General features: G+C 57.8%; 104 protein-coding genes and 1 riboswitch (2 of these 105 cut by a window edge). Of the genes, 54 read left to right on the top strand and 50 right to left on the bottom strand.

What is annotated here, in order from left to right; genetic code table 11:
• On the bottom strand, positions 1–400 hold the start of the coding sequence (locus GVO84_RS06935; protein WP_159513726.1) for an MFS transporter. It extends 833 nt beyond the left edge of the window; 400 of the gene's 1,233 nt are visible here — the first part of the coding sequence; it begins with the start codon at positions 398–400; its stop codon lies beyond the left edge, outside the window.
• 168 nt (positions 401–568) lie between these two features.
• On the opposite strand from GVO84_RS06935, the gene GVO84_RS06930 reads away from it, so the two are divergent.
• The 3 genes from GVO84_RS06930 (at position 569) to deoR (ending at position 2,740) form a co-directional block, all read left to right on the top strand.
• Positions 569–1,297 (top strand): phosphatase PAP2 family protein, encoded by a 729-nt coding sequence (locus GVO84_RS06930; RefSeq protein WP_159513725.1) that lies wholly within the window; start codon positions 569–571, stop codon positions 1,295–1,297.
• Positions 1,298–1,304: 7 nt separating this feature from the next.
• Positions 1,305–1,913 (top strand): undecaprenyl-diphosphate phosphatase, encoded by a 609-nt coding sequence (gene ybjG / locus GVO84_RS06925; RefSeq protein WP_159513724.1) that lies wholly within the window; start codon positions 1,305–1,307, stop codon positions 1,911–1,913.
• 68 nt (positions 1,914–1,981) lie between these two features.
• Complete coding sequence (deoR, locus tag GVO84_RS06920) at positions 1,982–2,740, top strand: DNA-binding transcriptional repressor DeoR (protein WP_159513723.1); 759 nt, start codon at positions 1,982–1,984, stop codon at positions 2,738–2,740.
• 67 nt (positions 2,741–2,807) lie between these two features.
• Here deoR and dacC read toward each other — a convergent pair whose 3' ends face one another.
• On the bottom strand, positions 2,808–4,013 hold the full coding sequence (gene dacC / locus GVO84_RS06915) for a serine-type D-Ala-D-Ala carboxypeptidase (RefSeq protein ID WP_159513722.1): 1,206 nt from the start codon (positions 4,011–4,013) through the stop codon (positions 2,808–2,810).
• 240 nt (positions 4,014–4,253) lie between these two features.
• Between dacC and GVO84_RS06910 the strand changes: the two genes are divergently transcribed.
• Entirely contained in the window at positions 4,254–4,880 is a 627-nt protein-coding gene (locus tag GVO84_RS06910) for a glutathione S-transferase family protein (RefSeq protein ID WP_121425685.1), read from the top strand.
• Here the strand turns inward: GVO84_RS06910 and GVO84_RS06905 are convergent, their stop codons facing one another.
• Together GVO84_RS06905 and bssR are read right to left on the bottom strand one after the other, a co-directional pair.
• Positions 4,881–5,999, bottom strand: a complete 1,119-nt coding sequence (locus GVO84_RS06905; RefSeq protein WP_159513721.1) for a PQQ-dependent sugar dehydrogenase — start codon at positions 5,997–5,999, stop codon at positions 4,881–4,883. It abuts the gene before it with no gap.
• Between the two features lie 107 nt (positions 6,000–6,106).
• Complete coding sequence (gene bssR / locus GVO84_RS06900; protein ID WP_159513720.1) at positions 6,107–6,490, bottom strand: biofilm formation regulator BssR; 384 nt, start codon at positions 6,488–6,490, stop codon at positions 6,107–6,109.
• A 216-nt stretch (positions 6,491–6,706) separates the two neighbouring features.
• Between bssR and rimO the strand changes: the two genes are divergently transcribed.
• The gene (gene rimO / locus GVO84_RS06895; RefSeq protein WP_121425683.1) at positions 6,707–8,032 is read left to right on the top strand and encodes a 30S ribosomal protein S12 methylthiotransferase RimO; all 1,326 of its coding nucleotides are present in this window, start codon (positions 6,707–6,709) and stop codon (positions 8,030–8,032) included.
• 108 nt (positions 8,033–8,140) lie between these two features.
• Here rimO and gsiD read toward each other — a convergent pair whose 3' ends face one another.
• Genes gsiD through iaaA form a run of 5 tightly spaced genes read right to left on the bottom strand, consistent with a single transcriptional unit; the run spans position 8,141 to position 14,363 of the window.
• Positions 8,141–9,052 carry a glutathione ABC transporter permease GsiD gene (gene gsiD, locus GVO84_RS06890; RefSeq protein WP_126795030.1) on the bottom strand — a complete coding sequence of 304 codons (912 nt, stop codon included), beginning with the start codon at positions 9,050–9,052 and terminating at the stop codon, positions 8,141–8,143.
• A 1-nt stretch (position 9,053) separates the two neighbouring features.
• A complete protein-coding gene (gene gsiC / locus GVO84_RS06885) occupies positions 9,054–9,974 on the bottom strand; it encodes a glutathione ABC transporter permease GsiC (protein WP_116343413.1) in 921 nt (306 codons plus the stop codon).
• A gap of 5 nt (positions 9,975–9,979) precedes the next feature.
• Entirely contained in the window at positions 9,980–11,518 is a 1,539-nt protein-coding gene (gene gsiB / locus GVO84_RS06880; RefSeq protein ID WP_159513719.1) for a glutathione ABC transporter substrate-binding protein GsiB, read from the bottom strand.
• A 23-nt stretch (positions 11,519–11,541) separates the two neighbouring features.
• Positions 11,542–13,413 carry a glutathione ABC transporter ATP-binding protein GsiA gene (gene gsiA, locus GVO84_RS06875; protein WP_159513718.1) on the bottom strand — a complete coding sequence of 624 codons (1,872 nt, stop codon included), beginning with the start codon at positions 13,411–13,413 and terminating at the stop codon, positions 11,542–11,544.
• 11 nt (positions 13,414–13,424) lie between these two features.
• The gene (gene iaaA / locus GVO84_RS06870) at positions 13,425–14,363 is read right to left on the bottom strand and encodes a beta-aspartyl-peptidase (protein ID WP_159513717.1); all 939 of its coding nucleotides are present in this window, start codon (positions 14,361–14,363) and stop codon (positions 13,425–13,427) included.
• Between the two features lie 188 nt (positions 14,364–14,551).
• Here iaaA and moeA point away from each other — a divergent pair, with 188 nt between their 5' ends.
• Together moeA and moeB are read left to right on the top strand one after the other, a co-directional pair.
• Complete coding sequence (moeA, locus tag GVO84_RS06865; protein ID WP_159513716.1) at positions 14,552–15,784, top strand: molybdopterin molybdotransferase MoeA; 1,233 nt, start codon at positions 14,552–14,554, stop codon at positions 15,782–15,784.
• Between the two features lies 1 nt (position 15,785).
• Positions 15,786–16,538 carry a molybdopterin-synthase adenylyltransferase MoeB gene (moeB, locus tag GVO84_RS06860; RefSeq protein ID WP_159513715.1) on the top strand — a complete coding sequence of 251 codons (753 nt, stop codon included), beginning with the start codon at positions 15,786–15,788 and terminating at the stop codon, positions 16,536–16,538.
• Between the two features lie 131 nt (positions 16,539–16,669).
• On the opposite strand, the gene fsa is transcribed toward moeB, so the two are convergent.
• Positions 16,670–17,332 (bottom strand): fructose-6-phosphate aldolase, encoded by a 663-nt coding sequence (gene fsa, locus GVO84_RS06855; RefSeq protein ID WP_023326972.1) that lies wholly within the window; start codon positions 17,330–17,332, stop codon positions 16,670–16,672.
• Positions 17,333–17,460: 128 nt separating this feature from the next.
• On the opposite strand from fsa, the gene GVO84_RS06850 reads away from it, so the two are divergent.
• The 4 genes from GVO84_RS06850 to GVO84_RS06835 all read left to right on the top strand — a co-directional run bounded on the left by GVO84_RS06850 (position 17,461) and on the right by GVO84_RS06835 (position 23,185).
• Entirely contained in the window at positions 17,461–18,360 is a 900-nt protein-coding gene (locus tag GVO84_RS06850) for a glycyl-radical enzyme activating protein (RefSeq protein WP_159513714.1), read from the top strand.
• A gap of 4 nt (positions 18,361–18,364) precedes the next feature.
• Positions 18,365–20,797 carry a formate C-acetyltransferase/glycerol dehydratase family glycyl radical enzyme gene (locus tag GVO84_RS06845; RefSeq protein WP_159513713.1) on the top strand — a complete coding sequence of 811 codons (2,433 nt, stop codon included), beginning with the start codon at positions 18,365–18,367 and terminating at the stop codon, positions 20,795–20,797.
• Between the two features lie 166 nt (positions 20,798–20,963).
• The gene (locus GVO84_RS06840) at positions 20,964–21,779 is read left to right on the top strand and encodes a Cof-type HAD-IIB family hydrolase (RefSeq protein WP_121425675.1); all 816 of its coding nucleotides are present in this window, start codon (positions 20,964–20,966) and stop codon (positions 21,777–21,779) included.
• A gap of 149 nt (positions 21,780–21,928) precedes the next feature.
• Complete coding sequence (locus GVO84_RS06835) at positions 21,929–23,185, top strand: DUF1479 domain-containing protein (RefSeq protein WP_159513712.1); 1,257 nt, start codon at positions 21,929–21,931, stop codon at positions 23,183–23,185.
• Here the strand turns inward: GVO84_RS06835 and GVO84_RS06830 are convergent.
• Positions 23,182–24,255: a LacI family DNA-binding transcriptional regulator gene (locus GVO84_RS06830; RefSeq protein ID WP_159513711.1), complete on the bottom strand. Its 1,074-nt coding sequence runs from the start codon at positions 24,253–24,255 to the stop codon at positions 23,182–23,184. The genes GVO84_RS06835 and GVO84_RS06830 overlap by 4 nt on opposite strands.
• 288 nt (positions 24,256–24,543) lie before the next feature.
• On the opposite strand from GVO84_RS06830, the gene GVO84_RS06825 reads away from it, so the two are divergent.
• Together GVO84_RS06825 and GVO84_RS06820 are read left to right on the top strand one after the other, a co-directional pair.
• Positions 24,544–25,845, top strand: a complete 1,302-nt coding sequence (locus GVO84_RS06825) for an MFS transporter (protein WP_023335029.1) — start codon at positions 24,544–24,546, stop codon at positions 25,843–25,845.
• Between the two features lie 17 nt (positions 25,846–25,862).
• The gene (locus tag GVO84_RS06820; RefSeq protein WP_159513710.1) at positions 25,863–28,226 is read left to right on the top strand and encodes a glycoside hydrolase family 31 protein; all 2,364 of its coding nucleotides are present in this window, start codon (positions 25,863–25,865) and stop codon (positions 28,224–28,226) included.
• An 82-nt stretch (positions 28,227–28,308) separates the two neighbouring features.
• On the opposite strand, the gene GVO84_RS06815 is transcribed toward GVO84_RS06820, so the two are convergent.
• The gene (locus tag GVO84_RS06815; RefSeq protein WP_032661296.1) at positions 28,309–29,904 is read right to left on the bottom strand and encodes an ABC-F family ATPase; all 1,596 of its coding nucleotides are present in this window, start codon (positions 29,902–29,904) and stop codon (positions 28,309–28,311) included.
• A 222-nt stretch (positions 29,905–30,126) separates the two neighbouring features.
• Between GVO84_RS06815 and ldtB the strand changes: the two genes are divergently transcribed.
• Complete coding sequence (gene ldtB / locus GVO84_RS06810) at positions 30,127–31,047, top strand: L,D-transpeptidase (protein WP_029740604.1); 921 nt, start codon at positions 30,127–30,129, stop codon at positions 31,045–31,047.
• A 42-nt stretch (positions 31,048–31,089) separates the two neighbouring features.
• Here ldtB and GVO84_RS06805 read toward each other — a convergent pair whose 3' ends face one another.
• From GVO84_RS06805 to GVO84_RS06795, 3 genes are read right to left on the bottom strand one after another with little or no spacing between them, the layout of a single operon-like run.
• Positions 31,090–31,806, bottom strand: a complete 717-nt coding sequence (locus GVO84_RS06805; protein WP_063143085.1) for a GntR family transcriptional regulator — start codon at positions 31,804–31,806, stop codon at positions 31,090–31,092.
• A gap of 15 nt (positions 31,807–31,821) precedes the next feature.
• Complete coding sequence (locus GVO84_RS06800) at positions 31,822–33,144, bottom strand: PTS sugar transporter subunit IIC (protein ID WP_121425669.1); 1,323 nt, start codon at positions 33,142–33,144, stop codon at positions 31,822–31,824.
• Between the two features lie 51 nt (positions 33,145–33,195).
• Positions 33,196–34,572, bottom strand: a complete 1,377-nt coding sequence (locus GVO84_RS06795; RefSeq protein WP_121425668.1) for a glycoside hydrolase family 1 protein — start codon at positions 34,570–34,572, stop codon at positions 33,196–33,198.
• Between the two features lie 270 nt (positions 34,573–34,842).
• On the opposite strand from GVO84_RS06795, the gene GVO84_RS06790 reads away from it, so the two are divergent.
• Genes GVO84_RS06790 through GVO84_RS06780 form a run of 3 tightly spaced genes read left to right on the top strand, consistent with a single transcriptional unit; the run spans position 34,843 to position 38,096 of the window.
• Positions 34,843–36,747 carry a PAAR domain-containing protein gene (locus GVO84_RS06790; protein WP_159513709.1) on the top strand — a complete coding sequence of 635 codons (1,905 nt, stop codon included), beginning with the start codon at positions 34,843–34,845 and terminating at the stop codon, positions 36,745–36,747.
• Entirely contained in the window at positions 36,741–37,412 is a 672-nt protein-coding gene (locus GVO84_RS06785) for a DUF2931 family protein (RefSeq protein WP_370686475.1), read from the top strand. The genes GVO84_RS06790 and GVO84_RS06785 overlap by 7 nt, the downstream gene beginning before the upstream one ends.
• A 9-nt stretch (positions 37,413–37,421) precedes the next feature.
• Entirely contained in the window at positions 37,422–38,096 is a 675-nt protein-coding gene (locus GVO84_RS06780) for a DUF2931 family protein (RefSeq protein WP_159513707.1), read from the top strand.
• A 178-nt stretch (positions 38,097–38,274) separates the two neighbouring features.
• Here GVO84_RS06780 and GVO84_RS06775 read toward each other — a convergent pair whose 3' ends face one another.
• The 6 genes from GVO84_RS06775 to mntR form a co-directional block, all read right to left on the bottom strand.
• A complete protein-coding gene (locus GVO84_RS06775) occupies positions 38,275–39,315 on the bottom strand; it encodes an aldo/keto reductase (protein WP_121425381.1) in 1,041 nt (346 codons plus the stop codon).
• Between the two features lie 102 nt (positions 39,316–39,417).
• Positions 39,418–40,941 (bottom strand): efflux transporter outer membrane subunit, encoded by a 1,524-nt coding sequence (locus tag GVO84_RS06770; protein WP_159513706.1) that lies wholly within the window; start codon positions 40,939–40,941, stop codon positions 39,418–39,420.
• A complete protein-coding gene (locus GVO84_RS06765; protein ID WP_121425383.1) occupies positions 40,941–42,512 on the bottom strand; it encodes a DHA2 family efflux MFS transporter permease subunit in 1,572 nt (523 codons plus the stop codon). Before GVO84_RS06765 ends, GVO84_RS06770 begins: the two co-directional genes overlap by 1 nt.
• The gene (locus GVO84_RS06760; protein ID WP_159513705.1) at positions 42,509–43,603 is read right to left on the bottom strand and encodes an HlyD family secretion protein; all 1,095 of its coding nucleotides are present in this window, start codon (positions 43,601–43,603) and stop codon (positions 42,509–42,511) included. The genes GVO84_RS06765 and GVO84_RS06760 overlap by 4 nt, the downstream gene beginning before the upstream one ends.
• 101 nt (positions 43,604–43,704) lie before the next feature.
• The gene (locus GVO84_RS06755; RefSeq protein ID WP_033145002.1) at positions 43,705–44,814 is read right to left on the bottom strand and encodes an anion transporter; all 1,110 of its coding nucleotides are present in this window, start codon (positions 44,812–44,814) and stop codon (positions 43,705–43,707) included.
• Positions 44,811–45,284, bottom strand: a complete 474-nt coding sequence (mntR, locus tag GVO84_RS06750) for a manganese-binding transcriptional regulator MntR (RefSeq protein WP_023310887.1) — start codon at positions 45,282–45,284, stop codon at positions 44,811–44,813. The genes GVO84_RS06755 and mntR overlap by 4 nt, the downstream gene beginning before the upstream one ends.
• Positions 45,285–45,467: 183 nt before the next feature.
• On the opposite strand from mntR, the gene mntS reads away from it, so the two are divergent.
• Positions 45,468–45,596, top strand: coding sequence for a manganase accumulation protein MntS (gene mntS, locus GVO84_RS06745; protein WP_014831181.1), 129 nt, complete (start codon positions 45,468–45,470; stop codon positions 45,594–45,596).
• A 283-nt stretch (positions 45,597–45,879) separates the two neighbouring features.
• Positions 45,880–47,463, top strand: coding sequence for a phosphoethanolamine transferase (locus GVO84_RS06740; protein ID WP_159513704.1), 1,584 nt, complete (start codon positions 45,880–45,882; stop codon positions 47,461–47,463).
• Between the two features lie 548 nt (positions 47,464–48,011).
• Here the strand turns inward: GVO84_RS06740 and ompX are convergent.
• Positions 48,012–48,530 carry an outer membrane protein OmpX gene (ompX, locus tag GVO84_RS06735; protein ID WP_121425386.1) on the bottom strand — a complete coding sequence of 173 codons (519 nt, stop codon included), beginning with the start codon at positions 48,528–48,530 and terminating at the stop codon, positions 48,012–48,014.
• A 354-nt stretch (positions 48,531–48,884) separates the two neighbouring features.
• Here ompX and rhtA point away from each other — a divergent pair, with 354 nt between their 5' ends.
• From rhtA to ybiO, 6 genes are all read left to right on the top strand, one after another.
• Positions 48,885–49,772 (top strand): threonine/homoserine exporter RhtA, encoded by an 888-nt coding sequence (gene rhtA, locus GVO84_RS06730; protein WP_121425387.1) that lies wholly within the window; start codon positions 48,885–48,887, stop codon positions 49,770–49,772.
• 299 nt (positions 49,773–50,071) lie between these two features.
• Positions 50,072–50,575: a DNA starvation/stationary phase protection protein Dps gene (gene dps / locus GVO84_RS06725; protein ID WP_010428924.1), complete on the top strand. Its 504-nt coding sequence runs from the start codon at positions 50,072–50,074 to the stop codon at positions 50,573–50,575.
• Positions 50,576–50,937: 362 nt separating this feature from the next.
• Positions 50,938–51,681, top strand: a complete 744-nt coding sequence (gene glnH / locus GVO84_RS06720; RefSeq protein ID WP_025757271.1) for a glutamine ABC transporter substrate-binding protein GlnH — start codon at positions 50,938–50,940, stop codon at positions 51,679–51,681.
• 93 nt (positions 51,682–51,774) lie between these two features.
• Positions 51,775–52,434: a glutamine ABC transporter permease GlnP gene (gene glnP, locus GVO84_RS06715; RefSeq protein WP_003858462.1), complete on the top strand. Its 660-nt coding sequence runs from the start codon at positions 51,775–51,777 to the stop codon at positions 52,432–52,434.
• The gene (glnQ, locus tag GVO84_RS06710; RefSeq protein WP_159513703.1) at positions 52,431–53,153 is read left to right on the top strand and encodes a glutamine ABC transporter ATP-binding protein GlnQ; all 723 of its coding nucleotides are present in this window, start codon (positions 52,431–52,433) and stop codon (positions 53,151–53,153) included. Before glnP ends, glnQ begins: the two co-directional genes overlap by 4 nt.
• A 125-nt stretch (positions 53,154–53,278) precedes the next feature.
• Positions 53,279–55,492 (top strand): mechanosensitive channel protein, encoded by a 2,214-nt coding sequence (gene ybiO / locus GVO84_RS06705; protein WP_159513702.1) that lies wholly within the window; start codon positions 53,279–53,281, stop codon positions 55,490–55,492.
• Between the two features lie 48 nt (positions 55,493–55,540).
• Here ybiO and rlmF read toward each other — a convergent pair whose 3' ends face one another.
• Positions 55,541–56,452 (bottom strand): 23S rRNA (adenine(1618)-N(6))-methyltransferase RlmF, encoded by a 912-nt coding sequence (rlmF, locus tag GVO84_RS06700; RefSeq protein WP_159513701.1) that lies wholly within the window; start codon positions 56,450–56,452, stop codon positions 55,541–55,543.
• Positions 56,453–56,695: 243 nt separating this feature from the next.
• On the opposite strand from rlmF, the gene mcbA reads away from it, so the two are divergent.
• The 3 genes from mcbA to ybiJ all read left to right on the top strand — a co-directional run bounded on the left by mcbA (position 56,696) and on the right by ybiJ (position 57,897).
• Positions 56,696–56,962 (top strand): DUF1471 family periplasmic protein McbA, encoded by a 267-nt coding sequence (gene mcbA / locus GVO84_RS06695; protein WP_121425390.1) that lies wholly within the window; start codon positions 56,696–56,698, stop codon positions 56,960–56,962.
• Positions 56,963–57,084: 122 nt separating this feature from the next.
• Positions 57,085–57,351 (top strand): DksA/TraR family C4-type zinc finger protein, encoded by a 267-nt coding sequence (locus tag GVO84_RS06690; protein ID WP_029739810.1) that lies wholly within the window; start codon positions 57,085–57,087, stop codon positions 57,349–57,351.
• Positions 57,352–57,636: 285 nt separating this feature from the next.
• Positions 57,637–57,897: a DUF1471 family protein YbiJ gene (ybiJ, locus tag GVO84_RS06685; protein ID WP_023310874.1), complete on the top strand. Its 261-nt coding sequence runs from the start codon at positions 57,637–57,639 to the stop codon at positions 57,895–57,897.
• A 116-nt stretch (positions 57,898–58,013) separates the two neighbouring features.
• Here the strand turns inward: ybiJ and ybiB are convergent, their stop codons facing one another.
• Positions 58,014–58,976, bottom strand: coding sequence for a DNA-binding protein YbiB (gene ybiB / locus GVO84_RS06680; protein WP_159513700.1), 963 nt, complete (start codon positions 58,974–58,976; stop codon positions 58,014–58,016).
• 256 nt (positions 58,977–59,232) lie between these two features.
• Between ybiB and GVO84_RS06675 the strand changes: the two genes are divergently transcribed.
• The 5 genes from GVO84_RS06675 (at position 59,233) to GVO84_RS06655 (ending at position 64,603) form a co-directional block, all read left to right on the top strand.
• The gene (locus GVO84_RS06675) at positions 59,233–59,769 is read left to right on the top strand and encodes a fimbrial protein (RefSeq protein WP_024908718.1); all 537 of its coding nucleotides are present in this window, start codon (positions 59,233–59,235) and stop codon (positions 59,767–59,769) included.
• Between the two features lie 68 nt (positions 59,770–59,837).
• A complete protein-coding gene (locus GVO84_RS06670) occupies positions 59,838–60,512 on the top strand; it encodes a fimbrial biogenesis chaperone (protein ID WP_159513699.1) in 675 nt (224 codons plus the stop codon).
• 27 nt (positions 60,513–60,539) lie between these two features.
• A complete protein-coding gene (locus GVO84_RS06665) occupies positions 60,540–63,083 on the top strand; it encodes a fimbria/pilus outer membrane usher protein (RefSeq protein WP_159513698.1) in 2,544 nt (847 codons plus the stop codon).
• A 21-nt stretch (positions 63,084–63,104) separates the two neighbouring features.
• Positions 63,105–64,094, top strand: coding sequence for a fimbrial protein (locus GVO84_RS06660; RefSeq protein WP_159513697.1), 990 nt, complete (start codon positions 63,105–63,107; stop codon positions 64,092–64,094).
• Positions 64,095–64,099: 5 nt separating this feature from the next.
• Complete coding sequence (locus GVO84_RS06655) at positions 64,100–64,603, top strand: fimbrial protein (RefSeq protein WP_159513696.1); 504 nt, start codon at positions 64,100–64,102, stop codon at positions 64,601–64,603.
• Here the strand turns inward: GVO84_RS06655 and dinG are convergent.
• Positions 64,590–66,767, bottom strand: coding sequence for an ATP-dependent DNA helicase DinG (gene dinG, locus GVO84_RS06650; RefSeq protein ID WP_121425394.1), 2,178 nt, complete (start codon positions 66,765–66,767; stop codon positions 64,590–64,592). The two genes, GVO84_RS06655 and dinG, sit on opposite strands and share 14 nt — an antisense overlap.
• 97 nt (positions 66,768–66,864) lie before the next feature.
• Positions 66,865–68,250, bottom strand: a complete 1,386-nt coding sequence (gene rhlE / locus GVO84_RS06645) for an ATP-dependent RNA helicase RhlE (protein ID WP_121425395.1) — start codon at positions 68,248–68,250, stop codon at positions 66,865–66,867.
• A gap of 207 nt (positions 68,251–68,457) precedes the next feature.
• Between rhlE and cecR the strand changes: the two genes are divergently transcribed.
• The 5 genes from cecR to GVO84_RS06620 are packed head-to-tail and all read left to right on the top strand — an operon-like array spanning position 68,458 to position 74,146.
• A complete protein-coding gene (gene cecR / locus GVO84_RS06640; protein WP_121425396.1) occupies positions 68,458–69,135 on the top strand; it encodes a transcriptional regulator CecR in 678 nt (225 codons plus the stop codon).
• Complete coding sequence (hlyD, locus tag GVO84_RS06635) at positions 69,132–70,127, top strand: secretion protein HlyD (protein WP_159513695.1); 996 nt, start codon at positions 69,132–69,134, stop codon at positions 70,125–70,127. Before cecR ends, hlyD begins: the two co-directional genes overlap by 4 nt.
• Positions 70,120–71,859 carry an ATP-binding cassette domain-containing protein gene (locus GVO84_RS06630; protein WP_159513694.1) on the top strand — a complete coding sequence of 580 codons (1,740 nt, stop codon included), beginning with the start codon at positions 70,120–70,122 and terminating at the stop codon, positions 71,857–71,859. The genes hlyD and GVO84_RS06630 overlap by 8 nt, the downstream gene beginning before the upstream one ends.
• The gene (locus tag GVO84_RS06625; RefSeq protein WP_159513693.1) at positions 71,849–72,982 is read left to right on the top strand and encodes an ABC transporter permease; all 1,134 of its coding nucleotides are present in this window, start codon (positions 71,849–71,851) and stop codon (positions 72,980–72,982) included. Before GVO84_RS06630 ends, GVO84_RS06625 begins: the two co-directional genes overlap by 11 nt.
• Before the next feature lie 57 nt (positions 72,983–73,039).
• Entirely contained in the window at positions 73,040–74,146 is a 1,107-nt protein-coding gene (locus GVO84_RS06620; protein ID WP_023310860.1) for an ABC transporter permease, read from the top strand.
• On the opposite strand, the gene GVO84_RS06615 is transcribed toward GVO84_RS06620, so the two are convergent.
• Positions 74,108–74,518, bottom strand: a complete 411-nt coding sequence (locus GVO84_RS06615; protein WP_014883088.1) for a YbhQ family protein — start codon at positions 74,516–74,518, stop codon at positions 74,108–74,110. The two genes, GVO84_RS06620 and GVO84_RS06615, sit on opposite strands and share 39 nt — an antisense overlap.
• A gap of 133 nt (positions 74,519–74,651) precedes the next feature.
• On the opposite strand from GVO84_RS06615, the gene GVO84_RS06610 reads away from it, so the two are divergent.
• From GVO84_RS06610 to GVO84_RS06600, 3 genes are read left to right on the top strand one after another with little or no spacing between them, the layout of a single operon-like run.
• Positions 74,652–75,413, top strand: coding sequence for an endonuclease/exonuclease/phosphatase family protein (locus tag GVO84_RS06610; protein WP_023334979.1), 762 nt, complete (start codon positions 74,652–74,654; stop codon positions 75,411–75,413).
• Positions 75,410–76,648, top strand: coding sequence for a cardiolipin synthase ClsB (gene clsB / locus GVO84_RS06605; RefSeq protein WP_063143110.1), 1,239 nt, complete (start codon positions 75,410–75,412; stop codon positions 76,646–76,648). The genes GVO84_RS06610 and clsB overlap by 4 nt, the downstream gene beginning before the upstream one ends.
• Positions 76,648–77,610, top strand: a complete 963-nt coding sequence (locus GVO84_RS06600) for a lysylphosphatidylglycerol synthase domain-containing protein (RefSeq protein ID WP_159513692.1) — start codon at positions 76,648–76,650, stop codon at positions 77,608–77,610. The genes clsB and GVO84_RS06600 overlap by 1 nt, the downstream gene beginning before the upstream one ends.
• Before the next feature lie 89 nt (positions 77,611–77,699).
• Here GVO84_RS06600 and GVO84_RS06595 read toward each other — a convergent pair whose 3' ends face one another.
• The 6 genes from GVO84_RS06595 to moaA all read right to left on the bottom strand — a co-directional run bounded on the left by GVO84_RS06595 (position 77,700) and on the right by moaA (position 81,179).
• A complete protein-coding gene (locus tag GVO84_RS06595) occupies positions 77,700–78,407 on the bottom strand; it encodes a Bax inhibitor-1/YccA family protein (RefSeq protein WP_029742164.1) in 708 nt (235 codons plus the stop codon).
• A 64-nt stretch (positions 78,408–78,471) separates the two neighbouring features.
• The gene (gene moaE / locus GVO84_RS06590) at positions 78,472–78,924 is read right to left on the bottom strand and encodes a molybdopterin synthase catalytic subunit MoaE (protein ID WP_121425403.1); all 453 of its coding nucleotides are present in this window, start codon (positions 78,922–78,924) and stop codon (positions 78,472–78,474) included.
• A gap of 1 nt (position 78,925) precedes the next feature.
• Positions 78,926–79,171 (bottom strand): molybdopterin synthase sulfur carrier subunit, encoded by a 246-nt coding sequence (moaD, locus tag GVO84_RS06585; RefSeq protein ID WP_121425404.1) that lies wholly within the window; start codon positions 79,169–79,171, stop codon positions 78,926–78,928.
• A complete protein-coding gene (moaC, locus tag GVO84_RS06580; protein WP_032649450.1) occupies positions 79,164–79,649 on the bottom strand; it encodes a cyclic pyranopterin monophosphate synthase MoaC in 486 nt (161 codons plus the stop codon). The genes moaD and moaC overlap by 8 nt, the downstream gene beginning before the upstream one ends.
• A gap of 3 nt (positions 79,650–79,652) precedes the next feature.
• Complete coding sequence (gene moaB, locus GVO84_RS06575) at positions 79,653–80,165, bottom strand: molybdenum cofactor biosynthesis protein B (RefSeq protein WP_121425405.1); 513 nt, start codon at positions 80,163–80,165, stop codon at positions 79,653–79,655.
• Positions 80,166–80,189: 24 nt separating this feature from the next.
• Positions 80,190–81,179, bottom strand: coding sequence for a GTP 3',8-cyclase MoaA (gene moaA / locus GVO84_RS06570; RefSeq protein ID WP_159513691.1), 990 nt, complete (start codon positions 81,177–81,179; stop codon positions 80,190–80,192).
• Positions 81,167–81,300: riboswitch (molybdenum cofactor riboswitch) on the bottom strand. (Overlaps the previous gene by 13 nt.)
• Positions 81,301–81,525: 225 nt before the next feature.
• Between moaA and yvcK the strand changes: the two genes are divergently transcribed.
• Positions 81,526–82,434, top strand: coding sequence for a uridine diphosphate-N-acetylglucosamine-binding protein YvcK (gene yvcK / locus GVO84_RS06565; RefSeq protein WP_048992088.1), 909 nt, complete (start codon positions 81,526–81,528; stop codon positions 82,432–82,434).
• Positions 82,435–82,901: 467 nt separating this feature from the next.
• Here the strand turns inward: yvcK and uvrB are convergent, their stop codons facing one another.
• The gene (gene uvrB / locus GVO84_RS06560; RefSeq protein WP_109846300.1) at positions 82,902–84,917 is read right to left on the bottom strand and encodes an excinuclease ABC subunit UvrB; all 2,016 of its coding nucleotides are present in this window, start codon (positions 84,915–84,917) and stop codon (positions 82,902–82,904) included.
• Between the two features lie 752 nt (positions 84,918–85,669).
• Here uvrB and GVO84_RS06555 point away from each other — a divergent pair.
• Positions 85,670–86,392, top strand: coding sequence for an ABC transporter ATP-binding protein (locus GVO84_RS06555; protein ID WP_121425407.1), 723 nt, complete (start codon positions 85,670–85,672; stop codon positions 86,390–86,392).
• Here the strand turns inward: GVO84_RS06555 and bioD are convergent.
• From bioD to bioB, 4 genes are read right to left on the bottom strand one after another with little or no spacing between them, the layout of a single operon-like run.
• Positions 86,355–87,056 (bottom strand): dethiobiotin synthase, encoded by a 702-nt coding sequence (gene bioD, locus GVO84_RS06550; RefSeq protein ID WP_201283058.1) that lies wholly within the window; start codon positions 87,054–87,056, stop codon positions 86,355–86,357. The two genes, GVO84_RS06555 and bioD, sit on opposite strands and share 38 nt — an antisense overlap.
• Positions 87,049–87,804, bottom strand: a complete 756-nt coding sequence (gene bioC, locus GVO84_RS06545) for a malonyl-ACP O-methyltransferase BioC (protein ID WP_159513689.1) — start codon at positions 87,802–87,804, stop codon at positions 87,049–87,051. Before bioC ends, bioD begins: the two co-directional genes overlap by 8 nt.
• Entirely contained in the window at positions 87,788–88,945 is a 1,158-nt protein-coding gene (gene bioF, locus GVO84_RS06540) for an 8-amino-7-oxononanoate synthase (protein ID WP_159513688.1), read from the bottom strand. Before bioF ends, bioC begins: the two co-directional genes overlap by 17 nt.
• The gene (bioB, locus tag GVO84_RS06535) at positions 88,942–89,982 is read right to left on the bottom strand and encodes a biotin synthase BioB (protein ID WP_121425411.1); all 1,041 of its coding nucleotides are present in this window, start codon (positions 89,980–89,982) and stop codon (positions 88,942–88,944) included. The genes bioF and bioB overlap by 4 nt, the downstream gene beginning before the upstream one ends.
• A gap of 86 nt (positions 89,983–90,068) precedes the next feature.
• Here bioB and bioA point away from each other — a divergent pair, with 86 nt between their 5' ends.
• Complete coding sequence (gene bioA, locus GVO84_RS06530) at positions 90,069–91,358, top strand: adenosylmethionine--8-amino-7-oxononanoate transaminase (protein WP_423257790.1); 1,290 nt, start codon at positions 90,069–90,071, stop codon at positions 91,356–91,358.
• A 48-nt stretch (positions 91,359–91,406) separates the two neighbouring features.
• Positions 91,407–91,883: a kinase inhibitor gene (locus GVO84_RS06525; RefSeq protein WP_121425413.1), complete on the top strand. Its 477-nt coding sequence runs from the start codon at positions 91,407–91,409 to the stop codon at positions 91,881–91,883.
• A 389-nt stretch (positions 91,884–92,272) separates the two neighbouring features.
• On the opposite strand, the gene hutH is transcribed toward GVO84_RS06525, so the two are convergent.
• The 5 genes from hutH to hutI all read right to left on the bottom strand — a co-directional run bounded on the left by hutH (position 92,273) and on the right by hutI (position 98,517).
• The gene (gene hutH, locus GVO84_RS06520) at positions 92,273–93,793 is read right to left on the bottom strand and encodes a histidine ammonia-lyase (protein ID WP_159513686.1); all 1,521 of its coding nucleotides are present in this window, start codon (positions 93,791–93,793) and stop codon (positions 92,273–92,275) included.
• A complete protein-coding gene (gene hutU / locus GVO84_RS06515; protein WP_159513685.1) occupies positions 93,793–95,478 on the bottom strand; it encodes a urocanate hydratase in 1,686 nt (561 codons plus the stop codon). Before hutU ends, hutH begins: the two co-directional genes overlap by 1 nt.
• 126 nt (positions 95,479–95,604) lie before the next feature.
• Positions 95,605–96,339, bottom strand: coding sequence for a histidine utilization repressor (locus GVO84_RS06510; RefSeq protein ID WP_159513684.1), 735 nt, complete (start codon positions 96,337–96,339; stop codon positions 95,605–95,607).
• 19 nt (positions 96,340–96,358) lie between these two features.
• Positions 96,359–97,297: a formimidoylglutamase gene (gene hutG, locus GVO84_RS06505; RefSeq protein WP_159513683.1), complete on the bottom strand. Its 939-nt coding sequence runs from the start codon at positions 97,295–97,297 to the stop codon at positions 96,359–96,361.
• On the bottom strand, positions 97,294–98,517 hold the full coding sequence (hutI, locus tag GVO84_RS06500) for an imidazolonepropionase (protein WP_159513682.1): 1,224 nt from the start codon (positions 98,515–98,517) through the stop codon (positions 97,294–97,296). The genes hutG and hutI overlap by 4 nt, the downstream gene beginning before the upstream one ends.
• A gap of 224 nt (positions 98,518–98,741) precedes the next feature.
• Here hutI and GVO84_RS06495 point away from each other — a divergent pair, with 224 nt between their 5' ends.
• Positions 98,742–100,025 carry a putative acyl-CoA thioester hydrolase gene (locus GVO84_RS06495; protein ID WP_159513681.1) on the top strand — a complete coding sequence of 428 codons (1,284 nt, stop codon included), beginning with the start codon at positions 98,742–98,744 and terminating at the stop codon, positions 100,023–100,025.
• Between the two features lie 52 nt (positions 100,026–100,077).
• On the opposite strand, the gene tisB is transcribed toward GVO84_RS06495, so the two are convergent.
• Positions 100,078–100,167, bottom strand: a complete 90-nt coding sequence (gene tisB / locus GVO84_RS06490) for a type I toxin-antitoxin system toxin TisB (protein ID WP_023332440.1) — start codon at positions 100,165–100,167, stop codon at positions 100,078–100,080.
• A gap of 443 nt (positions 100,168–100,610) precedes the next feature.
• Entirely contained in the window at positions 100,611–101,606 is a 996-nt protein-coding gene (pgl, locus tag GVO84_RS06485; protein WP_159513680.1) for a 6-phosphogluconolactonase, read from the bottom strand.
• Positions 101,607–101,746: 140 nt separating this feature from the next.
• Here pgl and GVO84_RS06480 point away from each other — a divergent pair, with 140 nt between their 5' ends.
• A complete protein-coding gene (locus GVO84_RS06480) occupies positions 101,747–102,565 on the top strand; it encodes a pyridoxal phosphatase (RefSeq protein ID WP_159513679.1) in 819 nt (272 codons plus the stop codon).
• Here GVO84_RS06480 and modC read toward each other — a convergent pair whose 3' ends face one another.
• The 4 genes from modC to GVO84_RS06460 form a co-directional block, all read right to left on the bottom strand.
• Positions 102,566–103,624 carry a molybdenum ABC transporter ATP-binding protein ModC gene (gene modC, locus GVO84_RS06475; protein WP_159513678.1) on the bottom strand — a complete coding sequence of 353 codons (1,059 nt, stop codon included), beginning with the start codon at positions 103,622–103,624 and terminating at the stop codon, positions 102,566–102,568.
• Positions 103,625–103,626: 2 nt separating this feature from the next.
• Positions 103,627–104,316, bottom strand: a complete 690-nt coding sequence (modB, locus tag GVO84_RS06470; RefSeq protein ID WP_032661182.1) for a molybdate ABC transporter permease subunit — start codon at positions 104,314–104,316, stop codon at positions 103,627–103,629.
• Positions 104,316–105,089, bottom strand: a complete 774-nt coding sequence (modA, locus tag GVO84_RS06465; protein WP_159513677.1) for a molybdate ABC transporter substrate-binding protein — start codon at positions 105,087–105,089, stop codon at positions 104,316–104,318. Before modA ends, modB begins: the two co-directional genes overlap by 1 nt.
• Before the next feature lie 178 nt (positions 105,090–105,267).
• Positions 105,268–105,417, bottom strand: coding sequence for an AcrZ family multidrug efflux pump-associated protein (locus GVO84_RS06460; RefSeq protein ID WP_008501118.1), 150 nt, complete (start codon positions 105,415–105,417; stop codon positions 105,268–105,270).
• 127 nt (positions 105,418–105,544) lie between these two features.
• Here GVO84_RS06460 and modE point away from each other — a divergent pair, with 127 nt between their 5' ends.
• The 7 genes from modE (at position 105,545) to gpmA (ending at position 113,363) form a co-directional block, all read left to right on the top strand.
• The gene (gene modE / locus GVO84_RS06455; protein WP_159513676.1) at positions 105,545–106,333 is read left to right on the top strand and encodes a molybdenum-dependent transcriptional regulator; all 789 of its coding nucleotides are present in this window, start codon (positions 105,545–105,547) and stop codon (positions 106,331–106,333) included.
• Between the two features lie 67 nt (positions 106,334–106,400).
• Positions 106,401–107,873 (top strand): molybdate ABC transporter ATP-binding protein ModF, encoded by a 1,473-nt coding sequence (gene modF / locus GVO84_RS06450; protein WP_159513675.1) that lies wholly within the window; start codon positions 106,401–106,403, stop codon positions 107,871–107,873.
• 201 nt (positions 107,874–108,074) lie between these two features.
• The gene (gene galE / locus GVO84_RS06445) at positions 108,075–109,091 is read left to right on the top strand and encodes a UDP-glucose 4-epimerase GalE (protein ID WP_159513674.1); all 1,017 of its coding nucleotides are present in this window, start codon (positions 108,075–108,077) and stop codon (positions 109,089–109,091) included.
• A 9-nt stretch (positions 109,092–109,100) separates the two neighbouring features.
• Complete coding sequence (galT, locus tag GVO84_RS06440; RefSeq protein WP_047648356.1) at positions 109,101–110,147, top strand: galactose-1-phosphate uridylyltransferase; 1,047 nt, start codon at positions 109,101–109,103, stop codon at positions 110,145–110,147.
• Between the two features lie 3 nt (positions 110,148–110,150).
• Positions 110,151–111,299 carry a galactokinase gene (gene galK / locus GVO84_RS06435; protein ID WP_121425429.1) on the top strand — a complete coding sequence of 383 codons (1,149 nt, stop codon included), beginning with the start codon at positions 110,151–110,153 and terminating at the stop codon, positions 111,297–111,299.
• Positions 111,293–112,336: a galactose-1-epimerase gene (galM, locus tag GVO84_RS06430; protein WP_159513673.1), complete on the top strand. Its 1,044-nt coding sequence runs from the start codon at positions 111,293–111,295 to the stop codon at positions 112,334–112,336. Before galK ends, galM begins: the two co-directional genes overlap by 7 nt.
• Positions 112,337–112,610: 274 nt before the next feature.
• Positions 112,611–113,363, top strand: coding sequence for a 2,3-diphosphoglycerate-dependent phosphoglycerate mutase (gpmA, locus tag GVO84_RS06425; RefSeq protein WP_023310804.1), 753 nt, complete (start codon positions 112,611–112,613; stop codon positions 113,361–113,363).
• Between the two features lie 60 nt (positions 113,364–113,423).
• Here the strand turns inward: gpmA and aroG are convergent, their stop codons facing one another.
• On the bottom strand, positions 113,424–114,360 hold the 3' portion of the coding sequence (gene aroG / locus GVO84_RS06420) for a 3-deoxy-7-phosphoheptulonate synthase AroG (RefSeq protein WP_063143140.1). 116 nt of this gene lie beyond the right edge of the window; only the last 937 of its 1,053 coding nucleotides appear in the window; the start codon falls outside the window, past its right edge — the gene reads right to left on this strand; it ends in the stop codon at positions 113,424–113,426.

The raw sequence follows: 114,360 nt of genomic DNA, 5'->3' as shown, positions 1-114,360 counted from the left end.
ACGACTCCTGAATGGCGGCATACCCCACGGCGCCGATAAAGCACAGGCTCACCCCCTGCAGGAAGCGCAGCAGGGTAAATTGTTCAATGTTTTGCGCCAGCAGCGTGGCGAGACAGGTGACGATGAACCACACCACGCCCGTCAGCATCACCGGACGGCGGCCAATACGATCCGACAGCGGCCCTAACAGCCACTGCAAAAACATGCCGCCGGCCAGATAGGCGGTCATGGAGGTCGGTACCCACTCAATTCCCGCGTTGTACTGCGCCACAACGGTCAGCATACCGGGCTGGATCATATCGTTGCCGATATAGGTAGAAAATTCGTAGAGCACCAGACACAGGGGGAAAAGCAACGCCTGACGACCCAGACGTGAACCAGAAGAAGAACGGTTTAACATGCAATCTCTTAATAATGACAAAATCGCGACGAGTTTAATGAAATGCCGCAGCCCGAGATAGTGATTTATCGAGGGTAAACAGAAATAAAGCACATATCGTCTTCGTTTAAGGTTTCCTTAATTTGACAGATTTATGATACCCCCATTACTCGTCAACGACCCCAAATTATGGCACTCACTTCCAGCCGTTCAGAATTGTCTAACTTACAGACAAATAAGACAAAACGACTTTACCGCTTGCCGGGCCGCTTTTATGGTTATCAGCTTTTCGTACTGATCGCCCTTGCCGTGCTTTTCACGTGGCTATCGCGCAATGAAGCGCTCGACAGATGGATCACCGGTTTTTGGTATGACGCGGCAACGCAGAGCTTCCCGCTGCAGAAAGATCATCTGCTGGATCTGCTGAACCACCGTCTGGCGAAGTACATTGCCATCGCCTTAGGCGCCGTGGCGCTGTTTTACGGCGCCTACAAGCGTAACGCAAGGCTGGTCACGGCGGCGCTGCTGATGGGCGTTGGCGCGCTGGTGGTGGGCGTGCTGAAAAGCGTGAGCCATCACAGCTGCCCGTGGGATCTGGTGGAATATGGCGGTAAGGCTGTGTCTTATCCCCTGTTCAGCGCCGTCCCTGCCGACAGCGGTCCGGGGCGCTGTTTCCCCGGCGGTCACGCCTCCAGCGGCTTTATGGTGATGGGGCTGTTTTTTGCCTTCTGGCGCGAGCGTCCGCGTCTCGCCTGGTGCTTCGTCGCGCTGGGCGTGGTGTTAGGTCTGGCGATGGGCTACGGCCAGGTCATGCGCGGGGCGCATTTTTTCTCTCACAACCTGTGGGCCGGGTGGTGGGTCTGGTTTTCCCAGGTGGTGGTCTACGGACTTGTTTCCACCCGGTTTGCTAAAGAGTGATAACGCTATGTTAGAGAATCTGAATTATCAGCTGTTTTATCTGATCAACGCCACGCCAGCCTCGCCTGAGTGGTCGATCGATTTTGCCACCTTCCTGGCAAAAGATCTGATCAGTATCGTGCCTGTACTGGCTGCGATTCTCTGGCTGTGGGGGCCCCGCAGCCAGGTGAAGGCGCAGCGCCAGCTGGTGATTAAAGTGGCGATGGCACTCGGGGTAAGCGTACTGCTGAGCTACATTCTGGGTCACGCCTTCCCGCACGATCGTCCTTTTGTCGATCATGTCGGCTATACCTTCCTGCACCACGCGCCGGATGATTCGTTCCCGAGCGATCACGGTACGGTGATCTTCACCTTCGCGCTGGCTTTCCTGTTCTGGCATCGCCTGTGGTCCGGTGCGGTCCTGATGGTGGCGGCCCTGGCAATCGCCTGGTCTCGCGTTTACCTGGGCGTTCACTGGCCGCTGGATATGGTGGGCGGTTTCCTGGTCGGGCTGATTGGCTGCGTGAGCGCGGCTATCCTGTGGAGTCTCTTCGGTGAAGCGCTCTACCGCACGCTGTCTTCACTCTATCGCGCCATTTTCGCTATCCCGATCCGCAAAGGCTGGATACGTGACTAACCCCAACCTGACAGGTTACACTTGAACCCCCGCCCTGCGGGGGTTCACTTTTTTTATCCCGAGGGACTATGGAAACACGTCGCGATGACCGCATTGCTCAGCTGCTACAGGCGCTGAAGCGCAGCGATAAGCTGCATCTTAAGGAAGCCGCCAACCTCCTCGGCGTCTCAGAGATGACCATTCGTCGGGATCTGAACAGCGAAAGCGCCCCCGTCGTGCTGCTGGGTGGGTATATTGTGCTTGAGCCGCGTAGCGCCAGCCATTATCTGATCAGCGACCAGAAGACGCGCCTGGTGGAAGAGAAACGCAAAGCCGCCCGGCTTGCGGCCTCACTGGTACAGCCACACCAGACGCTGTTTTTTGACTGCGGAACGACCACGCCGTGGATTATCGAAGCCATCGACAGCAGCATCCCTTTCACCGCCGTGTGCTACTCCCTGAACACCTTTCTGGCGCTTCAGGAGAAACCCGAGTGCCGGGTGATCCTCTGCGGCGGTGAGTTTCACGCCAGTAACGCCATCTTTAAGCCGCTTAACCTGCAGGACACGCTCAGCAATTTATGCCCGGATATCGCGTTTTATTCCGCCGCAGGCGTCAACGTGCGTCAGGGCGCGACCTGCTTTAACCTGGAAGAGCTGCCGGTGAAACACTGGGCGTTAAGCGCGGCGCAGTATCATGTGCTGGTGGTCGATCACAGCAAGTTTGGTAAGGTGCGTTCTGCGAGAATGGGCGAGCTGGCGCAGTTTGACGCCATCGTCAGCGACTGCCGCCCGGACGACGAGATCGTGGTCCATGCGAAGGCGCAGCAGGTGAAGTTGATGTATTAAGAGGGGTGCGGCCTGATGCCCTCACCCCGGCCCTCTCCCACAGGGAGAGGGAGAAAAACCATAAGGTTTAGCTAAACCAGCTGCCAAACCACCCGTGGAATTTCATCATCACGAAATCCCACATCCGACTGAAGAAGCCGCCCTCTTCCACCGCCTCCATCACAATCAGCGGACGCTGTTCAATCGACTTACCGTTTAGCTGGAAATCAATCGTCCCGACCACCTGGCCTTTTTTCAGCGGCGCCGTGAGCTGCGGGTCGGTCAGGGTAAAGCTGGCCTTCAGGTTTTTCAGCTGACCGCGCGGAATGGTCACGGAACCGGCCTCACCAGCGCCCAGATTCACTTCGCTCTTGTCACCGAACCAGACGCGCTGGCTGACGAAGGTGGCATCCGGTTTAATCGGCGTCACGGTTTCATAGAAGCGGAAGCCCCAGGTCAGGAGTTTTTCTGATTCGTTAAAGCGAATACGGTCGGTTTTGGTCCCCAGCACCACCGAAATCAGGCGCATGTCGCCCTGGGTCGCGGAGGCCACCAGGTTATAGCCTGCGCCCGCCGTGGTGCCGGTTTTCATTCCGTCCACGTTAACGTTGCTGCTCCACAGCAGGCGGTTGCGGTTCGGCTGGCGGATTTTATTGAAGGTAAACTCTTTCTCTTTATGGATGGCGTATTCATCCGGCACGTCGTGGATCAGCGCTTTCCCCAGCAGCGCCATGTCGCGCGCGGTACTGAACTGTCCCGGCGAATCCAGACCGTGAACCGTTTTGAACGTGGTGTTGGTTAAGCCCAACTTCTGCGCATAGCCATTCATCAAGCCAATGAAAGAATCCTGACTGCCGGCAACGTAATCGGCCAGCGCGATGCACGCATCATTTCCCGACTGAATAATTACCCCTTTGTTCAGATCGGAAACGGAGACCTGATCCCCTGGCTTCAGGAACATCACGGAAGACCCGCGCAGCGCCGGGTTGCCGGTGGCCCAGGCATCCTTCCCAATGGTGACCATATCGTCCAGCTTGATCTTGCCCGCTTTTAGCGCCTGGCCTACCACGTAGCTGGTCATGATTTTGGTCAGGCTTGCCGGATCGAGTTTCTCATCCGCATTCCCTTCCGCCAGCACTTTACCGCTGGAATAATCCATCAGGATCCAGGCGCGCGCATCCACAGGCGGCGCTTCGGGCGCAGCCTGTTCAGCTGCATAGAGAGTTGGTGCAAACAGGAAAAGGAGCGCAGAGCCTGTCGCAAGGCTGCGCAGAGAAGTCATTTTACGCGTCATAAATGCCACCCGAGTGTCCATTCAAAAATTACGTCACATCACCGTGTCGCAAGAAGCGATGAGTAATAGCGCACTAAAACGGTTAAAGAAACCCAACGAGGGTAAAGTTATTAAAGTTTATGCAATAACATTCAGATACGCTTTGATTCAGACGATTTTTTTGTCTTCTGTTGCGTAATTGTTAGGTTTATCTCACCATGGCGAAAGCTGACCCGGATTCACATCTCATCAGGAGTAAATATGATTACGCTTTGGGGCAGGAACAACTCGACCAACGTTAAGAAAGTGCTCTGGACGCTCGAGGAGCTGGATTTACCGTTCAATCAAATCATGGCTGGCATGTCGTTCGGCGTGAACAAAGAGGCCGACTATCTGGCCATGAACCCGAACGGGCTGGTGCCGCTGCTGCGCGATGATGAAACAGACGCGACGCTTTGGGAATCCAACACCATTGTGCGTTACCTCGCCGCCCAGTACGGTCAGGGCCGCCTGTGGGTAGAAAGCCCGGCCCGGCGCGCTCAGGGCGAAAAGTGGATGGACTGGGCGAACCAGACGCTTTCACCCACCCACCGCGTGATCCTGATGGGGCTTATCCGTACGCCGGAAGCCGAGCGCGACTATCCGGCCATTCATGCCGCGCAGGATGCGTGCGAAAACCTGTTTGCGATGATGGATGATGAGCTGGCGAAGCACGCCTGGTTCTCCGGTGAGGCCTTCGGTACAGGCGATATTGCCGTGGCGCCGTTCGTCTGGAACCTGACCAATATGGGCCTGAAGTGGACGCCGCGCCCTCACCTTGAGCGCTGGCTAAAACAGCTGAGCGATCGCCCGGCCTACCGCAACGTGGTGATGATCCCGGTCACCTGATTACGCACCGGACGGGCTGACTTTTAACAGCTGCCCGTCCGTCTCGTCGGTCAGCACATATAAATAGCCGTCCGGCCCCACCCGCACATCGCGAATACGTTGATTCCGATCGCCCAGGATTCGCCCGACTTCCGTCACCTTATTACCCTCCACGCTCAGCACAATAACGTCCTTTTCCTTCAGCGCCCCGATAAACAGCTTGTTTTTCCACTGCGGGAAAACGTCGCTGTTGTAGAACGCCATGCCGCTCACCGCAGGTGACACTTTCCAGACGAACAGCGGTTTTTCGGTTCCCTCAACATGCTCGCCTTTGGCTTCTGGAATTTTCAGACCGCTGTAGTTAATGCCGTGCGTCGCCAGCGGCCAGCCGTAGTTCTTTCCTTTCTCCGGGATGTTGATCTCATCCCCGCCGCGCGGGCCGTGCTCGTTTAGCCACAGCGTGTCGCTCCAGGGATTCATCGCCATCCCCTGCGGATTGCGAATACCGTAGGACCAGATTTCGGGTCGCGCGCCGGGGGTATTCACAAAGGGGTTATCCGGCGGCACTTTCCCGTCTTCGGTGAGGCGCACCACTTTACCCTGCAATTTATCCAGATCCTGCGCCGTCGGACGCTGGTTGTTCTCGCCGAGTCCGATAAAGAGCGAGCCTTTGCCGTCGAACACCAGTCGCCCACCAAAATGGTTTCCGGTGGAGAGTTTCGGCATCTGGCGGAACACCACCTGGAAGGCTTCAATCCGCGTCAGATCGTCGCTCAATCGGCCATAGCCCACCGCCGTTCCGGCTTTGCCGTCACTCCCTGCTTCGGCGAAGCTCAGCCAGATGCGGCGCGATTTTTCAAAATCCGGGGCCAGGACCACGTCCAGCAATCCTCCCTGACCGTTTGCCCAGACCTTCGGCACGCCGACAATCGGATCGGATAGCCCTTTTCCGGCCTGCCAGCGTTTGAGCTGGCCGTCCTTCAGGGTCACCAATAGGCCTTTATTGTCCGGCAGAAACGCCAGGGACCAGGGGTGATCGAGTTTATTTTGCAGCACCTCAACCTTGACCGTCTCTGGCGCGGCAAGAAGCGAAAACGGAATGAAAAACGCAGGCAGGAAAATTAGAGAGGATCGAGGCATAACGCGCTCCTTTATCGGCATATGGCTTAAAGGTTAGCCACTGCATCCGGGCGCGTTACCACTTTTACAAAAGCTTAATCAGAAGGGGGAGTTGCCTCCCCCTGGGCTCAGTGCTGTTCAAGCTTCTCGTGCTCGTTCAGGCACATGATGCATAGAGAGAGCGTGGTCAGGCAGTTTTCAAGCTTCTCCGCGTTAACAGCGATAAAATTCGGGCAGTCGTGGCGTCCATTCATCAAACATACCCCAGCGATGGAGAGCACCTCAGCGGCGCGGCGCAGGGCGACCAGCTCACTTTCGCCGTATTTCGCCTTCAGGGTCGGTGCTTTTTCACGCATGAAATTGCAAAGTTCAAACAGGTTATCACGCAGATGTTCGCTTTCGCTGACTGACATATACCCTTTTGCCTTCCTCAACTGCAGGTACGCGGCCAGGTCGATTCGGGCGTTGATCAGCTTGTTAAGCAGATCGCGTTTTAGTCTGTCAACGGTCATGCTCTTTCCTCCTCTGTCAGCCATTGTGCATAATCAGGATAAGTACATTTTTTGTACAGTTTAATGCCTGGGATCAATTTTTATTAACTGATTAACATTATTTACAATGTTACAACGTCTGCCCGGCGCATCCGCCTTGCAAAGAGTGTATAAATCCCCCGCGATACGCTGTAAAATCCCGCCCTGATAACTCCATAATTGATGAATTTTTAACCTATGAGCAATGTTACGCACCAGCCGAAAATCGGCTTCGTCTCCCTGGGCTGCCCGAAAAACCTGGTGGATTCAGAACGCATCCTGACCGAACTGCGCACCGAGGGCTATGACGTGGTGCCAAGCTACGACAACGCCGATATGGTGATCGTTAACACCTGCGGGTTTATCGACAGCGCGGTTCAGGAGTCCCTGGAAGCCATCGGTGAAGCCCTGACGGAAAACGGCAAAGTGATTGTCACCGGCTGCCTGGGCGCCAAAGTGGACCAAATCCGCGAAGTGCACCCGAAGGTGCTGGAGATCACCGGTCCGCACAGCTACGAGCAGGTGCTGGAACATGTTCATCACTACGTGCCAAAACCAAAGCACAACCCGTTCCTGAGCCTGGTGCCGGAACAGGGCGTGAAGCTGACGCCACGCCACTACGCTTACTTAAAAATTTCCGAAGGCTGCAACCATCGCTGCACCTTCTGCATCATCCCGTCCATGCGTGGCGATCTGGTGAGCCGTCCGATTGGCGAAGTGCTGGCGGAAGCGAAACGTCTGGCTGACGCGGGCGTGAAGGAGCTGCTGGTCATCTCCCAGGACACCTCAGCTTACGGCGTGGACGTCAAACACCGCTCCGGTTTCCACAACGGCGAGCCGGTGAAAACCAGCATGGTGGGCCTGTGCGAGCAGCTGTCCAAGCTCGGTATCTGGACGCGTCTGCACTACGTCTACCCGTACCCGCACGTTGACGACGTGATCCCGCTGATGGCGGAAGGCAAAATTCTGCCGTACCTGGATATCCCGCTGCAGCACGCCAGCCCGCGTATCCTGAAGCTGATGAAGCGTCCTGGCTCCGTTGACCGCCAGCTGGCGCGCATCAAGCAGTGGCGCGAGATCTGTCCGGATCTGACCCTGCGATCCACCTTCATCGTCGGCTTCCCGGGTGAAACCGAAGAAGACTTCCAGATGCTGCTCGACTTCCTGAAAGAAGCGCGTCTGGACCGCGTAGGTTGCTTCAAGTACAGCCCGGTAGAAGGCGCAACCGCCAACGAGCTGGCGGACCAGGTGCCGGAAGAGGTGAAAGAAGAGCGCTGGAACCGCTTCATGCAGCTGCAGCAGCAGATCTCTGCTGAGCGTCTGCAGGAGAAAGTGGGCCGTGAGATCATGGTTATCATTGACGAGGTGGACGAAGAAGGCGCGATTGGCCGCAGCATGGCGGACGCACCTGAAATCGACGGCGCGGTGTACCTGAACGGCGAAACCAGCGTTAAGCCGGGTGATATTATTCGCGTGAAGGTTGAAAACGCGGACGAGTATGACCTGTGGGGTAGCCGGGTTTAATTACATTCCCCTCACCCCGGCCCTCTCCCCAAAGGGGCGAGGGGGAAAACCGCACCGAGCAGTCCCCTCTCCCCTCCGGGGAGAGGGTTAGGGTGAGGGGCAATAAACCTACCCCTTAATCCTCGGATCCAGCGCGTCGCGCAGCCCGTCACCCAGCAGGTTAAACGCCAGCACGGTCAGAAAAATCGCCAGGCTCGGGAAGATCGCCACGTGCGGTGCAATCACCATATCCGCCCTCGCCTCGTTCAGCATCGCGCCCCACTCCGGCGTTGGAGGCTGCGCGCCTAACCCCAGAAACGACAGGCTGGCCGCCGAGATAATCGACACGCCGATACGCATGGTGAAATAGACCACGATGGACGACACCGTACCCGGCAGAATATGGCTGAACAGGATCGTGGCGTCGCTGGCCCCCATGCTGCGGGCCGATTCGATAAAGGTCTGCTGTTTCAGCACCAGCGTGTTCCCGCGTACCAGACGGGCAAAAGCCGGTATCGAAAAGACCGCGACCGCAATGATGACGTTCGCCATGCCGCTGCCCATGATCGCCACCACGGCAATCGCCAGCAAAATGCCGGGGAAAGCAAACAGCACGTCGCAGATACGCATGATGATGCGATCCCACCAGCCTTCGTAATACCCGGCAACGAGACCCAGCACGGTACCGATGGCCGCGCCGATCAGCACCGCAAACACCCCGGCGGCAAGCGAGATCTGCGCCCCCACCAGCACGCGGCTAAAGATATCGCGCCCGAGGGAGTCCACGCCGAACCAGTGCAGCATCGACGGTCCGTCGTTCAGACGGTCGTAGTCAAAATAGTTTTCCGCATCAAACGGCGCCACCCACGGCGCAATCACCGCCACCGCAATAAGCAGCAGCACAAACAGCCCCGCGGTCATCGCGACCGGCTGGCGGCGAAAACGCCGCCAGAATTCAGACCAAGGGGTGCGGATATGGTCCGGTTTGAGCCCCGGCATCGCGTTTAAAACGGCCTGACGTCGCCAGTTCAACAATCGCATCTTACTTGTACCTGATGGCCGGGTTAATGGCGGCGTAGAGCACGTCCACCACTAAGTTGATAAGAATAAACTCCAGCGAGAAAAGCAGGACTTCCGCCTGAATCACCGGGTAGTCGCGCATCTCGACGGAATCGACCAGCAGACGTCCCAGCCCCGGCCAGTTGAAGACCTTTTCCACGACGATAGAGCCGCCGAGCAGGAAGCCAAACTGCAGCCCCATCATCGTCACCACCGGGATCATCGCATTGCGAAACCCGTGCTTGAGAATGACCCACTTCTCGCTGACCCCTTTCGCCCGCGCGGTGCGGATGTAGTCTTCGCTCAGCACGTCAACGAACGAGGCGCGGGTAAAGCGGGCCATTACCGCCGACACGGCAGCGCCCAGCGTCATGGAAGGTAGGATGTAATGCTTCCAGGTATCGGCCCCGACGGTCGGCAGCCAGCCCAGTTCGACGGAGAAGATCTGCATCAGCAGCATCCCCAGCGCGAACGCCGGGAAGGAGATGCCGGTCACCGCCAGCGCCATGCCGAGCTTGTCCGGCCAGCGGTTGCGCCAGACGGCCGCGACAATCCCGGCGCCAAGCCCAAACACCACCGCCCAGCTCATGCTGGCAATCGTTAACCAGAACGTGGGCATAAAGCGGCTGGCAATCTCCTCCGACACCGGACGGCGCGACACCATCGAGATACCAAAATCGCCCTGAAGAACGTTGCAGATGTAATGGATGAACTGCATATACAGCGGCTGGTCGAGGCCAAGCTGCTTACGCACCAGGTCAATGACGGTGGCATCCGCTTCAGGCCCGGCAACCAGACGCGCCGGATCGCCCGGCAGCATATGGACAAACAGAAACACCAGGACCGCCACAATCAGCAGCGTCGGAATAAGCCCCAGCAGGCGTTTACAAACATAATTCAGCATGAGGTTTATTTTAAATCCGCATCGTCAAAGCTAAAGCCCGTGTCCGGCATGATGTAGAACCCGGTCAACGCTTTGTTATGGGCTGACACCAGTTTCTCCACCACCAGCGGCACCCACGGTGACTCTTTCCAGATAATGTCCTGCGCGTCTTTGTAGAGGCGTGCCTTCTCTTCCGGTTTGGTGGTTTTCAGGGCATCGGCCAGGTCTTTGTCCACCTGCGGATTGCTGTAAAACGCGGTGTTGAACAGGGTTGGCGGCCAGTTCTGCGAGGCGAACAGCGGCGACAGCGCCCAGTCGGCTTCACCGGTCGAGGCCGTCCAGCCGGTATAGAACATCCGCACGCCGCTCTCTTTCTGCCCTTTCCCCTCCACTTCTGCCGCACGCTGTCCGGCATCCATCGCGGTCACCTGCGCCTTGATGCCGACCTGCGCCAGCTGCTGCTGGGTAAACTGCAGCACCTTCTGGGCGGTACTGTGATTATGCGACGACCACAGCGTGGTGCTGAAACCGTTCGGGAAGCCCGCCTCTTTCAACAACTCGCGCGCTTTGGCCGGATCGTACGGCCACGGCTGATAGCTTCGCGCATAGGCGATAGCCGGCGGCAGCACGCCGGTCGCCGGGGTGGCATAGCCCGCAAAGGCAACCTTCACCAGCGCCTGACGGTTAATGGCGTAGTTGATGGCCTCACGCACCTTCGGGTTATCGAACGGCTTTTGCGTGACGTTCATGCTGATGTAGCGCTGCATGATCGACGGGCTGGCGACCAGCTCCAGCTTGCTGTTTTTCTGCAAAATGGCGGCCTGCTCGTACGGGATCGGGAAGGCAAACTGCGCCTCGCCGGTTTGCAGCATCGCCGCGCGGGTGTTGTTGTCCACCACCGGGCGCCAGGTAATGGTATCGAGCTTCGGCAGCCCCTGCTGCCAGTATCCAGCGAATTTCTTCACCTTCACAAAATCGGTCTGGTTCCAGGTGAGCAGTTCGTAAGGGCCGGTGCCAACAGGGTGGAAGCCGATCTCCTTGCCGTATTTCTTCAGCGCGGCAGGGGAAATCATCGCCGTTGCCGGATGCGCCAGAATATTGATAAACGCGGAGAACGGCTCTTTCAGGGTGATTTTTACCGTCGCCGGGTCGACCACCTCGGTGCTGGCGATATTTTTATACAGGTTATAGCGCTTGAGGCTATTTTCCGGATTGCTGGCGCGGTCAAGGTTAACCTTCACCGCCTCCGCGTTGAAATCTGTCCCATCCTGGAACTTCACGCCGGTCCTGAGCTTGATGGTATACACCAATCCGTCGTCGGACACGGTGTACCCCTCCGCCAGCACGTTTTTGAGCTTCATCTCTTTATCCAGGCCGAAAAGGCCCTGATAGAACGATTTCGCCACCGCCTGAGAGAGCGTGTCGTTGGCGTCATACGGATCGAGCGTGGTGAAATTCGAGCCGACGGCAACCACCACATCTTTGGCAGCGAACGCGGGGGCAGCGGCCAGGGCTGCCGTCACGCTCGCGGCTAACAACCATCTACGCGCTACAAAAGTAACCATTCTGTTCTCCTGCCTGTTGTAAGTTATAACCGCGAAAACGCATTGTCCTGACGCGGGGGAGCGACGAAATGACCCGGACCGACCTCGCGCAGCGTCACGCGCTCCACGGCCTCGCCGCGTTTACGAATATTGCTCGGCATTTCATCCTGCAGCAGCACGCGCTGGCCGTGACGGTGCGCGGGATCGGCAACCGGGACCGCCGCGATAAGCTTGCGGGTATACGGGTGCTGAGGGTTCTCAAACACCGCCCTTCGCGGCCCAATCTCCACGATTTGCCCCATAAACATCACCGCCACGCGATGGCTGATGCGCTCGACCACGGCCATATCGTGCGAGATAAACAGGAAGGCGATCCCCATATCCCGCTGTAAATCCAGCAATAAGTTAATGATCTGCGCCCGGATAGAGACATCCAGCGCCGAGACGGACTCATCGGCAATCACCACTTTCGGGTTTAGCGCCAGCGCGCGGGCGATGCAGATACGCTGCCGCTGTCCGCCTGAAAACTCGTGCGGATAACGCCAGGCGTGCTCCGGCTTCAGGCCGACACGCTCCAGCAGCCACGCGACGCGACGCTGTGCCGCTTCGCCGTCGAGCAGGTTATGTACCCGTAGCGGCTCCATGATCGAATAGCCCACCGTATGGCGCGGATCGAGGGAGGCATACGGATCCTGGAAAATAAACTGAATATCTCGCCGCACCGCCTGCAGCCTGCTGTCCGGAAGGGTATCAATGCGCTCGCCGTTAAAGGTAATGCTGCCTTCCTGTGATTCCACCAGACGGAGCAACGCGCGCCCGGTGGTGGATTTACCGCAGCCGGACTCCCCCACCAGCGCCAGCGTTTCGCCCGGCCAGAGGTCGAAGCTGACGTTTTCCACCGCATGCACTTCGCGCTTCACGCGGTTCAACACGCCGCTGCGCAGCGGAAAACGGGTGACCAGATCGCGCACTTCCAGAATGGGCTTACCCGGCACCACGGTGTCCTGCTCGCGCTCATCTTCGTCCTGCCCCGCCGCATCGAGAGAAATCAGGGGGAAGCGGCGCGGCAAATCGCTGCCGTTCATCCCCCCCAGGCGCGGGACCGCCGCCAGCAGCGCTTTGGTATAGGGATGGACGGGCGCGTGAAAAATCTGCTCGACCGGGCCGGTTTCCACCGCGTTGCCCTTATGCATGACCAGCACGCGATCGGCGATATCGGCGACCACGCCCATATCGTGGGTGATGAAAATCACCCCCATCTCCATCTCCTGCTGCAGCACTTTGATGAGCTGCAGGATCTGCGCCTGAATCGTCACGTCCAGCGCCGTCGTCGGTTCATCGGCAATCAGCACCGCCGGACGGCAGGAGAGCGCCATGGCAATCATCACCCGCTGGCGCATGCCGCCGGAAAGCTGATGCGGGTAGCGACCCAGAATGGCCTGCGCCTCCGGAATGCGCACCAGCTCCAGCATCCGTCGGGCCTCGTTGAGCGCTTCATCGCCGCTCAGCCCCTGATGCAGGCGGATGGACTCGGCGATTTGTTCCCCGACCGGGAAAACCGGGTTCAGGGAGGTCATCGGCTCCTGGAAGATCATCGCAATATCCGCCCCGCGCACGCCCTGCATCTGCGAACCGCTTAGCTCATTTAAATCAATAACCTGACGGTTGCGGCGGCGCAGGAGCATTTTCTCGCTGCTGATTTGCCCGCCCGTCTGCTCCAGCAGGCGCATCAGCGCCAGCGCGGTGACCGATTTACCGGAGCCGGACTCGCCAACAATCGCCAGCGTCTCGCCGCGCCTGAGCGTGAACGATAAATTCTGTACTGCGGGGATGAACTGCCGCTCTTCCTGAAACGCAATATTGAGCTGATGGACAGCCAGCACTTCGCGGTTGTCCAGTTCTTCACTGTGCGGCACGCGCTGCCCCCTTATTCACGATAGATGCCCGTGCTCGGTTCATCACCGGCATAACCCCAGGCGCGATACATGCCTTCGCTGTTGAACGGCAACGCCACGTTGCCCTCGCGATCCACCGCAATGAGCCCGCCGACGCCGCCAAGCGCAGGCAGTTTCTCCATCACCACGCGCTCGCAGGCTTCGCTGAGGCTTAGACCGCCGTAATCCATCAGCGCGGTGATGTCGTAGGCCGCGAGGGCGCGGATAAACACTTCTCCGGTTCCGGTACACGACACCGCCGCCGTCGCGTTATTGGCATAGCAGCCAGCGCCCGGCAGCGGGCTATCGCCGACGCGCCCGGGCAGCTTGTTGGTCATCCCGCCCGTTGACGTCGCCGCCGCGAGGTTTCCGGCCTTATCCAGCGCCACCGCGCCGACCGTGCCCATTTTGGTGGTTTCATCCAGCGGCGCACTGTGGTCAAGCTGCATCATGCCCGCCGAACGGGCTTCCAGCAGCTGCTGATAGCGCTCCTCCGTGGAAAACAGATCCGGCGCTACCGGTTCCATCCCGTGCTCGAAGGCAAACGCCTCTGCCCCGGCCCCCGTCAGCAGCACGTGCGGACTCGCCTCCATCACCAGACGCGCGGCCAGCACCGGATTGCGCAGATGACTCACGCCCGCCACGGCGCCCGCTTTCAGGGTGACGCCGTCCATCACGCAGGCATCCAGCTCGTGCGTTTCATCCCGGGTAAAGACCGAACCGATCCCCGCATTAAATAACGGACACTCTTCCAGCAGGCGCACCGCCTCGGTGACCACATCCAGCGCGCTTTCGCCCGCTTCCAGCATTTTCTGGCCCGTTTCCACAATGGCGTACAGCGCGTCGATATAGCGCTTTTCCTGCTCGGGACTGAGCTGTGCTCGGGTGATTGCCCCGGCGCCACCATGAATTGCGATTACCGCATTAACCATTCGCATCACCCGTTAGCCTGATTTGCGGCTTTTTCTATAAATATCATTATCGTCGATGAAACTTCAGATGATTTTTGAATATAGAAAGACGTAACTGTGATGTAAAGCGTACACCCATCGGGTCATACAGTTAGCCGCACTTTTCTGCCATAATGAGCGCTTTCGTTGTTACTCCGCAGGAGCCCACCATGGATTTTACCGCCGGACTGATGCCGCTTGAGACGGCACTCACGCAGATGCTTGACCGAGTTTCCCCGCTGCATGACGTTGAGACGCTGCCCCTCGTGCGCTGTTTTGGCCGTATCGCCGCGCGCGATATCGTCTCTCCGCTTAACGTGCCGGGGTTTGATAATTCCGCGATGGACGGTTACGCGGTGCGCCTGGCGGATCTCCAGACGGGTTACGCCCTGCCGGTGGCAGGTAAAGCCTTTGCGGGTCAGCCATTTAGCGGTGAGTGGCCTGCGGGCACCTGCGTGCGCATCATGACCGGCGCGCCCGTTCCGTCCGGTTGCGACGCCGTGGTGATGCAGGAAGAGACCGAACAGACCGACGACGGCGTGCGTTTTACCGCGAACGTTAAAGCGGGCCAGAACATCCGCCGCACGGGTGAAGATATCAGGCTTGGCGCAACGGTCTTTGCCGCGGGACAGAAGCTGACGGTAGGTGAACTGCCGGTGCTGGCGTCGCTTGGCGTTGCTGAAATCGACGTTATCCGTAAGGTGCGCGTCGCCGTTTTCTCCACCGGTGACGAGCTGCAGCTTCCGGGCCAGCCGCTGCAGGAGGGCCAGATTTACGATACCAACCGTCTGGCGGTACACCTGATGCTGGAGCAGCTGGGCTGCGAGGTGATTAACCTCGGCATCATTCCTGACGATCCGGAAAAACTGCGCGCCGCGTTTATCGAGGCGGATAACGCAGCCGACGTGGTCATCAGCTCCGGCGGCGTCTCCGTGGGCGAAGCGGATTACACCAAAACCATCCTTGAAGAGCTGGGCGAAATCGCCTTCTGGAAGCTGGCCATCAAGCCGGGCAAACCGTTCGCGTTTGGCAAGCTTCAACACAGCTGGTTCTGTGGCCTGCCGGGTAATCCGGTCTCGGCGGCACTCACCTTCTACCAGCTGGCAATCCCGCTGCTGGCGAAGCTTTCCGGCAACAGCGCCAGCCCGCTGCCTGAACGCCAGCGCGTGCGCGCCGCCACGCGCCTGAAAAAATCACCGGGCCGTCTCGATTTCCAGCGCGGTATTCTGGCGCGCAACGCGGACGGTGAGCTCGAAGTGAGCACCACCGGTCATCAGGGCTCGCACATTTTCAGCTCCTTCAGCCAGGGCAACTGCTTTATCGTGCTGGAGCGCGAGCGCGGCAACGTGGAAGCAGGCGAGTGGGTTGAGGTAGAGCGTTTTAACCACCTGTTCGGAGGCTGACATGACGGTGGAGCTGAGCGACCCGGAGATGATGCGCTACAACCGCCAGATTGTGCTGCGCGGGTTTGACTTCGAAGGCCAGGAAGCGCTCAAGGCGGCCAGCGTGCTGGTTGTCGGGCTCGGCGGTCTGGGCTGCGCCGCCGCGCAGTATCTTGCGGCGGCGGGCGTGGGCAGGATGACGCTGCTGGATTTCGATACCGTATCGGTGTCCAACCTGCAGCGTCAGACGCTGCACAGCGACGCGACGGTTGGCCAGCCGAAAGTGGACTCTGCCCGCACGGCGCTGACGCGCATCAACCCCAACGTTCAGTTCACCCTGATTGGCGAGATGCTGGATGACGACGCGCTGTCGGCGCAGATTGCGCAGCATGACCTGGTGCTCGACTGCACCGATAACGTCACCGTCCGTAACCAGCTGAACGCAGGCTGTTTTGCCCACAAAATCCCGCTGGTCTCCGGCGCGGCGATCCGCATGGAGGGGCAAATCACTGTTTTTACCTACGCTGAGGGTGAACCCTGCTACCGCTGCCTGAGCCGCCTGTTCGGCGAGAACGCGCTAACCTGCGTTGAGGCGGGCGTGATGGCGCCGCTGGTCGGCGTGATTGGCTCCCTGCAGGCGATGGAAGCGATCAAAGTCCTGGCGCACTACGGCACGCCTGCCGCGGGGAAAATCGTGATGTATGACGCGATGACCTGCCAGTTCCGCGAGATGAAGCTGATGCGTAACCCGGGGTGTGAGGTTTGTAGCAAATAAAAAGTCGGGTGGCGGCTCCGCCTTACCCGACCTACAACGGCTCGAACGTAGGCCGGGTAAGCGCCAGCGCCACCCGGCAACAGCGATGCGAACGTAGGCTGGGTAAGCGTGAGCGCCACCCGGCAACAGCATTAGATCGACGTCCGTCCAAACGCCCCCTGCCAGTCCTGCTCAAACTTCACAATCGCCGCATCCACGGCGGGTGAAGTAATAAACTGCTGCGCCACGTCCAGCGGCAGCGTGATGGACTCGCACCCTGCCAGCAGGCAGTCCAGCGCCTGACGCGGCGTTTTAAAGCTCGCGGCCAGCACCTTTGACTGCGGGGCGTGCAGCGTCAGCAGCTGCTGCAGTTCAACCACGGTCTGGATCCCGTCCCCGCCCTGCGCATCCACGCGGTTAACGTAAGGCGCGACATACTCCGCCCCTGCCAGCGCGGACAGCATCCCCTGCGCGGCGCCGTACACCGCCGTGCCCAGCGTCGGGATCCCTTCGGCTTTCAGCATCTTGATTGCCGCCAGCCCTTCTGCGGTCACCGGTACTTTCACCACCAGATCGTTAATGATGGCGCGCAGCTTACGCGCGTCCTCCACCATCCCTTCGGCGGTGGTCGCCATCACCTGGGCGAACAGACGGCCTTTGCCGCCCAGCGCGTCGTGCAGCGCTGGCAGCAGCTCGTCCAGCGGCGTTTTACCTGCCGCCACAATGCTTGGGTTAGTGGTCACGCCCGCCAGCGGGAAGATACGCGCCAGCTTTTTAACTGCCGCAACGTCAGATGTGTCGAGATAAAGTTCCAAGATGTCGCCCTCAAAATTAGCCTGCACTTACCCTATCACGACAAAACCTGCTCAGTAGTTGACCTGCATCAAGATAACTTTCATTCGAAAGTCATTTAATCTTCATATGCAACATGAGAGGCAAAATCATGATCTTCAATATTCAGCGTTACTCTACCCACGACGGCCCCGGTATTCGAACCGTGGTGTTCCTGAAAGGCTGCTCGCTGGGCTGTCGCTGGTGCCAGAACCCGGAAAGCCGCTCCCGCAGCCGGGACGTGCTGTTTGATGCGCGCCTGTGCCTGGACGGCTGCGATCTGTGCCAGCAGGCGGCACCGGGCTGTATCGAACGCGCGCTGAACGGGCTGGTCATTCATCGTGAGAAGCTTGATGACGCCACGCTCAACGCCCTTACCGACTGCTGCCCGACGCAGGCGCTGACCGTCTGCGGTGAAGAACAGCAGGTGGAGGAGATCATGGCGACCGTACTGCGCGATAAACCCTTCTACGACCGCAGCGGCGGCGGGATCACCCTCTCCGGCGGCGAGCCGTTTATGAACCCTGAGCTGGCGCACGCCCTGTTTAAAGCCAGCCACGAACAGGGGATCCACACCGCCGTGGAAACCTGCCTTCACGTGCCGTGGCACTATATCGAGCCGTCATTACCCTACGTCGATCTGTTCCTCGCCGACCTGAAGCACGTCGACGGTGACGTGTTCAAACAGTGGACGGACGGTTCGGCCAAGCGGATCCTGGATAACCTGAAACGCCTTGCCGCGGCCGGGAAAAAAATCACCATCCGCGTGCCGCTGATCCAGGGCTTTAACGCCGATGAAGCGTCCATCACCGCCATTACCAACTTCGCCGCCGACGAGCTTGGCGTCGAGGATATTCATTTTCTGCCGTATCACACGCTGGGCATAAACAAATACACCCTGCTCGGCCAACCCTACTCTGCCCCTGACAAACCGCTGGATAACCCTGCCCTGCTGGACTTCGCGCAGCAGTACGCCTGCCAGAAAGGGTTAACCGCGACCTTACGAGGATAAACCTATGACAACCCTGAATCTCAACACCCTCAGCGAGCGCATTAAAGCGCACAAAACGGCCCTGGTGCATATCGTTAAGCCGCCGGTCTGTACCGAGCGCGCACAGCATTACACCGAAATGTACCAGCAGCACATGGACAAGCCGATTCCGGTACGCCGCGCCCTGGCGCTGGCGCATCACCTGGCTGAACGCACCATCTGGATCAAACACGATGAGCTGATTATCGGTAACCAGGCAAGCGAAGTGCGCGCCGCGCCGATTTTCCCGGAATACACCGTCTCCTGGATTGAGAAAGAGATCGACGATCTGGCGGACCGCCCGGGCGCGGGCTTTGCGGTGAGCGAAGAGAACAAGCGCGTGCTGCATGAGATCTGCCCGTGGTGGCGCGGCCAGACGGTGCAGGATCGCTGCTACGGCATGTTCACCGACGAGCAGAAAGGCCTGCTGGAAACCGGCATTATCAAAGCCGAGGGCAACATGACCTCCGGCGACGCGCACCTGGCGGTGAACTTCCCGCTGGTGCTGGAGAAAGGCCTCGACGGCCTGCGCGCCAAAGTGGCCGAGCGCCGCTCGCGCATCAACCTGACGGTGCTGGAAGACCTGCACGGCGACCAGTTCCTCAAGGCGATTGATATCGTGCTGGAAGCGGTGAGCCTGCACATCAAACGCTTTGCCGACCTGGCGCGTGAAATGGCGTCTACCGAGACCCGCGAAAGCCGCCGCGACGAGCTGCTGGCGATGGCGGAAAACTGCGACGTGATTGCTCACGAGCCGCCAAAAACCTTCTGGCAGGCGCTGCAGCTGTGCTACTTCATTCAGCTGATCCTGCAGATTGAGTCCAACGGCCACTCCGTCTCCTTTGCCCGTATGGACCAGTATCTCTATCCGTACTACCGCCGCGACGTGGAGCTGAACCAGAGCCTCGACCGCGAGCACGCCATCGAGCTGCTGCACAGCTGCTGGCTGAAGCTGCTGGAAGTGAACAAGATCCGCTCCGGCTCTCACTCCAAGGCTTCCGCCGGTAGCCCGCTGTACCAGAACGTCACCATCGGCGGCCAGAAGCTGGTCAACGGTGAGCCAATGGACGCGGTGAACCCGCTCTCCTACGCGATTCTGGAATCGTGCGGTCGCCTGCGCTCCACCCAGCCGAACCTGAGCGTGCGCTACCACGCGGGCATGAGCAACGACTTCCTCGACGCCTGCGTGCAGGTGATCCGCTGCGGCTTCGGCATGCCCGCATTCAACAACGATGAAATCGTCATTCCGGAATTCATCAAGCTCGGCGTTGAGCGCGACGATGCCTACGACTACGCGGCCATCGGCTGTATCGAAACCGCGGTGGGAGGCAAGTGGGGCTATCGCTGCACCGGCATGAGCTTCATCAACTTCGCCCGCGTGATGCTGGCGGCGCTGGAAGGCGGGCGCGACGCCACCAGCGGCAAGGTATTCCTGCCGCAGGAAAAAGCGCTCTCTGCCGGTAACTTCGACAACTTCGACGAGGTGATGGCGGCGTGGGACAGCCAGATCCGCTACTACACCCGCAAATCCATCGAGATTGAGTACGTGGTGGATACCATGCTGGAAGAGAACGTCCACGATATTCTCTGCTCGGCGCTGGTGGACGACTGCATCGAACGTGCGAAAAGCATCAAGCAGGGCGGCGCGAAGTATGACTGGGTCTCCGGTCTGCAGGTGGGTATCGCCAACCTCGGCAACAGCCTGGCGGCGGTGAAAAAGCTGGTGTTCGAACAGGGCACTATCGGTCAGCAGCAGCTGGCGGCCGCGCTGGCGGATGACTTCGAGGGGCTGACCCACGAGCAGCTGCGCCAGCGCCTGATCAACGGCGCGCCGAAGTACGGCAACGATGACGACAGCGTGGATATGCTGCTGACGCGCGCCTATCAGACCTACATCGAAGAGCTGAAGCAGTACCACAACCCGCGCCATGGCCGCGGCCCGATTGGCGGTAACTACTACGCGGGCACCTCTTCCATTTCCGCAAACGTGCCGTTTGGCGCAGCGACAATGGCCACCCCGGACGGACGTAAGGCGCATACCCCGCTGGCGGAAGGGGCAAGCCCGGCTTCCGGTACGGACCACCTCGGCCCGACGGCGGTCATTGGCTCGGTGGGTAAACTGCCTACCGAGGCGATTCTCGGCGGCGTGCTGCTGAACCAGAAGCTGAACCCGTCAACGCTGGAAAACGACAGCGATCGCCAGAAGCTGATGGTGCTGCTGCGCACCTTCTTCGAGGTGCATAAAGGCTGGCATATTCAGTACAACATCGTCTCGCGCGAAACGCTGCTGGAAGCGAAGAAACATCCTGACCAGTATCGTGACCTGGTGGTGCGCGTGGCGGGCTACTCGGCGTTCTTCACTGCCCTGTCGCCGGATGCGCAGGACGATATTATTGCGCGTACTGAGCATACGCTGTAAAAAAACGCCCGGTGGCGCTTCGCTTACCGGGCCTACATTGTCTCCCCGTAGGCCGGGTAAGGCGAAGCCGCCACCCGGCTTTCTGACTTTCATTCGAAATTAAATTTGTGCTCCCCGTCACCTTGTTATTAGAATGTTTCAAAACGCAGTGACCCAGGAGCACAGTATGACCGTAAAAGTTATCGTCACCGATATGGACGGAACTTTCCTTGATGATGCCAAGCAGTACGATCGTGACCGCTTCCAGGCACAGTTTGAACAGCTTAAAGCCCGCGACATTGAATTTGTTGTCGCCAGCGGCAACCAGTATTACCAGCTCATCTCCTTCTTCCCGGAGCTGAAAGACAGGATCTCCTTCGTGGCGGAAAACGGCGCGCTGGTGTTCGATCGCGGCGAACAGATTTTCCACGGCGAGCTGACGCGTCATGAATCGCAGATCGTGATTGGCGAACTGCTGAAAGACAAAGGGCTGAACTTTGTGGCCTGCGGGCTGGAGAGTGCATATGTGAGCGACCAGGCCCCTGAAGAATTTGTGGCGCTGATGTCAAAGCACTACCATCGCTTAAAGCGCATCAGCGATTACCGCGAAATCGACGACGTGCTGTTTAAGTTCTCCCTGAACCTGCCGGACAGCGATATCCCTAATCTGGTGGATAAACTTCACGTCTCCCTGGACGGCATCATGAAGCCGGTCACCAGCGGCTTTGGCTTTGTGGATTTAATTATCCCCGGCCTGCACAAAGCCAACGGCATCAGCCGTCTGCTGAAACGCTGGAAAATCTCCCCGCAGGAGTGCGTGGCCATTGGCGACAGCGGCAACGATGCCGAGATGCTAAAGCTGGTGAAATATTCCTTTGCGATGGGCAACGCGGCGCAGAGCATCAAAGAAATCAGCCGCTACAGCACCGACGACAACAACCATCAGGGCGCGCTGAACGTTATTCAGGCCGTGCTCGACAACCATTCCCCGTTCGACGCCTGATCCTCTCCTCGCCGGAGCCTCGCTCCGGCCTCTCACTCTTTTTCCGTCCTGTGGCTTGCGTCAAGTTTTTAAACTTGCATTAACTTATTTTTAACTTAAAGTATCACTTGTAGACACTTTTACTTTCGAATGAAAGATGTGAGGCGGTTATGACCTTTTCCAGTGAAACTTTGCCAGCGGATCCCAAAGCGGCAATCCGTCAGTTGAAACGTGAGCTGCGCGCGCAGATCGGCGACGTGCAGGCGGTGTTTAATAAGCTCAGCGATAAAATTGCCACCCGCGTGGCGGAGATCAACGCCCTTAAGAACAAAGGCGAATCCGTCTGGCCGGAGATCCCGTTTGCGGACGTGAAAAACGGCACCATTACCGACGCACAGCGCGAAGCCGTTAAACGCCGCGGCTGCGCGGTGATTAAAGGTCATTTCCCGCGCGAGCAGGCGCTGGCGTGGGATCGGTCGATGCTCGACTATCTCGATCTGAACAAATTTGACGACGTGTACAAAGGGCCAGGCGATAACTTCTTCGGCACCTTAACGGCCTCCCGCCCGGAGATTTACCCGATTTACTGGTCGCAGGCGCAGATGCAGGCGCGCCAGAGCGAAGAGATGGCGCAGGTGCAGTCGTTCCTGAACCGTCTCTGGACATTCGAGAGCAACGGCAAGCAGTGGTTCAACCCGGACGTGAGCGTAATTTACCCGGACCGTATCCGCCGCCGTCCGCCGGGAACCACCTCGAAAGGACTGGGCGCGCATACCGACTCCGGCGCGCTGGAGCGCTGGCTGCTGCCGGCCTATCAGCAGGTCTTTGCCCGCGTGTTTGACGGCAACGTCGATAAGTACGATCCGTGGAACGCCGCGCACCGTACCGAAGTGGAAGAGTACACCGTCGATAACACCACCAAATGCTCGGTGTTCCGCACCTTCCAGGGCTGGACGGCGCTGTCGGATATGATCCCCGGACAGGGCTTGCTGCACGTAGTGCCCATCCCGGAAGCGATGGCTTACATTCTGCTGCGCCCGCTGCTGGACGACGTGCCGGAAGACGAGCTTTGCGGCGTGGCGCCAGGGCGCGTGCTGCCGGTTTCCGAGAAGTGGCACCCGCTGCTGATCGAGGCATTAAGCAGCATTCCGGCACTCGAGGCGGGCGATTCCGTGTGGTGGCACTGCGATGTGATCCACTCCGTCGCGCCGGTGGAAAATCAGCAGGGCTGGGGCAACGTGATGTACATTCCTGCCGCGCCGATGTGCGAGAAAAACCTCGCCTACGCGAAGAAGGTCAAGGAAGCGCTGGAAACCGGCGCGTCGCCGGGAGACTTCCCGCGCGAGGATTATGAAAAGAGCTGGCAGGACCGCTTTACCGTGAACGATCTCAACATCCACGGCAAGCGCGCGCTGGGCATGGTCTAACTGTCGTACAGGCCTTCCCGCTCCACGGCGGTGCGTCGTTTTCCCTGACGTATCCGCCGTACCGATTCCCGTACGGTCAGGGTTCCATTAAGCAACAGCGTGCCTACCGGCGCGTCCGGGCGCATCAGCCGCTGCTGGAGCATATATACCGCTTCTGTTCCCAGCTCATCGCGGGGAACATGCACGGCCGTTAATGGAACATCCTGAATCGCCGCCAGGTTAAAGCCGTCAATGCTCATCACCGACACGTCCTGCGGCACGCGCAGACCGTGGTTTTGTAATGCGCTAATGGTGCCCGCCGCCATAAAGTCGCCGCCGACCAGAAACGCCGTCGGCAGGTCTTTGCCCTTCTGCTGGTTAAGCCACTCGCTGACCATCTGTTCCGTTTCGCGCGCGCTGAAGCTGGGCACCACCAGCAGATCGCGTTTATCGTTGAACGACATGTTGTGGGCCTGCCACGCATCGCGGATCCCCGACAGGCGCAGCTCCATGGTGTAGCGACGCAGGCACAGCACGTTCATCACCTCACGGTGCCCCATCTCGAACAGGTACTCTGCTGCCCGCTCGCCAATGGCGCGATGGTCCGGCGCGACGGCAGGCAGACGCACGTGGCGGTCCCGGCAGTTAATCAGCATGCAGGGTTTACCCACGTCCACCGCCAGATCGTGGATATGCGGATCGTCGATGCCAAGAAGGATTGCCGCCTGGGTATCCGCTTCGTTCATCCGCGCCAGAAACAGCTGGGCGTCGCTGTCGTTCTCTTCCAGCGCGCAGTAGCGAAGCCGCACATCGTGGGACGCCAGACCTTTGCTCACGCTCTGGATCACGCGGTAGTAAAAGATGTCGGACCGCTCGTCGAAGGCGCGCTGGGGGGCAAAAACCACCAGGCTATTGAGCAGCAACCGACCCGCCGCCATGCCGTCCATTACCCCCAGCTCCCGCGCGCACGCCAGCACCTTTGCGCGCGCCTTTTCACTGGTATTCGCTTTTCCCGCCAGGACCCGCGACACGGTGCTGATCGAGAGCTGCGTTCGGGCGGCGATTTCGGTGATTTTTAGCCTTTTGTCCATTTTGTGATCTGGCTCCATTTGCGAAATGAAAAAATTTTCATAGCGTATCCGTCAGGCAATAACTGACATAAATACCATCATGCCAGAGGCATTTCGTCAGTTATGAGAAATTTTGCACAAAATCCACTATTGCCTGCTCATTTTCTCCCTTAAGGTGAACTTGTCACACAACTTCCATACTAGTTGTATAGCAACTTAAGTTGTTTAAACGGATAGAAATCAAAGGCATAAAAATCTGTGTGACACCTGAACCTCCGTCCCCTTACCGTCCGTCTTGTGGAGAGTAAAATGAGTCAGGACATCAATAACACCGTTGCGACAAGCAAAACCCGTCGCGTCATCAAGAACCTACGCTGGTACGTGCTGGTGCTGTTCTTACTTGGCGTCACCGTTAACTACATCACCCGAAATTCGTTAGGCATTCTTGCCCCCGAGCTGAAAGAGAGCCTCGGGATCACCACCGAGCAATACTCCTGGATCGTCGGCGCGTTCCAGATCGCCTACACCATTTTCCAGCCCCTGTGCGGCTGGCTGATTGACGTCATCGGCCTGAAGATTGGCTTTATGGTCTGCGCCGGGATCTGGGCGCTGATGTGTATTTTCCACGCGGGCGCCGGAAGCTGGCTGCACCTGGCGATTCTGCGCTTCTTTATGGGTGCCTCAGAGGCCGCCGCCACCCCGGCGAACGCCAAAACCATCGGCGAATGGTTCCCGAAATCTGAACGTCCCGTTGCCGCCGGCTGGGCGGGCGTAGGCTTCTCCATCGGCGCGATGCTGGCTCCGCCTATCATCTACTTTGCTCACGCCTCGTTCGGCTGGCAGGGCGCGTTTATGTTTACCGGCGTGCTGGCGCTGCTGTGGGTGATCCTGTGGTGGGCGTTCTACCACAACCCGGAGCAGCACCCGAACCTGAGCAAGGACGAGCTGGCGTTTATCAAGCAGGATAACGAACCGCCCGCGGTGAGACTGCCCTTCCTGACCGCGCTGAAAACCGTCTCGAAAAACAAACGCTTCTACGGTATCGCCATCCCGGCCTTTATGGCGGAACCGGCCTGGGCGGTGCTGAGCTTCTGGGTGCCGCTGTACCTCGCCAAAGAGCACGGCATGGATCTGAAGCAGATTGCGATGTTTGCCTGGCTGCCGTTCCTCGCCGCCGACCTCGGCAGCGTGGCGAGCGGCTACCTGACGCGTCTGTACACCCGCCTGTTCGGCTGCTCCCGCGTTAACTCGGTCGTTGCAAGCTCCGTGACGGGCGCGTTCCTGATGATCTCGCTGGGTATCGTGGCCATTACCCGCGACCCGTATATCACCATCGTGCTGATCTCCATCGGCGGCTTCGGGCACCAGATCATCTCCTGCATGCTGAGCGCCCTGGTCGTGGAGTCGTTCGACAAAGGCCAGATGGCGACCGTCAACGGCATGCGCGGCTCGGCGGCGTGGATCGCCAGCTTCCTGTTCTCGCTGTTAATCGGCGTGACCGCCGACAAAATCGGCTTTAACCCGCTCTTTATCGCCATGGGCTTCTTTGACCTGATTGGCGCCGTCTTCCTGGTAGCATTTATTGCTGAACGCCGCGCCAAGCGCGCCTGATAGTGGATGTATTGCATATGAAAACCCTGAAAAACTGGACCGTAGACAAGCAGTCGGCAAACCATCTGGAACTGCTGGTCGATAACCAGCACCGCCTGTGCCTGTATGTGCTGGAAGAGAACCTGTTCCGCGTGCTGATTAAGCGCAAAGGCGAGCTGGCGCTGGACCGCACCTGGAGCATCGCGCCGGAAAAAGACGTGCCCTGGGAAGGCCGCCGTCGTGACGACATAAGCGGTTTTTCCTGCCCGGCCTGGACCCTGACGCAGCAGGATGAGACGCTCACCGTGGCAACCGAACGGCTGCGCGTGACCGTCCACCAGCCGCTGTGGCTGGAGTGGCACTACCGCAATGAGGCGGGCGAGTGGCAGCCGCTGGTCAACGACCGTCCAACCAGTGCCTACCTGCTGAACGCCCACGGCGACGGCGTGGCGCACTATCTCAGCCGTCGTAATGACGAGCGTTTCTACGGCCTGGGCGAGAAAGCGGGCGATCTGCAGCGCAACGGTAAACGCTACGAGATGCGCAACCTCGACGCGATGGGGTACAACGCGGCCAGCACCGACCCGCTCTACAAGCACATCCCGTTCACCATCGCCCGCCGCGACGACGTCAGCTATGGCCTGTTCTACGACAACCTGAGCAGCTGCTGGCTGGATCTGGGCAACGAAATCGACAACTACCACACCGCCTACCGTCGCTGGCAGGCGGAAGCGGGCGATATCGATTACTACATTTTTACCGGCAAGGGCGTGCTGGACGTCACCAAAGCCTTCGTGCGCCTGACCGGGAAAACGCTGTTCGGACCGAAGTGGAGCCTGGGCTACAGCGGCTCGACCATGCACTACACCGATGCGCCGGACGCGCAGAACCAGCTGATGAACTTCATCCGCCTGTGCGAAGAGCACGCCATTCCGTGCGACTCGTTCCAGCTCTCCTCCGGCTATACCTCCATCAACGGCAAGCGCTACGTCTTCAACTGGAACTATGACAAGGTGCCGCAGCCGAAGGTGATGAGCCAGGCATTCCACGACGCGGGGCTCAAGCTTGCGGCCAATATCAAGCCGTGCCTGCTGCAGGACCATCCGCGCTATAACGAAGTGGCGGAAAGCGGCCTGTTCATTCGCGATTCAGAAACCGATGCGCCTGAACGTTCCAGCTTCTGGGATGACGAAGGCTCGCACCTCGATTTTACCAACCCGCAGACGGTGCAGTGGTGGCAGAACGGCGTCACCACGCAGCTGCTGGAGATGGGCATCGACTCCACCTGGAACGACAACAACGAATACGAAGTGTGGGACGGGGAAGCGCGCTGCTTTGGCTTCGGCAAGGAGATCGCCATCAAGCACATTCGCCCGGTGATGCCGCTGCTGATGATGCGCGCCTCGCTGGAAGCGCAGCAGCGTTTCGCGCCGGAAAAGCGCCCGTACCTGATCTCCCGCTCCGGCTGCGCCGGGATGCAGCGCTACGTCCAGACCTGGAGCGGAGATAACCGCACCAGCTGGGAGACCCTGCGCTATAACATCCGCATGGGGCTGGGCATGAGCCTGTCCGGCCTGTTCAACGTCGGTCACGACGTCGGCGGTTTCTCCGGCGACAAGCCGGACGCCGAGCTGTTCGTGCGCTGGGTGCAGAACGGCGTGATGCACCCGCGCTTTACCATTCACTCGTGGAACGATGACCACACCGTGAACGAGCCGTGGATGTACCCGGGCGTCACGCCAGCCATTCGCGGCGCGGTTGAGCTGCGCTACCGTCTGCTGCCGTACCTCTATACCCTGCTCTGGCAGGCGCATGCCGACGACGAGCCGATGCTGCGCCCGACCTTCCTCGACCACGAGCACGATGTGCAGACGTTTGAAGAGTGCGATGACTTCCTGCTGGGCCGCGATCTGCTGGTGGCCAGCGTCGTCGAAGCCGGGCAGCGCGAGCGCCGCGTCTGGCTGCCGGATAACGCCACCGGCTGGTATGATTTTTACACCCACGCGTGGTATGCGGGCGGCCAGTCGATCGTCCTCGACGCGCCGCTGGAAAAACTGCCGCTGCTGGTGCGCGCCGGTGCCGGTCTGCCGCTAAGTGAACGCATTACTCACGTTTCCGCTGAAAAAGACGACACCCGCGAGCTGAAGCTGTTCCCGGTGAAGGGCGTCGGGACAACCTCGGGCATGCTGTTTGAAGACGACGGCGAAAGCTGGGGCTACCAGAACGGCAATGCGCTGTGGGTGGAGTGGGAAATGGTGTGCGATGGCGCAACCATCAACCTGAAGGTCAACGCGCGCGGGGATTATCGTCCAGCGTGGAAATCGCTGAAGGTGTCGCTGCCTGTAGGGGAAAAACGTACGCTGCTGGTGAACGGGGTTGAAGGGGGTGAGTGGGTGCTTTGAGCATTGCCGGGTGGCGGCTTCGCCTTACCCGGCCTACAAACTGACTCGTAGGCCCGGTAAGCGTAGCGCCACCGGGCTTTTTTTAGCCGTCGATACCTTTACTGCGCAGGTAATCTTCGTAGTTACCGGTGAAGTCCACTACGCGCTCTGGCGTAATTTCGATCACGCGGGTCGCCAGCGAGCTGACGAACTCACGGTCGTGAGAGACGAAGATCAGGGTGCCCTGATACATCTCCAGCGCCATGTTCAGGGATTCGATAGACTCCATGTCCAGGTGGTTAGTCGGTTCGTCCATCACCAGGATATTCGGTTTTTCCATCATCAGCTTGCCGAACAGCATGCGGCCCTTCTCACCACCGGAGAGCACTTTAGCCGGCTTTTTGATATCGTCCTGGCTGAACAGCAGACGACCCAGGATGCTGCGCACCGCCTGCTCGTCGTCGCCTTCCTGCTTCCACTGGCTCATCCAGTCGAAGACGGTCAGATCGTTTTCGAACTCGTATTCATGATCCTGCGCGTAGTAGCCAATCTGCGCGTTTTCAGACCACTTCACGGTGCCGTTGTCCGGCTGCAGTTCGCCGACCAGGGTTTTCAGCATGGTGGATTTACCCACGCCGTTGGCACCCAGAATGGCAATCTTCTCGCCCACTTCCAGCAGCAGGTTGAATTTTTTAAACAGCGGGCCGTTCTCAAAGCCTTTTGCCAGGGCTTCCACTTCCAGCGCGTTACGGAACAGTTTCTTGTCCTGCTCGAAGCGGATGAACGGGTTCTGACGGCTGGAGGCTTTGACTTCGTCCAGCTTGATTTTGTCGATCTGACGCGCACGCGAGGTCGCCTGACGCGACTTAGAGGCGTTAGCGCTAAAGCGGCTGACGAAGGACTGCAGGTCAGCAATCTGCGCTTTCTTCTTGGCGTTATCCGCCAGCAGACGTTCACGGGCCTGGGTGGCCGCCGTCATGTATTCGTCGTAGTTGCCCGGGTACACGCGCAGCTCGCCGTAGTCCAGATCCGCCATGTGCGTACAGACCATGTTCAGGAAGTGACGGTCGTGCGAGATGATGATCATGGTGCTGTCGCGATCGTTCAGCGTCTGCTCCAGCCAGCGGATGGTGTCGATGTCCAGGTTGTTCGTCGGTTCGTCGAGCAGCAGGATGTCCGGGTTAGAGAACAGCGCCTGTGCCAGCAGCACGCGCAGCTTCCAGCCTGGCGCAACTTCGCTCATCGGACCGTAATGCTGTTCAACCGGAATGCCTACGCCCAGCAGCAGCTCGCCCGCGCGCGCTTCCGCAGAGTAGCCGTCCATCTCGCCGTACTGCGTTTCCAGCTCGGCCACTTTATAGCCGTCTTCTTCGCTCATTTCGGCCAGCGCGTAGATGCGATCGCGCTCCTGCTTCACTTCCCACAGTTCCCCATGCCCCATGATCACGGTGTCGAGCACGGTGAACTCTTCGAAGGCGAACTGATCCTGACGCAGCTTACCGATACGCTCGTTAGGGTCGAGCGATACGTTGCCGAGCGTCGGCTCCAGGTCACCGCCGAGGATCTTCATAAAGGTGGATTTTCCGCTACCGTTGGCACCAATCAGGCCGTAACGGTTGCCGCCGCCAAATTTGACGGAAATGTTTTCGAACAGCGGCTTACTGCCAAACTGCATAGTGACGTTGCTGGTAACTAACACGGGGAGATTCCTGCGAAAAGTGTGATAAACACGGCATTATGCCACAATTCCGAATTGAGATCCCGTGTTGCGGCAATCCACTAAACTTTAACAAAATCGAAAAAAATGTGATTTCGTACACATCTGAATTCCCTGTGAGCGGGAATGCACATATAATGCGCTCCCATCACAGATTCAGACTTATCAACTCATCGCCAGAATGGCTTAGATACCTCGCACAACATGAACATGAAATTAACAACGCTTTTTGCGGCGGCGTTAGCCGTAGTAGGTTTTTGCAAGACCGCTTCTGCGGTGACGTATCCCCTGCCAACAGACGGTAGCCGTCTGGTGGGCCAGAACCAGGTTGTGACGGTACCAGAAGGTAACTCTCAGCCACTGGAGTATTTCGCTGCGCAGTACCAACTGGGCCTGTCTAACATGCTGGAAGCGAACCCGGGCGTTGACCCGTATCTGCCGAAAGCGGGCACCGTGCTGAATATTCCTCAGCAGCTGATCCTGCCGGATACCGTTCATGAAGGTATCGTGATTAACAGCGCCGAAATGCGTCTGTATTACTACCCGAAAGGCACCAACACCGTTATCGTGCTGCCAATCGGTATCGGCCAGCTGGGTAAAGACACCCCAATGAACTGGACCACCAAAGTTGAGCGTAAGAAAGCGGGCCCAACCTGGACGCCGACTGCCAAAATGCACGCGGAATACATCGCTGCGGGCGAACCGCTGCCAGCCGTTGTGCCGGCAGGCCCGGATAACCCAATGGGTCTGTACGCGCTGTACATTGGCCGCCTGTACGCTATCCACGGCACCAACGCCAACTTCGGTATCGGCCTGCGCGTAAGCCACGGCTGCGTGCGCCTGCGTAACGACGACATCAAATTCCTGTTCGAAAACGTGCCGGTCGGTACGCGCGTGCAGTTCATCAACGAACCGGTGAAAGCGACCTCTGAGCCAGACGGCAGCCGCTACATCGAAGTGCACAACCCGCTGTCCACCAGCGAAGACCAGATCAACAATAACGAAATCGTCCCTGTTACGCTGAACAGCGCGGTGCAGGCGGTGACCTCTCAGCCAGACGTAGAAACGGCGATTGTTGACCAGGCCGTGCAGAACCGCTCCGGTATGCCGGTGCGTTTGAACTGATAGAGAAGCATTAAAAAAGCGGGCCTCGTTGCCCGCTTTTTTTTACCCGTTATTCACGATCACGATCCCGCCGTGGTCGTACCGATAGTGGCAGTGGGCATACTCCAGCGGCGTACCGTCCTCCAGATAAATCACCTGCTCCACTTCCAGTACGGGATCGGTCTGCTCGCAGACCAGATGCTCCCTGTCCAGCGCGTTGGGCTTAAGCGCCCGCACCACCCGATATGACCCCATAATTTTCAGCCCCAGCGTCTCCTGCACGTACTGGAACACCGAACCTTCAAGATGGTTTTTCGTCAGGCCCGGCACCAGATTCATCGGCATCACCGTGGAGTCCAGCGACATCGGTTCGCCGTTCAGCAAACGGAGTCGAATGAAGTCGTAGATCGGCGCATCGGCGTTAATCATCAGCGACGCCTGCTCTTTCTCGTTCGGAAAACGCAGCTCGAAATGCACCACCCGGCTGGTCACCGTGCCCAGATGCTCCCAGGTTTTGGTCGCGCCGAAGTAGTCGCTGCCGGAAAGATCCCACTGCGAGAGCTGGAGGAAATTTTTACGGATGAACGTGCCCTGCCCCTGGCGGGTATAGACCAGACCTTCGACGATCAACTGGCGCATTGCCTGCTGAATGGTCATCCGGCTGGAGCTGAACTCCGCCGCCAGCGCAAACTGGTCCGGCAGGGGTTCGTTGGCGGCGTACTGCTGGCTGATAATGCGTTTCTTAATTTCCCGCGCTATGGTGATGTACTTCGCCGCCATCGTCCTTCCTTTCAGTTAGTTTTCTATCCCGCTGTTTTTCAACGCCACTCTCTCGGCAATTTTGAGGAAAGGCAGGTAGAAGAATACACCAAATACAATGATTGCCAACTGCACCACCACCGCGCGCCAGTCCCCCGCCGTCGCCAGCCAGGCGCTGAGAATGGGCGGCGTTGTCCAGGGGATCATCACCACGCAGCGCGACATTAACCCCAGCGTGGTACAGAGCCAGGCGAAGTAAATGCCGATGGCGGGCAGCAGCACAAACGGGATCATCAGCGGCAGGTTAAACACGATCGGCAGGCCGAAGATCACCGGCTCGTTGATGTTGAACAAACCGGGCGCCAGCGACAGACGCGCCACCTGCTTCGCCGATTTTTGACGAGAGAAGATAAAGATGGCGATCAGCAGCGATATTGTGCTGCCCGTGCCGCCCACCATGCCAAACGTTGGCACGAAGATGTTGTTGATGATATGCGGAATTGGCTGGCCGTTGGCGAAGGCCAGCATGTTCTCGTTGGTGTTGATCAGCAGGAACGGCTCCAGCACCACGCTGTTAACGACAGACTGATGAATACCGAGCGTGAACAGGAAGTTACCGAAGCTGTAGATGAAAATCGTCCCCGGTAGGCTCGTGTTAATCAGCCGCAGCGGCTGCTGGATAAAGGTTGTAATAAGATGGATCAGGTCCGTGTGCAGCACGTTTGCCAGCACGGCCGCCAGCACCGCGAACAGGGAGAGCGTGAGGATGGTCGGGATCAGTGCGGTAAAGGATTTGCTCACCGCCGGAGGCACGTTTTCCCCGAGGGAAATGTGCAGCGCCTTCAGGCGCGAAATAGCGATAAACAGTTCCGTTGAGAGCAGCCCGATCAGCACCCCGGCGAAAATCCCGGTTGAGCCAATGTTGGCGAACGTCAGCACCTGGGTGACGTTCACCGCGGCGTCGCTGCCGACGGGCGTAAGCTGCAGGCGCATCGGCATCATGATGATGAAGCTGCTGACGGCGATAACCACTGCCGAGACCGGATTGTCGAAATCTTTGTTGCGCGCCAGCGACCAGGCAATCATCGGCGCCAGCAGCAGCGCGGCGATGTTCAGCGTGCCGTTGATAATCGCCTCGCCCCACACTTTGAAGTGTGCCAGCGTATCGCCGTGAAAAATCCACGGAAACACCACGTTGTTCACCAGCACCGCCAGACCGGCGAGGATGAAAATGGGCATCACCGTGGCGAAGGCGTCGCGCAGGGAGCGCAGGTGCACCTGGTTTGCCAGGCGCGCCGAGAACTCAACAAATTTATCGACAAAAGACTGCATGTACGGTGTTATTTTTGTTTCAGACATAGCGGAGTGTTCCCATCAATCAGTCACAAAAACGGCCCGGCAGCGTACGGCTTACATCTCGCGTCCGTTGGTATGGATAACCTGTTTTAACCACGCATAGCTCTTCTTCGGCACGCGCTTCAGGTCTTTCAGGTCGTGGTTTTCACGGTTGACATAGACCACGCCGTAGCGCTTACGCATGTCGCCCTGGGAGCTGAGAATGTCGATTAACCCCCAGCCGAGGTAGCCGATCACCTCCGCTCCGTCCTCGAACATCGCCTCCTTCATGGCCTCGATATGCGCCCGGTGGTAGTCGATGCGGTAGGTGTCCTCAATGGGGTTCACACCGTCCCAGGACTCAATCACCCCAATGCCGTTTTCGATCGGGAAGACCGGCATCCGCCAGTCGTTGGCGTAGCGGGTGATGATGGTGCGAAAGCCCAGCGGATCGATCTGCCAGTTCCACTCGGTGGCCTTCAGGTACGGGTTGTTTTTCTCGCCGTGCAGCAGGTAATAGTTCACCGGCGTGCCTTCCGGGATCGCATCACTGTCCAGCGTTTTGCTGGCGTAGTAGCTGAAGGCCATATAATCGTTTCTGGTGCGCGCCAGCAGCGCTAAATCCTCGGCGCGATAGATATCACCAAAGCCCTCCTGCTCCACCACCGCCATCACCGCCGGGCTGTAGCCCTGCCCTGCGAAGACGCGCAGCAGGTTCTGGTTGAGGAACTCGTCGTACTGCTGGGCGCAGAAGATATCGCGCGGTTTGCAGGTGGCCGGGTAGATCAGCTGGTGCGCCAGCATGCCGCCCATCAGCTGGCCCGGTTTGGTCTGGTGCAGATACTCGGTCAGCGCCATGTGCGCTACCATGGTGTGATGCTGCAGCTCGTACAGCTCGCGCAGGGTTTTCTCGCCTTTCATATAGCCCGAAATACGGAACGCCTCCGGCATGTGGAAGATGTTTTGCTCGTTGAAGGTCAGCCAGTACTTCACGCGGTCGCCATAGCAGTCGATCATCTTTTTACCGTAGCGGATAAAGGCGTCCATCACGCGGCGGTCGTTGAAGCCGTTGTACTCCTGCGCCAGCGCCAGCGGCATATCGAAGTGGTAAAGACAAACCATCGGCTCGATGCCGCGGGCGATGAGATCGTCGATAAAACGGTCGTAAAACGCGATGCCCTCGTCGTTAAAATCGCCGTCGCCCTGCGGGCAGACGCGGCTCCATGAGATCTGGAAGCGGTAGCAGTTCATGCCCAGATCCTGCATCAGGTCGAAATCTTCCCGGTAGCGGTGGTAGGAGTCGGTCGCGACTTTCCAGTCGGAGATGTTCTCCCCGGCTTCGCGAATGTCGTACACCGACATGCCTTTCCCGCCCTCGTTCCAGGCCCCTTCCGTCTGCATGCTGGACACCGAGTTGCCCCATAAAAAATTGGCTGGCAGTGATTTGTTCATGGTCTCTCCCTATATGACTAGTCATTTAAAATTTCATGACTAGTCATATAGGCGAAGATTAAATTTGGATCAAAGAGGAGGATCGTTTTTTGTGAGCAATGCGGGAAAAAACCGACAAGCGACAGTGTCGTTTGATTTAGCACCGTCTAATTCCGGGTGTTAATCCTAATTATTTTTTAATGTGACCATTTGCATGCTAATCATGTTTTCTCCTCTGCAAACCGGGCGTATAGTCCGGCGCACCAGGCACACTTTTCATACGGATATGAAATGCTCCACTCTGTCAGTATTAATGGACTTGAGCTTGCCCTTGACGGGGATGAAACCACCACCGGCGCCAGCTGTATCAGCTCCCTTCGCACCCATCAGGATACCGGAAGAGGCATGGTTCGCGTGGGCGATACAACGACGGTTTGTCCGGTCTGTAAATGCCCGGGCATCGTTGTCACCGGCACATCAGATTTCATTGTTGATGGTGCCAGGGCTGCCGTTCATGGCTCTGAAGTGAAATGTGGCTGCCCGGCAGGACAAAACCGCGTTATCGTCTCTTCTTCCGCTGCCCTTTCGACAACGCCGGCCACCTTACAGAGCGCCGGACGCCCGTCACCTCGCACACAAACACAGGAACCCACCGCGGCGTCTTCTCCGCTGCCATCCTTCCCGGCTCCGGCGGCACCCGGGGCCGTGCCGCAAGAGGTGACGCTGACGATCGGCCTGTTTTTTGACGGTACGGGGAATAACGCCGTTAACACGGAGAACATGATTAAAGCCTGTACGGCCAGACACTACGACTACACCAGCGCGGAAGCCGAGGTCATTATGGCCCGGTGCGCGCGGGAGGCGTTCGGGGTATCCGGCACTGGCGCAGGCAGCTACATCGGGTATTACACCAACGTGCACTGGCTGCATACCCTCTATCAGACGGACCTGCTGCCCGACAGTACAGCGGTTCAGGCGTCACTGTATATCGATGGTATCGGCACCGAAGCGGGTAAACCCGACAGCCTGATTGGCCAGTCGATGGGGATTGCGGATACGGGCGTGATTGCCAAAACGGATAAAGCGGTAGCGGGTCTGGCCCAGACAATTAGCCAATCCATTGAAAGTATTAAAACAGAACTAAACGCTGAGAAATTAACATTGACGTCCCTGACGTTCGATATTTTCGGGTTCAGCCGTGGTGCCGCTGCGGCACGTCATTTCGCCAACCGCGTCCTGGCTCAGGACAGCGCGATTATTGCCGCCATTCGCCAGGGGCTGAACGGCGTTATCTTTCAGGGGCTGCCAGCCGGAAAGACCCGATTTATTGGCCTGTTTGACACCGTTGCGGCCATCGGCAGCCCGGTGAACGGCATGAATCCACACTCAGCCAGTACCGGCGAGGTGAAAATCACGCTGCCTCCCGGCATCGCGGAGAAGGTCTTCCATATCACGGCGGGAAATGAGTGCCGGTTTAACTTTGCCCTGAACAGCGTCCGGCCCGTATGGCCCGAACTGGTTCTCCCTGGCGCGCATTCCGACACTGGCGGCGGCTATCTGCCCCTGGTGCGGGAAAACCTGTTCCTGACCCGCCCTGCCACGGAAACGGTCCCCCTCAGCCTGCCGGGAAGCCAGACGCGAAGCTATACGCAGCTGATACAACAACTCCCGCAGCTGGATACGTTTCCCTGTCTCGCCCCCGTTCTGCGGACCAGCCGCATTATGGCCGAAACCTGGTATGACGACCGGCTTCCTCCGGATCGCTACGGGCAGTTTCAGAAACGAAGTTTTTCGGCGCTGACGCTGCGAAACCGGCTAATTCGCAACGACTGGGCAAAGGTGGTACTGCGGGTGATGATCGAGGCGGCGAAAGAGGCTGGGGTGAATTTCAAAGCTATTACAAATAATGACGAGGAACTGAATTTTCCTTCTGAACTTTCAGCTACGTGCGACAAAGCTCTGCTGATGGGAAAAGCGGTACGTGATGGCAACGTGCCGCCTGCTTTTACTCCGGAGGAAATGAATTTTCTGGCTCGCTCATATATCCACTGCTCTGCTAACTGGAACCCCGTCGTGAGAAATACCCGCGGTGAGATTCAGGGCGGTGCCACACTGGCTGAACTGCTCAGCTTCGTTAATCGCCCCGATGAAGACTGGCGGCGTACGCGCTACAACATAGAAGGAGAGTCATTTTGAAACAATGCTGCTTGTGGCTGTTTTTAATCCTGGCCACCCTGACGGGCTGCCATACAGGTGAGCCAGCCCCCCCCGAAGAGACCGGCGGAATGCCTTACGGGAAATGGGACTTCGCTTTCTTCACCCCGAAAGCGCTGTATGCCGACGTCACGCAGGCGCTGGTTATTGATGAGAAGGGGGTGGTGTATACCTTCCGGACGCTGGACTCCGTGCAGGACAGCGCTATTACTGTGGGGGCATGGAATAACGAGGTGCGGCGGCATGCCCAGTTTAACAAGGCGCGTCACCCGCCCGTGATGATGCTGTTCTGCTGGGATTCGGTCATCGACAAGAAGACCTATGAGACCCGGATAGTTTTTCCGGCCTCGCTCAGGACCAGAATGCTGGCTCCTACAGGCCAGGACTCATACGGCACCACGTGGTATGACACGCTGCTGATAGGCCTGGCCCCGGAAGGCAGGGTGCGTGTCTGGCTGCAGAACAGCGGGATTGGCGAGAACCTGCCGGTAGAGCCGCAGCGGCTCACCACGCTGTCCGGCGAAAAACTGGATGCCTGTAAATATGTTCCACCTCGCATTAATTTCAGTTATGCCGTGCCTGACGGATATGATCGGGAGACAAAGGAGTTTATCAAAGACAAAACCTACCCGTACGGACAGTGGTAAGGAAAACCAATGAAAAGGAGATTCACCACAGTACTGGCCTGCCTCTTCCTGCTGTCCGGCTGCCATACAGGTGAGCCAGCAACCCCCGAAGAGACCGGCGGAATGCCTTACGGGAAATGGGATTTTGCTTTTTTCACTCCCAAAGCGCTGTATGCCGAGGTCACCCAGGCGCTGGTTATTGATGAAAAGGGGGTGGTGTATACCTTCCGGACGCTGGACTCCGTGCAGGACAGTGGCGTTACCGTGGGAACATGGAGTAACCGGGTGCGACGGAACGCCCAGTTTAATCAGGCGCGTCACCCGCCCGTGATGATGCTGTTCTGCTGGGATTCGGTCATCGACAAAAAAACCTATGAGACCCGGATAGTTTTTCCGGCGTCGCTCAGGACCAGAATGCTGATCCCGACCGGCAAGACTACAGCCGGCGCTACCGCCTGGTATAACACGCTGCTGATTGGCCTGGCTCCGGAAGGCAGGGTGCGTGTCTGGCTGCAGAACAGCCGTGGCGGGAATGATAACCTGCCGGTAGAGCCACAGCGGCTCACCACGCTGTCCGGCGAAAAACTGGATGCCTGTAAATATGTTCCACCCCGCATTAATTTCAGTTATGCCGTGCCTGACGGATATGATCGGGAGACAAAGGAGCTTATCAAAGACAAAACCTACCCGTACGGGCAGTGGTAAGGAAAACCAATGAAAAGGAGATTCACCGCAGTACTGGCCTGCCACTTCCTGCTGTCCGGCTGCCATACAGATAAGCCAGCCCCACAGAAGAGACGCCCCTGGCCATCAGGACCAGGGACGGTAAAATCGCAAAACTCGCTATCCAGTAAATCGCTATGCACTCCCAGGGCAAGGAAGGTTACTGTTGTGCAAGCTGATTACGACGATACTCCCCCTGCCGCTCCAGCATCCAGCCCGGATATTCGCGCGGCAGCGCGCTCACCGCATCAAGCTGCTTAAGCTCGTCTTCGCTTAAGCGGATCCCGGTCGCGGCGATATTGTCGTCCAGCTGATCGACGCGTTTCGCACCAATAATCACGCTGGTCACGGCCTTTTGATGCAGCAGCCACGCCAGCGCGATTTGCGCGACGGAGACACCCTTGCTTTCGGCGATAGTGCGCATTACGTCCACGCAGTCGAAGGCGCGATCTTTATTCACCGGCGGGAAGTCGAACTCCAGGCGGCGACCACCGGCTTCACTCTGCCCGTCGCGGCCATATTTTCCGCTCAGCAGGCCGCCCGCCAGCGGGCTCCAGACCATCAGCCCGACGCCTTCGCTCTGCATCATCGGCACCAGCTCGCGCTCCAGATCGCGCCCGGCAATGGTGTAATACGCCTGCAACGACGCGAAACGCGCCAGCCCAAGACGTTCAGAAATACCGAGCGCTTTGGCAATCTGCCACGCCGCCCAGTTCGAGACGCCGATGTAGCGCACGTGGCCGTGCTGCACCAGGTTATCCAGCGCGTAGAGCGTCTCTTCAATCGGCGTTGCGGGGTCGAAGCCGTGAAGCTGGTAGAGATCGATATGATCGAGCTGCAGGCGGCGCAGGCTCTCCTTCACGCTGCTGACGATGTGATAGCGCGAGCTGCCGCGAGAGTTCACCCCTGCCGTTCCCGTTTCGCCGAACACTTTCGTGGCGACTACCACGTTCTCGCGCGGGATTTTCAGGTTTTTCAGCGCCTGACCGGTGATCTCCTCCGAGCGCCCTTCAGAGTAAACGTCCGCGGTGTCGATAAAGTTGATCCCGGCATCCAACGCGCGGCCCACCAGCTGCTCGGCTTCACTTTGCTGGAGCTGGCCAATCTTGCCCCACATGCCGCCCTCACCGCCGAAGGTCATGGTGCCGAGGCACAGTTCAGAAACAAACAGACCGGTGTTGCCCAGTTTTTGATAACGCATAAGTTATTCCTCGCATGTCGATTGGGTACCCGATAGTTATACCCGCCCCTCAGCCATCGCGAATGTGGTGTTCCTGTCCGTTTCTTGCCCAATCCTCTGAATTTATCCGCGCGGGGCGTCGCCAAAGACGCTGTAGTCCGGTAACTGCACCTGCTGATACGGCTCCCAGCCGCCGCCGAGCGCCTTGTAGAGCGCCACCAGATCGAGCGCGCTCTGCACCTGCGCCTGTGCGCGCTGCTGCTGGGCCTGCGCCAGCTGACGCTGAGCGTCCAGCACGTCGATAAAGCTGGCAATCCCCTGCCGGTAGCTGTCGCTTGCCAGGTCAAAGGCGTTTTGCAGGGCGTCGATCGTTTTTGCGAGACCCGCTTCACGCTGCTGGTCGGTGCGATAGCTCACCAGCGCGTTTTCCACATCCCCGAGCGCGGTCAGTACCGTCTGGCGATAGTCCAGCACCGCTGCGCCCTGCTGCGCACGCGCCACCTTCACGCTGGAAACCAGCCGTCCGCCCTGGAAGATGGGAATGGAGACCTGCGGACCGAAGCTGTAGAAGTGGCTGCTCCAGTCGGTCAGCCAGTTGGTTTCGCTGTTGCGCAGGCCAAACTGCCCGGAGAGCGTAAAGCTCGGGAACAGCTCCGCCACCGAGACGCCGATTTGCGCCGTCGCGGCGTGGAGGTTCGCCTCCGCTTCGCGCACGTCCGGACGGCGGCGCGCCAGCGTGGACGGAATGCCCGTTTGCACAATATCCGGCAGAGCAGGCATCGGCTGCACGCTTTGCAATTCCGCATCCAGCGCCCCCGGCGGCTTGCCGAGCAGGATCGCCAGACCGTTCATCGCCTGCCGCTCCTGCGCCTGATATTGCGGAAGCTGTGCTTCAAGGTTGCCTAACTGCGCCCGGGCGTTTTCCACGTCCATCTGCGGCGACAGCCCGCCCCGCTGGCGGCTTTCGGTCAGATCCAGCGTCTGCTGCGCGCTTTTAATCTGGGTGTTCAGCGTGGCGATAATGCTCTGCGCCCCGCGCAGCTGTAGCCACGCGCGCGCCACTTCGGCTTCCAGCGACACCAGCGCGTCGTTACGCTGCTCGATAGCCGCTTTCTGCTGCGCTTCGGCGGCTTCCACCTGACGACGCACCTTGCCCCACAGGTCGATTTCCCACTGGGCGTCGAAGCTGCCCTGGTAGAGGTTAACCGGCTGCGTCAGCGGCCCCAGCGCGCCTTTCAGATTGGGATCGATGCTATCCACCTGGTCGTACACGCCGTGGGATTTCAGCTCCCCCTCCAGCCCAAGCTGCTGGCGCGTCGCCTGCAGATTGCCGTTCACCGACGGATAAAACGCCCCGCCCGCCTGATTAATCTGTTCACGCGCCCCGGCGATGCGCAGCACCGTCTGCTGCAGCGTCAGGTTTCCGGCGATGGCGCGTTCAACCAGGCTGTCGAGCTGCGGTGAGCCGAAGGTTTTCCACCAGCGCGGGTTGGTCGCGGCGGAGGTGGTTTGCGACTTCACCGCGCTGTCGCCCTTATCGTTCCAGTGCGTGACGGCGGGCGGTGCGGGCTGCTGGTAGTCCGGCCCGACGGCGCAGCCCGCCAGCAGCATCATTATCATCAGAGGGTGTAAACGTCTGTGTATCATCAATGTGCTCCTGCACTCCCCTCGCTCTTAACCGGCGAGAGCAACAAACAAAACGGAATCAGTAACAAGGCCACCGCGCTCAGGATGGTGAAGACGTCGATGTAGGCCAGGATGCGCGACTGCTCAATCATCGTCTGGTACATGCGTCCGGTGGCGATGCCGGTGGGATCGCCCACCTGGGTGGTGAAGTTCTGGATCGCCTGCGCGCCTTCGCGTATCGCCAGCTGGAACTGCTCGTTAAACGGCGAGGCGTGGTACGCCAGATGGGCGCTGTGCGCCTGCGCGCGTTCGGTGATGGCCGCCGTCGAGAGCGATATCCCAACCGAACCCGCAACGTTGCGGAACATGGTAAACAGCGCTGCCGCATCGGCGTTGAGCCGTCTCGGAATCGAAATAAAAGCAATGGTAGTCAGCGGCACAAACAGGAACCCCAGCCCTATCGACTGGGCGCTGCGGAACAGGACCAGCGTTTCGAAGTCGATATCCGGCGTGAGCGTGCGCGACCAGAAGAACGACACCGCCAGACAGGTAAAGCCAAAGGCAATAATCCAGCGCGTCTGCACCACCGGCATCAGCTTCAGCACCAGCGGAATGGTTAACACAATCAGCACCGCCCCGGGCGACAGCACCAGCCCGGACCAGGTGGCGGTATAGCCCAGGTCCTGCTGCGCCAGTTGCGGGATCACAACCGAGCTGCCGTAGAGGATCATCGCCATCCCCGCCATCAGCAGGCTGGAGACGGTAAAATTTCGATCCTTCATGCAGTGCAGATCCACCACCGGCTTTTTGGCATACATCAGCCAGTAAATCGCACCAATGATGCCGATCAGCGTTAATACCGCGAAAGTGCGGGTAAAGTTAGAGTTAAACCAGTCTTCGTCTTCTCCCCTGTCGAGCATCACCTGCAGACAGCCCAGTCCCAGCGCGATCAGGCCGATCCCCGTCCAGTCGATACTCAGCTTCTCTTTTGATTTGCTCTCCCACGGCGGATCTTCCAGCAGCTGGTAAATCGCCAGCACCGTCACAATCCCCACCGGAATGTTGATAAAGAACACCCAGCGCCACGAGTAGTTGTCGGTGATCCAGCCCCCCAGCGTCGGGCCGAGGACCGGCGCAACGATAATCGCAATGGAGGAGAGACCAAACGCTTTGCCCCTGTCTTCGGGTTTGAAGTAGTCGAGCAGCACCGACTGCTGCGTGGGCTGCAGCCCGCCGCCAAAGAAGCCCTGCATCACGCGGAACAGGATGATCTGCCACAGCTCTGTGGCGATGCCGCACAGGAACGAGCAGACGGTGAACATGACGATGCAGATCAGGAAGAACTGCTTGCGCCCGAAAACCCGGCTCAGAAACGCCGAGATGGGCAGCACGATACCGTTTGCCACCAGATAGCTGGTTAACACCCAGGTGGATTCGTCATAGCTGGACGAGAGCGAGCCTGCCACGTGGGGCAGCGCCACGTTGACGATAGTGGTGTCCAGAATTTCCATAAACACCGCCAGGGTGACGACAATCGCCACCGCCCACGGATTACTGGCGGGTTTCCAGCTGTCGTGGCTGTGATCCGTCATTCCACCGTCACCTTCGGTGCCACCGACAGCCCCAGCGGCAGCGGTTTGTTAGGATCGAGGCCCTTATCAATCACGATTTTGACCGGCACGCGCTGCACAATTTTGACGAAGTTACCGGTGGCATTTTCTGCCGGGAAGGCGGAGAAGCGTGAGCCGCTGCCCTGCTGGATACTGTCTACGTGGCCCTCAAGCTCCATATCCGGCCAGGCGTCGACGGACACGGTGACCTTATCGCCCGGCTTCATGCGCTCAAGCTGCGACTCTTTAAAGTTCGCGACCACCCACACGTTCGGGGAAACCAGCGAGAACAGCGCCGTTCCCGCCTGCACCAGCGTGCCGGGCTGCACGTTGCGTTTGGTGACAACGCCGTCGAACGGGGCGCGGACTTCGGTGTAAGAGAGGTTAAGATTGGCGGTTTCCAGCTGCGCTTTAGCCTGATCGACCTGACGCTCGCGCGCTTCAACGTTAGTTTCCTGCTGGCGAATCTGCAGCTGCACCTGCTCCGCCACTTCCAGCTGTGCCTGGGCGCTGGCCAGTCCGGCCTGTGCACTGCGCAGCTGAGCGTTCGCGGAATCAATGCTTTGCTGGGTGGTCGCACGCGGGTCAACGCCGCGCTGACGGCGGTACTCCGCCTGCGCGTTTGCCATATCGGCCTGCGCTTTCAGCACCTGCGCTTTGGCTTCGTCACGCTGGGCGGGATATTGCACCTTCGAGAGCGCCAGCTGTGCCTGCGCCTGATGCAGCTGAGCAAGCGCCAGCCCAAGCTGGGCCTGAGCCTGATCGCGCTGTGCGGTGGTATCACGCGGATCGATAACCACCAGCAGATCGCCCTTTTTCACGCGCTGGTTATCGCGCACGCGCAGCTCGGTGACGTAGCCCGCCGTTTTGGGGGCAATCGTCACCACGTCGCCGTCGGTAAAGGCGTCGTCGGTCGTCTCTTCGTTACGGGTTAAAAACCACCACACCAGCGCCACGACGACCATTACCACCACGACAATGCCGAGGATAATTAACGGTTTCTTGCCCGGGCGCTTACGCTCATTATTGTTTTTTTCCTGCTCGTCAGCAGGCGGGTTTTGATCTTCAGCCATAGTTCAGCAACGGTCCTGTCAGTGAGCGGCATCACACTATGCCGTTCACTAAAGCTAGGACGTTGCTATACGTTTGCCAGGAAAAACTGACAAATTGCGCACTATATGAGAAGGAATATTCCGAAACCGATCGCCGCGGCCCAAACCAGCATCGGAATCGACCAGACGTGGAAACGCCACCAGATACGACGGTCGTTGGCCATACGCAGGGCAATCAGGTTTGCCAGCGAACCGGGCAGCAGCCCAAACCCGCCGATGTTCACCGCCCAGGCCAGGAGCGTATCGGGCGGAACATAGTTGAGCAGCAGAATGGTGGACGGCACGTTGCTGATAAACTGCGACAGGCCAATCGCCGTCAGCCACAGCCCCGGCTGAGACAGCGTGCTGACGCTGTGCAGAACATTTTGCAGCACCGGAAGCTGGATAAGGAGATGCACATCAATAAACATCGCCATAAAGACCAGCAGCAGCGTCCAGTCCACGCTCACCAGCACGCGACGCGCCAGGACAACAAAACCCGCGGCAACGAGCAGGACGCCCGCCAGCTCATACTTCAGCTCCAGCGCGAACAGAAAGACGATGTATAACCCGAGACAGCTCCACACCAGACGAGGCTGCCACTGCGGACCCGTTGTGCCGCTGTGGTACTGCAGCTTTTTATCCGGAAATGCAAACCAGCACACCGCCATCAGCGACAGCATCATCACCAGCGCCAGAGGGGCCATCTGCCAGGTAAAGGCGGCGAACGACAGACCGGACCGTCCCCAGAGAAGGATATTTTGCGGGTTGCCGATTGGCGTCAGAAGTGAGCCTGCATTGACGGCCAGCGCTTCAAAGATGATCAAGCGGCTGACGGGGATCTCGCACAGCTTACGCAGCGTAAGCGTGAGAGGCACGATGATAAACAGCGCCACATCGTTGGTCAGAAACGTCGACAGCACCGCGGCGGAGAACACCATAAACAGGGACAGCCTGCGTTCGGTGGCAAAGCGGCGCACCATTTTACGTCCCAGGACGTCAAAATAGCCGCTCAGCTCAACCCCTTTGGTGAGCATCATCAGGCCGCTCAGGGTAATGATGGTGCGCCAGTCAATCGCGGCGGGCCAGGCGTGTGGGGCAAACGGCACAAAGAGGCTTAACGCTGCGCCAATAATTAATAAGAGATGGAAGAAACGATCGCGTGCCAGGGCCTGCAGTCCAGGGATTTTCATTCAGCGGAGGGACCATATTTAAGGGTAAATTCGCGAAACTTCACCAGCGTCTCTTCGCTAACGTGGTGTTCCATTCCTTCCGCATCCCGGCGGGCGATCTCCGGGCTAACGCCCAGCACCAGTAAAAAATTCTCGACAAGCTGATGGCGCTCGCGGCTCTCCTGCGCGAGCTTCTCCCCTTCCGGCGTCAGAAAAACACCGCGCCAGGGGATCATTTCAATTAAGCCCACGGAGGCCAGGCGTTTTAACATTTTAGCGACAGTTGGCTGTGAAACCCCCAGCCTGGCGGCCATATCGACCTGGCGCGCTTCACCAACCTCACGGATCAGATCGGAAATGAGTTCAACATAATCATCAATCAGTTCACGCCGGTGCGCTTCGCGGACCTGGCGAAAACCTTCGACATGTTCTTCAACATTCACCAGTTGCGTCGTTTTCCTCATTGTCGGATGACCTGCGCGACGGTTCATTGTACTTCCTCAGTGGGGTGACGCTTCCAGCGCCCGGTTTGGAGAGCGCACATTGTAAACCATAGCTCCGCAAGCACAAAAAATTAACGAAATAGCCATAGCTATACAATATAGCCTGTGCTATATCTGTATGTAATGCAGTCACCCTTCACGGATCGAAGGGATCAAAACTCAGGAGGTCTTATGAACGAATTCAAGAGGTGCATGACCGTGTTTACCCACTCTCCCTTTAAAGTGCGCTTAATGCTGTTGAACATGCTGTGCGATATGTTTAACAACAAACCGCATCAGGACGACAAACCTTCCCACTAAGCGGCGTTGCGGTACGCCGCTTCATTTTCCCGTCACAATCTCATTGTAAACTGGCTTCCAGCCGCCTTATTCCCGATCTTTTTTACGGATTTGCAGTCCCCTTCGCAAAACATCTGCTTAGCAACTGTTGATATTATTTAGCGCTCGCACTATCTTCTTGCAGCCCTGCACAATTTGCGGCTCGCTGAAGCGGACCCTCATTCCCTCTCCACGCACTGTCAGGCAGGTTATGACCCTTGACGCCAGGGTGAGCACATGGCGTTTTCATCCATGATAGTGACCTATGAATGTAACCCTGATAGATACCGTTGTGACCCGCAGCCGGGCCTTAAGCCCGTGGACGGGTTTTTACTTTTTGCAGTCATTACTGATTAACTTTGCGCTGGGTTATCCCTTTAGCCTGCTCTACGCGGTGGCGTTCACCTGCGTTCTGCATGTGCTGTGGCGAGCCGCACCGCGCGTGCAAAAGGCGTTAATCGGGATCTGTTCGCTGGTTGCTGCACTCTATTTCCCGTTTGGCCAGGCTTACGGCGCGCCAAACTTTAATACCCTGCTGGCGCTGCACTCGACCAATATGGAAGAGTCGACGGAGATCTTGACGATCTTCCCGTGGTACAGCTACGTGGTCGGGATCTTTATCTTCGCGTTGGGCGTTATCGCCATCCGCCGTCAGTCGGGCGAGAAAAAATCCTGGGGTAAGATCGAAATACTCTGTCTGGTTTTCAGCATTGCCGTGGCGTTTGTCGCCCCCATCCAGAATATTCCCTGGGACGGTAAGCTAAGGCTCATCAATATCGGCTATCCGGTTTTCCGCTTCGTGAAAGACGTCGTTGTCAATAATAAAGAGGTTCTCGACGAACAGGCGCGCATGGCTGAGCTTTCCAATATGAAAGACACCTGGAACGTGCTGGCCGTTAAGCCGAAATATCACACCTATGTGGTGGTGATTGGCGAAAGTGCACGTCGCGATGCAATGGGAGCCTTCGGCGGACACTGGGATAACACACCGTTTGCCAGTTCGGTCAAAGGCACGCTGTTTACCGATTACGTCGCGGCCAGCGGCTCGACGCAGAAATCGCTCGGCCTGACGCTTAACCGGGTCGTCGACGGCAAACCTCAGTACCAGGATAATTTTGTCACCCTGGCAAACCGCGCGGGTTATCAGACCTGGTGGTTCTCCAATCAGGGGCAAATTGGCGAATACGATACGGCCATCGCCAGTATCGCCAAGCGTGCCGACGAAGTGCAGTTCCTGAAGAACGGCGACTTTGAAGCCGACAAAAACACCAAAGACGAAGCGCTGTTGAAAATGACGGCCCAGGTCTTCGCCACCCCGCGCATCCAGCCTCAGCTGATCGTCCTGCACCTGATGGGGTCGCACCCGCAGGCCTGCGATCGGACCGGCGGGAAGTACGCGGAGTTCGTGCAGTCCAAAGAGACCTCTTGCTATCTCTACACCATGACGCAAACCGACAACCTGCTGAGCAAGCTGTACGATCAGCTACGCAATACGGGCGACAGCTTCTCCATGGTCTATTTCTCGGATCACGGGCTGGCGTTTAAAGAGCGTGGTAAAGAGGTGCAGTACCTGGCGCACGATGACAAGTTCCAACAGAACTTCCAGGTGCCGTTTATGGTGCTGTCGAGTGATGATAAAACGCATCGCGTTATTAAAGCGCGTCGTTCGGCAAATGATTTCCTGCAGTTCTTCTCGCAGTGGACGGGGATTAAGGCCGAGCAGATAAAAACGGCTTACCCGTTTGTCTCTAACAAGAAAGCTCCCCCAGTGTACGTTACCAACTTCAAGTTACAGAAAGTTGACTACAACCATCTGGGTACGGATATTTTTGATATTAAGAGTAAGTAGTTTCTGCCGTCTCGTGCGGTCTGACCCTGGCCCTCTCCCACGGGGCTGAGGGTTCCCCACAAATTAAAGCGAGCAGTGAACAATCCCCTCGCCCCTCCGGGGAGAGGGTTAGGGTGAGGGGAACATACGGCTAAGGTGGTATTTCCGTTCACTTCAATTTTCTTGCTACTCTGTAACGCCATAATCGGTGAACGTGCCAGGGTGGCTCAATCGCCACCACCCTGGCAACCCGGGCTCCCGGCGGTAAATCGCCGCTACGCGGTGCCTTCGGCTTATTCCTTCCGGCTTATCGGGTACGGGCGGAGGTAACATCCCTGTAAAGCCCGCCCTCTCGGCGCATCCATGCGCCTCGCCCCGGCCTACAGGAAACGCCTCAGCGATTTACAGCCGGACCAGGGAGTCGCTGTAAGTTATTTATTTTACGTATAAAATCCCAATCGCTTCCAGTTTAAAAAATTACTGGGGAACCCTCAGTTCACGGGGAGAGGGAAAAAGCCAAAAAAAAATCCGCCACAATGGGCGGATTTTTTATTTCATCACCGGAGTGATTAGAAGCGGTAACCTACGCCCGCGATCCAGGTGCCAACGTCAACGTTGCGGATACGGCTCTGCTCATAGGAGAAGTCCAGAGCAACGTCCTGGATTGGGTTGAACTGCAGGCCTGCGCCATAGGAGAAACCGTAGTCGCTGTTGCTTGCAGTGCGGCTTTCGCTCAGGTTTTCAGTCTGCTGGAATTTACCGTAGCCAACACCTACAACACCGTAGATGCTCGCCCAGTCATTCAGACGGTAAGCTGGACCAGCGGTGATACCGTAGTACTGGCCTTTGTTGTATGCGCCGTTTTCAGAACGATCTTTCTCGGTGTAGGTGAAAGAACCGATCACGCCCAGTGGGTTGTTATCCTGCTCGTAGCGATACTTCAGGTTGAAACCGTTAGCTTTGTTCATCACGCCCTGATAGTCGCTCTGAGCGTAACCACCAGTAACAGTAGAAGTAGCAGCTACAGCGGTACCTGCGGAAACAGCCAGTACAGCGGCCAGTGCTGAAAGACATGCAATTTTTTTCATAACCACCTCAAATGTGCTTCAAGTAAGTCCGTAAGTTTTAAATATATCAAAAAAATTTGCGAAACTCTTTGTGATTCGTGATGTCTAATGAAACCTTTCCTGTAACAGAACGTTTCCAGCGTCAGCTATCTCTTTCAAATCACATGCAATTTTCACTACTAAATGCGCATAGTGCGCGCACGCGCCGTTACATTCATCCAGATTATTCCTAATCTATCAGGCGATAAATCCACCAGCGCTTAACCATTTTACGGATTTCACGAGGTTTTTTTTCAACAGCGCCTCAACCGTTGCCGCTTATTTCCTTTACACTGCAACCTTTACCTCATTTGACATAAGCTGACAGGAGAAAGGATGCCTGGGTTATCCCGCACGTCGTCGGTCTGGTTGCCGGTCGCAGTCATACTCATCGCCATGTTGTCCATTCAAAGCGGTGCTTCGCTTGCAAAATCGCTTTTCCCGCTGGTTGGCGCGCCTGGGGTCACCGCCCTGCGTATCGTGCTGGGCACGGCGATACTGGTGGTCATTTTCAAACCCTGGCGTCTGCGGTTCAAAAAGGAGCAGCGTTTACCCCTGCTGTTTTATGGACTCTCCCTGGGAGCAATGAACTATCTGTTCTACCTCTCTATTCAGACGATACCGCTGGGGATCGCCGTCGCGCTGGAGTTTACCGGCCCGCTGGCGGTGGCGCTTTTCTCCTCGCGACGTGCGGTCGATTTTATCTGGGTCGTGTTAGCCGTGCTGGGGTTATGGTTCCTGCTTCCCCTGGGCCAGAGCGTCGCTGAGATTGATCTGACGGGCGCTGCCCTGGCGCTGGGTGCAGGTGCATGCTGGGCCGTCTATATACTTACGGGCCAGCGTGCGGGAGAAGAGCACGGTCCGGCGACCGTTGCGTTGGGGTCACTGATCGCTGCCATTGTCTTTGTGCCTATCGGCATGGCGCAGGCGACCGAATCTATCTGGCAATGGTCGGTTATGCCCATCGGGCTGGCGGTCGCGATTCTCTCTACCGCACTCCCCTACTCTCTGGAGATGATTGCCCTTACGCGTCTGCCGACACGCATATTTGGCACCCTGATGAGCATGGAGCCTGCGCTAGCCGCCATTTCTGGAATGGTATTTCTCGGCGAAACCCTCACGTTGACCCAGACGCTGGCGCTCTGCTCGATTATCGCGGCATCAATGGGCTCAACGCTCACCATGCGCCCTGAACCTAAAGTTGAGAAAGTGGATATCAGCTAAGGCCATATATTCTGCATGGCCTCCACGCCATGCAGAATAAAGGCCAGAAAGACAGCCGTTATAATTTTTTACATACTTTGCGCTATTTTCGAAATATCCCTCTGCGTTTACGGCCCTCTCCAGCAATTAAGATTGATCTGTATCAATTTAAAAAATTGACATCAATTTCAATAAGTTAAATTCTCAACCTCCTTCTCGCTATTAAACCAATAGGCACAGCCGAACCGCAGGCAAAAAATCCGGTGCTATACTTAGTTCCGTAATTACCTGGGACATAAACATCAAGAGGATATGAGATTATGAGTACCGCTAAACTGGTGAAAACGAAAGCGTCTAATCTGCTTTATACCCGTAACGATGTATCGGATAGCGACAAAAAAGCGACTATTGAGTTGCTGAATCGCCAGGTGATCCAGTTCATCGATCTTTCGCTGATCACCAAACAGGCCCACTGGAATATGCGCGGTGCAAACTTTATTGCCGTTCATGAAATGCTGGATGGCTTCCGCACAGCACTGGTTACCCACCTCGATACGATGGCTGAACGTGCCGTTCAGCTAGGCGGCGTGGCGCTGGGTACTACGCAGGTGATCAACAGCAAAACGCCACTGAAGAGTTATCCGCTGGATATCCATACCGTTCAGGATCACCTGAAAGAGCTGGCGGACCGCTACGCGATTGTGGCAAATGACGTGCGTAAAGCGATTGGGGAAGCCAAAGACGAAGATACCGCAGACATTTTCACCGCCGCGTCCCGCGACCTGGATCAGTTCCTGTGGTTTATCGAATCTAACATCGAATAATTCATACGAATTTGCTATCAAACCCTCGCCCTCCGGTGAGGGTTTTGCACATCTATGGTGCACAGTTTTTGTCTGCACACCTGCAAAAGTGAACGAAATGTAATAATCACTTCACACAACCGTTAACGGAAGATTGTTTTTTCGTCGGAATTTACGCTAAATATCTCCCCGTCAGTTGGGCCAAACGAAGCGCACCAAAATAGTGCTCCACTTTGGTGCAATAAAACCTCATTGCCCCATTTATTGTGCAATGCATGACATCATCCCCTTTGCAAAACAATAGCTTGTAAAGTTGGCACGATTTTTTCATTGTGCCACCTGTTCTCGCAGGGGATCGCCCCGTGGATATAAAAGGAAATGCTATGAAGTCTGTATTAAAAGTTTCACTGGCTGCACTTACCCTGGCTTTTGCAGTGTCCTCTCAGGCTGCCGACAAACTGGTTGTGGCGACCGACACGGCGTTCGTTCCGTTTGAATTCAAACAGGGTGATAAATACGTTGGTTTTGATGTGGATCTGTGGGCCGCTGTCGCAAAAGAACTCAAGCTGGATTACACCCTGAAGCCGATGGACTTCAGCGGCATCATCCCGGCACTGCAAACCAAGAACGTTGATCTGGCACTGGCAGGCATCACCATTACCGATGAACGTAAAAAAGCGATCGACTTCTCTGACGGCTACTACAAAAGCGGCCTGCTGGTCATGGTCAAAGCCGATAATAACGACGTAAAAAGCGTGAAAGATCTCGACGGCAAAGTGGTGGCAGTGAAGAGCGGCACCGGTTCTGTTGATTACGCGAAAGCAAATATCAAAACCAAAGACCTGCGTCAGTTCCCGAACATCGACAACGCATACATGGAACTCGGCACCAACCGTGCTGACGCTGTTCTGCACGACACGCCTAACATCCTGTACTTCATCAAAACAGCAGGTAACGGCAAGTTCAAAGCCGTTGGTGAGTCTCTGGAAGCACAGCAGTACGGTATCGCGTTCCCGAAAGGCAGCGACGAGCTGCGCACGAAAGTTAACGGCGCGCTGAAAACGCTGAAAGAGAACGGCACCTATAACGAAATCTACAAAAAATGGTTCGGTACCGAGCCTAAATAATTTCACCTGAATTCAGGTTTGTAATGCCCGGTGGCGCTGCCGCTTACCGGGCCTACGTTTTTCGTTTTTCACCACGGTATACAGGAATACATCATGCAGTTTGACTGGAGCGCCATCTGGCCTGCCATTCCACTCTTGCTTGAAGGCGCTAAAATGACTCTGTGGATTTCGGTCCTGGGTCTGGTTGGTGGGTTGATTATCGGTCTTGTCGCCGGTTTCGCTCGCACCTACGGCGGCTGGATCGCAAACCATATCGCACTGGTTTTCATCGAAGTGATCCGCGGCACCCCTATCGTCGTGCAGGTCATGTTCATCTACTTCGCCCTGCCAATGGCGTTCACCGACCTGCGCATCGACCCGTTCAGCGCAGCCGTCGTGACCATTATGATCAACTCAGGCGCTTACATCGCGGAAATCACCCGCGGTGCGGTGCTGTCGATTCATAAAGGTTTCAGTGAAGCCGGTCTGGCGTTAGGTCTTTCTCGTCGCGAAACGATCCGCCACGTTATTCTGCCGCTGGCGCTGCGCCGTATGCTGCCGCCGCTCGGCAACCAGTGGATTATCAGCATCAAAGATACGTCGCTGTTCATTGTTATCGGCGTGGCCGAGCTGACCCGTCAGGGTCAGGAGATCATTGCTGGCAACTTCCGCGCGCTGGAAATCTGGAGTGCGGTAGCCGTTGTCTACCTGATCATTACTCTGGTTCTGAGCTTCGTTCTGCGTCGTCTTGAAAGAAGGATGAAAATCCTGTGATTGAATTTAAAAACGTTTCCAAGCACTTTGGCCCAACCCAGGTGCTGCACAATATCGATCTGAACATTAAACAGGGTGAAGTGGTGGTGATTATTGGGCCATCCGGCTCCGGTAAATCCACCCTGCTGCGCTGCATCAACAAGCTGGAAGAGATCACCAGCGGCGATCTGATCGTCGACGGCCTGAAGGTGAACGACCCGAAAGTGGATGACCGTCTGATTCGTCAGGAAGCGGGCATGGTGTTCCAGCAGTTCTACCTGTTCCCGCACCTGACGGCGCTGGAAAACGTGATGTTTGGCCCACTGCGCGTGCGCGGTGCCAGCAAAGCGGCGGCGGAAGCGCTGGCAAAAGATCTGCTGGCAAAAGTCGGCCTGGCAGAACGTGCGCACCACTACCCTTCCGAGCTGTCCGGTGGTCAACAGCAGCGTGTGGCGATTGCCCGCGCCCTGGCGGTCAAACCGAAAATGATGCTGTTTGATGAGCCTACGTCCGCACTCGACCCAGAGCTGCGTCACGAGGTGCTGAAAGTCATGCAGGATCTGGCGGAAGAAGGGATGACGATGGTGATCGTGACCCACGAAATCGGCTTTGCTGAGAAAGTGGCGTCCCGCCTGATCTTTATTGATAAAGGCCGCATCGCGGAAGACGGCAACCCGCAGGAGCTGATCGCGAACCCGCCGAGCCTGCGTTTGCAGGAGTTCCTGCAGCACGTCTCCTGATCGTTAGCTTCACATGTAAGCCGGGCATGCCCGGCTTTTTTACGCCAGATTGTTCCCAAAAATCCCCCTCCTCGCCTCGACTTCTATACTTATCATTTTGTTCGACATTTTCACCGGAGGACGCCGTGCCGTGGATCCTGTTGCTGTTGATAAGCCTGTTTAGTGCGCCATCGTTCGCCGTCGCGATCCCCGGCGTCACCACCGGAACCACCGCGACGACGAACAGCACGCCGCCACCCGAGCCCGATGCCGAACAGAAAAAAGCGGCCTACAGCGCCCTTGCCGACGTCCTCGAGAACGACACCTCCCGACAGGAACTCATTGGTCAGCTGCGGAAAGTGGCCGCCACGCCGCCGCAGGCGGAGGTGCCAACCCTCACACCTCCGCAGGTTGAGGAGCAAAAAACGGTGCTGGAAAACGTCACCGACGTGAGCCGCCACTACGGGGAAGCGCTCTCCTCGCGCTTCGCTCAGCTATACAGAAACCTGATTGGCTCACCGCATAAGGCATTTAACCCGCAAACGTTCACCGCCGCCGCCACGCAGTTCCTGATGCTGGCGGGTGCGGTATTTCTTTTTTACTGGCTGGTGCGCCTGTGCGCGTGGCCGCTGTACCGCAAAATGGGGCAATGGGGACGCAGGAAGAATCAGCAGAAAAGCAGCTGGCTGCACCTGCCGTTGATGATAGCCTCAGCGTTTATCATCGATTTACTGCTGCTGGCGTTGACGCTGTTTTTAGGCCAGATGCTGGCCGACAGGCTGAATGCTGGCAACAAAACCATCGCCTTCCAGCAGTCGCTTTTCCTGAATGCCTTTGCCCTGATTGAGTTCTTCAAGGCGCTGCTGCGGTTACTCTTTTGTCCGCACGTGCCGGAGCTGCGTCCTTTCTCCATTCGGGATGCGAGCGCGAAGTACTGGGCGCTGCGCCTGAGCGTGCTCAGCGGGCTGATTGGCTACGGTCTGCTGGTTGCCGTGCCGATCATCTCCAACCAGGTGAACGTCCAGTTTGGCGCGCTGGCAAACGTGCTGATCATGATCTGCATTACCGTCTGGTCGCTGTACCTTATCTTCCACAATAAAAAAACCATTACCCAAAGCCTGCTGAATCTGGCCGATCGCTCCCTGTCGTTCTTTAGCCTCTTTATTCGCGCGTTCGCCCTGGTGTGGCACTGGCTGGCAAGCGCTTACTTCATCGTACTGTGCTTCTTCTCGCTGTTTGACCCGGGTAATAGCCTGAAATTTATGATGGGGGCGACGTTCAAAAGCCTGGCCATTATCGGCATCGCGGCCTTTGTGTCGGGGCTGCTGTCGCGCTGGATCTCGAAAACCATCACCCTGTCGCCGCAGGTCCAGCGGAGTTATCCGGAACTGCAAAAGCGGGTAAACGGCTGGATGTCGGTATCGCTCAAAGTGGCGCGCATTCTCACCGTCTGCGTGGCGATTATGCTGCTCCTGAATGCGTGGAGCCTGTTTGATTTCTGGAACTGGCTGCACAACGGTGCGGGTGAAAAAACGGTCGATATCCTGATTCGCATCGCGCTGATTCTGTTCTTCTCCGCCGTCGGCTGGACGCTGCTGGCGAGCCTTATTGAGAACCGTCTGGTCTCGGATATTCACGGCAGGCCCCTGCCCAGCGCGCGGGCAAGAACGCTGTTAACGCTGTTCCGCAACGCGCTGGCGGTGATTATCAGCACCATCACCATCATGATCGTGCTGTCGGAAATCGGCGTGAATATCGCCCCGCTGCTGGCGGGTGCCGGTGCCCTGGGGCTGGCCATCTCCTTCGGTTCGCAAACGCTGGTGAAGGATATTATTACCGGCATCTTTATTCAGTTTGAGAACGGGATGAACACGGGCGATCTGGTGACCATCGGGCCGTTAACCGGCACCGTGGAGAGGATGTCCATCCGTTCGGTTGGCGTGCGTCAGGACACCGGGGCGTACCACATCATTCCCTGGTCTTCGATCACCACCTTCGCCAACTTTGTGCGCGGCATTGGTTCCGTTGTGGCGAACTACGATGTGGATCGCCACGAGGATGCGGACAAAGCGAAGCAGGCGCTGCGCGATGCGGTAGAAGAACTGATGGAGATGGAGGATATCCGCGGGCTGGTGATCGGAGAGCCGTCATTTGCCGGCATCGTCGGGCTGACGAATACGGCGTTTACCCTGCGCGTGTCGTTCACCACCCAGCCGCTGAAGCAGTGGACGGTACGCTTTGCGCTCGACAGCATGGTGAAGAAACACTTTGATCTGGCGAACGTGCGGATGCCCGTGCAAACCTATCAGGTATTGCCGCCGCCCGCATCGCCGCTCCCTCCGCAGGAGCCGACGCTGTAACCTGGTTGCCGGGTGGCGGCTTCGCCTTACCCGGCCTACGACGGGGTGCTATTTGCGACGTTTGTTGTTGTCCATAAACGTCCAGGCGATAAAGCGGCTCTGTTTCTGGCCCTGCGCCATCTCTTTTTTCACCACTTTTACGGCGCCCGCTTCGGTCAGCGCGCGGTAGAGCGGTGGCAGGTTATCCCCCCGGGAAACCAACGTCGTGAACCACTTCACCTGACGGCCAAACTGTTTGCTTTCCGCAATCATGCGCAAGATAAACGCCACTTCGCCCCCTTCACACCAAAGCTCCTGCTGCTGACCACCGAAGTTCAGCGCGGCATCCTCGTCCTGGCCCAGGTTACGGCGCTTGCGCTCGCTGCCCGCACGGGCCGATGCCGCCGAATCATGGAACGGCGGATTGCACATCGTGGCGTCATAGCTTTCGTTTTTGTGAATAATGCCGTTGAAGATCGACGCCGCGTCTTTCTGACGACGCAGGCGAATGGCGCGGCTCAATCCCGGGTTAGCGCTGATAATCGCCTGGGCACTGGCAAAGGCCTCGTCACCAATTTCGCTTCCGGTAAAGCGCCACTGATATTCGTGCGCGCCAATCAGCGGGTAAATCAGGTTCGCCCCGGTGCCAATATCCAGGATGGTGGCCTGCTGTGGAACGACCCCCTCATTGCCTTCGGCAAGAAGGTCGGCAAGGTGATGAACGTAGTCAGCGCGGCCCGGCACAGGTGGACAGAGAAAGCCTTCCGGAATATCCCAGTGAGCCACACCGTAAAAATGCGCCAGCAGGGCTTTGTTCAGCATTTTAACCGCCTGCGGGTCAGCAAAGTTGACCGAGGGCTCACCCGCTGGGGTCTGAACAAGATAGTCCTGCAGCGGCGGGCAGCTCAGGCACAACGCGTTCATGTCGTAGCGGCTGCGGTGGCGATTTCGCGGGTGCAATCCCGGCTTTTGGGCAGTCATGGCATTCTCCTTTAAACAGCGGCGTAAGATACCCTTTGCAGGCCCCACGGTAAATCTTTCTCTGCGACGCTCAAAAAACCGCCATAAATCAAACACCTTTATGTCTATGATCCGTCAGCGAATTGTCAATTTATATCGTTCAAAAAATAAGCAGATCATCATCAAATATTTGCGCTAAGTCACACTCGTCAGGCTTCTAAACTTAAAGGGAATCACCTGTTGTTTCCTCATGAGGATGTGATTATGAAAAAGTACCTGACCCTTGCTGTTATCGCAGCCGCCCTGGCGACCGCGTCCTTCTCTGCCATGGCCGTTCAGTCACTGACCCAGAATACCGATACGAGCCAGCTACGCCCTGCGGGCACCGTTTCGGTAAGCCGTGCCAGCAACCTTGACGATCTGCAGGCTAAGCTCGCCGAAAAAGCCCGTCAGGAAGGTGCAAAAGGATTCGTGGTGAACTCCGCTGGCGGAGATAACCATATGTACGGCACTGCGACCATCTATAAATAACCTGTCTCTTCTGCAAGACTGCATCTGCCCAACGGGTGCAGTTCTCTTCTCCCTTCGCCTTGATTGTTCATTTTTTAACCCCATAGTAAACGTATGGCCTAAACCGATTTCAGGAGGATGCTATGGCTTCCGGCTGGGCAAATGACGACGCTGTTAACGAACAGATCAACAGTACAATTGAAGATGCAGTTGCGCGTGCCCGCGGTGAAATTCCGCGCGGCGAAAGCTTAACGGAATGCGAAGAATGCGGAGAACCCATTCCGGAGGCGCGCCGAAAAGCCATTCCCGGCGTACGGCTTTGCATTACCTGTCAGCAGCATAAAGATTCAAAAAATGCGTCACACTCGGGATATAATCGCAGAGGTTCGAAAGACAGCCAGTTACGTTGACTTTGCTTTACCAAAATTAACCGAGCCCGCGCGTTCCTTTACGCTCACGGTTTTTAGCCAGACGCGTAGCAAAACGTGCCCTTCTTATCGCTTCTGTAAAGCGCATCCGCAAGAAGTGTAAAGCGGTGCTTTGAATTTATTAATATTCAATAAGTTATTTGTCATTCAATTTTTTTGAGTAACCACGTCAATTCTCTTCGATTTTATCACTCGCGAAAAACCGTGATACTTATCACATCGACGGAACATCGTCCCCTTAACAGAAACACCTGCGAGAGATTAATTATGAAAACCATCAAATATGCTGTAGCTGCTGTTGCCCTGTCCGCTCTGTCTTTCGGCGCTTTCGCTGTAGAGCCTGTCTCTTCTACTCAGGCACAGAACATGAACAAAGTCGGTGTGGTCAGTGCTGATGGCGCAACCACCCTAGACGGCCTGGAAGCCAAACTGGCTGAGAAAGCCGCTGCTGCCGGTGCAAGCGGATACACCATTACCTCCGCTAACGGCAATAACAAGCTGAGCGGTACCGCGGTTATCTACAAATAATCGACTGAATGAATGCTGTACCCTCGCCATACCCTCTGGTGAGCTGCTCCACCCTCATTGACCCTGTTGTTGTTACCCTTGCTTGCCCGTCCGCCACTGGACGGGCTTTTTTTTGTCTAAAACATCTGCGCCACGCGTTCAAGCCCGCCCAGGACGGATTCCACTTCTCCGGTTGCCAGCAAACAGCAGGCCATCTGCAGCTTGATCGAATGTGGAACCGGAACATTTCCGGCAAGGCACTGCTCAATCCAGTAGGCTGTAGTATGGGGATCTTTTGCCTCAGGCAATATCACGCCGGTATTCTCTTCCCCGCGTTCCAGAACGGCGCGCGTACCGGCAGAATCGATCAGCATCACCTGCGGGCAGCGCTGCGGGTTCGCATAAACCTCGCCTTCCGTGCCGTGCATCAGCAACGCCCTTCCGCCAATAGCCTCAAAGAACTGCCCCACGCGCGCCACGTATTCCGGGTGCGAAACGCTGGAGAGACGCAGGGCGGCATCTTCGTCAAACGGCGTGGCCAGTTTCGCCAGCGTGTGCGCGCTGTTACGCACGCCCATGCGCCAGCGCATATCGAGCTGCTTTTCCAGCGGCGGGCAGAGCGTGCCGACCGGGATATAAACAGGCTGATGACCGTCCAGCTTCGCCTGCGCCTGACCGGCATGACGCGTTGGCTCGATGCCCAGCATCCCGAAAATGGTCTCCGTCAACACGCGAGTAGGATCTTCGCTTACGCCGTGCACCACCACCGGGAACCCCAGTTTGTGTAATAAGATAGCGAGCAGCGGGGTTAGATTTGCCTGCTTGCGCGCGCCGTTGTAGCTCGGGATAACGATCGGCATAGGCTTTGCCACGGGCGGGGTTAAGCGCAGCGTTTGCGCCTGCATGGCTTCATAGAACCCGCGCATCTCCGCCTCACCTTCCCCTTTGATACGCAGCGCGATCAGAATGCCCCCCATCTCCAGGTCGGGGACGTCGCCCTCAAGCATGCGGGTATAAAGCGCACGCGCGGTTTCATGGTCCAGATCGCGGGCATGATTTTTCCCGCGCCCTACCTCTTTGATAATTTTGCGGTAATCCACGACATCTCTCCTGACAGCATCATCTTGTTAACAATATAGCCCTGATGATTGCCAGGCCGTTAGTGTTTTATCCCCGAACCCAACGCGCTGTTTTAATGAAAAAAAATAAACACAAGCAATTTTTCAATTATTTGTGATTTCTATAGAAGATTCTTAGCTATACATTTTTTGATTAAATAACCAGCGGAAAGTCATTAAGGGTCAACGGTGAAAACGTCCAGGCAACGTTCGCACCAGTCACATACCAGGATTTACTATGAACAAGGTTGCTTTAGGTTTATTCATCGCCGCAGCGGTGGGGTGTTCTGCATCCGCATTTGCGGCAACAAACGGCGAAGGTCAGATCAACTTCACCGGGGAAATTATTGATTCAGCGTGTCAGGTGGTTAATGGGTTGAGTAACCCGTTAAACGTTCAGTTAGGCAAAGTCTCTAAAACGGTATTTACCGGTGCAGGCTCCACCAGTACGTTAACAAAGTTCGATATTCAGTTAAAAGACTGTCCGGAAACCGTTACCTCCGCCGCGATTAACTTCGGCGGAACGCCGGATGCAAATAACAACGCTACGCTGGCATTAACGCCGGATGTGGATGCGGCAACGGGCGTAGCTATTCAGCTGGTTGACGCTTCCGAGCAGCCGGTGAGTCTTTACACCCCTTCTCAGCAATATCCGTTAGCCTCCGGTACGGCGGTTAACGACCTGATATTCGGTGCCCGCTATATTCAAACCGGGGCCGCGATTACCGCAGGTCCGGCTAATTCCGTTTCGACCTTCACCGTTATCTATAACTGATATTATCAATCCTGAGATATTAACGCGTTTATACGCGTTAATATCTCTTCTATTATTGAGAAATATTTATGCGCCACGGTTATTTACTGAGCACGCTTTTACTGGCGGCCGCCACAGCACACGCAGGTGTCATTATTAATGGCACACGTCTGGTCTACCAGGGAGATAAAAAGGAATCGTCTCTTGGTCTTTCAAACCCGGATACAACGGATTATCTGGTACAGTCCTGGGTCGATTCTGGCGGTAAAAACCTGGCCAAAGCCCCTTTCCTGATAACCCCCCCGCTTTTTCGCCTGGATGCGAAAGAGGATAACGTTCTGCGCGTGGTGCGCACCGGCGGTAATTTACCGGAAGACCGTGAATCCTTGTACTGGCTGAATATCAAAGCCATCCCTTCGTCTAAGCACGTTGACGGGATGAATACCCTGCAAATTGCCATTAATACGCGCATTAAATTGTTGTATCGCCCATCGGCGGTGAAAGGCAAACCGGAAGATGTCGCAAATAAACTTGAGTGGCATCGCGAGGGTAACGATCTGGTCGTTAATAACCCTACGCCTTTCTATATGAATTTCCAGAAGGTGACGCTGAACGGCCACAAAGTGGATAAAGCCACGTGGGCAATTCCGGAAACGGAAACGCATTTCGCCTTACCTGGCAACGTCAGCGGTTCAACCGTCGCGTATTCCATTATTACGGATTACGGCAGCATCAGCCAGACCTGGTCGAAATCAGTCCACTAATATCACACGCAGATAATTACGATAATCATGTACAGCCATAAAAAGCCGTTCACCTGCCGAATTTCATCCCTGCTGGTCATTCTCTGTGGCCTGGCACTGGCGATCTTTGCGCAGCAGGTTATGGCTGATGATTATTTTAACCCGGCGCTGCTGGATATTGATAATCCGCAGCAGGGTAAGACCGATCTGTCGGTTTACGAAAAAGGGCCAGGGCAGGCACCGGGTAAATATCAGGTCGCTATCTTTATCAACAATAATAAAATTGATACCCGCGACGTCACGTTCACATTGCAAAAAGATTCACACGGCAGCAGTTCACTTCAGCCCTGCTTTAGCCTGAGCGATTTAAAAAGCCTTGGGATCAAAACCCGAAAATATCCGGCGCTGATGGCAAAAGGCCAGTGCGCTGATTTAACCGCCATCCCGGCAGCCTCCGCGTCGTTTCACGTTCGCAATCAGCAGTTGCTGCTCAGTATTCCACAGCTGGCCCTGGGCCAGGTTCCACGCGGCTATATCGACCCGAAAGAATTCGACGAGGGGATCACCGCGGGCATTCTCAACTACAGCGCGACCGCCAGCCAGAGCCATGCGCGTCAACAGGGCGAGCAGGACAACAGCAGCCAGTATGTTAACCTGCGTCCCGGTTTTAACGTCGGTGCCTGGCGCGTACGCAACTACTCCACGTGGAATCGCAGCACCCAGGGCAAGGAAGAGCAGCAGAAATTCTCCTCCGTTTATACCTATGCCCAGCGCGATATCGTGGCGATGAAGAGCGATCTCACCGTTGGGCAAAGCTCTTCGCCATCTGATGTTTTTGACAGCGTGCCCTACACCGGCGTGGAGCTGAAATCCGACAGCGACATGCTGCCGGACAGCGAGAAAGGCTATGCGCCGATCATTCGCGGCACCGCACACAGCAATGCGCTGGTGATGGTACGCCAGAACGGCTACGTCATTTATCAGAACACGGTCGCCCCCGGCGCGTTTGAAATAAACGATCTCTACCCTACCGGCAGCAGCGGCGATCTGCAGGTCACCGTGAAAGAGACCGACGGCAGCGAAAGCCATTTCGTGGTGCCGTATGCCTCCGTGCCGGTACTGCAGCGTGAAAAAAACCTGCGCTACAGCGTGACCGCCGGGCGGTACCGTTCTTACGACAAAGACGTCGAGAAGACGCCGTTTGCCCAGGGCAGCGCGATCTACGGCCTGCCCTATGGTTTCACCGCTTACGGCGGCGTGCAGCAGAGCAGCCACTATCAGTCCCAGGCGCTCGGCGCCGGGAAAAACATGGGCGATCTCGGGGCGTTCTCCATCGACGTCACCCGCGCGAAAGCCCTGCTGAAAAAGCAGCAGTCCAGCAAGGGCCAGTCCTGGCGCGTGCGCTACAGCAAAGATTTTGCCGGTTCAGGCACCAACTTCTCGCTCGCGGGCTATCGCTACAACAGCAAAGGGTTTTACACCCTGGAAGACACCATGGAGTCATATACCCGCTCTGACGACTGGTCTGCCCCCCAGCAGCGCCGCGCCCGAACCGAGGCCACCGTCGACCAGACGCTGCCTGAAGGCTGGGGCTCCGTCACCCTGAGCATGGTGAAAGAGACTTACTGGAGCCAGAACCAGGACATGACCTCCATGAGCGTCAGCTACAACAACAGCTGGCACGGGGTGAGCTACAGCCTGAGCTACAGCATGAACAAAAACACCAACGACAGTGATGAAGACGGTAATCAAGTGACGAACGACAACCAGTTCTCGCTGAGCGTCTCCGTTCCGCTGGACCACTGGATGCACAACACCTGGGCCACCTACAACCTGAACAACACCAAAGACGGTACTACGCAGAATATCGGCCTGAACGGCACGGCGCTGAAGGAAGACAACCTGAACTGGAATATCCAGCAGGGGCTGAGCAGTACCGGCAGCGGTAACTCAACAAGCATGAACGCTGATTACAAAGCGACCTATGGCGAAGTGAGCGCAGGCGTCAGTCAGGATAAGTATCAGCAGACCGTTAACGTCGGGTTGCAGGGCGGCGTGGTTGCCCACGCGAACGGCATCACCCTGAGCCAGCCGCTGGGTGAGACCATCGCGCTGGTGAAAGCACCCGGCACGCACGGGACGCATATCGCTAATCAGACAGGCGTGGAGACCGATTTCCGCGGCTATACCGTCGTGCCGTTTGTTACCGCGTATCGCCACAACACCATCGCGCTGGATACCGAAACGCTGCCGGACAACGCCGACGTGACGCACGCGGCGCAGGTGGTGACCCCAACGCGCGGCGCCGTGGTGCGCGCCAGCTTTAATACCCGCGTCGGCAGTCGCGTGCTGATGACGCTCACGCAAAACGGCAAACCGCTGCCCTTCGGCGCAACGGTGACCACGGACGATAAGGACAGCGAGTTCATTGTCGGCAATGACGGGCAGACCTATCTCTCGGGCCTGCCGCAGCAAGGGCATCTCAGCGTCTCCTGGGGACAGGATGCGAGCGAGCACTGCGTCGCTGACTATGCGCTAACGGATGAGAAAGAGAAAACCAGCATCATTAACGCTGCCGCGCAGTGTCATTGATACCTCGATTGGGCAAACAGTATGCAAATGATTAAACAGTGTTTTTTCTTATTGGTTCTTGGAACGGCGGCATTGTTTATGCCGCACGCAAAGGCAACCTGCACGTCGCCAGATATGCCGAAAATGATTAACGTGGCCTCCATATCCGTTCCGACTACGCTTGCCGTTGGCGAGACGATCCCCGGTACGGAGCAAACCGTTCATATTGCGGGTAATTGCGATCAAAGCGGCGACAAAGGTCTTGAGATTGTCTCTTGCTACTACGGTTCGGGAGCGGAAATTCCGGGGCTGAAGGGCGTATACGATTCTGGCGTGCCGGGTGTTGGCGTGGCGTTGAAGAATGAAGAGGGTCAGCGTATTAGCGGCGCTGGCGGAGTGCAGTGCGATTCGCGCGGAACGCCGATTGGTTACGTCTCTTCCGACGGGTCGCAGTCGTTTAGCTTTCAGGTAACGCTTGAGCTGGTCAAAACGAGCGATACCGTGTCATCAGGAACCCTGGTGCAGGCCCAAACCCGGTTCGGTATTGGCGTTTTTGGCCATGAAGGGATTGGCAATCCAAACGATATTGCCTATTCAGGTAACGTCATTCTTCATCAGGTCACCTGCTCCGTTCTGCCGAAAAATCTGACGGTTAACCTGGGCGATTTCCCGGTCAGCGATTTTGTCAGCGTGGGCATGCTCTCTTCCCCGGCACAGAGTTTTGACGTCACGGTGAATTGTGACACCACCGTGCAGCCCGAGGTAAAAGTGACAAGCTCAAACGGATACGAAACGGCGTTCGAAGGCGTGCTGAAACTCACTCAGCAGACCGGCATGGCAACCGGCGTCGGGGTACAAATGGTATTCGACGACAACATCGCCACGTTCGATACCTACGTAAACACCCAACGCGAAGCGGTAGCCAACGAAACGCTGACAATTCCATTCCAGGTTCGCTACGAGCAGGTCAGCGACGTTGTCACCCCGGGTCCTGCCAACACCGTTGCCACTATCACCCTCGCCTATAAGTGATCGCGATGAAAAAAATCATTACTCTCCTGGCGCTTGGGCTTATTGCCCAGGCACACGCAGACGATATTCAGATCCAGATGACGGGGAATATTTACGCCAACACCTGCGTCATCGACAGCGCGAGCCGCAACCTGACGGTGGATTTAGGCCAGGCGGTGTCGGGCAATTTTAAAGACGTGGGGGATACCGGCGACTGGAAAGACTTTTCCCTGTCGGTATCGCACTGCCCGGCCACGCTGGCGCTTGCCACTGCCTTTTTCTACGGCCAGGCAGACGGCGTGCACCCGACAAAATTCGCTAACACCGGCAGCGCGAAAGGGCTGGCGCTGGAGCTGGCTGACCGTCAGGACAAGATACTTATCGCCCCGCAGGCTGCCTTTAACGTCGCCATCAACCCGAGCGACCACACGGCGACGTTTCCGCTTTCCGCGCGCTATTACGCCACCTCCATGCCTGTCAGCGCCGGGACGTTCAGCAGCGTGATTCAGGTGACCTTCACTTACCAGTAGGACCGCGCCCCTTAGCACGGATGCTTTTCTTACGCCCGGCGGCCAGTTTTGTCGGGCGTTTTTTTACCTCCGGCACCTCCGGCTGTTCGATCGGGAAGATCGGTAGCGCGTTGAGCAGCCGCTGGCCGTAATTTTTGGTGAGCAGACGTTTGTCATAAATCACCACCTCCCCCCAGCAGCCGTGGCTACGAATCAGACGCCCGACCTGCTGAATCAGGTTAAACGACGCCGCGGGTAAACTCTGCACCTCAAACGGATAGCGGTTGAGGCTTTTCAGCCACTCCCCTTCGGTGATCACCACCGGGCTGTCGATGGGCGGGAAGGCGATTTTATGGATATGCACCTGCGTGAGGTAGTCCCCTTTCAAATCCAGACCTTCAGCAAACGACTGCAGCCCCACCAGCACGCTGCGCTCGCCGTTATCAATGCGCTTGCGGTGGGTTTCCACCAGCCGGTAGCGCGGCTGATCTCCCTGCACCAGCAGGAGTAAACGCAGATCGGTGACGTGCTCGAGGAAGCGCTGCATCGCCCGCCCGCTGGCAAACAGCACCAGCATGCCGGGGTACTTTTTACTCTCGACCTGCTCGCGGAAGTAGGCCGCCATCTCCGCAATGTGCTGCTCTTCGTTGTCGATAAGCGGCTCGAATTTCATGCGCGGAATCACCAGCTTGCCCTGCTCGCAGTGGTTAAACGGCGAGTCCAGCGCCACAAAGCGGTCGCCCGCCTTCTCTTTTAGCCCGCTCATCTCCTGCAAACGAGAAAAACTGTTCAGGGAACGCAGCGTGGCAGAGGTGACAACCACGTGCGGCACGCTGCGCCAGATCAGCTTTTCCAGCTGATCGGCCACGCGGATGCCCACGCAGTGGAAAAAGAGATGGACCTGTCCGTCGCGCACGTCGCGGGTGGCCCATTTGGTGACCGGCGCGCCGGACGCCTGCGCCATCGAGGCCAGCCGCCAGAGCTTGCTTTGCGCTTCAAACATCCCCAGCGCGCGGTTCATCTGCAGCAGAATGCGGTGCAGACGCACCACGTCATGCGAGCCGGTTTTCTCGCTCAGATCGTTTAAGAACATCTCCGCCAGCCCGCGCAGCTTTTCCAGATGCTTCGCCAACTGCTGGCAGATCTCCATCACCTCTTCCGGTAGCTCCCCCATCGCAAAGCGGTGTTCAGCTTCCTGGGTTGCCGGAAGATAAAGATTCAGGATGTTGTTGAGCGATGAGATGAGACTATACACCTCTTCACAGTGGTCGCTCAGCCGCTCCGGCACCGCCAGCGGCGGCGTGGTTTTCGGGCGGAACTGCTCCATGCAGGTGGCCACCAGCTTGCAGAAGAGATCCAGCTGCAGGCGGAACCACGGAGCGGTGATTTCGGCGCTCATCTCCAGCGCGTCACGCGCCACGTCCGGCAGATGATGGCCTTCATCAAGCACCAGCAGCAGGTTTTTAGGCTCCGGCAGCACCGCTTCGCTCTCCAGCGCCGCCATCACCAGCGCGTGGTTGGCGACTACCACCTCCGCCTCCTGAATCTCGCGCCGGGCGACAAAGAACGGGCACTCGCGGTAGTAGTGACAGTTGCGGTTGAGGCAGCTCGCTTTGTCGGTGCTGAGCCTGCGCCACAGATCGTCGCTGATGGCCTGGCTGGTGTGATCCCGCAGGCCGTCCCACTTATAGCCGTCGAGCTCGACTTTGAGCTTTGCACACTGCTCCTGCTCGGCCTTATTGTTTGGCGTCAGCTCGTCATCCAGAAACGCGAGCAGATCCTGCTGATTCGGCTCGCTGCTGGCAAGCGCCGCCAGGTTACGCGGACACACGTAACGCCCGCGCCCAAAGGCTGCCGTAAACCGCAGGTCAGGGATAATTTTGCGCAGCAGCGGTAAATCTTTGCTGAAGATCTGATCCTGCAGCGCCACGTTGGCGGTGCTGACCACCAGCGTTTTGTCCTCTTCCCGCGCAATCGCGATGCCGGGAATGAGATACGACAAGGTTTTCCCGACGCCGGTCGGGGCTTCAATCGCCAGATGTCGCCCGTCGTCCCCGGCGAGCGTTTTTGCCACGTCGGCAATCATCTGCCGCTGCGGCGCTCGGGGGATAAAATCGGGGATCTGCTGTTGTAGCGCCTTATACCATGCGCCAATTTGCGCCTTAAGCGCAGCGGTTAAAGCCATTGGAAAACCTGAAATACTGTATAAACAGCCACTATTGTGGCACTTTCTCTTCGCTGCCGCAAAAAGAAAAGCCCGGCTTTACGACCGGGCTTCCAGATTACTGCGGGTTAGCAGGTTTACGCGGGCGGCGTCGACGCTGCCCTTCCCCTGCCGGTTTCCCTTCGCCGTTGCGCCACGGGCTTTCACCCGCCGGTTTGCTGTCGTTGTTGCGACGCGGCGGTTTGCCGGATGATTTCGGCGCGCCGCCTTCGGCACGACGCGGCTGCTGACCGCGACCGCCACCGCCCTGACCGCGTCCACCGCCACCCTGACGACCGTTCTGAATCGGCTCGGCTTTGATCGACGGATCCACTTCGTAACCCGGGGTTTCGATGCGCGGGATCTCTTTCTTCAGCAGGCGTTCGATGTCGCGCAGCAGCTTGTGCTCGTCCACGCAGACCAGAGAAAGCGCTTCACCGGTTGCCGCCGCGCGGCCGGTACGACCGATACGGTGAACGTAATCTTCCGGCACGTTTGGCAGCTCGTAGTTCACCACGTGCGGCAGCTCTTCAATGTCGAGGCCACGGGCAGCGATGTCGGTCGCCACCAGCACGCGGATGTCGCCGGATTTGAAGTCTGCCAGCGCGCGGGTACGCGCGCCCTGGCTCTTGTTACCGTGGATCGCCGCGCTGCGGATGCCGTCTTTATTCAGCTGTTCCGCCAGGTGGTTGGCGCCGTGCTTGGTGCGGGTAAAGACCAGCACCTGCTGCCAGTTACCCTGGCCGATCATCTGGGAGAGCAGTTCCCGCTTGCGCTTTTTATCAACAAAGTGAACGTGCTGCGTCACCTGCTCAGAGGCGGTGTTGCGACGCGCCACTTCCACTTCCAGCGGGTTATGCAGCAGCTTTTCCGCCAGCGCCTTGATCTCGTCGGAGAAGGTCGCGGAGAAGAGCAGGTTCTGACGACGCGCGGGCAGCTTGGCCAGCACACGACGAATATCGTGGATGAAGCCCATGTCGAGCATGCGGTCGGCTTCGTCCAGCACCAGAATTTCAACCTGGTCCAGCTTAACCGCATTCTGATGCTCCAGATCCAGCAGACGACCTGGGGTAGCAACCAAAACGTCAACGCCGCTGCGCAGCTTCATCATCTGCGGGTTGATGCTGACCCCGCCGAAGACCACCAGCGAGCGAATGTTGAGATAGCGGCTGTACTCACGCACGTTCTCACCAATCTGGGCTGCCAGCTCGCGGGTTGGGGTCAGGATAAGGGCACGAACCGGACGACGGCCTTTGGCGTGCGGCTGGTTTTTTACCAGCAGCTCTAACAGCGGCAGCGTAAAGCCCGCGGTTTTACCTGTGCCGGTCTGGGCGCTGGCCATCAGGTCACGGCCCTGCAGGACGGCAGGAATAGCCTGCTGCTGGATTGGGGTTGGCTCAACGTAGCCCTGCTCTGCGATCGCGCGCAGAATTTCCGGGTTCAGGCCAAGGGAATCAAAAGACATAAAAACTCCGAACCGCCCCGACCATCACAGGTGTAGTTTTCAGGGAGATATAACGAATAGGGGAGGACAAAAACCACAATGTCGCGAAGGAGCGGAGTGTAGCAGCTTTTGTGACGTGGCGCATAAAATATCCCTCCGCATTCCCTCGACGTGAGCGTAAATCAGGCATAATCTTAATCAATCGATTGATTAATTCTTAATGCCGCCATGAATACGACACCCACAACAACCAAAGGTGAACAGGCCAAAAATCAGCTTATCGCCGCCGCGCTGGCGCAGTTTGGTGAGTACGGGCTGCATGCGACCACGCGCGATATTGCCGCGCTGGCCGGGCAGAACATTGCGGCTATTACCTACTATTTTGGCTCAAAAGAGGATTTATACCTCGCCTGCGCCGAGTGGATCGCCGATTTTATCGGCACGCAGTTTCACCCGCACGTTGAGGAAGCCACCGCGCTGCTCGGCCAGCCGTCGCCCGATCGCGCCGCCGTTCGCCAGCTTATTCTCAATGCCTGCCACGATATGATCCGCCTGCTGACGCACGACGATACGCTCAACCTGAGCAAGTTTATCTCCCGGGAGCAGCTCTCCCCCACAGTCGCCTATCAGCGGGTGCACGATCGGGTGATTGAGCCAATGCACTCACACCTGACCCGGCTGATCGCCGCCTATACCGGTCGGGATGCCGGTGATACCGAGACGGTTTTGCATACCCACGCCCTGCTGGGTGAAATCCTTGCCTTCCGTCTGGGCAGGGAAACTATCCTGTTACGCACCGGCTGGACACAATTTGATGAGGATAAAGCCGCGCAGATTAGCAAGGTGATCGCCTGTCACGTCGATCTGATCCTGCAAGGCTTAACGCAAAGGAGCCTGAAGTCATGAAAAAACCTGTCGCCATCATTCTGGTGGTTGTTGTTTTGCTTGCCGCTGGAGTCGGTGGATGGCTGTGGTACCAGAGCCATCAGGATAAAGGCCTGACGCTGTACGGTAACGTGGATATTCGCACGGTGAATATGAGCTTCCGCGTCGGTGGACGTCTCGCCTCGCTGAGTGTGGACGAAGGCGATGCTATTAAAACCGGGCAGACGCTGGGAATGCTGGATAAAGCGCCCTATGAGAATGCGCTGATGCAGGCCAAAGCGGGCGTTTCCGTCGCTCAGGCGCAGTATGACCTGATGCTGGCAGGCTATCGCGACGAAGAGATCGCCCAGGCCGCCGCCGCGGTCAAACAGGCGCAGGCCGCCTATGACTACGCGCAGAACTTCTACGCGCGCCAGCAGGGACTGTGGAAAAGCCGCACCATTTCCGCCAACGATCTGGAAAATGCGCGCTCGTCCCGCGACCAGGCGCAGGCCACGCTGAAGTCCGCGCAGGATAAGTTAAGCCAGTACCGCACCGGTAACCGCGCGCAGGATATTGCCCAGGCGAAAGCCAGCCTTGAACAGGCGCAGGCACAGCTGGCGCAGGCAGAGCTGGATCTGCACGACACTACCTTAATCGCGCCGTCTGACGGCACGCTGATGACCCGCGCCGTGGAGCCGGGCAGCATGCTCAGCGCGGGCAGCACCGTCTTAACGCTCTCCCTGACCCGCCCGGTGTGGGTGCGAGCCTACATTGACGAGCCAAATCTCGGCCAGATGCAGCCGGGCCGCGAGCTGCTGCTCTATACCGACGGCCGCCCGGACAAGCCGTATCACGGCAAGGTGGGCTTTGTCTCCCCTACCGCCGAATTCACGCCGAAAACCGTTGAAACACCGGACCTGCGTACCGACCTCGTGTATCGCCTGCGCATCATCGTCACCGATGCGGACGACGCGCTGCGTCAGGGCATGCCCGTCACCGTAAAAGTAGACAGCGGGGAACGACATGAATGACGCGGTTATTCAGCTCAATAATCTGGTCAAACGCTTCGCGGGAATGGACAAACCGGCCGTCGCGCCGCTGAACTGCACCATCCAGAAAGGCTACGTGACCGGTCTGGTCGGCCCGGACGGCGCGGGGAAAACCACGCTGATGCGGATGCTGGCGGGGTTGCTCAAGCCGGATGAAGGATCGGCCAGCGTGCTCGGTCTTGACCCGATAAAAGACGACGGCGCGCTCCACGCCATGCTCGGCTATATGCCGCAGAAGTTTGGCCTGTATGAAGACCTGACGGTGATGGAAAACCTGAACCTGTACGCCGACCTGCGCAGTGTCACCGGCGAAACCCGACAGAAAACCTTCGCGCGCCTGCTGGAGTTTACCTCCCTCGGCCCGTTCACCGACCGGCTGGCGGGCAAGCTCTCCGGCGGGATGAAGCAGAAGCTGGGGCTGGCCTGCACGCTGGTCGGCGAGCCGAAAGTGCTGCTGCTGGACGAGCCCGGCGTCGGCGTAGACCCCATTTCGCGACGTGAACTGTGGCAGATGGTGCACGAGCTGGCGGGCGACGGGATGCTGATCCTCTGGAGCACCTCCTACCTCGACGAAGCGGAACAGTGCCGGGACGTGCTGCTGATGAACGAAGGCGAACTGCTTTATCAGGGCGAGCCGACGACGCTGACGCAGAGCATGGCCGGACGCAGCTTCCTGCTACACAGCCCGCAGGAGTCCAACCGCAGGCTGCTGCAGCGGGTGCTCAGGCTGCCGCAGGTCAGCGACGGGATGATCCAGGGCCGCTCGGTGCGCATTATTCTCAAAAAAGAGGCCACCGCCGACGACGTTCGCCAGGCGCAGGGAATGCCTGAGATCGAGATAGAAGAGACCGCACCGCGCTTTGAGGACGCGTTTATCGACCTGCTGGGCGGCGCGGGTACGTCAGAGTCGCCGCTTGCCGCCATTCTGCATACGGTGGAAGGCACGCCGGGCGAAACGGTGATCGAAGCGAAATCGCTCACCAAAAAGTTCGGGGATTTCGCCGCCACCGATAACGTCAATTTCGCGGTTAAGCGCGGCGAGATTTTTGGCCTGCTCGGGCCGAACGGCGCGGGAAAATCAACCACCTTTAAGATGATGTGCGGCCTGCTGGTGCCGACGTCCGGCAAGGCGCTCGTGCTGGACATGGATCTGAAGGTCAGCTCCGGCAAGGCGCGCCAGCATCTGGGGTACATGGCGCAGAAGTTTTCCCTGTATGGCAACCTGACGGTCGAGCAGAATCTGCGCTTTTTCTCCGGCGTGTACGGCCTGCGCGGGCGCGCGCAGAACGAGAAAATCCGCCGCATGAGCGACGCCTTCGCGTTAACCAACATCGCCTCCCACGCCACCGACGAGCTGCCTCTCGGCTTTAAGCAGCGGCTGGCCCTGGCCTGCTCGTTGATGCACGAGCCGGATATTCTGTTTCTGGATGAACCGACTTCGGGGGTTGATCCCATTACCCGCCGCGAGTTCTGGCTGCACATCAACAGCATGGTGGAAAAAGGGGTGACCGTGATGGTGACCACCCACTTCATGGACGAGGCGGAGTACTGCGACCGCATCGGGCTGGTCTATCGCGGCAAGCTGATTGCCCACGGTACCCCGGACGACCTGAAAAACCAGGCCGCCGACGATGAGGTCCCGGACCCGACCATGGAGCAGGCGTTTATCACCCTCATCCACGACTGGGATAAGGAGAATGCCCATGCGCAGTAATGCCCTTTCATGGCGCAGGGTGCGCGCGCTGTGCGTTAAAGAGACGCGGCAGATCGTGCGTGATCCCAGCAGCTGGCTGATCGCGGTGGTGATCCCCCTGCTGCTGCTGTTTATCTTTGGCTACGGCATTAACCTGGACTCCAGCAAGCTCCGGGTCGGGATTTTGCTGGAGCAGCAGAGCGAAGAGGCGCTGGACTTCACTCACGCCATGACCGGGTCGCCCTACATTGACGCCACCATCAGCGACAGCCGCCAGGAGTTGATCCAGAAAATGCAGGCCGGGAAAATTCGCGGTCTGATCGTCATTCCGGTGGATTTCGCCGCCAATATGGCGCGGGCAAATACCGATGCGCCGATCCAGGTGATCACCGACGGCAGCGAGCCGAACACCGCCAACTTCGTGCAGGGCTACGCGGAGGGGATCTGGCAGCTCTGGCAGATGCAGCGGGCGGAAGATCGGGGTGAAGAATTTAAACCGCTGATCGACGTGCAGACGCGCTACTGGTTTAACCCTGCCGCCATCAGTCAGCACTTTATTATTCCGGGCGCGGTGACGATTATCATGACGGTAATCGGCGCGATACTGACCTCGCTGGTCATCGCCCGCGAGTGGGAGCGCGGCACCATGGAGGCGCTGCTCTCTACCGAAGTGACGCGCGTCGAGCTGCTGCTGTGCAAGCTCATCCCCTACTATTTCCTCGGCATGCTGGCGATGCTGCTCTGCATGCTGGTGTCAGTCTTTATCCTCGGCGTGCCGTATCGCGGCTCGCTGGTGGTGCTGTTTTTTATCACCAGCCTGTTTTTACTCAGCACGCTGGGCATGGGTCTGCTCATCTCCACCATCACCCGCAACCAGTTTAACGCCGCGCAGGTGGCGCTAAACGCCGCTTTTCTGCCGTCGATTATGCTGTCCGGGTTTATCTTCCAGATAGACAGTATGCCTGCGGTGATCCGCGCCGTGACCTACATCATCCCGGCGCGCTACTTCGTGAGCACGCTGCAAAGCCTGTTCCTGGCGGGGAATATTCCGGTGGTGCTGATTATCAACACCCTGTTTTTGATGGCGTCGGCGGTGATGTTTATCGGGTTGACGTGGATGAAAACGAAAAGAAGATTAGATTAGCCATCGGATTTTGTAGGTCGGGTAAGCGCAAGCGCCACCCGACAGGAGGACGACGCGATGTTTCATCGATTATGGACGTTAATACGCAAAGAGCTGCAATCCCTGCTGCGCGAGCCGCAAACCCGCGCCATTCTGGTCTTGCCGGTGCTGATCCAGGTTTTACTGTTCCCGTTTGCCGCCACCCTTGAGGTGACCAACGCCACTATCGCCATTTACAACGAAGACAACGGCAAACATTCCGTCGAGCTGACGCAGCGCTTTGCCCGTGCCAAAGCCTTTACCCACATCCTGCTGCTGAAAAGCCCGCAGGAGATCCAGCCCACCATCGACACGCAAAAAGCGCTGCTGCTGGTGCGGTTCCCGGCGGATTTCTCCCGCAATCTGGATACCTTCCAGACCGCGCCGATGCAGCTGATCCTCGACGGACGCAACTCCAACAGCGCCCAGATAGCGGCCAACTACCTGCAGCAGGTGGTGAAGGATTATCAGCAGGAGCTGATGGAGGGCAAACCGAAGCCCAACAACAGCGAGCTGGTGGTGCGTAACTGGTACAACCCGAATCTGGACTACAAGTGGTTCGTGGTACCGTCGCTGATCGCCATGATCACCACCATCGGGGTGATGATCGTGACCTCCCTGTCCGTCGCCCGCGAGCGCGAACAGGGCACGCTGGATCAGCTGCTGGTCTCCCCGCTCGCCACCTGGCAGATTTTCGTCGGCAAAGCGGTGCCGGCGCTGATCGTCGCGACGTTCCAGGCCACCATCGTGCTGGGGGTGGGCATTTGGGCCTACCAGATCCCGTTCGCCGGTTCGCTGGCGCTGTTTTACTTCACGATGGTGATTTACGGGCTGTCGCTGGTGGGGTTTGGACTGCTGATCTCGGCGCTCTGCTCGACGCAGCAGCAGGCGTTCATCGGGGTATTCGTCTTTATGATGCCCGCGATTTTGCTTTCGGGTTATGTTTCTCCCGTCGAGAACATGCCGGTATGGCTACAGGATCTGACGTGGGTAAATCCAATTCGGCACTTTACGGACATCACCAAGCAAATCTATCTGAAGGATGCGAGTCTGGATATTGTCTGGGGAAGTTTGTGGCCGCTACTGGTGATTGCGGCCACGACGGGCTCAGTGGCGTACGCGATGTTTAGACGCAACATTGCGTAGCTTTTTCTCTTTGGTCAGCAGCGAGACGACCGCAGGCCCTGCGAGGATTGCCAGACCCGCCAGGGCCAGCAGCAGGTTGTTTTGCAGCACGCGCGACAGCAGCCAAAGCACAATCATCGCGGCACCAAAATACCAGGTGGTGGTGAGCTCTTCGAGCACATCACCCACCTCGCGCCAGCGCGCTTCATGGTGGCGCTGTAAGAACAGCATCGACAGCACGGTGACGCCATAAAGGACGCATAGTCCTAGGCCAACACGCACCAGCGTGCCGCTCATCCAGCCCATCACCAGTACGGCCACGACCAGTAAATGCAACATTATCTGCCAGCAACTCAGGCCAGTTGCGACACGAACACGTTGTTGCCACTTCATGGCTTCTCTCCTGAAGGATTTTTCTCTGCTTAATCAGACTACCGCACTTTACGGAAAATTCCGTAACGCCGCATCTTTTTGTGACGACGACTACACTTTATTTTCATTGGGATAGTCACTCAGGAAAGAGCTTATGACTCAAAAAATGCAGCATTTCTCGCTTAAGGTGCTGACGATAAACATTCATAAGGGCTTCACAGCATTTAATCGCCGCTTCATTTTACCGGAGCTGCGCGACGCGGTTCGCACCGTCAGCGCGGATATTGTCTGCCTGCAGGAGGTGATGGGCGCACACGAAGTGCATCCGCTCCACTTTGAGAACTGGCCCGACACGCCGCACTATGAATTTCTGGCCGACACCATGTGGAGTGATTACGCCTACGGCCGCAACGCGGTCTACCCGGAAGGGCATCATGGCAACGCGGTGCTGTCCCGTTACCCCATTGAACATTACGAAAACCGCGACGTTTCCGTCGGGGAAAGCGAAAAACGCGGCCTGCTTTACTGCCGTATTACCCCGCCCGACCTCGAGCGACCTGTGCATGTCGGCTGTGTTCATCTGGGTCTTCGCGAAGCCCATCGTCAGGCGCAGCTGAAAATGCTGGCCGAATGGGCCAACGCCCTTCCCGAAGGTGAACCGGTGGTCGTGGCAGGCGATTTCAACGACTGGCGACAGCGGGCAAACCATCCGTTGAAAGTGGATGCCGGACTGGAGGAGATTTTTACTCGCGCCAACGGCAGGCCTGCGCGCACCTTCCCGGTCCGTTTCCCGCTGCTTCGGCTTGACCGCATCTACGTGAAAAATGCCCACGCCAGCAGCCCGACCGCCCTGGCGCTTCTTAACTGGCGACATCTTTCCGACCACGCCCCGCTCAGCGCGGAGATCCACCTATGAAATGTTCCTGGCAGGAAGGCAACCGAATCACGCTGCTGGTCAACGGGGACGAGTATTACCCGGCCGTGTTTAAGGCGATTGATAACGCTCAGCAGAAGGTGATCCTCGAGACCTTTATCTGGTTCGAAGATAACGTCGGCAAGCAGTTGCACAGCGTGCTGCTGCGCGCCGCCCAGCGCGGCGTCACAATTGAAGTGCTGCTTGATGGCTATGGTTCGCCGGACCTCAGCGATGCGTTTGTCAATGAGTTGACCTCCGCGGGCGTGGTGTTCCGCTACTACGATCCCGGCCCTCGCCTGTTCGGCATGCGTACCAATCTTTTCCGCCGGATGCACCGCAAAATTGTGGTGGTGGACGAGACGGTGGCCTTTGTCGGCGGCATTAACTACTCCGCTGAGCATATGTCCGACTACGGCCCGGAGGCAAAGCAGGACTACGCCATTCGCATAGAAGGCCCGGTGGTGCAGGACATCTTACTGTTTGAGCTGGAGAACCTGCCGGGTAAAGAGGCCGTTCGCCGCTGGTGGAGACGCCGCCATCGCCCGGAAGAGAACCGGAAGCCCGGCGAAGCGCAGGCCCTTTTCGTCTGGCGGGATAACGGCGAGCACCGAGACGACATTGAACGTCATTATCTCAAGATGCTCGCCAACGCGAAGCGCGAAGTGATTATTGCTAACGCCTACTTTTTCCCGGGCTATCGTCTGCTGCACGCCATGCGCAATGCGGCCCGGCGCGGGGTACGCGTGAAGCTGATTGTGCAGGGCGAGCCGGATATGCCAATAGTCAAAGTCGGCGCGCGGCTGCTGTATAACTATCTGGTGAAGGGCGGCGTACAGATCTACGAATATCGCCGCCGACCGCTGCACGGCAAAGTGGCGCTGATGGACGATCACTGGGCAACCGTGGGCTCCAGTAACCTCGATCCGCTGAGCTTATCGCTCAACCTTGAAGCCAACCTGATCATTCACGATCGCCAGTTTAACCAGACCCTGCGGGATAACCTGCAGGCGTTGATCGTTAACGACAGCGTGCGCGTGGACGAATCCATGGTCCCCAAACGTACCTGGTGGAACCTGGGCATCAGCGTGGTGGTGTTCCACTTTCTGCGCCATTTCCCGGCCATGGTCGGCTGGCTGCCAGCGCATACGCCTAAGCTTGCGCAGGTCGACCCACCGGTACAACCGGAAATGGAAACCCAGGACCGTATTGAAGCGGAAGATGGAGGCAAACCCTGATGTCGAAATCGCATCCGCGCTGGCGGCTGGCAAAAAAGATCCTGACCTGGCTGTTTTTTATTGCGGTCGCGGTTCTGCTGGTGGTCTACGCGCAGAAAGTTGACTGGGAAGAGGTGTGGAAAGTCATCCGCAACTATAACCGGATGGTGCTGCTGGGCGCTGTAGGGCTGGTTATTGTGAGCTATCTGATGTACGGCTGCTATGACCTGCTGGGCCGAGCTTACTGCGGCCACAAGCTGGCCAAACGTCAGGTGATGCTGGTGTCGTTTATCTGCTACGCCTTTAACCTGACGCTGAGCACCTGGGTCGGCGGCATTGGCATGCGCTATCGCCTTTATTCGCGGCTCGGCCTGCCGGGCGGGACCATCACGCGCATTTTCTCATTGAGCATCACCACCAACTGGCTGGGTTATATTCTGCTCGGCGGGGTGATCTTCACCATCGGCGTGGTGCAGCTGCCCGCGCACTGGTATATCGATGAGGCCACGCTGCGCATTCTGGGCATCGTACTGCTACTGATCATCGCCGTTTATCTTTGGGCCTGCGCGTTTGCCAGACGCCGTCATATGACCATTAAAGGGCAAAAGCTGGTGCTGCCCTCATGGAAGTTTGCGGTGCTTCAGATGACCGTCTCCAGCGCCAACTGGATGGCGATGGGGGCCATTATCTGGCTGCTGATTGGCGAGGACGTGAACTACTTCTTCGTGCTGGGCGTGCTGCTGGTGAGCAGTATTGCGGGCGTGATTGTGCATATTCCGGCGGGGATCGGCGTGCTGGAAGCGGTATTTATCGCCCTGCTGGCCGGGGAGCATGTCTCTCAGGGCACGATTATCGCGGCCCTGCTGGCATACCGCATGCTGTATTACTTCCTGCCGCTGGCGCTGGCAACGGTCTGTTATCTGGTGCTGGAGAGTCGGGCGAAGAAATTACGGGCAAAGAATGAGAGGATGTTAGCGAAGTGAATAAGTCGGGTGGCGGCTTCGCCTTACCCGACCTACGGTTCGCGTTTCGTAGGCCGGGTAAGGCGAAGCCGCCACCCGGCAAAACAACCCTAGCGACGGTTGCCGAAAATACGCAGCAGCATCAGGAACAGGTTGATGAAGTCCAGATACAGCGTCAGCGCGCCCAGGATCGCGTATTTGCGCAGGTTTGAACTATCGCGTACGTCAATCTGCTCGCCGATGTTTTTCAGCTTTTGGGTGTCATACGCCGTCAACCCAACGAAGATCACCACCCCGATGTAGGTCACGGCCCACATCAGCGCGTCGCTCTTCAGCCACAGGTTTACCAGCGACGCCAGCACAATCCCAATCAGCCCCATAAACAGCATGCTGCCTAAACCGCTCAGATCGCGCTTCGTGGTGTAACCGTAGAGACTCATCACGCCGAACATCCCGCCGGTCACCACAAAGGTGCTGGCTATGGAGGAGTAGGTGTAGACGATGAAAATACTGGAAAGCGTCAGCCCGGTCAGCGCCGAATAGAGCATAAACAGCGTGGTCGCCATTCCGGCACTCAGCTTTTGCACCAGACCCGAAAGCACAAACACCAGCGCCAGCTGCGCGATAATCAGCCCAAAGAAGGTGATTTTGCTGGAGAAGATAAACATCATCAGTTCAGGCGTGTTCGCCGCATACCACGCGATAAACGCGGTAAGCAGCAGGCCAACCGTCATCCAGCCGTACACCTGAGCCATATACGTCTGCAGGCCGCTACGGGTCTGCTGTACTATTGAATCGGAACGCGGAAATCGGTCCATGATTCACTCCTGATTAAGTTTAAGTAGACACACACGTTAAGATTAACACATCCACGTAAACCGACTACCAACGGCTGGCGGCTTGTTTATCGCTGTCGCGAGATTCTACCCAGCGGTCACCTTCCGGCGTGGCTTCGCGCTTCCAGAACGGCGCTTTGGTTTTGAGGTAATCCATAATGAACTCCCCTGCTGCAAACGCGCTGCTGCGGTGTGCGCTGGTCACCCCGACGAAGACAATCTCCTCGCCGGGCCACATCTCGCCGATGCGGTGAATCACCGTGACGCGGCCAAGCGGCCAGCGGCCCCGCGCCTCGTCGACAATCTCCACCAGCGATTTCTCGGTCATCCCCGGATAGTGCTCCAGCGTCAGTGCCTTCACGCTGTCGCCGAGGTTGTGGTTGCGCACTTTGCCGGTGAAGGTGACAACCGCGCCGTCTTCATCTCGTTCCGCCAGCCAGCTGTATTCGGTCCCCACGTTAAAACGCTCGGGGCTCACCAGAATTCGGGTTTCAGCCATCTTAGCCCCCCGTCACCGGCGGGAAGAAGGCCACTTCATCGCCTTCCTTCAGCGGGTGAGTGAACTCCACCAGCGTCTGGTTAACGGCGGCCAGCAGCTTGCCTTCGTCCAGCGCCAGCGCCCAGCGTTCGCTTTGTGCCGCCAGATGCGCACGCAGGGCAGCGACGTTTTCAAAGGACGCATCCAGCGTCAGGCTGTCGGTATTCACCAGCTCGCGCACCTGCGCAAAAAAGAGCACCTTAATCATGGCTGTCCACCTTAAAATCACCGGATTTGCCGCCGCTTTTTGCCAGCAGGCGAACCGGGCCAATGACCATATCTTTCTGCACCGCTTTGCACATGTCGTAGATGGTTAGCGCGGCAACGGAAGCCGCCGTGAGTGCTTCCATCTCCACGCCGGTTTTGCCGGTTAAGCGGCAGAGTGACTCAATGCGCACGCGGCTCTGCTCCGGCTGCGCCTGCAGGTTCACTTCCACCTTGCTCAGCATCAGCGGATGGCACAGCGGAATGAGTTCCCAGGTGCGCTTTGCGGCCTGAATACCCGCGATGCGCGCGGTGGCAAAGACGTCGCCCTTATGGTGGCTGCCGTCGATAATCATCGCCAGCGTTTCCGGCAGCATAGTGACGAACGCTTCCGCGCGCGCCTCGCGCACCGTTTCGGCTTTGGCGGAAACATCCACCATATGCGCTTCGCCGGCGGCGTTAATGTGGGTCAGTTGTGACATAGCTTATTTCTTTAAATGGGGATGAAAATTACACGGACGGGTACGGGCATCCAGCTGCGGGGCGATGATGTTTTCCCACGCGGTGCGGCAGGCTTTGGTCGAACCCGGCATGGCGAAAATCAGGGTTTTGTTAGCCACCCCGGCCACCGCGCGCGACTGGAGCGTGGAGGTACCAATCTCTTCAAAGGAGAGCATGCGGAACACCTCGCCGAAGCCTTCCACCTCGCGGTCAAACAGCGGGATAAGCGCTTCGGGGGCCTGATCGCCTGCGGTAAAGCCGGTGCCGCCGGTGATCAGCACCACCTGCACCTCATCGCTGGCAATCCACTGAGAAACCTGAGCGCGAATGGCGTAGCGGTTCTCCTTCACGATCGCTTTATCGACGATGTGATGCCCCGCGTCATGGGCCGCCTCGCGCAGCCAGTGGCCGGAGGTATCATCCTCTTCGCCGCGGCGGTCGGAAACGGTAAGGATAGCAATGCGTGTCGGGATAAATTCTGCGTTTACCTGACTCATCTTCTGATTCCTTCTTAAGCCTGATTACCCGCCGATGTAGGACAGGTTCTGAGTAATACCGGTATTGCCCTGATGCAGGAAGTGGGTCTGTTTTTTATGCGTCAGCGCTTCAGAAATACGTGCTTCAAGCGCGTCCTGCTGCGCATCGTCTTCCAGCAGATCGCGTAGGTCCACGCCGCCGTCGCCGAACAGGCAAAGATGGAGCTTGCCAACGGAGGAGACGCGCAGGCGGTTGCAGCTGGCGCAGAAGTCTTTCTCATAGGGCATGATAAGCCCTATCTCACCTTCGTAATCCGGGTGGCAGAAGACCTGCGCCGGGCCGTCGCTGCGCTGGCGGATCTGGTGGATCCAGCCGCGTCTCAGCAGCGCGTCGCGCAGCACCATGCCGGAGATGTGATGGCGACGGAACAGCTCGCTGCCCTCGCCGGTTTCCATCAGCTCGATAAAACGCAGCTGTATAGGGCGGGATTTGATCCACGCCAGGAAGGTATCGAGCTGATGATGGTTCACATCACGCATCAGAACCGTGTTGACTTTGACCTTCTCGAACCCGGCCGCAAATGCCGCGTCGATACCGTCCATAACCTGCTGAAATTTATCCTGGCCGGTAATGGCGTGGAACTGACGGGCGTCCAGGCTATCGACGCTGACGTTGATCGCCGTCAGCCCCGCATCGCGCCAGTTCGCCACGTCACGCGCCATGCGGTAACCGTTGGTGGTCACGGCAATCTGGCGGATACGTTCGTTTTCACGCACGGCGGCGATGATGTCGGGAAAATCACGGCGCAGACAGGGTTCACCGCCGGTCAGACGCACTTTTTCGGTGCCGAGCTCAGAGAAGGCGCGCGTGACGCGGCGCACTTCATCCACGGAGAGAAAGCCGTTATTGGTAACGCTGCCCGGTTTGTAGCCGTCGGGCAGGCAGTAGGTGCAACGGAAGTTGCACACATCGGTAATCGACAGACGTAAGTAATAAAACTTACGCGCGAAAGCATCAGTAAGTTGTGAAGCCATGTACACCTTTCCAGATCGGGAGGCACAGTCATTTCTTTCTGTACCCTGGTGGCAAATTCGCCACGGCCAGAGCGCCATATCTTTCGACACAGGCACAAGGGCTAGAGTGTATGTTTTCAATTTTGAAAACGTGGTTAGGGCGATAGTAGCGCGGAAATTCTGACGACGCCATTATCGCTTTTCGCTATATAATTAGCTATATAGCGATTCAATCCTGCATTTTCGCTACAGAATACCTAAAAACCACATTTTCACATTGATATACGTCATTTTGGATCGGGTGAGGCATCGTCTTTTAGGGGTAGTTAGGTTACTGTTACGCGATCGAACGTGATAAGGAATACGTATGCGCAATCGCACTTTTGCGGATCTTGACCGAGTGGTCGCTCTTGGCGGAGGACACGGCTTAGGCCGGGTTATGTCCTCTTTGTCGTCACTCGGCTCAAGGCTGACCGGGATAGTGACCACCACCGATAACGGCGGCTCAACCGGGCGCATTCGTCGTGCCGAAGGCGGCATTGCCTGGGGAGACATGCGCAACTGCCTGAACCAGTTAATTACCGAGCCAAGCGTCGCGTCGGCGATGTTTGAGTACCGTTTTGGCGGTAATGGCGAACTTTCCGGGCATAACCTCGGAAATCTGATGTTAAAGGCGCTTGATCACCTGAGCGTACGGCCTCTGGAAGCCATCAACTTAATCCGTAATCTGCTCAAAGTGGACGCATTCCTGATCCCTATGTCCGAACAACCGGTTGACTTGATGGCAATCGACGCCGAAGGGCATGAAGTTTACGGCGAAGTGAATATCGACCAGCTCCTCCTGCCGCCGACGGAGCTAATGACCTATCCGAGCGTACCCGCTACGCGAGAAGCGGTGGAAGCCATCGGTGAAGCGGATCTTATCCTGATCGGCCCAGGCAGTTTTTACACCAGCCTGATGCCCATTCTGCTGGTGAAAGAGCTGGCGCAGGCGCTGCGCCGCACCCCTGCCCCGATGGTTTACATCGGTAACCTGGGACGTGAACTGAGCCCGGCGGCGGCGAGCCTGTCGCTGGCAGACAAGCTTGAATTAATGGAGCATTACGTCGGCAAGAAGATCATTGACGGCGTAGTCGTGGGCCCGAAAGTGGATGTGTCAGGGATTGGCGATCGTCTGGTGGTGCAGGAGCCGCTGGAGGCCAGCGATATCAAGTATCGCCACGACCGTCACCTGCTGCGCGAGGCGCTGGAGAAGGCGATTCAGGCGCTGGGTTAGGTTCGTCTTGTGCGGCCTGATGCCCTCATAATAATGCCCGCACGGACGACCCCCTCTCCCTTGAGGGAGAGGGCTGGGGTGAGGGGGAACATACGACTCTGGTGGTCATTCCGTTCACTTTATGTTCCTTGCTACTCTGTAACGACATGGCCTGTGAACGTGCCAGGGTGGCTCAATCGCCACCACCCTGGCGACCCGGGCTCCCGGCGGTAAATCGCCGCTTCGCGGTGCCCTCGGCTTATTCCTTTCGGCTTATCGGGTACGGGCGGAGGTAACGTCCCTGTAAAGCCCGCCCTCTCGGCGCATCCCTGCGCCTCGCCCCGGCCTGCAGGAAACACCTCAGCGATTTACAGCCGGACCAGAGCATCGCTGATAGCCTTCAATCGCTCTGAAACAACGTTATTGCTTCTGTTCAAAAATTACTGGGGATCCTCTCCCACCGGGAGAGGGAGAAAACAACGCTTTACTCACGATGCCGCGATGAAAAGATCCCGCAGCTGATGAAGCTGGTCGCGGATCTGCGCCGCCTCTTCGAACTCCAGATTCTGCGCGTGCTGCATCATCTGCCCTTCCAGCTCGTGGATTTTCTGCTGCAGCGCTTTCGGCGTCAGCACGACGGTATCTTCTTCCACCACTGAACGCGCCTTGCCGCGGCCTTTCGCTTTGGTTTTGGCAATGTTCTGACCCAGCGCCAGAATATCCACCACCTTCTTGTTCAGTCCCTGCGGCGTGATGCCGTGCTCTTCGTTGTAGCGCTGCTGCTTCTCGCGGCGGCGCTCCGTTTCGCCAATCGCTTTCGCCATCGACGGGGTGATTTTGTCACCGTACAGAATCGCTTTACCGTTGACGTTACGCGCCGCACGGCCAATGGTCTGGATCAGCGAACGCTCGGAACGCAGGAAGCCCTCTTTGTCCGCATCCAGAATCGCCACCAGCGAGACTTCCGGCATATCCAGACCTTCTCGCAGCAGGTTGATCCCCACCAGCACGTCAAACTCGCCCAGACGCAGATCGCGGATAATCTCCATGCGCTCCACGGTATCGATATCCGAGTGCAGATAACGCACCTTCTCGCCGTGCTCTTCGAGATACTCGGTGAGGTCTTCCGCCATGCGCTTGGTGAGCGTGGTCACCAGCACGCGCTCATTGATGGCGGAACGGGCGCGGATCTCCGAGAGCAGATCGTCCACCTGCGTGGCCACCGGACGCACCTCGATAATCGGGTCGAGCAGACCTGTTGGACGCACAACCTGATCGACAACGTCTTCACCGGATTTCTCCAGCTCGTAGTTGCCTGGCGTGGCCGAGACGTAAATGGTTTGCGGCGCGAGCGCCTCAAACTCTTCAAATTTCATCGGGCGGTTATCCAGCGCCGACGGGAGGCGGAAGCCGTACTCCACCAGCGTCTCTTTACGCGCCCGGTCGCCGCGGTACATCCCGCCGATCTGCGGGATCGTGACGTGGGATTCGTCGATCACCAGCAAACCGTCTGCCGGAAGGTAGTCAAACAGCGTCGGCGGCGGCTCGCCCGGCCCGCGCCCGGAGAGGAAGCGCGAGTAGTTTTCAATGCCGGAGCAGTAGCCCAGCTCGTTCATCATCTCAAGGTCGAACTGGGTACGCTGGCTCAGGCGCTGCTCTTCCAGCAGCTTATTGTTCGCCAGCAGCACCTTACGGCGCTCGGCCAGCTCCACTTTGATCTCTTCCATCGCCTGCACGATACGCTCGCGCGGCGTCACGTAGTGCGTTTTCGGGTAGATGGTGAAGCGCTGGATCACCGACTCAATGTGTCCGGTCAGCGGGTCGAAGAGCGACAGCCGTTCAACCTCTTCATCGAACAGCTCGACGCGCAGCGCCATATCGTCCGATTCCGCCGGGAAGATGTCGATCACCTCACCGCGTACGCGGAACGTCCCGCGCTGGAACGCCTGATCGTTACGGGCATACTGCAGCTCCGCCAGACGACGAACGATGGCACGCTGGTCGATGATCATCCCCTGCGTCAGGTGCAGCATCATCTTGAGATAGAGATCCGGATCGCCCAGACCGTAGATCGCGGAAACCGATGCGACAACGACCACGTCGCGACGCTCCAGAAGTGCCTTCGTGGCCGACAGTCGCATCTGCTCGATGTGTTCGTTCACCGAGGCGTCCTTCTCAATGAAGGTGTCAGAGCTCGGCACATAGGCTTCAGGCTGGTAGTAATCGTAGTAGGAGACGAAATACTCCACCGCATTTTCCGGGAAGAACTCTTTCATCTCGCCGTAAAGCTGCGCGGCCAGGGTTTTATTGGGTGCCAGCACCATTGTTGGGCGCTGGAGATCCGCAATCACGTTGGCGATGGTGAACGTTTTACCCGAGCCGGTTACCCCCAGCAGCGTCTGGTGCGCCAGCCCATCTTCCAGCCCCTCTTCCAGACGACGGATCGCCTCAGGCTGATCGCCAGATGGACGGAAAGCAGAATTCAATTTGAACGGTTTACTCATGGGCGACAACCTGATGACGTTATAAGCGGCAGGTGAGTAATTTTACTCGTTGTTGCCAGGAATGCCAGTAAAAAACACTGGATGAAAAACCAGTGGCATGTCAGGATATTTAGCATAGCGCCTTAAGGATTGGTGCGATATCGGCCAAAATTTAGGCTGTGACAATATAAAACACCAGTCAGGTCAGGTTATCCCCAGAACTTTTTCTTTTTTAACATTTGTCAAGCCAGGTAATGATAGTTTTGTGGCAACGGGTGACACTTTCATGACGGGAATTGCTTTTATCTAAGCAGTTAAATAATAAACGATATTTTCTAAAGCCGCGTTTCGCGTCAATTTGGGCGTAAGCCGCGTCTTCTCTCGCTTATCGCGTGTTTTCTAACTCTAATGCACATGGTTATCCACAGGAATAGTGGATAACTGCTTCCAGCCCATACAGCGTGGCGCTCGGCAAATTCCCGGATTTTCCCACGAGACGGCAGTAAAAAATTTTTATAGCTATTTTTTGATGATTAACAGTTGTGTCATTCATAACCAACTGATGAGATCTTGCTCACATTTTCATCATTTCGGGCACTGCACCACAACTCAACAGCGCCAGCACCGTCGATGTGCAATCCCCTTTTTTCTCAGCCCCTCTCCGGTGACTTATTCCTAAAAAAGCCGTTTTTTTAAACACTTTTCGGTTTCTGGCAGGGGTTTTGCAGTCTCAAACTCGAGCCTCACCCACACACATTTTTAAGGAGAGAAAGATGTTGAGTCTGCGTGCTGTGAATCAGTTTTACGGAAGCCAACATACGCTATGGAACGTGAATTTGGATTTTCCGCAAGGGATGTGTACAGGCGTTGTTGGCCTGCCGGGAATGGGGAAAACCACCCTCATGAATTGCATCGCCGGGAGAGTGCCCGTCGAAAGCGGGAGCATCATCTGGCATGAAGCGGGCGCGCCGCCGCGTGATTTGCTTAACCTGCCGCCAGAACAGCGGTCAGGACCGGGGATAGGCTATGTCCCGCAGGACAGGCGGATATTCTCCCAGTTAACGATTGAGGAGAATCTGCATATCGCCATGCGGGCGATGGGGAAACCCAACCCGGAAGCGAAAAGTGACGTTTACGATTTGTTTCCGGCGCTCTACGCATTGCGGCAGACCCGCGCCAACACGCTCTCTCCGGACGACCAGTACCAGCTGGCGCTGGCTAATGCGCTGGTGAACCGCCCGCACCTGCTGATCCTCGATGAGCCCCTGCACGGCGCAGGACACAGCTTCGCCCAGAAGCTGGGGCAGCTGCTGGTGCGCTTAAACCGGGAGTTAGGTATGACGGTGCTGTTAGCGGAGCAGCAGCTGTCGTTCATCCGCCGGGTTGCGGACCGTTTCTGTATGCTCTATCGCGGGCGTAACGTGGCGCAGGGCCACGTTAACGAACTGGATGACGAGCTTATCGCGCATTGGATGTCGCGGGAAGCAAGACGCTGAGATCGAGATAACGCCCGGTTTCGGCATTTTCCGCGCCGTCAGCAAGCCAGGGAATTTCTCCGAGGCACGGGGCGGGAAGGACGCGCCTGAGCGTCGCCAGATACTCCTGGTGTCGTTTACCCGGCGCAACCACGTCGTTGGCTATCCAGCCCGCCAGCGTCAGCCCGGCCTGCTGTACGGCCTGTGCGGTCAACATGGCGTGATTGATGCAGCCCAGTTTGACGCCGACGACCAGAATGACCGGAAGCTGCTCGGCCTGCACCCAGTCAGCAAACGTCTGCGTGTCCGAAAGCGGCGTAAACCAGCCCCCTGCACCTTCCACCAGCACCCAGTCGGCCTGGCCTTCCAGCGTCCGTAACCCGGCAGACAGCACGGCGAAATCAATCGGACGACCTTCGTCAGCGCTGATGATGTGCGGCGAGGTCGGCTCGGCAAAGGTGTACGGATTCACCGCTGAATAGGCAAGTTCAAGGGTGCTGTTACGCTGGAGCGCCAGCGCGTCGGTGTTGCGTAACCCTTCCACCGTCATCTCGCTGCCGGAAGCAACCGGCTTATACCCGGCGGTGTTTTTTCCGATCAGTCGTGCCGCCTGCAGCAGCGCCGAGCTGGCCACCGTTTTGCCCACTTCCGTATCCGTTCCGGTGACAAAATAACGTTCACTCACGTTCGATAATCCCATGAAAAAGTTGATAAGAGAGCGGGAAATGTCCCCGCTGCTGCGGCCAGGCCAGCTCCAGACGCTGCAGCTGGCCCCGGGTCAGCGGTTTTTTCTCCCGTCCGGCATGCAGGTGCGTGGCCCCGATGCCCTTCAGCGAGCGCATCGCGCTGAACGCATCGCTAAAATTGAGGGTGATGGTCTGCACCGTGCTGCGATAGCGCCAGCCTGCCAGCGCCTGCGTCACCTGGTCATGCGATAAAAAGCGGTTAGCGTGCGGCTGCTCATCCACCGCTTTCCACGCCTGATTCAGCTCCGGCAGCGAACTTTCCAGCAGGGTGGTAAAGGCCACCTTCCCGCCCGGTCGCGCCACGCGATAGAGCTCGCGCAGGGCCTGCGGCAGGCTGCTGCACCACTGTACCGCCAGATGACTCCAGACCAGATCGAACTGCGCATCCGCCAGCGGGATCGCCTCGATATCGGCCAGCAGATAGCGATCCGCTGCCTGCCGCTGACGCGCCTCGTCGAGCATCTGCTCTGAGAGGTCGATAGCCGTGACCTGGCTTCCCGTCCCGCGCCAGTAGCGGCTGTTGCTGCCGGGACCACAGCCCGCGTCCAGCACCTGCGGAAAGCGGTTGTCGCCAAGCGCGGCCAGAAGCCCCTGCGCGCTCTGACGCTGCAGTTCATCGTGCTGCGAATAGCTCTGCGCGGCCCGGCCAAATGCCGCCGCAACGGCCTGCTTATTCACCGGCATCATGGAGCGCCTCCAGCAGCGTCTGGATATCCCGTGCTTCATGCGCCGCCGTCAGGGTTAAGCGCAGTCGCGCGGTACCCGGCGGGACCGTTGGCGGGCGGATGGCGGTCACCCACATGCCCCGCTCGCGCAGCGCCTGTGCCAGCGCCAGCGCGCGGCCGTTTTCGCCGACAATCACCGGCTGGATGGCGCTCTGCGAATCGGGGCTGTGGAAGGGCAGCGCAGCTAGCCCCTGGCGGAAGCGAGAGATATGCTCCGCCAGCCGCTGGCGACGTTCATCCCCATCTGCGCTGCGGATCACCGCCAGCGACGCAGACAGCGCCACGGCCTGCGCCGGGGGCATGCTGGTGCTGTAGATCAGGTGTCGGGCAAACTGCAGCAGATAGTCGGCGACGGACTCGCTGCACAGCACGGCGGCGCCGCTGACGCCAAAGCCTTTGCCGAAGGTGACAATCAGCAGCTCCGGCTTCACGTTTTGCTGATGCGCACTGCCGCGACCTTCGTTGCCCATTACGCCAATCCCGTGGGCATCGTCCACCAGCAGCCAGGCGTTTTGCCGCTTTGCGGCCCCGTGCAACGCGGCAAGCGGCGCGCTGTCGCCGTCCATGCTGAACACCCCTTCGGTGACCGCCAGCTGCTGTCCGTCGCAGGGTTTATCCAGCAACGCAGCGAGCTGCCCCGCATCGTTATGGGCGAAGCGGCGCAGCTGCGCCGGGCTTAAACTTGCCGCCTCCAGCAGCGAGGCGTGGCTCAGGCGGTCAGCGACAATGCGGTCCTCTTTTTCCATCAGGGCGGTAATAACCGCCTGATTGGCGGCAAAGCCGGAGATAAACAGCAGCGCACGCGGGTAGCCCAGCCAGTCGGCAAGCGCCTCTTCCAGCGCCTGATGCGCCGTGGTGTATCCGCTGACGAGTCCCGAGCCGCCGCTGCCTACGCCAAACCGCTCTGCCCCCTGCTGCCAGGCGCGGATGATGGCCGGATGCTGGCTCAGCCCGAGATAATCGTTGCTGGAGAAATTACAAAACTGCCGCCCCTCGCGGGTAAGAAAACGACCCGCGCCGTTTTCCACCACCCTGCGAACGCGAAACGCCTCTGCCGCCCGGCGTTCGTCCAGTGCGGTATTCACTCGTGCCTGCCAGGTCATACGGCTGCCGCGTTATAGAACTGGTCGGTGTCGGCGTTGAAAATCTGCTGCTCCAGCTGCTGCTGTTGCTCGTTATCGCCCGTCAGCACCTCGGTCTGGTGCGGGTTAAGCCCCAGCTTGCGGAACAGCTGAACGTCTTTGTCCTCTTCCGGGTTCGGCGTGGTCAGCAGCTTGCAGCCGTAGAAGATGGAGTTGGCTCCGGCCATAAAGCACATCGCCTGGGTCTGCTCGTTCATCTGCTCGCGACCGGCGGAGAGGCGCACGAAAGAGGTCGGCATCATGATGCGCGCCACCGCGATGGTGCGGATAAAATCAAACGCATCCACGTCGTCGTTGTCCGCCATCGGCGTGCCCTTGACCTTCACCAGCATGTTGATCGGCACGCTTTCCGGCGGGGTCGGCAGGTTCGCCAGCTGCAGCAGCAGGCCCGCGCGGTCTTTCACCGTCTCACCCAAGCCCACGATACCGCCGGAGCAGACCTTGATCCCCGCGTCGCGCACTTTATCCAGGGTATCCAGACGCTCCTGATAGGTACGCGTGGTGATGACGTTGCCGTAAAACTCCGGCGAGGTGTCGAGGTTATGGTTGTAGTAGTCCAGCCCCGCCGCGGAGAGGCGTTGCGCCTGCTCGTCGTTCAGCGTGCCGAGCGTCATACAGGCTTCGAGGCCCATCTCCTTCACGCCCTTCACCATCTGCTCCAGATACGGCATGTCGCGATCGTGCGGGTTCTTCCACGCTGCGCCCATGCAGAAGCGGGTCGAGCCGGCGTTTTTCGCCTTGCGCGCCGAGTCGAGCACCTGCTCAACTTCCATCAGCCGTTCGGACTCCAGGCCGGTTTTGTAGCGCGCGCTCTGCGGGCAATATTTGCAGTCTTCAGGACAGGCACCGGTTTTGATCGACAGCAGCGTGCTGACCTGAACATGGCGAGGATCGAAGTGCTGACGATGCACCTGTTGGGCTTCGAACATCAGCTCAAGGAAAGGTTTGTTGAATAATTCAGTAACTTGCGACATCGTCCAGCGTGCGTGGTGAGCCATGGGGCTTCTCCAAAGGGTTTTGTTAATTTTCGGTTCGGTTTATACTCGTAAACCTAAAACTTTTCAAAATGGTTTACAAGTCGATTATGACCCAGGACGATCTCGCCTTCGACAAGCAGCATATCTGGCACCCTTACACCTCTACCACCCGCCCTCTTCCCGTCTATCCGGTGGCCTCGGCCCACGGCTGCGAGCTGCACCTCGCCAGCGGCGAGCGGCTCGTTGACGGGATGTCCTCCTGGTGGGCGGCCATTCACGGGTACAACCACCCGCGCCTGAATGCGGCGATGAAGGCGCAGATTGACCAGATGTCGCACGTGATGTTTGGCGGGATCACCCATCAGCCCGCGGTGGATTTATGCCGTCGCCTGGTAGCGATGACGCCTGCATCGCTGGAGTGCGTGTTCCTGGCCGATTCCGGCTCCGTGGCGGTGGAAGTGGCGATGAAAATGGCGCTGCAGTACTGGCATGCTAAGGGCGAAACGCGCCAGCGGTTCCTCACCTTCCGCAACGGCTATCACGGGGATACCTTCGGGGCGATGTCGGTGTGCGATCCGGACAACTCCATGCACAGCCTGTGGAAGGGCTACCTGCCGGAAAACCTGTTTGCCCCGGCCCCCCAGAGCCGCTTCGACGGCGAGTGGAACGAGATGGACATGGTCGGTTTCGCGCGGCTGATGGCGGCACACCGCCATGAAATCGCCGCCGTGATCCTGGAGCCGATTGTGCAGGGCGCGGGCGGAATGCGGATGTACCACCCGGAATGGCTGAGGCGTATTCGCAGGATGTGCGACCGCGAAGGCATTCTGCTGATTGCCGATGAGATCGCTACCGGCTTTGGCCGCACCGGCAAGCTGTTTGCCTGCGAACATGCGGGTATCGCCCCGGATATTCTGTGTCTGGGCAAGGCGCTGACCGGCGGCACCATGACGCTCTCCGCCACGCTCACGACCCGTCAGGTTGCCGACACCATCAGCGACGGCGAGGCGGGCTGCTTTATGCACGGTCCGACGTTTATGGGTAATCCGCTGGCCTGCGCCGTTGCAAGCGAAAGCCTCGCCATTCTGGAAGGCGGCGAATGGCAAATCCAGGTGGCGGCGATTGAGGCGCAGCTGAAAGAGGCGCTGAGCGCCGCCTCAGGTGCGAATTTTGTGGCGGACGTTCGCGTGCTGGGCGCCATCGGGGTGATTGAAACCACCCATCCGGTGAATATGGCGGCGCTGCAGCGCTTCTTCGTTGAGCAGGGCGTCTGGGTGCGGCCTTTCGGCAAGCTTATCTACCTGATGCCGCCGTACAGCATTACGCCAGAGCAGCTGCGTAAATTAACCGACGCGGTCGTAACAGCCGTTAACATTCCCGCGCATTTCACGATGTAACCCTATGCATTACACTTGCTGAACGAGCGATCAACGAGGGTAAACCGTATGAAAATCATCAGTAAAGATCTGCGCGACGGTGAAAAGCTGCCGGAACGCCACGTATTCAACGGCATGGGGTATCAGGGAGACAATATCTCCCCGCACCTGGCGTGGGACGAGGTTCCGGCAGGCACCAAAAGCTTTGTCGTGACCTGCTACGACCCGGATGCGCCTACCGGCTCCGGCTGGTGGCACTGGATTGTGGCGAACCTACCAGCCGACACGCGCGTCCTGCCGCAGGGCTCCGGTTCAGACCTGGTTGCCCTGCCTGAAGGCGCCATTCAGACGCGCACCGATTTTGGTAAAGCGGGCTACGGCGGCGCCGCGCCGCCAAAAGGGGAAACCCACCGCTATATCTTCACGGTGCACGCGCTGGACGTGGAGAAGATTGATGTCGATGAAGGGGCGAGCGGCGCGATGGTAGGGTTTAACGTACATTTCCATACGCTTGGGAGCGCGTCGATTACGGCGATGTATTCGTAAAAAAAGCCGGGTGGCGGCTACGCCTTACCCGGCCTACATTTCGCACGCGTAGGCCCGGTAAGCGCAGCGCCACCGGGCAAAAAAATAAGAGCACGGAAGGCAACAACCCCACCAGCCGCCCTTCTTCCAGAAGCTGCATCGCCTGGTGCATAAAAAAGCCGGGTGGCGGCTTCGCCTTACCCGGCCTACATTTCACACGCGTAGGCCCGGTAAGCGCAGCGCCACCGGGCAAAAAAATCAGAGCACGGAAGGCAACAACCCCACCAGCCGCCCTTCTTCCAGAAGCTGCATCGCCTGGTGCATAAAAAAGCCGGGTGGCGGCTTCGCCTTACCCGGCCTACATTTCGCACGCGTAGGCCCGGTAAGCGCAGCTCCACCGGGCAAAAAAATCAGAGCACGGAAGGTAACAACCCTACCAGCCGCCCTTCTTCCAGAAGCTGCATCGCCTTATCAATATCCGGCGCAAAGAAGCGGTCGTCATCGTAGTGCGATACATGCTCGCGCAGCGCATGACGCGCCTGCTCCAGCAGCGGGCTGGATTTTAGCCCTTCTCGCAGATCGATACCCTGGCTTGCCGCCAGCCATTCCACCGCCAGCACGCCGCGGGTGTTGGAGGCCATTTCCCAGAGACGACGCCCGGCAGCCGGTGCCATCGAAACGTGATCTTCCTGGTTCGCTGACGTTGGCAGGCTGTCCACGCTGTGCGGGTGCGACAGGGCTTTGTTCTCGCTCGCCAGCGCCGCCGCGGTGACCTGGGCAATCATAAAGCCCGAGTTGACCCCGCCGTTACGCACCAGGAACGGCGGCAGCTGGGACATATGTTTATCCATCATCAGCGCAATACGGCGCTCGGACAGCGCGCCGACTTCGGCAATCGCCAGGGCGATATTATCCGCCGCCATCGCCACCGGCTCGGCGTGGAAGTTGCCGCCGGAAACCACCTCGTTTTCCTGGGCGAACACCAGCGGGTTATCGGACACCGCGTTGGCCTCCACCAACAGGACCTCTGCCGCCTGGCGCAGCTGCGTCAGGCACGCGCCCATCACCTGCGGCTGGCAGCGCAGGGAATACGGATCCTGCACCTTTTCGCAGTTATGGTGTGAATCGGCAATTTCGCTGGTGTCGGTAAGCACGTGACGGTACATCGCGGCGGCATCAATCTGCCCGCGCTGACCGCGCACCTCGTGGATGCGGGCATCGAACGGGCGACGCGAGCCCAGCACGGCTTCGGTGGTCAGCGCACCGCACACTACCGCCGAGGCAAACAGATCTTCCGCTTCAAACAGGCCGCGCAGCGCGAAAGCGGTCGATGCCTGTGTGCCGTTCAGCAGCGCCAGCCCCTCTTTCGCCGCCAGCGTGATCGGATTTAACCCGGCTTTTTTCAGCGCCTCTTTCGCAGGAAGCCACTCGCCCTGCCAGCGCGCTTTGCCTTCGCCCAGCAGCAGCAGCGACATGTGCGCCAGCGGCGCAAGATCGCCGGAAGCACCAACGGAGCCTTTTGCCGGGATCCACGGATAGACTTCTGCATTCACCAGCGCCATCAGCGCCTGAATCACGCTCAGGCGAATACCGGAAAAGCCGCGCGCCAGGCTGTTGATTTTGAGGACCATCATCAGACGGACAATCTCATCATCCAGCGGCTGACCCACGCCCGCGGCATGCGACAGCACCAGCGAACGCTGTAAGTTTTCCAGATCGTGTGTCGCGATGCGGGTCTGCGCCAGCAGCCCAAAGCCGGTGTTAATCCCGTAGGCGGTGCGCCCTTCGGCAACGATGGCTTCGACGCAGGCGACGCTGTCGTTAATGGCGGCATGGGCACTTGCATCCAGCGAAAGGGTGACCGGTTTACGCCAGACGTTACGCAGCTGTTTGAGCGTCAGCGAGCCGGGAGTGAGTGTTAATGCGTTCATTAATGCTTTCCTTGTGTGGCAGGGATCATCGGCAGGTTAAGGCCCTGCTCTTTGGCACAGTCAATGGCAATTTCGTAACCCGCATCCGCGTGACGCATCACGCCGGTTGCCGGGTCGTTGTGCAGCACGCGAGCGATACGCGCGGCGGCTTCATCGGTTCCGTCGCAGACGATGACCATCCCGGAATGCTGGGAGAAGCCCATCCCCACGCCGCCGCCGTGGTGCAGCGATACCCAGGTCGCGCCGCTGGCGGTATTGAGCAGAGCGTTCAGCAATGGCCAGTCGGAGACCGCATCCGAGCCGTCGCGCATGGCTTCCGTTTCGCGGTTCGGGCTGGCGACGGAGCCGGAGTCCAGGTGGTCGCGGCCAATGACGATCGGCGCGGAGACTTCACCGCTGCGCACCATTTCGTTGAAGGCGAGGCCCAGTTTTTGCCGCCACTCCAGCCCTACCCAGCAGATACGCGCCGGCAGGCCCTGGAAGTTAATGCGCTCGCGGGCCATGTCCAGCCAGTGATGCAGGTGTTCGTCATCGGCGACGATCTCTTTCACTTTGGCATCGGTTTTGTAGATGTCCTCCGGGTCACCGGACAGGGCAACCCAGCGGAACGGGCCGATACCGCGGCAGAACAGCGGGCGGATATAGGCAGGAACGAATCCCGGGAAGTCGAACGCGTTACTTACGCCCATCTCTTTCGCCATCTGGCGGATGTTGTTGCCGTAGTCAAAGGTCGGAATGCCCATCTGGCTAAAGGCCAGCATGGCGGAGACGTGTTCTGCCATAGAGCGTTTTGCGGCAAGCACCGTGCCTTCCGGGTCGGTTTCCGCTTTTTGCTGATATTCTTCCCACGTCCAGCCTTTTGGCAGGTAACCGTGCAGCGGGTCATGGGCGCTGGTCTGGTCGGTGACCAGATCCGGACGCACGCCGCGGGCGACGAGCTGCGGGAGAATGTCCGCCGCGTTGCCGCACAGGGCAATCGACACCGCTTTGCCTTCGGAGGTGTATTTTTTGATACGCGCCAGCGCATCGTCCAGATCGGTTGCCTGTTCATCGACGTAGCGGGTGCGCAGACGGAAATCAATGCGGCTCTGCTGGCACTCAATGTTGAGCGAGCACGCGCCGGCAAGCGTGGCGGCCAGCGGCTGCGCGCCGCCCATGCCGCCAAGACCTGCGGTCAATACCCAGCGGCCTTTCAGCGAGCCGTTATAGTGCTGGCGACCGGCTTCCACGAAGGTCTCGTAGGTGCCCTGCACGATCCCCTGGCTGCCGATGTAGATCCAGCTCCCCGCGGTCATCTGGCCATACATCGCCAGCCCTTTCGCGTCCAGTTCGTTGAAGTGTTCCCACGTGGCCCAGTGCGGCACGAGGTTAGAGTTGGCGATCAGCACGCGCGGTGCGTTTTTGTGCGTTTTGAACACGCCCACCGGCTTGCCGGACTGTACCAGCAGGGTTTCGTCGTGTTCGAGTTCGGTCAGGGATTTTACAATTGCGTCATAGCATTCCCAGTTGCGCGCGGCGCGGCCTATGCCGCCGTAGACCACCAGCTCGTGGGGGTTCTCCGCTACCTCAGGATCGAGGTTGTTCATCAACATGCGCAGCGGGGCTTCGGTGAGCCAGCTTTTGGCGGTGAGTGTGGTGCCGCGCGCGGCGCGGACATCCTGCTGGCGGTATTTACCTGACGACATTGTGTGCTCCTCATACGGGACAGTGATGCATTTAGATATACTTGTATAGACAAGCACACACAAGGTCAGATTTAACAAAAAAGATACAATTTTGTTATATTGCGTTAGCTATCACGCTTTTAAAACTTATGACATAAAGTGGCCCTGCAGCCGGTAGCGGTTACCCGGGAAAAGCAGCCGGGCATGCGACACAATGTGCGATGAGGACCAGGTCCGACGGCGGATCAGCAGGCACGGATCGTGCTCTTTAATACGCAGCCGCTCGCACTCCTGCGGCGTGGCGCGCACGGCTTCCACAATGTGCTCCCCTTCCGTGAGCGGAGCGACGAGCGAGAGATAGGCGTGCGGCGTGGTCTGGGTGTAATCCTGATTCAGATAGTCCGGTATCCGCTCAGCGTTGACGCAGCGATCTTCAATCTGCACCGGAATGTCGTTCTCAAAATGCACCATCACGGAATGGAAGATACGGCTGCCTTCTTTGACATTCAGCTCTACGGCCTGCTCGGCGCTGGCCTGGGTCTCTTCGAGCACCAGCACCTCACAGCGGTGCTGATGATTTCGCGAGGTTATCTCATCGGCAATACTGCGGATTTCAAACAGGGCAGATTGCCCTTTCGGTTCCGCCACAAACGTCCCCACGCCCTGCAGGCGCACCAGAAGCCCTTCGTCGGTCAGTTCGCGCAGCGCCCGGTTGACGGTCATCCGGCTAAAACCAAACTGCGCCACCAGCTCGGCCTCCGAGGGGATGCGATCGTGCGGGCGCCAGACGCCGGTGGCGATTTTTTCGCTGATTGCCTGCTTCACCTTTTCGTAGAAAGGCGCGGGAGGGCTCGACGGCGGCAGAGGTGAGCGTGAAAACATCGTGACTCCTTGAATAGTGTTATGCCCACCAGTGAGCAATTTGCCAGGCCAGACGGGCGGCAAGCTTTGCGCCCTGTCCGTCCCGATCGTACTGCGGGTTAAACTCTACCAGATCGGCGGCCTGTAGCTTACCGCTGCGGCAGATTTGTTCGATAACCGGGAGAAGATCCAGCGCCGGTATGCCTAACGCAGCCGGGGCGGACACGGCAGGCATTTCGCTGGCGGGCAGGACGTCCAGATCGATCGTCAGATAGATACGATCGGCCTGCGTCAGCACCTTTTCCAGCGCGGATAGCGCATCGCGCCTGAAATGGAGATCTTCCACCAGCGTGACGTTAAGGCGTTCGGCCTCATCCCACAGCGCCAGCGTGTTCGCCGCCCGGCTCACGCCAAAGCAGGCGTACTGAAATTCCCGCCCGCGCTCATCGCAGTAATGCGCCAGCTGGCGAAATGGGGTGCCGGATGTGGCATGGTCGGCCTTGCGCAGGTCAAGATGGGCATCAAGGTTGATCACCGCCACGCGCTCGTTCGGGAACGCATCCAGAATGCCCCGACCGTGCGCCCAGGCGGTTTCGTGCCCGCCGCCAAAGACCAGCGTGCGCATCCCGGACCGCTGGCAGATCGTGACGGCATCGCTTAAAGCCTGCTGCGCCGCTTCCAGCTCGTGGCCTTCAACGTACACCGAGCCCATATCCGCCAGCCGGTCGTGCCCCTGATGACTTGCCATATTCGCCAGCGATTTTCGCAGCATATCCGGTGCCTGCACGGCGCCTGGCCTGCCCTGATTGCGTTTAACCCCTTCATCACATTCAAAGCCTATCAGCGCGATGCCGGATGAAAGCGGCGTGAACTGTCCCTGCTGCTTTATCGTCTGGAAAATGCGCGTTGCATTGCTGGCCTCGGCGCTGTCGTCGCGCCCCTGCCAGACCGTTTCGGCTACGGGCCGCCATAACCTCATACTGCCTCCCCACGGAAAATACGTTGATACAGCGGATTGCGTCCCGGCTCGTAGACCATCTCAACCGGATGACGAGCATCCCAGACGATAAAATCAGCGACAAACCCTGCCCGCAGCTGTCCGTGGGTTGCGCCACGGCCCAGCGCCTGCGCGGCATGCCGCGTGACGCCAGCCCAGGCTTCTTCAGGGGTCAGACCAAACTGGACGCAGGCCATGTTCATCGCCAGGTGCAGGCTGGCAAACGGGCTGGTGCCGGGGTTATAGTCAGTCGCGACGGCCATCGGGACACCCTGTTTTCTGAGCCGTTCAACCGGCGGACGCTGGCGCTCCTGAAGAAAATAGAACGCGCCGGGGAGCAGGACGGCAACCGTGCCGCTTTCCGCCATCGCCTGAACGCCTGCGTCGTCGAGATACTCAATATGATCGGCGGAAAGCCCCTTATACTGGCTGACCAGCGCCGCGCCGCCCTGATTAGACAGCTGCTCGACATGCCCTTTCACCGGAATACCGAGCGCGGTGGCAGCCTTAAAGAGGCGCTCGGTTTGCGACGGGGTGAAGCCGACGTTTTCACAAAACACGTCTACTGCTTCATATAACTCTTTCTGCCACAGCGTGGGCAATATCTGCTCGCAGACCAGCGTGAGGTACGCATCGGGATCCTGCCGGTATTCCGTTGGAACCGCATGCGCCGCCAGCAGCGTTGGGCTGATATCGATCGGATTATTGAGGCTCAGCTGGCGCGCGACCTGCAGCATCTTCTCTTCGGCCTCGGGGTTTAGACCGTATCCCGACTTGATTTCAACCGTGGTGACGCCTTCATTCATCAGTCGCTGAAGCCGCTGCTGCGCCAGTTGAAGCAGGGTTTCGGCTGCGCTGCTGCGCGTCGCCGTCACGGTCGCGTTAATCCCGCCCCCCTGGGCGCTAATCGTTTGATAAGAGACGCCGTTCAGACGCTGCTCCCACTCCGCCGCGCGATCGCCGCCAAATACCAGGTGGGTATGGCAGTCAATCAGGCCAGGCGTGACCAGACGCCCCTGGAGATCGACACAGCGAGGGTGTCCGGCAGGAATGTCAGATTCAGGGATCACGGCCAGAAGGGTGTGGCCGCGCACGACCAGGGCATGTTGCTCTTTCAGTCCATAAGGCGCAGATACGTCCGGCGCCATCGTAGCCAGTCGCGCATTTCGCCATATTACATCGTCGGGATGAATCTGCTGCATGGGGCGTTCCACTTGTCTTAGATTGTATAGACATTTATTTTCATCTGTTGTCTGCTGTCAACCGACTTTGCGGAAAATGTTATTTATTTGTGATCACTTACCTGCCGCTCCGGGCTAAAAATGCAACTTTTACCCTTTTTATCTTCCCGTTTCGCTCAACTTAGTATAAAAAAGCAGGCTATTTCGTCTATCCCGTAAAGACTTGCATACCCAGGAGCTTCACCTTGAACATTTCCAGGATTTCCCGTCTGGCGTTAGCACTCGCCTTTGGCGTGACCTTATCCGCATGCAGTTCAACTCCACCGGATCAGCGACCTTCTGAGCAGGCTGCGCCCGGTACCGCCTCCCGCCCGATTTTGTCCGCTGATGAAGCGAAGAACTTCGACCGTGCGCACTACTTCTCAGCGATGGATCCTAACGCTGCGCCGTGGACCCCGTCGTCTATTAACCTGCCTAAACAGCCTGACTTCGTGGTTGGCCCGGCAGGTGCGCAGGGCGTAACGCACACCTCTATTCAGGCTGCGGTTGATGCTGCCATCACTAAACACAGCGCGTCTCGACAGTATATCGCGATCCTGCCGGGTGAATATGAAGGCACCGTATATGTTCCGGCGGCTCCAGGCAGCGTTACGCTTTACGGTCTGGGCGAAAAAGCGATCGACGTAAAAATTGGCCTGGCGATTGATTCCGAAATCGACAGCAACACCTGGCGTCACCTGGTGAACCCGGCCGGTAAATATATGCCGGGTAAACCGGCGTGGTACATGTTTGATAACTGCCAGAGCAAGCGTTCCGCCACCATTGGCGTGATGTGCTCAGCGGTGTTCTGGTCTCAGAATAACGGTCTGCAGCTGCAGAACCTGACCATTCAGAATACCCTGGGCGACAGCGTTGATGCCGGTAACCACCAGGCCGTTGCGCTGCGTAGCGATGGCGACCAGGTGCAGATTAACAACGTCAACATTCTGGGCCGACAGAACACCTTCTTCGTGACCAACAGCGGCGTGCAGAACACCCTGCAGAATAACCGCCTGACCCGTACGCTGGTGACCAACAGCTACGTTGAAGGTGACGTGGATCTGGTGTCCGGGCGCGGTGCGGTGGTGTTTGATAACACCGATTTCCGCGTGGTGAATTCACGTACTCAGCAGGAAGGCTACGTGTTTGCTCCGGCAACCCAGTCTAACCTCTTCTACGGCTTCCTGGCCGTGAACAGCCGCTTTAACGCTGCCGGTGACGGCGTGGCGCAGCTGGGACGCTCCCTGGACGTGGACTCTGCCACTAACGGCCAGGTCGTGATCCGCGACAGCGTGATCAACGAAGGCTTCAACATGGCGAAGCCGTGGGCTGATGCCGCGATCTCCAAACGTCCGTTCTCCGGCAATACCGGTGCGGTGGATGATAAAGGAAACGTGCAGCGCAACCTGAACGACGCTAACTTCAACCGCATGTGGGAATACAATAACCGCGGTCTGGGTAGCAAAGTGGTTGCTGAGCCGAAGCAGTAAGATGAGAGTAAAAGGGGGATGTTAATCCCCCTTTTTACTGCGACTGGATACGTCAGGCACCAAACTTAAGATACGCATCCAATAGTTGCATAATCGCAACCATGAGTTGCAGGAACAGAATTGCCCATTCCACACCGCTCATACGCCACTCCTTTGGTATAGAGCACTTCTCCTCTGATTTACCTTTCCGCTGCCTGTCACCAGAGGTGTGTTGGTTATGTTTTGATGTGCTCCGCAGTTTAGGCACCGTCGGCACCACCCGACAGCCAGGACTTAAAAAGGATCCTGAATTGCGGAACTGCAACACATCAAACCAACGGACAGAATAATATCAGACCATTACTGTACATAAAAACAGTTAAAGGGAGTTTAGGAATTTATAAAGAGAACATAAATAACTCACTGATTATATTAAATATTGATATCTACCATCGTCTCATAATCTCTTTTCTTCGTTGACGATGAATTTACATCACCTTAAGCCAATATTATGATGGACGTGTTGGTTACGTTTTGATGTGCACACCCGGCTACCACCGGGCATAAAAAAACCTCGCATTCGCGAGGTTTTTTGTTTTTAGCCGCTTAGTGAGCGTTTACCACGACCCACATTGGCCCCTGGCCGACGGCGTAACGTCCTTTCTCTTCCAGCAGCCCCTGCTCACCTTTAATTTCATACAGCGCGATGTGGTGGGATTTCTGCCCCGCCGCAATCAGGTATTTACCGCTGTGATCGATATTAAAGCCGCGCGGCTGGGTTTCCGTTGACTGGAAGCCTTCAATGGCCAGCACGCTGCCGTCCTCGGAGACGCTAAACACGGTAATCAGGCTGGAGGTACGGTCACAGGCGTACAGATGGCGGCCATTTGGCGTAATGTGGATATCCGCCGCCCAGCGGGTGTCGGAGAAGTCAGACGGCATCATATCCAGCGTCTGCACGCACTCAATCTGGCCGTTAGGATCTTTCAGCTCCCAGACGTCCACAGAGCTGTTCAGTTCATTGACCACGTAGGCGTACTGCTGGTTCGGATGGAAGACCATATGGCGCGGACCCGCGCCTTCAACGGTAGTCACTTCGGCAGGATGCTGCGCCACCAGGTGACCATCGTCGCTCAGGGTGAACAGGCAGATACGATCCTGCTTCAGCGCAGGCACCCACAGCGTGCGGTTATCCGGCGTGATATTCGCCGAGTGGCAGCCTTCAAGCCCTTCCACCACATCCACGGTTTCGACCGGAATGCCATTTTCCAGACGCGTTACGCTGACGCAGCCCGCGTTATAAGAGCCGCTGAAGACAAAGTTGCCTTTACGATCGGTAGAGATATGGGTTGGGCTGCCCGGCAGTGGTGCTTCGGCAGTGTACGTCAGCGCGCCATCGTCCGGAGAAATGCGATAGGCCAGCACGCGAAACTCCGGGCGCACACCCACGTACAAGAAACGTTTATCCGGGCTGATGACCATCGGCTGCACCTGGCCTGGCACGTCAACAACCTGAACCAGCGTGAGTGTCCCTTCGGTATTTAAACGCCAGACGTGGATCTGCTGGCTTTCAGGACTGGCGGTATAAACGGTTTGTTTCATGAATATTCACTCCTCACTGCGCATGAAAGTAATTAACTTTTGACGGTGAATGCTGAATTGTCGACAGGAATTTTGAAGCGTTCGCCTCTCGGTGTACCATCCCATCAAAACGTAAATTCAATATTAACCCGGGAAAACAGATGACCTCGCGTGTGATTGCTCTGGATTTAGACGGTACCTTACTGACGCCGCAAAAAACCCTTCTCCCCTCCTCCCTTGAGGCGCTTAAACGCGCGCAGGAAGTGGGATATCAACTCCTTATCGTAACGGGTCGACATCACGTTGCCATTCACCCTTTTTATCAGGCACTGGCGTTAGATACACCTGCAATTTGTTGTAATGGCACTTATTTGTATGATTATCAGGCAAAAAAGGTTTTAGCCTCCGACCCGCTGCCGGTTCCCCAGGCGCTGCAGCTGATTGATCTGCTGGATGAGCATGCCGTTCACGGCCTGATGTACGTGGATAACGCGATGGTGTACGAGCGCCCTACAGGCCATGTGGTGCGCACCAGCAACTGGGCGTTGTCCCTGCCTGAAGCGCAGCGTCCGGTCTTTACCCAGGTTTCCTCCCTGCGTCAGGCTGCCCAGGACGTTGAGGCTATCTGGAAATTCGCCCTGACGGATGAAGACACCGCTAAACTGAATACCTTCGCAAAACACGTGGAGCAGACGCTGGGTCTGGAGTGCGAATGGTCCTGGCATGACCAGGTGGATATTGCCCGTAAAGGCAACAGCAAAGGCAAGCGTCTGACGCAGTTTGTGGAATCAAAAGGCTGGTCGATGCAGGATGTTGTCGCCTTTGGTGATAACTACAACGACATCAGCATGCTGGAAGCCGCCGGTACCGGCGTGGCAATGGGCAATGCCGACGATGCGGTCAAAGCCCGCGCCAACGTGGTGATTGGCGACAACACCACCGACAGCATCGCGCAGTACATTTATACCCACCTGCTGTAATCAGGCGGTAATCGAGACGCTCTTAATTTGCGCGTAAAGCCACAGGCCGGGTTTGATCCCTAACTCATCCCTGGCCCACGGGCTGATGCGCGCCCAGAGCATCCTGCTGCCCACTTCAAGCTTCACTTCCACCTGCCCGTTATCATCAAAACATTCCGCGACTTTGGCGCGCAGAATATTTCGAATACTGGTTTGCAGCGGCGGCTGCAGCACCAGCGAGACGTCCGACGCCTGGATGCGAATTCTCAGCGCGGACTGTAACGGTTTGTCGATCTTATTGACCCAAAGATGCTGGTCACCCAGCGCCAGGGCGGTCATCGCGTAGTGTGGATGGTGTTCAAGAACGCTCACTTTCAGGATGCTGCTCTGCTGCTCCCTGGGTAACCACGGGTGCATTACGCTGCTGCCCCATACCTCTTCCAGGTTGCCAAACGCCTTAACGCTGCCCTCTTCCAGCACCAGCACCTTGTCGGCCAGATGGAGGATTTCGTCCAGCGAATGGCTGACGTAGAGCATCGGAATATTAATTTCGCGCGTCAGGCGCTGTAGATAAGGCAGAAGCTCGCGTTTACGCGGAATATCGAGCGAGGCCAGCGGTTCGTCGAGCAGCAGCAGTTCGGGTGCGGTCAGCAACGCGCGGCCAATGGCCACACGCTGTTTTTCTCCACCGGAGAGCGAGGAGGGTAGTCTGTCGAGCAGAGGTTCAATGCCTAACAGCGTCACCAGCTTATCAAACTGCCCGGCCATGCTTTTCGCCATGCCGTAACGCAGGTTGCCGCGCACGCTGTAGTGCGGGAACAGGCGCGCGTCCTGGAAAACATAGCCGATGCGGCGCTTGTCCGGCGAGAGGTAAACCTTATTCTCCACGTCATTCAGGACGCGGTCATTCAGGACAATACGGCCAGACTGCGGGCGGGTCAGGCCGCTGATGGCATTAATCAGCGACGTTTTTCCCGCTCCCGACACGCCAAAGATGGCGGTGATTCCGCTTGCCGGCAGCGTTTCGTTAAGCGTCAGGGTATGGTTTCCCAGCGTCTGGGTAAAATGGAGTTCCAGCATGCTTATTTCCCCATCCGCTCGCGGCTGATCCGCGCCAGCCATTCAGACACCATCAGCGATGCCAGCGCCAGCACAATTGAAATAATACACAGCCGCGCCGCCGCGCCTTCACCGCCCGGCGTTTGAATCAGGGTGTACATTGCCGACGGAATGGTTCGCGTCTCGCCGGGGATGTTCGACACAAACGTGATCGTCGCGCCAAACTCGCCCAGCGAGCGGGCGAAGGCCAGCACCGTACCAACAATAATGCCGGGTAGCGTCAGGGGTAGCGTGATGGTGAAAAAGACGCGCCAGCGCCCTGCGCCCAGCGTGCGGGCCGCCTGTTCGAGCTTCATGTCCACGCCTTCCAGCGCGAGGCGTATCGCCCTCACCATCAGCGGGAATGACATCACCGCCGCCGCCAGTACCGCACCGCGCCAGCTAAACGCAAACGTCAGCCCAAACCAGTCGTAAAGCTTCTCGCCGATAAAACCGCGTCGCCCCATCGAAATCAGCAGCAGATAACCGACCACTACTGGCGGCAAAACGAGCGGCAGATGAAGCACGCTGTCGAGCAGCGTTTTGCCGGGAAACTGGCAGCGAACCAGTAGCCAGGCAAAGAAGATCCCAAAGGGCAAACTCAGCGCAACCGCCAGGGAAGAGACTTTAAGGCTCAGCAGAACAGCCTGCCATTCAGGATCGGTCAATATCATCAGTGAGTCGTAAATCCATAACGTTTAAAGATTGTGGACGCCTCCGGGCCCTTCAGGTAATCGCGGAAGGCCGTCACGGTCGCATTTTTATGTCCATCAACAATCGCAACAGGATATTCCACTTTCTTGTGGGAATCTTCCGGGAACGTTGCGACCACTTTTACCCCTTTACTGGCAACGGCATCTGAGCCATACACAATGCCCAGCGGGGCTTCGTTGCGCTCAACCAGCGCCAGCGCGCCGCGTACATCTTCCGCCGGGGCCAGCTTCGGTGACAATGTCTCCCATGCGCCCAGCTTTTGCAGCGCTTCTTTGGCATAAATACCGGCCGGAACGTGCTCCGGATCGCCCACCGCCAGACGGCCGCCGTTCAGCAGGCTCGTCCAGTTGGTCTGTTTGTTGATGGTGATGTCCGCCTGCGCGCTGGCTTTGGGCGCCACGACAACCAGGCTATTCCCCAGCAGCGTTTCGCGGGTTGTCGCATCAATCGACTTCTTCTCCGCCGCGTAATCCATCCACTTCTGATCGGCAGAGATGAACAGATCCGCCGGTGCGCCCGCTTCTATCTGGCGCGCCAGCGTCGAGGAAGAGGCAAAAGAGGAGACCACCTCGACGTTTTTCTCTTTTTTATACGCCGCCGCGATATCCTGCAGCGCGTTGGTCAGCGACGCCGCCGCAAAGACCGTGATTTTACCCTCGTCCGCCAGCGCGTGTCCGGTAAGTGAAAGCGTCAGCGTTGCCCCTGCGAAAAGGCGTACCCATGAACGTGCCATCTGTAACTCCTGTGAGTAGCGTTATATACATATTAATATAACGGTAACGTCAGGGAGATCCCAGCGTTTAATCGTACCGCTGAAGGGGTAAATCGGTGTAATACGTTAAATATTATCGGCGAAAACGGGAAAATCTTGAGAGCAAAACGCCCGGGCTAGCCGGGCGTTTTGTGGGGAATCAATGCTGCTTTTTAGCCTGGTCTCTGTGACCAATGTTCGAAAAGACGTTGAACACTTCACCCAGGCCGTAGATGGCACCGAGGATGATGGCCATCACTACTGGTACCATGATCACGGCGAATACCAGACTTTTCAACAACTCTAACATGGTTTTCTCCAGATATTGTGAACAGCTTATTCTACCCTTTCAAGTGAGAAAAACATCCCCTTTTGTGCGGTACCCTTTGCGCCTTGCCCCATTTAGGCCACAATACTCTTTTTGCCAGGACACTGTTATGCAGGCCGAAATTCTTCTCACTCTACGACTTCAGCAAAAGCTTTTCGCCGATCCGCGACGTATCGCCCTGCTTAAACAAATAGAACAAACGGGCTCGATTAGCCAGGGGGCGAAAAACGCGGGCATCAGCTACAAAAGTGCCTGGGACGCCATTAACGAAATGAACACCCTGAGCGAACAGCCGCTGGTGGACAGAGCCACGGGCGGCAAAGGCGGCGGCGGTGCGATCGTGACGCGCTATGGCCAGCGTCTTATTCAGCTTTACGATCTGCTGGCCCAGATCCAGCAAAAAGCGTTTGACGCGTTGAGCGACGACGATAACGTTCCGCTGGACAGCTTGCTGGCCGCCATTTCCCGCTTCTCGTTACAAACCAGCGCCCGCAACCAGTGGTTTGGAACGGTGACGGCGCGCGACAATCTCCAGGTACAGCAGCATATTGAGATCCTGCTTGCCGACGGCACCACCCGTCTGAAAGCCGCAATCACGGCGCAGAGCGCAGAGCGCCTTGAGCTGGATGAAGGTAAAGAGGTGCTGGTGCTGCTGAAAGCACCGTGGGTCAATATCACGCGCGATCCCGACACCGCAAAGGCAGCCGATAACCAGCTACAGGGCGCAATTAGCCATATCGAACGCGGCCAGGCGCAGTGCGAAGTGCTGATGACCCTGGCTGACGGGCAACAGCTTTGCGCGACGATACCGCTTAGCGAAGCGGACGGTTTAGAAGAAGGTACTGTCGTTACCGCCTGGTTCAACGCAGACCGGGTGATTATCGCCACATTGTGCTGAGCGCATTGACAATCGCGCCGACAGTGCGTATCCCTGATATCTGTTGCTGCAAAAACAGGGATAAATCATGTCATCATTGCATATTTCGCAAGGCACGTTTCGTCTTAGCGATACCCGAACGCTGACGATTGCTGATTTGACGATACGCGCGGGTGAAAGCTGGGCGTTTGTCGGCACTAACGGCAGCGGTAAATCCGCGCTGGCCCGCGCGCTGGCTGGCGAGCTTCCCCTCCTCAAGGGCGAATGCCAGGGCGACTTTACGCGCCTGACGCGCCTGTCATTTGAACAACTGCAAAAGCTGGTGAGCGACGAGTGGCAGCGCAACAACACCGATTTACTCAGCCCTGGCGAAGAAGATACCGGCCGTACGACGGCGGAAATTATTCAGGATGAGGTGAAAGATCCCGCCCGCTGTCAGCGCCTGGCAGAACGGTTCGGCATCACCGCCCTGCTGAACCGGCGCTTTAAATACCTTTCTACCGGCGAGACGCGGAAAACGCTGCTCTGCCAGGCGCTGATGAGCGAGCCCGAGCTGCTTATCCTCGACGAACCGTTTGACGGCCTTGACGTGCAGTCCCGTGCGCAGCTGGCGGCCCTGCTGGAATCGCTTAATCAGCAGGGATATACCCTGGTGCTGGTGCTTAACCGCTTCGATGAAATTCCGGATTTTATCCAGCATGCAGGCGTACTGGCTGACTGTAACCTGACCGAGACCGGTGAAAAGACAGCGCTGCTTAAGCAGGCGCTCATCGCCCAGCTCGCGCACAGTGAACAACTCGACGGTATTACCCTTCCGGAACCTGACGCCCCTGCGGCCCGCCACGCGCTTGATCCCCACCAGCCGCGCATCGTGCTGCGGGATGGGATGGTCTCTTATGACGATCGCCCGATCCTCAACCGTCTTAGCTGGACGGTCAATCCTGGCGAGCACTGGCAGATTGTCGGCCCTAACGGCGCGGGAAAATCCACGCTGCTGAGCCTGGTAACCGGCGATCACCCGCAGGGCTATAGCAACGATCTGACGCTGTTCGGTCGGCGTCGCGGCAGCGGCGAAACCATCTGGGATATTAAAAAACATATCGGCTACGTCAGCAGCAGCCTGCATCTGGATTACCGGGTCAGTACCACGGTACGCAACGTGATCCTTTCCGGCTATTTTGATTCCATCGGGATTTATCAGGCGGTGTCGGACAAACAGCACAAGCTGGCCCAGCAGTGGCTGGATATCCTGGGCATGGACACCCGGATCGCTGACGCGCCGTTTCATAGCCTGTCATGGGGGCAGCAGCGTCTGGCCCTGATCGTTCGCGCGCTGGTGAAACACCCTACGCTTCTGATCCTCGACGAACCGCTGCAGGGACTCGATCCGCTGAATCGACAGCTTATCCGCCGCTTTGTGGACGTGCTGATTAGCGAAGGTGAAACGCAGCTGCTGTTCGTTTCACACCATGCCGAAGATGCCCCCTCCTGCATCACGCATCGCCTGGAGTTTGTTCCGGACGGTGAGCACTATCGTTATCTGCAAAGCAAAATCGATTAACCCCCGGAGGGTACTGCCCTCCGTTTTTCAGATAACCTGCACTAAGCCATCGCTATCCCTTTGATCTACAATGCCCTAAAGCGGCTGAAAATCGGATTTTAAAAACAGTGTAAACGATTCCACTATTTTATCCCATGTCACACTTTTCGCGTCTCTGTTATGCTATGGTTATTACATACCATAAGCCCAATGGAGCGAAATATGCGAGTTCTGGTAACAGGTGGTAGCGGTTACATAGGTAGTCATACCTGCGTGCAACTGCTGCAAAACGGTCACGACGTCATCATTCTCGACAACCTGTGCAACAGTAAGCGCAGCGTGCTGCCTGTGATTGAACGTCTTGGCGGTAAACAACCCACTTTCGTGGAAGGCGACATCCGCAACGAAGCGCTGATGACCGAGATCCTTCACGACCACGCCATCGAAGCGGTGATCCACTTTGCGGGTCTGAAAGCGGTCGGTGAATCCGTTGCGAAACCGCTCGAGTATTACGACAACAACGTCAACGGTACCCTGCGTCTCATCTCCGCCATGCGTGCGGCCAACGTCAAAAACTTCATCTTTAGCTCCTCCGCCACCGTTTACGGCGATCAGCCCAAAATTCCTTATGTGGAAAGCTTCCCGACCGGTACACCGCAAAGCCCGTACGGCAAAAGCAAGCTGATGGTGGAGCAGATCCTGACCGACCTGCAAAAAGCGCAGCCGGAGTGGAGCATCGCGCTGCTGCGCTACTTCAACCCGGTCGGCGCGCATCCTTCTGGAGACATGGGTGAAGATCCGCAGGGCATCCCGAACAACCTGATGCCGTATATTGCGCAGGTTGCCGTGGGCCGCCGCGACTCGCTGGCAATTTTTGGCAATGACTACCCTACCGAAGACGGCACCGGCGTGCGCGACTACATCCACGTCATGGATCTGGCCGACGGCCACGTTGCCGCGATGCAGCAGCTGGCCAACAAGTCGGGCGTGCATATTTACAACCTCGGCGCCGGAGTCGGCAGCAGCGTGCTGGACGTGGTTAACGCCTTCAGCAAAGCCTGCGGTAAGCCGGTGAGCTACCACTTCGCCCCGCGTCGTGATGGTGACCTGCCTGCTTACTGGGCCGATGCCACCAAAGCCGACAAAGAGCTTAACTGGCGTGTGACGCGCACGCTTGATGAAATGGCACAGGATACCTGGCACTGGCAGTCACGCCACCCGCAAGGCTATCCGGACTAAGGATCCTTCATGACGCAATTTAATCCCGTCGATCATCCGCATCGTCGTTTTAACCCGTTAAGCGGGCAATGGATTTTAGTTTCTCCGCATCGCGCCAAGCGCCCCTGGCAGGGGGCGCAGGAGACGCCTGCAAAACAGACGCTGCCACAGCACGACCCGGACTGCTTCCTCTGTCCGGGCAACACGCGCGTCACCGGGGATAAAAACCCGGACTACAAAGGCACCTTCGTCTTCACCAACGATTTTGCCGCTCTGATGACCGACACCCCGGACGCGCCGGAAAGCCACGATCCGCTGATGCGCTGCGAAAGCGCGCGCGGAACCAGCCGCGTGATCTGCTTCTCGCCCGATCACAGCAAAACGCTGCCGGAGCTGAGCGTGGACGCGCTGAAAGAGGTCGTCAGCACCTGGCAGGCGCAAACCGCAGAGCTGGGGCAGAGCTATCCGTGGGTGCAGGTGTTCGAAAACAAAGGTGCGGCGATGGGCTGCTCTAACCCGCACCCGCACGGCCAGGTCTGGGCGAACAGCTTCCTGCCTAACGAAGCCGAGCGTGAAGACCGTCTGCAGAAAGCGTATTACGCGGAAAACGGTTCGCCGATGCTGGTGGATTACACCCAGCGCGAGCTGGCCGACGGCAGCCGCACCGTGGTGGAAACCGAACACTGGCTGGCCGTCGTCCCTTACTGGGCCGCCTGGCCGTTTGAAACGCTGCTGCTGCCGAAAGCACACGTGCAGCGCATCACCGATCTCAGCGACGCGCAGCGCGACGACCTTGCCCTGGCGCTGAAAAAGCTGACCAGCCGTTACGACAACCTGTTCCAGTGCTCCTTCCCGTACTCCATGGGCTGGCACGGCGCCCCGTTTAACGGCGAAGAGAATCAACACTGGCAGCTGCACGCCCATTTCTATCCGCCGCTGCTGCGCTCTGCAACGGTGCGTAAATTTATGGTGGGCTATGAAATGCTGGCGGAAACCCAGCGTGACCTGACGGCGGAACAGGCGGCAGAACGTCTGCGTGCCGTTAGCGACGTCCACTATCGCGAATCAGGAGTCTAAAAAATGAGTCTGAAAGATAAAACACAATCCCTGTTTGCTGAGAAATTTGGCTACCCTGCCACCCACGTTATCCAGGCACCTGGCCGCGTTAACCTGATCGGTGAACACACCGACTATAACGACGGTTTCGTTCTGCCGTGCGCCATTGATTACCAGACCGTCATCAGCTGTGCGAAGCGCGACGACCGTAAAGTCCGCGTGATTGCGGCGGATTACGATAATGAGGCGGACGAGTTTTCCCTTGATGCCCCAATTGTTACACACGACAGCCAGCAGTGGTCTAACTACGTGCGCGGCGTGGTGAAACACCTTCAGAAGCGTAACAAGAACTTTGGCGGTGCAGATTTAGTCATCAGCGGCAACGTGCCGCAGGGTGCGGGCTTAAGCTCCTCTGCGTCTCTGGAAGTCGCCGTGGGAACCGTGTTTCAGCAGCTTTATCATCTGCCGCTGGACGGCGCGCAAATCGCCCTGAACGGTCAGGAAGCAGAAAACCAGTTCGTGGGCTGTAACTGCGGCATTATGGACCAGCTGATATCCGCACTGGGCAAAAAAGAGCATGCCCTGTTAATTGATTGCCGCTCGCTCGGTACCAAAGCCGTTCCCCTGCCGAAAGGCGCGGCCGTGGTGATTATCAACAGCAACTTTAAGCGCACGCTGGTGGGCAGCGAATACAACACCCGCCGCCAACAGTGCGAAACCGGCGCCCGCTTCTTCCAGCAGCCTGCCCTGCGCGACGTAACGCTCAATGAATTTAACAAAGTGGCGCACGAGCTGGATCCGGTCGTCGCCAAACGCGTTCGTCACGTGCTGACGGAAAATGCCCGTACCGTTGAAGCCGCGTCCGCGCTGGCGAAAGGCGATCTGAAACGTATGGGTGAGCTGATGGCGGAATCTCACGCCTCCATGCGCGATGATTTTGAAATCACCGTTCCGCAGATCGACACCCTGGTGGACATCGTCAAAGCCACCATCGGCGACAAAGGCGGCGTGCGCATGACGGGCGGCGGCTTTGGCGGCTGTATCGTTGCGCTGGTGCCTGAAGAACTGGTCCCTGCCGTACAGGAGGCCGTGGCGAAGCAGTACGAAGCGAAAACGGGTATCAAAGAAACCTTCTATGTTTGCAAAGCATCACAAGGAGCCGGACAGTGCTAAACGAAACACCTACCCTTGCACCGGATGGTCTGCCGTATCGCCTGTTAACCCTGCGCAACAGCGCGGGGATGGTCGTTACGGTGATGGACTGGGGGGCAACCCTGCTTTCTGCCCGCGTACCGATGCCGGACGGCAGCGTGCGAGAGACCCTGCTCGGCTGCGCCTCGCCTGAGCAGTACATCAATCAGTCCGCCTATCTGGGCGCGTCCGTTGGGCGCTATGCTAACCGCATCGCGAAGAGCCGTTTTGAGCTCGACGGCGTGCAGTACACCCTGCTTCCAAGCCAGGGTGAGAACCAGCTGCACGGCGGACCGGACGGGTTTGATAAACGCCGCTGGAAGATTGTTCGTCAAAACGACGGCGAAGTGCTGTTCTCGCTGGATTCGCCTGATGGCGATCAGGGCTTCCCGGGGAACCTTACCGCGTCCGCGCGCTTTACGCTGACCGACGACAACCGTATCGCCATTGAATACCGTGCGACGGTCGATAAGCCGTGTCCGGTCAACCTGACCAATCACGCGTATTTCAACCTGGACGGTAACCAGTGCGACGTTCGCAACCACAAGCTTAAGATCCTGGCGGATGCGTATCTGCCGGTTGACGAGATGGGCATTCCGCATCAGGGCCTCAAAGACGTGAGCGGCACCAGCTTTGACTTCCGCAGCGCGAAATCCATCGCCCAGGATTTCCTGAGCGATGACGATCAGCGTAAGGTAAAAGGCTACGATCACGCTTTCCTGCTGCAGGCCAAAGGCGATGTGAAACAACCTGCCGCGCAGGTCTGGTCTGCGGATGAGAAGCTGCAGATGACGGTTTATACCACCGCCCCTGCTCTGCAGTTTTACTCAGGCAACTACCTCGGCGGCACGACGGCGCGCGAACACGATGAGTACAGCGACTGGCAAGGCCTGGCGCTGGAGAGCGAGTTCCTGCCGGACAGCCCGAACCATCCGGAATGGCCACAGCCGGACTGCGTGCTGCGCCCGGGTGAAGAGTACGTGAGCGTTACCGAGTATCATTTCATTCCGCGCGCTTAATGCCCGGCGGCGCTACGCTTGCACGGGCCTACGGGTAGGCCGGATAAGCGAAGCGCCATCCGGCAAAAAACGCCAGCCCTCACAACGAGGGCTTTTTTCTGCGCGTCTTGCTGAAAATAGCGCCGATCGCAGACAAAATCATAACCCTGGATTCACAAGCATCTTACACTCAGAGACTATTTTCGCTATGGTTAGGGTTAAGCGTTGCTGGTGGCACCGCCACGGCAATATAATGAGAATTGTTATCATTCTAAAAATGCTTGAGGAGTAAGAGATGGCTATTACTAAGCTGGTCCTGGTGCGTCACGGCGAAAGCCAGTGGAACAACGAAAACCGCTTTACCGGTTGGTACGACGTTGATCTGTCTGAGAAAGGCGTAAGCGAAGCAAAAGCAGCAGGTAAACTGCTGAAGGAAGAAGGCTTCAGCTTTGATTTTGCTTACACCTCTGTGCTGAAACGTGCCATCCACACCCTGTGGAATGTGCTGGACGAACTGGATCAGGCCTGGCTGCCGGTTGAGAAGTCCTGGAAACTGAACGAACGTCACTACGGTGCGCTGCAGGGCCTGAACAAAGCGGAAACCGCTGAGAAATATGGCGACGAGCAGGTTAAACAGTGGCGTCGCGGCTTCGCAATCACCCCACCAGAGCTGACCAAAGATGACGAGCGCTACCCGGGCCACGACCCGCGTTACGCGAAGCTGACCGACGCTGAGCTGCCAACCACCGAGAGCCTGGCGCTGACCATCGACCGCGTTGTGCCTTACTGGAACGAAACCATTCTGCCACGCCTGAAAAGCGGCGAGCGCGTGATCATCGCTGCTCACGGTAACTCCCTGCGCGCGCTGGTGAAATACCTGGACAACATGGGTGAAGACGAAATCCTCGAACTGAACATCCCAACTGGCGTACCGCTGGTGTATGAGTTCGACGAAAACTTCAAACCAATCAAACACTACTATCTGGGTAACGCAGAAGAGATCGCGGCGAAAGCAGCGGCTGTCGCGAACCAGGGTAAAGCGAAGTAATTTTCGCCAGACATAAAAAAAGCGCGGAGCCTTCCGCGCTTTTTTATTTGTGCATTCGAATTAACCGCGACGCGCTTTTACCGCATTCGCCAGCTGACGCAGGATGGTATCGGTATCGTCCCAGCCAATGCAGGCATCGGTCACGCTTTTGCCATACACCAGCGGTTCGCTGCCTTCCAGGTTCTGGTTACCTTCAACCAGATGGCTTTCGATCATCACCCCAATCACCGCCTTCTCACCGCCGGCAATCTGCTGACAGACGTCGGCACCCACTTCCATCTGCTTTTTAAACTGCTTGCTGGAGTTGGCATGGCTGAAATCGATCATCACCTGCGGTGGCAGCCCGGCTTTTTCCAGCCCGACTTTTACCTCTGCAACGTGTTTCGCACTGTAGTTTGGCTCTTTGCCGCCGCGCAGAATGATATGGCAGTCGCCGTTGCCGCTGGTGTTAACGATGGCGGAATGGCCCCATTTGGTCACCGACAGGAAGCAGTGCGGCGCGCCCGCTGCGTTGATGGCATCAATAGCTACCTTCATCGTGCCGTCAGTGCCGTTTTTGAAACCCACCGGGCAAGAGAGACCGGACGCCAGCTCGCGGTGCACCTGAGATTCTGTTGTGCGGGCACCAATTGCGCCCCAGCTCATCAGGTCTGCCAGGTATTGTGGCGTAATCATGTCGAGGAATTCACCGGCCGCTGGCAGGCCGCTGTCGTTGATCTCCAGCAGCAGCTTGCGCGCAATGCGCAGACCGTCGTTGATCTGGAAGCTGTTATCCATGTGCGGATCGTTAATCAGCCCTTTCCAGCCCACGGTGGTGCGCGGTTTTTCAAAATAGACGCGCATGACGATTTCCAGCTCGTCCTTCAGCTCTTCACGCAGAGTGAGTAGACGGGCTGCGTACTCTTTCGCGGCTGCAGGATCGTGAATGGAGCACGGGCCAATCACCACCAGAAGACGATCGTCATTACCTTTCAGGATCTTATGGATCGCTTTACGA

Origin of the sequence: Enterobacter sp. SM3, from assembly GCF_009811935.2 — a bacterium.
In the GTDB taxonomy this organism is placed as follows: domain Bacteria; phylum Pseudomonadota; class Gammaproteobacteria; order Enterobacterales; family Enterobacteriaceae; genus Enterobacter; species Enterobacter asburiae_D.
This window is presented reverse-complemented; position numbering and strand designations above follow the sequence as displayed.

Excerpts from the sequence above, each read along its gene's own strand:
- GVO84_RS06930 (WP_159513725.1), top strand. The coding sequence starts at position 569 with ATGGCACTCACTTCCAGCCGTTCAGAATTGTCTAACTTACAGACAAAT.
- ybjG (WP_159513724.1), top strand. The coding sequence starts at position 1,305 with ATGTTAGAGAATCTGAATTATCAGCTGTTTTATCTGATCAACGCCACG.
- deoR (WP_159513723.1), top strand. The coding sequence starts at position 1,982 with ATGGAAACACGTCGCGATGACCGCATTGCTCAGCTGCTACAGGCGCTG.
- dacC (WP_159513722.1), bottom strand. The coding sequence starts at position 4,013 with ATGACGCGTAAAATGACTTCTCTGCGCAGCCTTGCGACAGGCTCTGCG.
- GVO84_RS06910 (WP_121425685.1), top strand. The coding sequence starts at position 4,254 with ATGATTACGCTTTGGGGCAGGAACAACTCGACCAACGTTAAGAAAGTG.
- GVO84_RS06905 (WP_159513721.1), bottom strand. The coding sequence starts at position 5,999 with ATGCCTCGATCCTCTCTAATTTTCCTGCCTGCGTTTTTCATTCCGTTT.
- bssR (WP_159513720.1), bottom strand. The coding sequence starts at position 6,490 with ATGACCGTTGACAGACTAAAACGCGATCTGCTTAACAAGCTGATCAAC.
- rimO (WP_121425683.1), top strand. The coding sequence starts at position 6,707 with ATGAGCAATGTTACGCACCAGCCGAAAATCGGCTTCGTCTCCCTGGGC.
- gsiD (WP_126795030.1), bottom strand. The coding sequence starts at position 9,052 with ATGCGATTGTTGAACTGGCGACGTCAGGCCGTTTTAAACGCGATGCCG.
- gsiC (WP_116343413.1), bottom strand. The coding sequence starts at position 9,974 with ATGCTGAATTATGTTTGTAAACGCCTGCTGGGGCTTATTCCGACGCTG.
- gsiB (WP_159513719.1), bottom strand. The coding sequence starts at position 11,518 with ATGGTTACTTTTGTAGCGCGTAGATGGTTGTTAGCCGCGAGCGTGACG.
- iaaA (WP_159513717.1), bottom strand. The coding sequence starts at position 14,363 with ATGGTTAATGCGGTAATCGCAATTCATGGTGGCGCCGGGGCAATCACC.
- moeA (WP_159513716.1), top strand. The coding sequence starts at position 14,552 with ATGGATTTTACCGCCGGACTGATGCCGCTTGAGACGGCACTCACGCAG.
- moeB (WP_159513715.1), top strand. The coding sequence starts at position 15,786 with ATGACGGTGGAGCTGAGCGACCCGGAGATGATGCGCTACAACCGCCAG.
- GVO84_RS06850 (WP_159513714.1), top strand. The coding sequence starts at position 17,461 with ATGATCTTCAATATTCAGCGTTACTCTACCCACGACGGCCCCGGTATT.
- GVO84_RS06845 (WP_159513713.1), top strand. The coding sequence starts at position 18,365 with ATGACAACCCTGAATCTCAACACCCTCAGCGAGCGCATTAAAGCGCAC.
- GVO84_RS06840 (WP_121425675.1), top strand. The coding sequence starts at position 20,964 with ATGACCGTAAAAGTTATCGTCACCGATATGGACGGAACTTTCCTTGAT.
- GVO84_RS06835 (WP_159513712.1), top strand. The coding sequence starts at position 21,929 with ATGACCTTTTCCAGTGAAACTTTGCCAGCGGATCCCAAAGCGGCAATC.
- GVO84_RS06830 (WP_159513711.1), bottom strand. The coding sequence starts at position 24,255 with ATGGACAAAAGGCTAAAAATCACCGAAATCGCCGCCCGAACGCAGCTC.
- GVO84_RS06825 (WP_023335029.1), top strand. The coding sequence starts at position 24,544 with ATGAGTCAGGACATCAATAACACCGTTGCGACAAGCAAAACCCGTCGC.
- GVO84_RS06820 (WP_159513710.1), top strand. The coding sequence starts at position 25,863 with ATGAAAACCCTGAAAAACTGGACCGTAGACAAGCAGTCGGCAAACCAT.
- ldtB (WP_029740604.1), top strand. The coding sequence starts at position 30,127 with ATGAACATGAAATTAACAACGCTTTTTGCGGCGGCGTTAGCCGTAGTA.
- GVO84_RS06805 (WP_063143085.1), bottom strand. The coding sequence starts at position 31,806 with ATGGCGGCGAAGTACATCACCATAGCGCGGGAAATTAAGAAACGCATT.
- GVO84_RS06800 (WP_121425669.1), bottom strand. The coding sequence starts at position 33,144 with ATGTCTGAAACAAAAATAACACCGTACATGCAGTCTTTTGTCGATAAA.
- GVO84_RS06795 (WP_121425668.1), bottom strand. The coding sequence starts at position 34,572 with ATGAACAAATCACTGCCAGCCAATTTTTTATGGGGCAACTCGGTGTCC.
- GVO84_RS06790 (WP_159513709.1), top strand. The coding sequence starts at position 34,843 with ATGCTCCACTCTGTCAGTATTAATGGACTTGAGCTTGCCCTTGACGGG.
- GVO84_RS06780 (WP_159513707.1), top strand. The coding sequence starts at position 37,422 with ATGAAAAGGAGATTCACCACAGTACTGGCCTGCCTCTTCCTGCTGTCC.
- GVO84_RS06775 (WP_121425381.1), bottom strand. The coding sequence starts at position 39,315 with ATGCGTTATCAAAAACTGGGCAACACCGGTCTGTTTGTTTCTGAACTG.
- GVO84_RS06770 (WP_159513706.1), bottom strand. The coding sequence starts at position 40,941 with ATGATACACAGACGTTTACACCCTCTGATGATAATGATGCTGCTGGCG.
- GVO84_RS06765 (WP_121425383.1), bottom strand. The coding sequence starts at position 42,512 with ATGACGGATCACAGCCACGACAGCTGGAAACCCGCCAGTAATCCGTGG.
- GVO84_RS06760 (WP_159513705.1), bottom strand. The coding sequence starts at position 43,603 with ATGGCTGAAGATCAAAACCCGCCTGCTGACGAGCAGGAAAAAAACAAT.
- GVO84_RS06755 (WP_033145002.1), bottom strand. The coding sequence starts at position 44,814 with ATGAAAATCCCTGGACTGCAGGCCCTGGCACGCGATCGTTTCTTCCAT.
- mntR (WP_023310887.1), bottom strand. The coding sequence starts at position 45,284 with ATGAACCGTCGCGCAGGTCATCCGACAATGAGGAAAACGACGCAACTG.
- mntS (WP_014831181.1), top strand. The coding sequence starts at position 45,468 with ATGAACGAATTCAAGAGGTGCATGACCGTGTTTACCCACTCTCCCTTT.
- GVO84_RS06740 (WP_159513704.1), top strand. The coding sequence starts at position 45,880 with ATGAATGTAACCCTGATAGATACCGTTGTGACCCGCAGCCGGGCCTTA.
- ompX (WP_121425386.1), bottom strand. The coding sequence starts at position 48,530 with ATGAAAAAAATTGCATGTCTTTCAGCACTGGCCGCTGTACTGGCTGTT.
- rhtA (WP_121425387.1), top strand. The coding sequence starts at position 48,885 with ATGCCTGGGTTATCCCGCACGTCGTCGGTCTGGTTGCCGGTCGCAGTC.
- dps (WP_010428924.1), top strand. The coding sequence starts at position 50,072 with ATGAGTACCGCTAAACTGGTGAAAACGAAAGCGTCTAATCTGCTTTAT.
- glnH (WP_025757271.1), top strand. The coding sequence starts at position 50,938 with ATGAAGTCTGTATTAAAAGTTTCACTGGCTGCACTTACCCTGGCTTTT.
- glnP (WP_003858462.1), top strand. The coding sequence starts at position 51,775 with ATGCAGTTTGACTGGAGCGCCATCTGGCCTGCCATTCCACTCTTGCTT.
- rlmF (WP_159513701.1), bottom strand. The coding sequence starts at position 56,452 with ATGACTGCCCAAAAGCCGGGATTGCACCCGCGAAATCGCCACCGCAGC.
- mcbA (WP_121425390.1), top strand. The coding sequence starts at position 56,696 with ATGAAAAAGTACCTGACCCTTGCTGTTATCGCAGCCGCCCTGGCGACC.
- GVO84_RS06690 (WP_029739810.1), top strand. The coding sequence starts at position 57,085 with ATGGCTTCCGGCTGGGCAAATGACGACGCTGTTAACGAACAGATCAAC.
- ybiJ (WP_023310874.1), top strand. The coding sequence starts at position 57,637 with ATGAAAACCATCAAATATGCTGTAGCTGCTGTTGCCCTGTCCGCTCTG.
- GVO84_RS06675 (WP_024908718.1), top strand. The coding sequence starts at position 59,233 with ATGAACAAGGTTGCTTTAGGTTTATTCATCGCCGCAGCGGTGGGGTGT.
- GVO84_RS06670 (WP_159513699.1), top strand. The coding sequence starts at position 59,838 with ATGCGCCACGGTTATTTACTGAGCACGCTTTTACTGGCGGCCGCCACA.
- GVO84_RS06665 (WP_159513698.1), top strand. The coding sequence starts at position 60,540 with ATGTACAGCCATAAAAAGCCGTTCACCTGCCGAATTTCATCCCTGCTG.
- GVO84_RS06660 (WP_159513697.1), top strand. The coding sequence starts at position 63,105 with ATGCAAATGATTAAACAGTGTTTTTTCTTATTGGTTCTTGGAACGGCG.
- GVO84_RS06655 (WP_159513696.1), top strand. The coding sequence starts at position 64,100 with ATGAAAAAAATCATTACTCTCCTGGCGCTTGGGCTTATTGCCCAGGCA.
- dinG (WP_121425394.1), bottom strand. The coding sequence starts at position 66,767 with ATGGCTTTAACCGCTGCGCTTAAGGCGCAAATTGGCGCATGGTATAAG.
- rhlE (WP_121425395.1), bottom strand. The coding sequence starts at position 68,250 with ATGTCTTTTGATTCCCTTGGCCTGAACCCGGAAATTCTGCGCGCGATC.
- cecR (WP_121425396.1), top strand. The coding sequence starts at position 68,458 with ATGAATACGACACCCACAACAACCAAAGGTGAACAGGCCAAAAATCAG.
- hlyD (WP_159513695.1), top strand. The coding sequence starts at position 69,132 with ATGAAAAAACCTGTCGCCATCATTCTGGTGGTTGTTGTTTTGCTTGCC.
- GVO84_RS06630 (WP_159513694.1), top strand. The coding sequence starts at position 70,120 with ATGAATGACGCGGTTATTCAGCTCAATAATCTGGTCAAACGCTTCGCG.
- GVO84_RS06625 (WP_159513693.1), top strand. The coding sequence starts at position 71,849 with ATGCGCAGTAATGCCCTTTCATGGCGCAGGGTGCGCGCGCTGTGCGTT.
- GVO84_RS06620 (WP_023310860.1), top strand. The coding sequence starts at position 73,040 with ATGTTTCATCGATTATGGACGTTAATACGCAAAGAGCTGCAATCCCTG.
- GVO84_RS06615 (WP_014883088.1), bottom strand. The coding sequence starts at position 74,518 with ATGAAGTGGCAACAACGTGTTCGTGTCGCAACTGGCCTGAGTTGCTGG.
- GVO84_RS06610 (WP_023334979.1), top strand. The coding sequence starts at position 74,652 with ATGACTCAAAAAATGCAGCATTTCTCGCTTAAGGTGCTGACGATAAAC.
- clsB (WP_063143110.1), top strand. The coding sequence starts at position 75,410 with ATGAAATGTTCCTGGCAGGAAGGCAACCGAATCACGCTGCTGGTCAAC.
- GVO84_RS06600 (WP_159513692.1), top strand. The coding sequence starts at position 76,648 with ATGTCGAAATCGCATCCGCGCTGGCGGCTGGCAAAAAAGATCCTGACC.
- GVO84_RS06595 (WP_029742164.1), bottom strand. The coding sequence starts at position 78,407 with ATGGACCGATTTCCGCGTTCCGATTCAATAGTACAGCAGACCCGTAGC.
- moaE (WP_121425403.1), bottom strand. The coding sequence starts at position 78,924 with ATGGCTGAAACCCGAATTCTGGTGAGCCCCGAGCGTTTTAACGTGGGG.
- moaD (WP_121425404.1), bottom strand. The coding sequence starts at position 79,171 with ATGATTAAGGTGCTCTTTTTTGCGCAGGTGCGCGAGCTGGTGAATACC.
- moaC (WP_032649450.1), bottom strand. The coding sequence starts at position 79,649 with ATGTCACAACTGACCCACATTAACGCCGCCGGCGAAGCGCATATGGTG.
- moaB (WP_121425405.1), bottom strand. The coding sequence starts at position 80,165 with ATGAGTCAGGTAAACGCAGAATTTATCCCGACACGCATTGCTATCCTT.
- moaA (WP_159513691.1), bottom strand. The coding sequence starts at position 81,179 with ATGGCTTCACAACTTACTGATGCTTTCGCGCGTAAGTTTTATTACTTA.
- yvcK (WP_048992088.1), top strand. The coding sequence starts at position 81,526 with ATGCGCAATCGCACTTTTGCGGATCTTGACCGAGTGGTCGCTCTTGGC.
- uvrB (WP_109846300.1), bottom strand. The coding sequence starts at position 84,917 with ATGAGTAAACCGTTCAAATTGAATTCTGCTTTCCGTCCATCTGGCGAT.
- GVO84_RS06555 (WP_121425407.1), top strand. The coding sequence starts at position 85,670 with ATGTTGAGTCTGCGTGCTGTGAATCAGTTTTACGGAAGCCAACATACG.
- bioC (WP_159513689.1), bottom strand. The coding sequence starts at position 87,804 with ATGATGCCGGTGAATAAGCAGGCCGTTGCGGCGGCATTTGGCCGGGCC.
- bioF (WP_159513688.1), bottom strand. The coding sequence starts at position 88,945 with ATGACCTGGCAGGCACGAGTGAATACCGCACTGGACGAACGCCGGGCG.
- bioB (WP_121425411.1), bottom strand. The coding sequence starts at position 89,982 with ATGGCTCACCACGCACGCTGGACGATGTCGCAAGTTACTGAATTATTC.
- bioA (WP_423257790.1), top strand. The coding sequence starts at position 90,069 with ATGACCCAGGACGATCTCGCCTTCGACAAGCAGCATATCTGGCACCCT.
- GVO84_RS06525 (WP_121425413.1), top strand. The coding sequence starts at position 91,407 with ATGAAAATCATCAGTAAAGATCTGCGCGACGGTGAAAAGCTGCCGGAA.
- hutH (WP_159513686.1), bottom strand. The coding sequence starts at position 93,793 with ATGAACGCATTAACACTCACTCCCGGCTCGCTGACGCTCAAACAGCTG.
- hutU (WP_159513685.1), bottom strand. The coding sequence starts at position 95,478 with ATGTCGTCAGGTAAATACCGCCAGCAGGATGTCCGCGCCGCGCGCGGC.
- GVO84_RS06510 (WP_159513684.1), bottom strand. The coding sequence starts at position 96,339 with ATGTTTTCACGCTCACCTCTGCCGCCGTCGAGCCCTCCCGCGCCTTTC.
- hutG (WP_159513683.1), bottom strand. The coding sequence starts at position 97,297 with ATGAGGTTATGGCGGCCCGTAGCCGAAACGGTCTGGCAGGGGCGCGAC.
- hutI (WP_159513682.1), bottom strand. The coding sequence starts at position 98,517 with ATGCAGCAGATTCATCCCGACGATGTAATATGGCGAAATGCGCGACTG.
- tisB (WP_023332440.1), bottom strand. The coding sequence starts at position 100,167 with ATGAGCGGTGTGGAATGGGCAATTCTGTTCCTGCAACTCATGGTTGCG.
- pgl (WP_159513680.1), bottom strand. The coding sequence starts at position 101,606 with ATGAAACAAACCGTTTATACCGCCAGTCCTGAAAGCCAGCAGATCCAC.
- GVO84_RS06480 (WP_159513679.1), top strand. The coding sequence starts at position 101,747 with ATGACCTCGCGTGTGATTGCTCTGGATTTAGACGGTACCTTACTGACG.
- modC (WP_159513678.1), bottom strand. The coding sequence starts at position 103,624 with ATGCTGGAACTCCATTTTACCCAGACGCTGGGAAACCATACCCTGACG.
- modB (WP_032661182.1), bottom strand. The coding sequence starts at position 104,316 with ATGATATTGACCGATCCTGAATGGCAGGCTGTTCTGCTGAGCCTTAAA.
- modA (WP_159513677.1), bottom strand. The coding sequence starts at position 105,089 with ATGGCACGTTCATGGGTACGCCTTTTCGCAGGGGCAACGCTGACGCTT.
- GVO84_RS06460 (WP_008501118.1), bottom strand. The coding sequence starts at position 105,417 with ATGTTAGAGTTGTTGAAAAGTCTGGTATTCGCCGTGATCATGGTACCA.
- modE (WP_159513676.1), top strand. The coding sequence starts at position 105,545 with ATGCAGGCCGAAATTCTTCTCACTCTACGACTTCAGCAAAAGCTTTTC.
- modF (WP_159513675.1), top strand. The coding sequence starts at position 106,401 with ATGTCATCATTGCATATTTCGCAAGGCACGTTTCGTCTTAGCGATACC.
- galE (WP_159513674.1), top strand. The coding sequence starts at position 108,075 with ATGCGAGTTCTGGTAACAGGTGGTAGCGGTTACATAGGTAGTCATACC.
- galT (WP_047648356.1), top strand. The coding sequence starts at position 109,101 with ATGACGCAATTTAATCCCGTCGATCATCCGCATCGTCGTTTTAACCCG.
- galK (WP_121425429.1), top strand. The coding sequence starts at position 110,151 with ATGAGTCTGAAAGATAAAACACAATCCCTGTTTGCTGAGAAATTTGGC.
- gpmA (WP_023310804.1), top strand. The coding sequence starts at position 112,611 with ATGGCTATTACTAAGCTGGTCCTGGTGCGTCACGGCGAAAGCCAGTGG.